The sequence below is a fragment of the Pseudomonas sp. 8O genome (assembly GCF_902506495.1).
GTDB lineage: Bacteria > Pseudomonadota > Gammaproteobacteria > Pseudomonadales > Pseudomonadaceae > Aquipseudomonas > Aquipseudomonas chaetocerotis.
In genome coordinates this window covers 978,370-1,092,706 of the sequence record NZ_LR733264.1, presented here as the reverse complement: position 1 = coordinate 1,092,706, position 114,337 = coordinate 978,370, and the positions used below count along the sequence as shown (strand labels likewise).

103 protein-coding genes, 6 tRNA genes and 3 pseudogenes (2 of these 112 running past the window's edge) are annotated in these 114,337 nt (G+C 61.8%); 50 read left to right on the top strand and 62 right to left on the bottom strand.

Going from position 1 to position 114,337, the window contains the following annotated elements; genetic code table 11:
* On the bottom strand, positions 1-1,025 hold the start of the coding sequence (locus GV002_RS07775; RefSeq protein ID WP_160017779.1) for an ATP-binding protein. Its footprint begins 1,795 nt before the window's first position; 1,025 of the gene's 2,820 nt are visible here — the first part of the coding sequence; it begins with the start codon at positions 1,023-1,025; the stop codon falls past the left edge of the window.
* Between the two features lie 96 nt (positions 1,026-1,121).
* On the opposite strand from GV002_RS07775, the pseudogene GV002_RS07770 reads away from it, so the two are divergent.
* The 6 genes and pseudogenes from GV002_RS07770 to GV002_RS07735 form a co-directional block, all read left to right on the top strand.
* A pseudogene (locus GV002_RS07770) lies at positions 1,122-1,388 on the top strand (DDE-type integrase/transposase/recombinase); the annotation flags it as partial.
* Positions 1,389-2,060: 672 nt separating this feature from the next.
* Positions 2,061-2,521 (top strand): annotated as a pseudogene (locus GV002_RS07755) (TrbI/VirB10 family protein); the annotation flags it as partial.
* Entirely contained in the window at positions 2,518-2,745 is a 228-nt protein-coding gene (locus GV002_RS07750; protein ID WP_160017778.1) for a DUF2274 domain-containing protein, read from the top strand. The pseudogene GV002_RS07755 and the gene GV002_RS07750, both read left to right, overlap by 4 nt.
* 179 nt (positions 2,746-2,924) lie before the next feature.
* The gene (locus GV002_RS07745; protein ID WP_160017777.1) at positions 2,925-4,250 is read left to right on the top strand and encodes a type II toxin-antitoxin system HipA family toxin; all 1,326 of its coding nucleotides are present in this window, start codon (positions 2,925-2,927) and stop codon (positions 4,248-4,250) included.
* Positions 4,251-4,520 (top strand): helix-turn-helix domain-containing protein, encoded by a 270-nt coding sequence (locus GV002_RS07740; protein ID WP_160017776.1) that lies wholly within the window; start codon positions 4,251-4,253, stop codon positions 4,518-4,520.
* 27 nt (positions 4,521-4,547) lie between these two features.
* Positions 4,548-4,889, top strand: a pseudogene (locus GV002_RS07735) (IS3 family transposase); the annotation flags it as partial.
* Positions 4,890-4,986: 97 nt separating this feature from the next.
* Here the strand turns inward: GV002_RS07735 and GV002_RS07730 are convergent.
* The 16 genes from GV002_RS07730 to GV002_RS07655 all read right to left on the bottom strand — a co-directional run bounded on the left by GV002_RS07730 (position 4,987) and on the right by GV002_RS07655 (position 24,190).
* A complete protein-coding gene (locus GV002_RS07730) occupies positions 4,987-5,700 on the bottom strand; it encodes a M48 family metallopeptidase (RefSeq protein WP_160017775.1) in 714 nt (237 codons plus the stop codon).
* Positions 5,700-8,852, bottom strand: a complete 3,153-nt coding sequence (locus GV002_RS07725) for a type I restriction endonuclease subunit R (protein WP_160017774.1) — start codon at positions 8,850-8,852, stop codon at positions 5,700-5,702. The genes GV002_RS07730 and GV002_RS07725 overlap by 1 nt, the downstream gene beginning before the upstream one ends.
* Before the next feature lie 19 nt (positions 8,853-8,871).
* Positions 8,872-10,845 carry a DUF262 domain-containing protein gene (locus GV002_RS07720; protein ID WP_160017773.1) on the bottom strand — a complete coding sequence of 658 codons (1,974 nt, stop codon included), beginning with the start codon at positions 10,843-10,845 and terminating at the stop codon, positions 8,872-8,874.
* Positions 10,838-12,247 carry a DUF262 domain-containing protein gene (locus tag GV002_RS07715; protein ID WP_160017772.1) on the bottom strand — a complete coding sequence of 470 codons (1,410 nt, stop codon included), beginning with the start codon at positions 12,245-12,247 and terminating at the stop codon, positions 10,838-10,840. The genes GV002_RS07720 and GV002_RS07715 overlap by 8 nt, the downstream gene beginning before the upstream one ends.
* A complete protein-coding gene (locus tag GV002_RS07710; protein ID WP_160017771.1) occupies positions 12,244-13,398 on the bottom strand; it encodes a restriction endonuclease subunit S in 1,155 nt (384 codons plus the stop codon). Before GV002_RS07710 ends, GV002_RS07715 begins: the two co-directional genes overlap by 4 nt.
* Positions 13,389-15,872: an N-6 DNA methylase gene (locus tag GV002_RS07705; RefSeq protein ID WP_160017770.1), complete on the bottom strand. Its 2,484-nt coding sequence runs from the start codon at positions 15,870-15,872 to the stop codon at positions 13,389-13,391. Before GV002_RS07705 ends, GV002_RS07710 begins: the two co-directional genes overlap by 10 nt.
* A gap of 390 nt (positions 15,873-16,262) precedes the next feature.
* Positions 16,263-16,339: transfer RNA gene (locus GV002_RS07700), tRNA-Pro, on the bottom strand.
* 75 nt (positions 16,340-16,414) lie between these two features.
* The gene (locus GV002_RS07695; protein WP_013716019.1) at positions 16,415-16,771 is read right to left on the bottom strand and encodes a MerR family transcriptional regulator; all 357 of its coding nucleotides are present in this window, start codon (positions 16,769-16,771) and stop codon (positions 16,415-16,417) included.
* Entirely contained in the window at positions 16,752-17,054 is a 303-nt protein-coding gene (gene ihfA, locus GV002_RS07690) for an integration host factor subunit alpha (protein WP_003243414.1), read from the bottom strand. The genes GV002_RS07695 and ihfA overlap by 20 nt, the downstream gene beginning before the upstream one ends.
* 3 nt (positions 17,055-17,057) lie before the next feature.
* Positions 17,058-19,436 carry a phenylalanine--tRNA ligase subunit beta gene (gene pheT / locus GV002_RS07685; RefSeq protein WP_160017769.1) on the bottom strand — a complete coding sequence of 793 codons (2,379 nt, stop codon included), beginning with the start codon at positions 19,434-19,436 and terminating at the stop codon, positions 17,058-17,060.
* A gap of 175 nt (positions 19,437-19,611) precedes the next feature.
* The gene (gene pheS / locus GV002_RS07680; RefSeq protein WP_143511364.1) at positions 19,612-20,628 is read right to left on the bottom strand and encodes a phenylalanine--tRNA ligase subunit alpha; all 1,017 of its coding nucleotides are present in this window, start codon (positions 20,626-20,628) and stop codon (positions 19,612-19,614) included.
* A gap of 96 nt (positions 20,629-20,724) precedes the next feature.
* Positions 20,725-21,081: a 50S ribosomal protein L20 gene (rplT, locus tag GV002_RS07675; protein ID WP_003461224.1), complete on the bottom strand. Its 357-nt coding sequence runs from the start codon at positions 21,079-21,081 to the stop codon at positions 20,725-20,727.
* A gap of 29 nt (positions 21,082-21,110) precedes the next feature.
* Positions 21,111-21,305 carry a 50S ribosomal protein L35 gene (rpmI, locus tag GV002_RS07670; protein ID WP_003461222.1) on the bottom strand — a complete coding sequence of 65 codons (195 nt, stop codon included), beginning with the start codon at positions 21,303-21,305 and terminating at the stop codon, positions 21,111-21,113.
* A 60-nt stretch (positions 21,306-21,365) separates the two neighbouring features.
* Positions 21,366-21,917, bottom strand: a complete 552-nt coding sequence (gene infC, locus GV002_RS07665; protein WP_169886860.1) for a translation initiation factor IF-3 — start codon at positions 21,915-21,917, stop codon at positions 21,366-21,368.
* Positions 21,917-23,839, bottom strand: coding sequence for a threonine--tRNA ligase (thrS, locus tag GV002_RS07660; RefSeq protein ID WP_074680599.1), 1,923 nt, complete (start codon positions 23,837-23,839; stop codon positions 21,917-21,919). Before thrS ends, infC begins: the two co-directional genes overlap by 1 nt.
* A 274-nt stretch (positions 23,840-24,113) precedes the next feature.
* Positions 24,114-24,190, bottom strand: a tRNA-Val gene (locus GV002_RS07655).
* A 183-nt stretch (positions 24,191-24,373) separates the two neighbouring features.
* Between GV002_RS07655 and GV002_RS07650 the strand changes: the two genes are divergently transcribed.
* Positions 24,374-25,657: an NAD(P)/FAD-dependent oxidoreductase gene (locus GV002_RS07650; protein ID WP_160017768.1), complete on the top strand. Its 1,284-nt coding sequence runs from the start codon at positions 24,374-24,376 to the stop codon at positions 25,655-25,657.
* Between the two features lie 55 nt (positions 25,658-25,712).
* Here GV002_RS07650 and GV002_RS07645 read toward each other — a convergent pair whose 3' ends face one another.
* The 12 genes from GV002_RS07645 to GV002_RS07590 all read right to left on the bottom strand — a co-directional run bounded on the left by GV002_RS07645 (position 25,713) and on the right by GV002_RS07590 (position 39,453).
* Complete coding sequence (locus GV002_RS07645; protein WP_372241819.1) at positions 25,713-26,666, bottom strand: PA2778 family cysteine peptidase; 954 nt, start codon at positions 26,664-26,666, stop codon at positions 25,713-25,715.
* Entirely contained in the window at positions 26,651-27,058 is a 408-nt protein-coding gene (locus GV002_RS07640; RefSeq protein WP_036998373.1) for a PA2779 family protein, read from the bottom strand. Before GV002_RS07640 ends, GV002_RS07645 begins: the two co-directional genes overlap by 16 nt.
* 80 nt (positions 27,059-27,138) lie before the next feature.
* Positions 27,139-28,863, bottom strand: coding sequence for a NahK/ErcS family hybrid sensor histidine kinase/response regulator (locus GV002_RS07635; RefSeq protein ID WP_160017766.1), 1,725 nt, complete (start codon positions 28,861-28,863; stop codon positions 27,139-27,141).
* The gene (gene ercA, locus GV002_RS07630; protein WP_160017765.1) at positions 28,847-30,010 is read right to left on the bottom strand and encodes an alcohol dehydrogenase-like regulatory protein ErcA; all 1,164 of its coding nucleotides are present in this window, start codon (positions 30,008-30,010) and stop codon (positions 28,847-28,849) included. Before ercA ends, GV002_RS07635 begins: the two co-directional genes overlap by 17 nt.
* A gap of 77 nt (positions 30,011-30,087) precedes the next feature.
* A complete protein-coding gene (locus GV002_RS07625; RefSeq protein ID WP_160017764.1) occupies positions 30,088-31,986 on the bottom strand; it encodes an alpha/beta hydrolase family protein in 1,899 nt (632 codons plus the stop codon).
* Complete coding sequence (pqqE, locus tag GV002_RS07620) at positions 31,974-33,128, bottom strand: pyrroloquinoline quinone biosynthesis protein PqqE (protein ID WP_160017763.1); 1,155 nt, start codon at positions 33,126-33,128, stop codon at positions 31,974-31,976. The genes GV002_RS07625 and pqqE overlap by 13 nt, the downstream gene beginning before the upstream one ends.
* Positions 33,100-33,378, bottom strand: coding sequence for a pyrroloquinoline quinone biosynthesis peptide chaperone PqqD (pqqD, locus tag GV002_RS07615; RefSeq protein WP_119695353.1), 279 nt, complete (start codon positions 33,376-33,378; stop codon positions 33,100-33,102). The genes pqqE and pqqD overlap by 29 nt, the downstream gene beginning before the upstream one ends.
* A 100-nt stretch (positions 33,379-33,478) precedes the next feature.
* Positions 33,479-34,231: a pyrroloquinoline-quinone synthase PqqC gene (gene pqqC, locus GV002_RS07610; protein WP_160017762.1), complete on the bottom strand. Its 753-nt coding sequence runs from the start codon at positions 34,229-34,231 to the stop codon at positions 33,479-33,481.
* A 99-nt stretch (positions 34,232-34,330) separates the two neighbouring features.
* Positions 34,331-35,245 (bottom strand): pyrroloquinoline quinone biosynthesis protein PqqB, encoded by a 915-nt coding sequence (gene pqqB, locus GV002_RS07605; RefSeq protein ID WP_160017761.1) that lies wholly within the window; start codon positions 35,243-35,245, stop codon positions 34,331-34,333.
* A 47-nt stretch (positions 35,246-35,292) separates the two neighbouring features.
* Positions 35,293-35,364 (bottom strand): pyrroloquinoline quinone precursor peptide PqqA, encoded by a 72-nt coding sequence (gene pqqA, locus GV002_RS07600; protein ID WP_003243383.1) that lies wholly within the window; start codon positions 35,362-35,364, stop codon positions 35,293-35,295.
* Between the two features lie 462 nt (positions 35,365-35,826).
* Positions 35,827-37,347: an aldehyde dehydrogenase family protein gene (locus tag GV002_RS07595; protein WP_160017760.1), complete on the bottom strand. Its 1,521-nt coding sequence runs from the start codon at positions 37,345-37,347 to the stop codon at positions 35,827-35,829.
* 330 nt (positions 37,348-37,677) lie between these two features.
* Positions 37,678-39,453 (bottom strand): methanol/ethanol family PQQ-dependent dehydrogenase, encoded by a 1,776-nt coding sequence (locus tag GV002_RS07590; RefSeq protein WP_160017759.1) that lies wholly within the window; start codon positions 39,451-39,453, stop codon positions 37,678-37,680.
* 217 nt (positions 39,454-39,670) lie between these two features.
* Here GV002_RS07590 and GV002_RS07585 point away from each other — a divergent pair, with 217 nt between their 5' ends.
* Complete coding sequence (locus GV002_RS07585; protein ID WP_160017758.1) at positions 39,671-40,057, top strand: hypothetical protein; 387 nt, start codon at positions 39,671-39,673, stop codon at positions 40,055-40,057.
* Positions 40,058-40,278: 221 nt separating this feature from the next.
* Here GV002_RS07585 and GV002_RS07580 read toward each other — a convergent pair whose 3' ends face one another.
* The 4 genes from GV002_RS07580 to pedF form a co-directional block, all read right to left on the bottom strand.
* Entirely contained in the window at positions 40,279-41,208 is a 930-nt protein-coding gene (locus tag GV002_RS07580; protein WP_160017757.1) for a quinoprotein relay system zinc metallohydrolase 1, read from the bottom strand.
* 54 nt (positions 41,209-41,262) lie between these two features.
* A complete protein-coding gene (locus tag GV002_RS07575; protein ID WP_160017756.1) occupies positions 41,263-42,012 on the bottom strand; it encodes a quinoprotein dehydrogenase-associated SoxYZ-like carrier in 750 nt (249 codons plus the stop codon).
* Positions 42,013-42,033: 21 nt separating this feature from the next.
* Entirely contained in the window at positions 42,034-42,906 is an 873-nt protein-coding gene (locus GV002_RS07570) for a substrate-binding periplasmic protein (protein WP_160017755.1), read from the bottom strand.
* A 148-nt stretch (positions 42,907-43,054) separates the two neighbouring features.
* Positions 43,055-43,477: a cytochrome c-550 PedF gene (gene pedF / locus GV002_RS07565; protein ID WP_160017754.1), complete on the bottom strand. Its 423-nt coding sequence runs from the start codon at positions 43,475-43,477 to the stop codon at positions 43,055-43,057.
* A 329-nt stretch (positions 43,478-43,806) separates the two neighbouring features.
* Between pedF and exaA the strand changes: the two genes are divergently transcribed.
* A complete protein-coding gene (exaA, locus tag GV002_RS07560) occupies positions 43,807-45,675 on the top strand; it encodes a quinoprotein ethanol dehydrogenase (protein ID WP_160017753.1) in 1,869 nt (622 codons plus the stop codon).
* A gap of 165 nt (positions 45,676-45,840) precedes the next feature.
* Positions 45,841-46,500 (top strand): pentapeptide repeat-containing protein, encoded by a 660-nt coding sequence (locus GV002_RS07555; RefSeq protein ID WP_160017752.1) that lies wholly within the window; start codon positions 45,841-45,843, stop codon positions 46,498-46,500.
* A gap of 801 nt (positions 46,501-47,301) precedes the next feature.
* On the opposite strand, the gene GV002_RS07550 is transcribed toward GV002_RS07555, so the two are convergent.
* From GV002_RS07550 to GV002_RS07540, 3 genes are read right to left on the bottom strand one after another with little or no spacing between them, the layout of a single operon-like run.
* Entirely contained in the window at positions 47,302-47,952 is a 651-nt protein-coding gene (locus GV002_RS07550) for a response regulator transcription factor (protein WP_160017751.1), read from the bottom strand.
* Positions 47,949-49,214 (bottom strand): histidine kinase, encoded by a 1,266-nt coding sequence (locus tag GV002_RS07545; RefSeq protein ID WP_160017750.1) that lies wholly within the window; start codon positions 49,212-49,214, stop codon positions 47,949-47,951. Before GV002_RS07545 ends, GV002_RS07550 begins: the two co-directional genes overlap by 4 nt.
* Positions 49,215-49,227: 13 nt before the next feature.
* On the bottom strand, positions 49,228-49,665 hold the full coding sequence (locus tag GV002_RS07540) for a copper-binding protein (protein ID WP_160018899.1): 438 nt from the start codon (positions 49,663-49,665) through the stop codon (positions 49,228-49,230).
* Between the two features lie 246 nt (positions 49,666-49,911).
* Between GV002_RS07540 and GV002_RS07535 the strand changes: the two genes are divergently transcribed.
* The 7 genes from GV002_RS07535 to GV002_RS07505 all read left to right on the top strand — a co-directional run bounded on the left by GV002_RS07535 (position 49,912) and on the right by GV002_RS07505 (position 55,888).
* Positions 49,912-51,093 carry an ABC transporter substrate-binding protein gene (locus GV002_RS07535; RefSeq protein ID WP_160017749.1) on the top strand — a complete coding sequence of 394 codons (1,182 nt, stop codon included), beginning with the start codon at positions 49,912-49,914 and terminating at the stop codon, positions 51,091-51,093.
* Between the two features lie 101 nt (positions 51,094-51,194).
* On the top strand, positions 51,195-52,160 hold the full coding sequence (locus tag GV002_RS07530) for a YVTN family beta-propeller repeat protein (RefSeq protein ID WP_160017748.1): 966 nt from the start codon (positions 51,195-51,197) through the stop codon (positions 52,158-52,160).
* Positions 52,157-52,978 (top strand): ABC transporter ATP-binding protein, encoded by an 822-nt coding sequence (locus GV002_RS07525; protein WP_160017747.1) that lies wholly within the window; start codon positions 52,157-52,159, stop codon positions 52,976-52,978. The genes GV002_RS07530 and GV002_RS07525 overlap by 4 nt, the downstream gene beginning before the upstream one ends.
* On the top strand, positions 52,978-53,769 hold the full coding sequence (locus GV002_RS07520; RefSeq protein WP_160017746.1) for an ABC transporter permease: 792 nt from the start codon (positions 52,978-52,980) through the stop codon (positions 53,767-53,769). Before GV002_RS07525 ends, GV002_RS07520 begins: the two co-directional genes overlap by 1 nt.
* A 240-nt stretch (positions 53,770-54,009) precedes the next feature.
* Entirely contained in the window at positions 54,010-54,585 is a 576-nt protein-coding gene (locus GV002_RS07515) for a PQQ-dependent catabolism-associated CXXCW motif protein (RefSeq protein ID WP_160017745.1), read from the top strand.
* A 23-nt stretch (positions 54,586-54,608) separates the two neighbouring features.
* The gene (locus tag GV002_RS07510; RefSeq protein ID WP_017363255.1) at positions 54,609-55,274 is read left to right on the top strand and encodes a response regulator transcription factor; all 666 of its coding nucleotides are present in this window, start codon (positions 54,609-54,611) and stop codon (positions 55,272-55,274) included.
* 194 nt (positions 55,275-55,468) lie between these two features.
* The gene (locus GV002_RS07505) at positions 55,469-55,888 is read left to right on the top strand and encodes a GNAT family acetyltransferase (protein WP_160017744.1); all 420 of its coding nucleotides are present in this window, start codon (positions 55,469-55,471) and stop codon (positions 55,886-55,888) included.
* Positions 55,889-56,076: 188 nt separating this feature from the next.
* Here GV002_RS07505 and nahK read toward each other — a convergent pair whose 3' ends face one another.
* From nahK to pqqF, 5 genes are all read right to left on the bottom strand, one after another.
* Complete coding sequence (gene nahK / locus GV002_RS07500; RefSeq protein ID WP_178094624.1) at positions 56,077-58,719, bottom strand: hybrid sensor histidine kinase/response regulator NahK/ErcS'; 2,643 nt, start codon at positions 58,717-58,719, stop codon at positions 56,077-56,079.
* The gene (gene nosP, locus GV002_RS07495; protein WP_160017742.1) at positions 58,649-59,812 is read right to left on the bottom strand and encodes a nitric oxide-sensing protein NosP; all 1,164 of its coding nucleotides are present in this window, start codon (positions 59,810-59,812) and stop codon (positions 58,649-58,651) included. The genes nahK and nosP overlap by 71 nt, the downstream gene beginning before the upstream one ends.
* A 261-nt stretch (positions 59,813-60,073) precedes the next feature.
* Positions 60,074-60,466 (bottom strand): hypothetical protein, encoded by a 393-nt coding sequence (locus tag GV002_RS07490; protein WP_160017741.1) that lies wholly within the window; start codon positions 60,464-60,466, stop codon positions 60,074-60,076.
* Between the two features lie 73 nt (positions 60,467-60,539).
* Positions 60,540-61,724, bottom strand: coding sequence for a porin (locus GV002_RS07485; RefSeq protein ID WP_160017740.1), 1,185 nt, complete (start codon positions 61,722-61,724; stop codon positions 60,540-60,542).
* A gap of 344 nt (positions 61,725-62,068) precedes the next feature.
* Complete coding sequence (gene pqqF, locus GV002_RS07480; protein ID WP_160017739.1) at positions 62,069-64,450, bottom strand: pyrroloquinoline quinone biosynthesis protein PqqF; 2,382 nt, start codon at positions 64,448-64,450, stop codon at positions 62,069-62,071.
* 184 nt (positions 64,451-64,634) lie between these two features.
* On the opposite strand from pqqF, the gene dusA reads away from it, so the two are divergent.
* The gene (gene dusA, locus GV002_RS07475) at positions 64,635-65,627 is read left to right on the top strand and encodes a tRNA dihydrouridine(20/20a) synthase DusA (protein WP_160017738.1); all 993 of its coding nucleotides are present in this window, start codon (positions 64,635-64,637) and stop codon (positions 65,625-65,627) included.
* Here the strand turns inward: dusA and GV002_RS07470 are convergent.
* Complete coding sequence (locus GV002_RS07470) at positions 65,624-65,923, bottom strand: transcriptional repressor (RefSeq protein WP_160017737.1); 300 nt, start codon at positions 65,921-65,923, stop codon at positions 65,624-65,626. The genes dusA and GV002_RS07470 overlap by 4 nt on opposite strands.
* Positions 65,924-66,118: 195 nt before the next feature.
* Here GV002_RS07470 and tal point away from each other — a divergent pair, with 195 nt between their 5' ends.
* Positions 66,119-67,045: a transaldolase gene (tal, locus tag GV002_RS07465; RefSeq protein WP_160017736.1), complete on the top strand. Its 927-nt coding sequence runs from the start codon at positions 66,119-66,121 to the stop codon at positions 67,043-67,045.
* A gap of 134 nt (positions 67,046-67,179) precedes the next feature.
* Here tal and rssC read toward each other — a convergent pair whose 3' ends face one another.
* Together rssC and rssB are read right to left on the bottom strand one after the other, a co-directional pair.
* Positions 67,180-67,662, bottom strand: coding sequence for an anti-sigma factor antagonist RssC (rssC, locus tag GV002_RS07460; protein WP_026088796.1), 483 nt, complete (start codon positions 67,660-67,662; stop codon positions 67,180-67,182).
* Between the two features lie 8 nt (positions 67,663-67,670).
* Positions 67,671-68,855, bottom strand: coding sequence for a two-component system response regulator RssB (gene rssB, locus GV002_RS07455; RefSeq protein WP_160017735.1), 1,185 nt, complete (start codon positions 68,853-68,855; stop codon positions 67,671-67,673).
* A 213-nt stretch (positions 68,856-69,068) separates the two neighbouring features.
* Between rssB and GV002_RS07450 the strand changes: the two genes are divergently transcribed.
* Positions 69,069-69,368, top strand: a complete 300-nt coding sequence (locus tag GV002_RS07450; protein WP_160017734.1) for a PilZ domain-containing protein — start codon at positions 69,069-69,071, stop codon at positions 69,366-69,368.
* A 56-nt stretch (positions 69,369-69,424) separates the two neighbouring features.
* On the opposite strand, the gene GV002_RS07445 is transcribed toward GV002_RS07450, so the two are convergent.
* Positions 69,425-70,129: a VacJ family lipoprotein gene (locus tag GV002_RS07445; RefSeq protein WP_160017733.1), complete on the bottom strand. Its 705-nt coding sequence runs from the start codon at positions 70,127-70,129 to the stop codon at positions 69,425-69,427.
* A gap of 104 nt (positions 70,130-70,233) precedes the next feature.
* On the opposite strand from GV002_RS07445, the gene GV002_RS07440 reads away from it, so the two are divergent.
* From GV002_RS07440 to GV002_RS07430, 3 genes are all read left to right on the top strand, one after another.
* The gene (locus tag GV002_RS07440) at positions 70,234-70,644 is read left to right on the top strand and encodes an acyl-CoA thioesterase (protein ID WP_160017732.1); all 411 of its coding nucleotides are present in this window, start codon (positions 70,234-70,236) and stop codon (positions 70,642-70,644) included.
* A gap of 62 nt (positions 70,645-70,706) precedes the next feature.
* Entirely contained in the window at positions 70,707-71,423 is a 717-nt protein-coding gene (locus GV002_RS07435) for an HAD family phosphatase (RefSeq protein ID WP_160017731.1), read from the top strand.
* 116 nt (positions 71,424-71,539) lie between these two features.
* Entirely contained in the window at positions 71,540-71,806 is a 267-nt protein-coding gene (locus tag GV002_RS07430) for a DUF4404 family protein (protein ID WP_021490580.1), read from the top strand.
* 67 nt (positions 71,807-71,873) lie between these two features.
* Here the strand turns inward: GV002_RS07430 and queF are convergent, their stop codons facing one another.
* From queF to GV002_RS07400, 6 genes are all read right to left on the bottom strand, one after another.
* The gene (gene queF, locus GV002_RS07425) at positions 71,874-72,704 is read right to left on the bottom strand and encodes an NADPH-dependent 7-cyano-7-deazaguanine reductase QueF (RefSeq protein ID WP_160017730.1); all 831 of its coding nucleotides are present in this window, start codon (positions 72,702-72,704) and stop codon (positions 71,874-71,876) included.
* Positions 72,705-72,929: 225 nt separating this feature from the next.
* On the bottom strand, positions 72,930-75,998 hold the full coding sequence (locus tag GV002_RS07420; protein WP_160017729.1) for an efflux RND transporter permease subunit: 3,069 nt from the start codon (positions 75,996-75,998) through the stop codon (positions 72,930-72,932).
* A complete protein-coding gene (locus GV002_RS07415) occupies positions 75,995-77,017 on the bottom strand; it encodes an efflux RND transporter periplasmic adaptor subunit (protein WP_160017728.1) in 1,023 nt (340 codons plus the stop codon). The genes GV002_RS07420 and GV002_RS07415 overlap by 4 nt, the downstream gene beginning before the upstream one ends.
* 164 nt (positions 77,018-77,181) lie before the next feature.
* The gene (locus GV002_RS07410) at positions 77,182-77,976 is read right to left on the bottom strand and encodes an ABC transporter permease (RefSeq protein ID WP_160017727.1); all 795 of its coding nucleotides are present in this window, start codon (positions 77,974-77,976) and stop codon (positions 77,182-77,184) included.
* On the bottom strand, positions 77,973-78,905 hold the full coding sequence (locus GV002_RS07405; protein WP_021490584.1) for an ABC transporter ATP-binding protein: 933 nt from the start codon (positions 78,903-78,905) through the stop codon (positions 77,973-77,975). Before GV002_RS07405 ends, GV002_RS07410 begins: the two co-directional genes overlap by 4 nt.
* Positions 78,906-79,060: 155 nt before the next feature.
* Entirely contained in the window at positions 79,061-79,723 is a 663-nt protein-coding gene (locus GV002_RS07400) for a transglutaminase-like domain-containing protein (RefSeq protein WP_160017726.1), read from the bottom strand.
* A gap of 140 nt (positions 79,724-79,863) precedes the next feature.
* Between GV002_RS07400 and GV002_RS07395 the strand changes: the two genes are divergently transcribed.
* From GV002_RS07395 to GV002_RS07340, 12 genes are all read left to right on the top strand, one after another.
* The gene (locus GV002_RS07395; RefSeq protein ID WP_160017725.1) at positions 79,864-82,311 is read left to right on the top strand and encodes an acyl-CoA dehydrogenase; all 2,448 of its coding nucleotides are present in this window, start codon (positions 79,864-79,866) and stop codon (positions 82,309-82,311) included.
* Positions 82,312-82,503: 192 nt separating this feature from the next.
* Positions 82,504-82,911, top strand: coding sequence for a PA2817 family protein (locus tag GV002_RS07390; RefSeq protein ID WP_059391521.1), 408 nt, complete (start codon positions 82,504-82,506; stop codon positions 82,909-82,911).
* Positions 82,912-83,014: 103 nt separating this feature from the next.
* Positions 83,015-83,563 (top strand): Tll0287-like domain-containing protein, encoded by a 549-nt coding sequence (locus GV002_RS07385; RefSeq protein ID WP_160017724.1) that lies wholly within the window; start codon positions 83,015-83,017, stop codon positions 83,561-83,563.
* Positions 83,560-83,844 carry a metal-sensing transcriptional repressor gene (locus tag GV002_RS07380; protein WP_160017723.1) on the top strand — a complete coding sequence of 95 codons (285 nt, stop codon included), beginning with the start codon at positions 83,560-83,562 and terminating at the stop codon, positions 83,842-83,844. Before GV002_RS07385 ends, GV002_RS07380 begins: the two co-directional genes overlap by 4 nt.
* Before the next feature lie 202 nt (positions 83,845-84,046).
* Positions 84,047-84,910: an MBL fold metallo-hydrolase gene (locus tag GV002_RS07375; RefSeq protein ID WP_160017722.1), complete on the top strand. Its 864-nt coding sequence runs from the start codon at positions 84,047-84,049 to the stop codon at positions 84,908-84,910.
* Between the two features lie 10 nt (positions 84,911-84,920).
* Positions 84,921-86,660: a bifunctional protein tyrosine phosphatase family protein/NAD(P)/FAD-dependent oxidoreductase gene (locus GV002_RS07370; protein ID WP_160017721.1), complete on the top strand. Its 1,740-nt coding sequence runs from the start codon at positions 84,921-84,923 to the stop codon at positions 86,658-86,660.
* Positions 86,657-88,789, top strand: coding sequence for a sulfate permease (gene sulP, locus GV002_RS07365; protein WP_160017720.1), 2,133 nt, complete (start codon positions 86,657-86,659; stop codon positions 88,787-88,789). Before GV002_RS07370 ends, sulP begins: the two co-directional genes overlap by 4 nt.
* A gap of 164 nt (positions 88,790-88,953) precedes the next feature.
* Positions 88,954-89,166 (top strand): cytochrome oxidase putative small subunit CydP, encoded by a 213-nt coding sequence (gene cydP, locus GV002_RS07360; protein WP_160017719.1) that lies wholly within the window; start codon positions 88,954-88,956, stop codon positions 89,164-89,166.
* Complete coding sequence (locus tag GV002_RS07355; RefSeq protein ID WP_160017718.1) at positions 89,163-90,728, top strand: cytochrome ubiquinol oxidase subunit I; 1,566 nt, start codon at positions 89,163-89,165, stop codon at positions 90,726-90,728. The genes cydP and GV002_RS07355 overlap by 4 nt, the downstream gene beginning before the upstream one ends.
* 10 nt (positions 90,729-90,738) lie before the next feature.
* Entirely contained in the window at positions 90,739-91,878 is a 1,140-nt protein-coding gene (cydB, locus tag GV002_RS07350) for a cytochrome d ubiquinol oxidase subunit II (RefSeq protein ID WP_160017717.1), read from the top strand.
* An 11-nt stretch (positions 91,879-91,889) separates the two neighbouring features.
* Positions 91,890-92,003, top strand: coding sequence for a cytochrome bd-I oxidase subunit CydX (cydX, locus tag GV002_RS07345; RefSeq protein ID WP_074680445.1), 114 nt, complete (start codon positions 91,890-91,892; stop codon positions 92,001-92,003).
* The gene (locus tag GV002_RS07340) at positions 91,996-92,286 is read left to right on the top strand and encodes a cyd operon YbgE family protein (RefSeq protein WP_160017716.1); all 291 of its coding nucleotides are present in this window, start codon (positions 91,996-91,998) and stop codon (positions 92,284-92,286) included. Before cydX ends, GV002_RS07340 begins: the two co-directional genes overlap by 8 nt.
* Before the next feature lie 54 nt (positions 92,287-92,340).
* Here the strand turns inward: GV002_RS07340 and GV002_RS07335 are convergent.
* The 4 genes from GV002_RS07335 to GV002_RS07320 form a co-directional block, all read right to left on the bottom strand.
* Positions 92,341-92,416 (bottom strand) — tRNA-Gly (locus GV002_RS07335).
* Positions 92,417-92,430: 14 nt separating this feature from the next.
* Positions 92,431-92,506, bottom strand: a tRNA-Glu gene (locus tag GV002_RS07330).
* A 45-nt stretch (positions 92,507-92,551) separates the two neighbouring features.
* A tRNA-Gly gene (locus tag GV002_RS07325) sits at positions 92,552-92,627 on the bottom strand.
* Between the two features lie 15 nt (positions 92,628-92,642).
* A tRNA-Glu gene (locus GV002_RS07320) sits at positions 92,643-92,718 on the bottom strand.
* Between the two features lie 243 nt (positions 92,719-92,961).
* Between GV002_RS07320 and GV002_RS07315 the strand changes: the two genes are divergently transcribed.
* Together GV002_RS07315 and GV002_RS07310 are read left to right on the top strand one after the other, a co-directional pair.
* Positions 92,962-93,705 (top strand): hypothetical protein, encoded by a 744-nt coding sequence (locus tag GV002_RS07315; protein WP_160018898.1) that lies wholly within the window; start codon positions 92,962-92,964, stop codon positions 93,703-93,705.
* A 53-nt stretch (positions 93,706-93,758) separates the two neighbouring features.
* Positions 93,759-94,421, top strand: a complete 663-nt coding sequence (locus GV002_RS07310; protein ID WP_160017715.1) for a glutathione S-transferase family protein — start codon at positions 93,759-93,761, stop codon at positions 94,419-94,421.
* A 126-nt stretch (positions 94,422-94,547) separates the two neighbouring features.
* Here GV002_RS07310 and GV002_RS07305 read toward each other — a convergent pair whose 3' ends face one another.
* Positions 94,548-95,030 carry a GAF domain-containing protein gene (locus GV002_RS07305; protein WP_160017714.1) on the bottom strand — a complete coding sequence of 161 codons (483 nt, stop codon included), beginning with the start codon at positions 95,028-95,030 and terminating at the stop codon, positions 94,548-94,550.
* Entirely contained in the window at positions 95,027-95,917 is an 891-nt protein-coding gene (locus tag GV002_RS07300; RefSeq protein ID WP_160017713.1) for an ATP-binding protein, read from the bottom strand. Before GV002_RS07300 ends, GV002_RS07305 begins: the two co-directional genes overlap by 4 nt.
* 110 nt (positions 95,918-96,027) lie before the next feature.
* Here GV002_RS07300 and GV002_RS07295 point away from each other — a divergent pair, with 110 nt between their 5' ends.
* Positions 96,028-98,349, top strand: coding sequence for a response regulator (locus GV002_RS07295; protein ID WP_160017712.1), 2,322 nt, complete (start codon positions 96,028-96,030; stop codon positions 98,347-98,349).
* Here the strand turns inward: GV002_RS07295 and GV002_RS07290 are convergent.
* The 3 genes from GV002_RS07290 to pdxB all read right to left on the bottom strand — a co-directional run bounded on the left by GV002_RS07290 (position 98,339) and on the right by pdxB (position 100,590).
* Positions 98,339-98,797, bottom strand: coding sequence for a MarR family winged helix-turn-helix transcriptional regulator (locus GV002_RS07290; RefSeq protein WP_160017711.1), 459 nt, complete (start codon positions 98,795-98,797; stop codon positions 98,339-98,341). The two genes, GV002_RS07295 and GV002_RS07290, sit on opposite strands and share 11 nt — an antisense overlap.
* Positions 98,794-99,279 carry a glutathione peroxidase gene (locus tag GV002_RS07285; RefSeq protein ID WP_021490593.1) on the bottom strand — a complete coding sequence of 162 codons (486 nt, stop codon included), beginning with the start codon at positions 99,277-99,279 and terminating at the stop codon, positions 98,794-98,796. The genes GV002_RS07290 and GV002_RS07285 overlap by 4 nt, the downstream gene beginning before the upstream one ends.
* A gap of 180 nt (positions 99,280-99,459) precedes the next feature.
* Entirely contained in the window at positions 99,460-100,590 is a 1,131-nt protein-coding gene (gene pdxB, locus GV002_RS07280) for a 4-phosphoerythronate dehydrogenase PdxB (protein WP_160017710.1), read from the bottom strand.
* Between the two features lie 150 nt (positions 100,591-100,740).
* Here pdxB and GV002_RS07275 point away from each other — a divergent pair, with 150 nt between their 5' ends.
* Together GV002_RS07275 and GV002_RS07270 are read left to right on the top strand one after the other, a co-directional pair.
* Positions 100,741-102,114, top strand: coding sequence for an MATE family efflux transporter (locus GV002_RS07275; RefSeq protein ID WP_160017709.1), 1,374 nt, complete (start codon positions 100,741-100,743; stop codon positions 102,112-102,114).
* Between the two features lie 39 nt (positions 102,115-102,153).
* Positions 102,154-103,227 (top strand): DUF3080 domain-containing protein, encoded by a 1,074-nt coding sequence (locus GV002_RS07270; protein ID WP_160017708.1) that lies wholly within the window; start codon positions 102,154-102,156, stop codon positions 103,225-103,227.
* 91 nt (positions 103,228-103,318) lie between these two features.
* Here GV002_RS07270 and tusA read toward each other — a convergent pair whose 3' ends face one another.
* Positions 103,319-103,570: a sulfurtransferase TusA gene (tusA, locus tag GV002_RS07265; RefSeq protein ID WP_037050659.1), complete on the bottom strand. Its 252-nt coding sequence runs from the start codon at positions 103,568-103,570 to the stop codon at positions 103,319-103,321.
* 185 nt (positions 103,571-103,755) lie between these two features.
* On the bottom strand, positions 103,756-104,811 hold the full coding sequence (gene rlmM, locus GV002_RS07260) for a 23S rRNA (cytidine(2498)-2'-O)-methyltransferase RlmM (RefSeq protein WP_160017707.1): 1,056 nt from the start codon (positions 104,809-104,811) through the stop codon (positions 103,756-103,758).
* A 256-nt stretch (positions 104,812-105,067) separates the two neighbouring features.
* On the opposite strand from rlmM, the gene acnA reads away from it, so the two are divergent.
* The 10 genes from acnA to GV002_RS07210 all read left to right on the top strand — a co-directional run.
* Entirely contained in the window at positions 105,068-107,809 is a 2,742-nt protein-coding gene (acnA, locus tag GV002_RS07255) for an aconitate hydratase AcnA (RefSeq protein WP_160017706.1), read from the top strand.
* A gap of 181 nt (positions 107,810-107,990) precedes the next feature.
* Entirely contained in the window at positions 107,991-109,556 is a 1,566-nt protein-coding gene (locus GV002_RS07250) for a methyl-accepting chemotaxis protein (RefSeq protein WP_160017705.1), read from the top strand.
* 293 nt (positions 109,557-109,849) lie between these two features.
* Complete coding sequence (locus tag GV002_RS07245; protein ID WP_160017704.1) at positions 109,850-110,560, top strand: hypothetical protein; 711 nt, start codon at positions 109,850-109,852, stop codon at positions 110,558-110,560.
* An 81-nt stretch (positions 110,561-110,641) separates the two neighbouring features.
* Positions 110,642-111,328, top strand: a complete 687-nt coding sequence (locus GV002_RS07240; RefSeq protein ID WP_160017703.1) for a hypothetical protein — start codon at positions 110,642-110,644, stop codon at positions 111,326-111,328.
* Positions 111,329-111,368: 40 nt separating this feature from the next.
* The gene (locus tag GV002_RS07235) at positions 111,369-111,791 is read left to right on the top strand and encodes a VOC family protein (RefSeq protein WP_160017702.1); all 423 of its coding nucleotides are present in this window, start codon (positions 111,369-111,371) and stop codon (positions 111,789-111,791) included.
* Between the two features lie 80 nt (positions 111,792-111,871).
* Entirely contained in the window at positions 111,872-112,108 is a 237-nt protein-coding gene (locus GV002_RS07230) for a helix-hairpin-helix domain-containing protein (RefSeq protein ID WP_079783468.1), read from the top strand.
* 32 nt (positions 112,109-112,140) lie between these two features.
* Complete coding sequence (locus tag GV002_RS07225; RefSeq protein WP_160017701.1) at positions 112,141-112,503, top strand: VOC family protein; 363 nt, start codon at positions 112,141-112,143, stop codon at positions 112,501-112,503.
* Positions 112,504-112,757: 254 nt separating this feature from the next.
* Positions 112,758-113,459, top strand: coding sequence for an SDR family NAD(P)-dependent oxidoreductase (locus GV002_RS07220; RefSeq protein ID WP_160017700.1), 702 nt, complete (start codon positions 112,758-112,760; stop codon positions 113,457-113,459).
* 23 nt (positions 113,460-113,482) lie between these two features.
* Complete coding sequence (locus GV002_RS07215; protein ID WP_160017699.1) at positions 113,483-114,019, top strand: DinB family protein; 537 nt, start codon at positions 113,483-113,485, stop codon at positions 114,017-114,019.
* 22 nt (positions 114,020-114,041) lie between these two features.
* Positions 114,042-114,337 carry the 5' portion of a hypothetical protein gene (locus GV002_RS07210; RefSeq protein ID WP_160017698.1) on the top strand. 55 nt of this gene lie beyond the right edge of the window, so 296 of the gene's 351 nt are visible here — the first part of the coding sequence; its start codon is at positions 114,042-114,044; its stop codon lies off the right edge, out of view.

Genomic DNA, 114,337 nt, shown 5'->3' with positions numbered 1-114,337 from the left:
ATCATCACGCGCAAGAAGCTTTCGTTCTCGACCAACGCCACCAGGCGCTGCTGCGCCGGCTCGATCACACGTTGATTGATACGCCAGTACAACCACCAGACAAACAAGCCACCGATGATCAGCAGCAGCGCGCAGATGAACAGTTGCGGCAGAAGCGGCAGCAGAAGCTGGGGCAAATCCACGTAATAGATCAGCGACCAGTTGGAGCTACCCAGGTGCTTGAGCAGGGCCACATGACTGGGAAACCAGCCTGCTCCGACGAAAGCGAAGTTGTCATGATCCCAGACCTGACGCAAAGCCGCGACCAGGCCGGCAGATACGGAACTCCCGAGAACGATTCGGTGTTGCTGGTCAAGCAACAGATAATGCCCCGCCGAGGTCGAGTTGAACGCAGCGCTGATGTCTGCCGCGAAGATCTCGGCGCCCAGCCAACCTTTTTTTCCTTCGAGCTCCACGCGTGAGAAAAGATACTGCCGTGACTGCAAGTCCGCCGGATCGCTCAACCATCGGACATGCAGCTCCTCCCTCTCGGTTCCGGCCTGAGCGAGAAGCGCCATGACACCCGGCGGCACGGCCGCAGCCTTGGCCGACGGGCCGACCAACCGCCAGGCTTTAAGGTGCTCACCGGCATAGGCTACGTAGATCAAGTTCATACGCCGATCCTCGAGCTCCTGCAGGTCTTCGGCAGCCAGGGTCAGACGCATGGGAGACGATGAATCACCCAGAACGAAATGCGCCTGCCTGTCGTGAAGCCCTCGCGGTATTGGATCAGCGCGCACTGTATAGGCACTGTGCGTGACGTCACGACTGATATGCTCAAGCAACAGTTCACGGGAATTGATATAGGCCTGTGCTTCATACATGGCCGCATTCATCTGCCTGCGCAGCTGCGAGATCTCATGATTAAAGACGGCCGTAAAGAACATGCCGCAAGCAAAGACAAGGCACACGATTACCGAACAGGCCAATAGACGCAGCAGCTTGCGCGCGGCGTTCGGCGTCGAGAGAGAGTCTTCATGGAGCATGGTCAATTGCCTATAGGTGATTTCAATAGGCTGAGGCAATTGTCTACATCACACTATGAGAAAACTCTGAAAAACAGTCAGCTCTGCGGTACCGCAACACACGTTTACAAGCAGGCCAAGGTTGAGCGGCCAGATATCCCTGACCGGTTGAACCGCGAGCTCAGCACCGAACGACCCAACCAGGTGTGGTGCGGCGACATCACTTAGATCCGGGCACAAGGCCGCTGACATTATTTGGCGGCGGTGCTGGAGCTGCATACAAGGTGAGCAGTCAGCTGGGTGCTTTCCGCCAAGCCGGATGCAGAGCCAGTGAGCAAGGCACTCGACATGGCGTATGAACAGCGAGGCAGGCCGCTGTCCGTATTCCCATTGCAACTGCCAGCGATTGCCCACATGCGGATTGATGACTGGAACAGACTTATGACAGCGCAATCCGCTTGGGCAGGAAGATCAGGGCAAGCGACCTCCGCCCTGGATCAATCTAGGCCAGCAAAAGACAAAGGATCATATTTGAGCCACTAAAGGATTTATCTGGTGCTCATCGCTACAGCACTTGGTGCCACACGCCAACTCGCTGAACTGTTCAAGCATGAACGACCTGTCTCGCTTGAAGAAATCAAACAAACAGGACGTACCCGGGGACGCCAATGAAATCCATCAACACCGTAGAGGTATTGCTCGCCGGCACACCGGTCGGGAGCTGGTGGCCAGTCGACAGGGTATCTACTTTGCCTATCACCCACAGTGGGTAGCGCAAGGCTTCAATCTGTCGCCCCCTGGACATGGACTTCACAACCCAACCCCAGAAAGCTGCTGATCCAGTCCTTTTCGCAGGCCTGCCAGGCGCGCTTGTCGACTCCCTCTCGGACGGATGGGGCATGCTGCTAATGGATCGTTATTTCCTCGCTCGATCGGCTGGCTTACATGGCAGACAGGGGTATGGGTGCACTGGAATATCGCCCGGTACTTGAGCACGCCACCGGTGAAGATGATATTGACCTGGCCCAGCTCTATCAGGAGTCCCGGAGGTATACGTCGGATCTACCTGGCGACGTTATCGCTACGGTAACTGAACCGGTCTACGACAGCGCCACAGGTGAACACGTGTTGATCCCCCAAGGCGCCCGCCTGCTGGGCCGCTACAACAACCAGGTGAACTACGGACAAAACCGCGTGCAGGTGGTGTGGCAGCGGGTGATCTTGCCAGATACCTCATCTTTCCAGCTCGACAACCTGGTCCGTACCGACGCTGCGGGGTACGCCGGTCTCGAGGATGGCATCGACTGGCACTGGGATCGGATCGGCGCCGGCGCCGGCGCCGGCGCGGCCATGACAAGTCTTCTGGGTATCGGTGCCGAGTTGGCGGCACCGGCCAACCGCACCGACGGCGACCGCGTCATCATCGCCCTGGCCTGCCGTTACGCGTGATCGTCAACCGCGATCTGGTGCTGCGCCCCTATCAGCCTTTCTCCATCCACCAGAGGAGCCAGCCATGAGCATGACCAAGCTACGCCTCGGCCCGTCGCCGAAAACCGAAAACCTTAAGCTGACCTTCACCTGGCCCGCCATCCTGAAGGCCGACCTCGAGCGATACGCGGCGCTGCACTCGCAAACCTATGGTGAAAAAGTCGACGCCCTGACGCTCATCCCGCACATGCTGGAGGCATTCATGGCGAGGGATCGGGTGTTCCGGAGGGCCAACACGGAATCCAGCTCTTGAGATTGGACGCCTTGTCACAAGCCAGCCATCGCGATCAAACATGAAAATCGCCATTGATCAGCCCCGCAAATCGGCACTAAAGTGCCCTTAAAATCTACGTTCGGAGTAATTTACGGCATTTTATTGCCTTTACCTGTGACAACCAGTAGCTTTAAAGGCATTAAAGTGCCGGAGCCAACATGCACTCTCTCACCCTGCAACTGTACAGCGGCCATGCCTGGCATGACGCCATGCACCTCAACTTCGAGCAGCCCGAGGCAGGCCTGACAGGGGTGTGTTCTTTTGGCTATGAACAAACATATTTGCTTGAGACGCTGGAGCACATCGGCAGCCGCCTTGAGCATGCAGTTAGCGCCACAGTGCCATTGGGTTGGGACTCCTATCGGGGTACCGCTGCTCCCGCGTTCCTGCACGACATAGTACCCGCAGGCGCCGCACGCCGTTTCCTACTCCAGCGTTTGGGCGAACAGAAACCCGAGAATCTGGAACTGGACCTATTTCTGTTGAGCCGGTGCGCTCCGGCGCCAGTGGGCAACCTGCGTATCAAGGAGGCGGCACTAGCACTTCAAGGAAGTCCGCTGCTGGGTTTCTCTCGCGAAGATGTAATCAACCGCGACTCGCGCTTCCTGGAATACGCCTACGAGCAAGGTGCGGCTATCGGCGGAGCCACTGGTGCGGGTGGCGAAGCGCCCAAACTGTTGCTGACTGAAGACCGAGAAGGTGCCTTGCACCCAGATGCGGCTCTGCCGGATGCCTATGCGACCTGCCACTGGTTTGTGAAATTTGCGCGAAATCAGGCTAGACAGACCGACCAAGACATCCTGCGTAGCGAGTTCTGCTTCTACAGAGCCATTCAGCAGCTTGGCCTGGATACTGTACCTGCCGAAGGCCTGGCTCTGGAGGAAGGCCGTAAACCTAGCCTGTGGATGCGACGTTTTGACCGCCATCTTAGTGACGCCGGTGTGGAGCGCAGCGCCATGGAGTCCCTTTACTCACTGGCAGGAGTGACAGTGCCGGGCAGTTACCTGCTGCATACCGACGCTCTGAAGCACCTGGCCAGGCTGTGGCAGCAGACGGGACAAGGCGCGCAAGTTGGCGACATGATCTATGAGTATCTACAGCGCGACTTGCTCAACCAGATCCTTGGCAATTCGGACAACCATGGCCGCAATACGTCAATTTTGCGAAACAGCACGGGCCTGAAACTTGCCCCCGTCTACGACCTTGCCCCCATGGTGATGGATGATGAGGGCATCACTCGCACCACAAAATGGCCTCAACCTATAGAGGTCGCCGGCGAGGTCAACTGGCGCCAAGCCTGCGCAGCACTAGGGCAATTGACCGACGCAGATGTTCTATATGAAAGGCTCAGAGGCGCAGCGCACAGCTTCCTCGCCCTTCCCGACCTACTGAGCGATCAGGGGCTACCAAATTCCACCATGAATCATCCGCGTATTGCGCTGCGAAACCTCCAGCAGCGACTCAGCAGATGGGGGCTTGTCTAAGTGGACATCATCGAGCGCAACCGTATTCTGAACGAAATACAGACCCAACTGGCGTCGGGCGAGTTGAGCATCGGCCAGGCTGTGCGCAAGTTGCGGAAAGAAATCACCGGGTTGCAGCAGGCCCGTTTCGCGCAGATGTGCAAACTATCCCTGCGTGCCCTTCGTCAGCTGGAGCATGACGAGTCAAATCCAACCGTGCAGACCCTGAACAGCGTGTTCAATCCATTTGGGATGCAAGTCGGAATTGTACCGAAGACACGCAATCAATAGAGGCAGCCCACACTGTCCTAAAGGGTGATCGGAGCGCCCCGGATGCACGAGGATCTGCTCGACGAGGGCGAAACCGTCAGCCTGAACCGCGTTGCTCGCCTGATGGCAACTGAGCGAATTCAAGGCTGGCCACGCCGGAAGAGGCGTGGCTTTGGAAGAGTCGCCAGCGGGCGTCCAGCAGGCGTGAAAAACCTGCTGGAGCGCGATTTCAGCGCGCAGGAACCGGAGCGCAAGTGGGGCACGGACATCACGGAAATAGCCACACTGGAAGGCAAACTCTTCCTATGCGTGGTACTCGAACTGTACAGCAAGCTGGTGGTCGGTTGGTCGATGCATCACCGTCAGGATCGGCAGATGGTGATCCGAAGCAGCGCCGCTTACTACTGACCGATACCGTCATACAACTAAAACATTTAAAGCTCTTCATCGTCTTATGCAGCAGGCTACTGGAGATATGCCAAATGGCTTATCTCCAAACCTCCGCAGCCAGTGGCAGCTCATTTAGCTCAGCACGCGCCTCGCGCCAGGTTGGGTAATGCTCGGTGAGGATGGAGATGAAACGCTCGCTATGGGTAGGCTCCAGCAGATGCACCATCTCGTGAACGATCACGTATTCAAGAAGATCTTTCGGCTTCTTGATCAGCTCAGTGTTCAAGCGAATATTGCCGGCGCGATGGTTACAGCTCCCCCACTTGGTCTTCATGCGTTGCAGGTAATACCCCGTCACCTTGACCTTCAGCTTGCGCTCCCACTTGCTGATCAGCGTAGGCACCACGGCATGCAACTGTTGCTTGTGCCATGCATGCATCACCTCTGCGCGTTTAAGCGTGTCGCTACCGGGGCGCACCGTTAAGGTGATGCGTTTGTGGTCGAGCTTCACCGCTGGCTTGGCATCTTGGTACTTCACCACCATCAGGTAGCGTCGCCCCCAGATGTAGTGGCTTTCTCTCTCCACGAACTGGCGCGGCTCCTCGCGAGCCTGTGCGTCCAATTTACTTTGCTGATCACGAATCCAGCCGAGTTTTGAAATTGCGTAAGCCCGTGCCACCTCAAGCCGCGTACTGGTTGGGGCAACTAGCGTGACCCGGCCCTGCGGCGGGTGCACCGTCAGGTGAACATTCTTGATGTCCTTGCGTGTCACCGAAATGGAAATATCGCCCAGCTCAATTATCTCGTGCATCAATAGCCCGGTTGGTTCTTGATGATTTCAAAAATGGCCAAGGTTGCCTCACGGTCGCGCCCCATCAGCGGGAACAGCGCATTCAACACCTGCGCCTCACGCGCAGGGTCTCCACGCCAGGCGGCCGGGGCTGAGCCGCGCATGGCAGTATCAATAGCCAAAGCCAACTGCACCTTTTCTGCCTCATCGTGCGGGCACTGAAAAGTCGTCGCGGCAATGCTATCGAGGTTGTTGAACAGCACAGTCGCCTCGCGACGACCGTTAAGGCCCGCAGGAGAACCACCCGAGCCCTTCTGTGCTATCTGCCGCACCAACGCTTCGGCCTTACGCAGAAACTCCTCGTAAGCAGCCGCATCATCACGGCTCTGCTTGATCAGATCCTCCAGCAAACGCGACATACCCTCGTAGAACCTTGGGTCGGTCAATTGTTCACGGATGATGGTCTTACGCACGTTATTGATGATGCCTTCGGCAATCGCATCCTTGGAGAGCTTGCCCTTGGCATTGAGCTTCCTGGCGATGGCATCGTGAACGCCCGTCTGAACGATCAACTCAACCAACGAGAAGTTATCGACGGTGCTTAAAGCATCCGCGGGGTCCGCCTGGATATAGGTGTTGAGCAGGTGCCGCATATCCGCCTCGAACGGCTTGATATCCAGCTCCTCACCCGCATGCCTTTTGATTGCCTCACGCACGTCGGCATAAAACTGCACTTCAGCCTGCAGCCTACCCGCTTCAGCCTCCGAGTACCCAGCCTCGGTCAGATGCTGCGCAACGTCGGCAAACGCCCGCACGAATGAGGCCACGGCCTTGTAGAAGGCGATCCGCAGCGGTTCGCTCTCATCAAGGCCATTGGCATCGGCAGCCATGCCGCAGAAGTAATAGATGAACTGCTCGACCTCACGCGGTGGCGCCACCGGGGCACACAGATAACTCAATGCTTCACGGGCTGCATCCAGTTGCTTCTTGCCCTCAACCAGCCAGTTCTTCAACTCGACGTTATTGCTGCCACCGTTGCCCGTATCGATATCCAGCTCGTCGGAGGTGTAGACCGAGATGGCATCCTGCACATCGCCAAACAACTCCTTGAAGTCGACGATATAGCCAAAGTCCTTGTCATCACCGTCGAGTCGATTGGTGCGGCAAATCGCCTGGAACAGGTTGTGGTCACGCAGCTCGTTATCCAGGTAGATATACGAGCAACTGGGCGCGTCGAAACCGGTTAGCAGCTTACTGACAACAATCAGCAGCTTGAGATTGGCAGGCTCTTCGATAAAGCGCCGCTTGGTCTCTTCCTCGTAAGCCGTCGTGCTCTGGCCTTGCTTGAGCACGTACTGCGTGTAGGTATCGAACTTGTAGCGCTCATCACTCTGCGCTGGTTCACGGGAGATGGCGTTATGGTTCGGCTCATACGACGTGACTATGCCGCAATAAGGGCCGAACAAGGTGGTTTGAAACAAGCGAAAGTAATGACAGGCATCGTAGATGCTCGCCGCCACCAGAATGGCCGTCCCCCGGTCATTGTTCAGCCGAGGTTTCAAACTGAAGTCTTCGATGATGCTGGCGATGATGCGCTGCTTGCGCTCACCAGCACTCATCAATGCCTCCATCGTGGCCCAACGCTTACGCAGGATCGACTTCTGGTAATTGTTCAGCCCCTTGGTTCGCTGCTCGAACCAGGCATCGATGGCCTTGCGCGAGGTCAAACGCTGCGGCACATCACGCGCCTCATACTTCAGATCCAGCACCACCTTGTCCGCGACCGCCTCGTGGAATTTATAGGTGTGGATATAGGTGCCGAACACATCGCGCGTGGTCTGTTTGTCCTTGCGCAGAAGCGGCGTGCCGGTAAAGCCAATGAACAACGCCCCAGCCAACCACTGCTTCATCTGCCTGTTCATATCGCCACCCTGAGTCCGGTGGCACTCGTCTACAAACACATAAAACCGCCCATGCATGGCAGGCGGCGGCACACTCAAATCCGGCTCGAACTTGTGCAACAACGCGCACAGCAAACGCGGCGTAGTGGCAGACAGCTTCTGCACAAAATCAGCGCGAGAGGTGATACGCGGCGAAGGTGAATCAGGGCCGATAATCCCGGCATTGCGCATCACCCCGGATATTTGCTTGTCCAGCTCATCGCGATCTGTAATCACCAGAATGCGCGCGTCCGGGTCATGCTCCAGCAGCCACTTGGCGATCAACACCATCAGGATGCTCTTGCCGCTGCCCTGGGTGTGCCAAATCACCCCACCTTCTTTACGCCTTACCCGCTCCTGCGCGGCCTTCACGGCGGCATATTGATGGGCACGCGGCACCTTTTTGATACCCGCATCGAAGATGATGAAATTGCGGATCAAATCCAGCAGGCGCGACTTCTCGCACATCTGCGCCAACGGGTTATCCAGCAAATAACCCGATTGCCCCAGTTCTGCCCCAGGCAAAAGGTGATAGCTCGCTGGGATCTCCCGCTGCTTATTCAACTCAACCGGCTCGGCTTTTACCCCGTCCGCCTTCCACTCCACAAAGAACTCGGCGCGCGTGGTGGCAGTGCCATAGCGCAAGCCCTGGGAATCGCTGCCGGCAAACACCATCTGCACCGTACTGAAGAACCCCAGGTTGAAGATTGCCTCCTGGTTGCTGATCAGTTGATGGATGCCATCGGCCACATCCACCGAACTGCGCTTCAGTTCAAGCACACCGATGGCGATGCCATTGAGGTAAATCACCAGATCCGGGCGGCGCTCATGGCCGCCGCGCAAGGTCACTTCTTCGGCGATGGCGAAGTGGTTAGCGTCAGGATTTTCCCAATCGACCAGATGCACCGTCTCGTGGGCCTGGCCAACCGCCACCTGCACCGGCACGCCGTAACGCAGCAACTGATAGGTGCGCAGGTTGGCCTGATACAGCGTGATGCCCGTGGCATCCGCCGCAGCCATCAGCTTTTGCAGCGCCGCCGATATCTGCACATCGCTGTAACCGCGCTGCTTCAGGTTGGCCTGCAACAGCTCAGCTTCAATATTGCGGTTGTGCCCGCGCTTGCTCCACTCGCCCAGGTAGTCGTAACCGAGGCAGTCAGGCCGCGCTTTGTCGGTAAACAGCGCCACCACTCGGTTCTGGGTATGGCGTTCGGAGCGAGGTTGTTGAGTCATCTGGGGCATCCTGCGGTCTTCACTCGGTCTCGTGTTGGCTGGCGAGGCTATTGAGCAATACGTCGATCATTTGCTGGTGATGCTCACGTATCGCCGGAACATCCCAAGTCTCGGGCTGCATCATCAAGTGCTGCTTCACGCTGTCGAGGGTGTTCTTCAGGTAGAACGCCTTTTTTTGCTCGGGCGTGAAATTGCTCAAGCGTGAGTTCTTCTCGTGGCTGATCAGGCAAAGATTACCGAACGAGTGAAGGTCATCCTCGGCCAGTGGATCAATACCTTGCAGCGGCTTCTGCGGATAGTAATGCTCCACCGAACTGCGGAAGGTAAATTCGTAAGACTTCACCAGCTCACTCTTGCCGTGCTCAAGCCACAGCAGGTAATCCAGGAAGTTGAACACCAGGTTGTTTTCGATACTTCCGAAGCGCAGGCGCGGCATCAGCGTCTCGGCGGTAACGTCTTCGCGGCAGGTCTGGCAGACGCCCTTGTTCCCGTAAATCATCGCAAAGTATTCCAAGCCCGCCTCGGCAGCCAGAAAGCGGTCAAACACAAAGGCCTTGGCGACTGACTCCATCTGCTGCAGATAGGCCTGAGCCTCGATCTGCTCGGCGTGAAACAGGTAATGCAGTGCGGCATTGAGCCAATGTTTGTATACCAGCGTGGGCGTGGACACATGCAACGCCGACAGCAGCATCAAGATACGCCGATTGATGCCCTCGCTGCCCTCCTCCTCGCCGAAGGTATTCACATAACTGCCACGCCCCGCGCCACCCGCTGTGCCGCCCTCGTTCCACTTGAAACGTTTAAGGCTCCAACCATCCTCGCCCTGGATGAACTCGCGCTTGATCACGTACTGGTCATACAGGTATTTGCAACGCAGCAGATTGAAGGTTAAGCGCTTAACGGCCGCAGCCGGATCTGGCTGCTTCAGAACATGGATTTCAAAGAGATCGAGCAGGCGTTTGTCATCAAGCGCAATTCTTTCCCGAGCCTCAACCTGCAATACATGCAGCAAAAAGTTGGGGAAGTTGATCACCGTATTGAAGCGCTCGGGCGCTTCTTCACCGTTACCTTCTTTTTCCGCAGTGACTGGCGACCTGCTGATGATGTCCGTGAGGGACAACTCAGCCCCCACCTTGAAGCCCACCTCGCGCGTACGCTGCAGCGCAGCGCTCAGCTCATCAAAGTTCGCGGGCACCAACTGGCCCCAATCCTTCTCAGCAAAAACGCTGCCGCGCTGGCTGGGCGTAAAGCCCATCTGCACGTAGCGCTCCATATTCGCGCAGGCTTCCCAGACCGTGTGCAGGCAGTTCTGGCTGTGCGGGCAGTCCTGCAACGTCTCCATCATCCGTGCCTTGAGCACCTCGTGCTTCTCTAGCTGCTCGCCACGGTTGTTCATGATTTCGAAGTAATGGTTCAGGTCCGTATCCGCCGGCACCTTCACGCGCATGATCTGCACGTAACGAAACAGGAAGTCCGCGAACTGCTGCGCTGAAACCCCGTTCTCTTTGAGCTTGTGCGGCAACACCTTATGGATCAGCCGATAGCCATTGAGGATGCCGGTATTGATCTGCTGTTCAGCCAGCCCCTCGGCAGGGTCATCCTTGAAACGCCCCTCGAAGATGGCCGCAAAGGTCGCCCGCGAATGCTCGCGGCTATCGAAGTGGATGCTCAGGTTTGCATACCAATCGAGGTCAACCGCCTTGCTGTTCTTCAGGTAGGAGGTCAACAGCGACAGCGTTGTCAGCCGCTGCTGACCATCGATGGTCTCGAACACGGGCGTTTTGCCGTCCGCGCGCTCATACACCACCAGGCTGCCGATGTAGTAATTGCGCGCAAGCTTATCTGGCTTAGGCAGGTAGTCGATTACGTCCTGAATCAATTGGGTGATCTCACCCTCTTCCCAGGCGTAATTGCGCTGATACATCGGGATAACGTAATCATCACAGCCGCCGAGTAGCTGCCGGATGGAAAGCTGGGTGATGGCCTCACTCACGGTATTTCATCTCCCTGAATAGCGCCTCGATTGCCTCGGTCTTGGTCGAATTGCTGCTGGTGAGTGATTTCAGCGGTTGATTGATAACGTCCGCCGGGCGAGTGGCGTCCTTGATCACCCGGAACAGATTATTCGCCAGCACGTAGTTATCCATGCTCGCGAGCTGCACCACCTGCATCTGCAAACGCAGGCTGTAGGCCCAGATAAAGATTTTCTCGATGGCCCGCGACAGCTCCGCGTGGCCGAACTTGTCGATGTAGTAGATCAACAAGCAATCGAACATCGCCCGCACGTAGCGATCACCCGTGCGGGTTTTCGCCGGGTAGTTATCGAGCACCGCCATGATCCTTGGTGCGAAACCATCGAGCGCTGCATCTCCGCCCCGCTCATGTTCATTCCAGGGCTTGGCGCTGATGCGCGCCACCTCGTTCTGGTAGTGGCTGATCAGCTCGAAGAAGCGCCGACCGTTGATGATGATTTGATCCAGATGGAAGGGAAAAGCCATCTCCCGCGTATCGATCTTGCGCTCGTACTGGCCGTTGTAGTGATCGACAAAATGGTGGGCGATGCGCAACTGCTCCACATAGGGGTAGCTGGCGACCGTATCGAGATTCACGCCCTTGAACAGGTCGCTGTCGTCCTTGCTGAAGTAACGCGCCGACGCCCCTTTCGACCAACTGCGGATGCGGTACAGGTACTGCGCAAACAGCGTGGCCAGCTCCTGGGTCTTGGTGTTTTCCCAGCGCGCCACCGTGGCGACCTTCAAATGCTCGTCACGCGGGCTGAACTCGCGCAGGTGGTAAGCCTTGAGCAGATCATGCGGCTCCAGATCGCGGCCCCGTGCGTTCTGCGAGTCGAAGAACTGGAAGGCCTCCGACACATCCGCCAGCTCCACCGCCACCACCTGGCACTTGTGCAGAAAGAAGTCGATATGCGCCTCGGTAAAGTCCGCACGACTGACGATGCGCGCCACCTCAAGGTAATTGCTGTGGATGTTCTTCTGCGAAATCTCGCTGGTAAAACGGGGGTCGACCATTAACGACTCAAGCGCGAACAAGCGCTCTTGCAGGTCGTCACTCTCCAGCGCTTGCGCCTTGCAGCGCTGAATCAGCGCACGGGCCGCCAGCAACAGGCTGATGGTGCGCTGCTGGCCGTCGACGATGTTCTTCTTCTCGCCCTCGCGGTGAAACACAATGGTGCCCAGGCGGTAAGCGGACTTGTCCTTATGGATGGCAATATCGGCGAACAGTTGGTTGATATGCTTGCCCGTCCACTTGTACGGGCGCTGGTATTGGGGGATCACCAGCGTCTGATCAGCGAGCAGCTCATATACGCTGATGATGGTGCTGGGAAGTTTGGTCGTCTGCGGTCGTTGATTGGCGTCCATGCTCAGGTCGGTCATACCAGGCGCGTCCTTCCGGTGAGCAACTCTTGCATCATGCCTTGCTTAAGGGCGCGGGTTTTGGCCAGGAGCTGTTCCAGCGCGACGAGTTCTGCGTCCATATCGGAAAGCACGGTGGCGATGGCGATTTGTTCGCAGGCAGAAGGAAGCTTCAGACGAAGCGCCTTCATATCTTTGTTAGTAATCTGGTTAATTGTTGCACCGATATTGTCGCGAATCTGCCGCTGAATGCTTTCAGATTGAAAGGCATGTGAAATGAATCGCCAGTGCGTTGTGCGATACACCGTCATGAAAGCTCCAAAGGTTGTCCCCGCAGCGCATTCGTCGATCACGGCGCTCTTACCTATGAGCGTTCGACTGCCATTTCGCACGCAAACAAGAATGTCACCTGGCCTAGTCATAAGGCGATCATTAACTTCAAGATCGACATAAACGTTGCTCTCGTATGCCAGTCGTCCTCCTTGAATATTCGATGAGCGCAGAACAAGAAGTCCATATTCGACAACATTATCTGGACGGTAAGTTAAGCCGATGACGCACTCGCCAATCGCCCCCAAAGTGGTTTCTTCCCACTCCCCGCTAAATCCAGGGAGGCGAGTCTGGCCGGTGAGGAGTTGCTGCATGGCGGCTTGTTTGAGGTCGCGCTTCTTGGCGATAAGCCGCTCCAGCGCACCCAGCACCGCATCCATATCACTCAACGCCGTTGCGATGGTGCGCTGTTCGGGGAGGGGTGGAACGCTGAATAAAAGTGCTTTGAGCTGAGAGCCCGTAATCAGTGGCTGACCAGAACCAAAAACGAGGCTGTTCAGGCGCTTTGTCTCTAAGAGTCGCCAGAAGAAAGGCAGTGAGTAACCACGGCGCAGTCGGAGAATTATCGTATTATCGGTAACTCCATATTTCCCGGACACCAAGTTCAGTTTTCCTGCGTTCGCACCGACTCGGGCAGCGAGGATCGAATCGCCTTCGTATTCAGGTTGCTCAGTGTAACCAATAACACCAGTCGATCCGTGAACGGGATACGTTCCGTGGACCGCGCCGGAACTTGACTTTCCAGAGGCAACAGTCGTCGTCAATGAACCCAACGCGACGACCTCCCACTCCTCCGGAATAACCCCAATTTCCGTCTGCTTGTAACCCGGCCTCACTTCCATACCGCCCCCATCTTTTTCAGATGTTCGTCCACACGGCTGGCCAGGGTGGCGACTTCATCGGCGAGCTGCGGCAACGGGGTGGCATAGCGCTCACTCAGCTCACGAATACGCCCGGTCAGAGTTTGCGACACACGATCCAGCTCACCCTGCACGGCGACGGTCAGGGTGGCCAGCCACTTGTCGTCCACCACCAGGGTTTTGATTTCGGCTTCGCTCAGTTGCGGGTATTTGCCGTGGATCTTGTTGTCGAGGTCTTCCTCAGCCTTTTTCAGCTTGGCCTTGAGGGCGCTTTGCTGGTCGAGCAGCTTGGCATAGTCGGCCAGTACCTTGAGTTCGTCCTCATAGTCCGGGTCGTTATCGATCTCACGCTGGCGGGCCTTGATGGCTTTGGCGGTGACCTTCTGCTTGTCGCCATCACCTTCGACCACTTCGCTGAGCGAGCCGTCTTCGCCACTGTGCTCTTCGAGCAGCTCGCTCAGGCTTTGCTCGATGCTGGCCAGTTGCGTTTGCAGCCCTGCAATGGCATCACGTTCAGCACTGAAGTAGCGGGCAACCAGCAGCTCCACCGGAATCAGGTCGGACTTGAAGCGGCGCTTGCCTTGGCTGTAGTCGTGCTTCTCGGCCCAGACCAGCTTGCCATTCTTGTCCTTCACCTTGTGTAGCTCACGCACCGCCGCGCCCGCCTTCCAGCCGTCGGCGCTGATCAGATAGCAGTCGTCCTGCATGGCCTCGGCCCAGTAGTCCATCAGGTGCTGGTAGATGTCGTAATGGTCGAGCAAGGGCGCCTTGGCAAAGGCGCTGAGCAGGTCTTCCGAGAGTTTGAAGATCAGCTCCTTGGGGTGGCTGCTGGCGGCATCGGCCGCAAAGCCTTTGAGCAACGGCGTGCTGCTGGCCAGCCATTGCTTGAACAGTGCATCCACCTCGGCCTTGAACGCCGAGAACTGCGGGTGGCCGAAGATCACCGGTTTGACGTCGCGATTGACCAGCTCGAAATAGCCAGGATGGCCGGCGGGCTTGAACAGCGCCGCACGCAGCTCAGGCATCACCTGCCAGTAGCGGTCCAGGGCATCGATATCGCGCTCGGGGATGCCGCCGCGCAGGTGGCCAAGGATGTCCTGAATATCCTCCGGCTCGGTGCTGTCGATATAGCGCGGCAGGTTGAGGTTGAAGTCGTTCTTCGGGTCGCCGATCTCGTCGAAGCCGACCATGCGTGCGTAACGCGGCACATCGACCATGCGCGTATAGGTATCGACGATCTTGTGTACGTCCTGGTCGCGCAGGCGGTTTTTCGGGCCGTCTTTGATAAAGCCTTTGGCGGCATCGATCATGAAGATGCCTTTGCGCGCGGCGGCGTTCTCTTTATCCAGCACCAGGATGCAGGCGGGAATGCCGGTGCCATAAAACAGGTTGGCCGGCAGGCCGATGATGGCCTTGAGGTAGCCGGAGCGCACCAGCTTCTCGCGGATCACCGCCTCGGCATTGCCACGGAACAGCACGCCGTGAGGCAGGATGCAGGCGGCTTTGCCGGTATTTTTCATGGAACGGATGATGTGCAGCAAGAAGGCATAGTCGCCTTGCTTGGCCGGCGGCTCACCCCAGGCAAAGCGCTGGTAGGGATCGTTGGCGGGCGTCAAGCCAACGCTCCAGGTCTTGACCGAGAACGGCGGGTTGGCCACCACGTAGTCGTAGGTGCGTAGCTGTTCGTTATCCTTGAACTTGGGCGAGGACAGCGTGTTGCCCTGCAGGATGTTGGCCGTCGGGAAGCCGTGCAGAATCATGTTCATGCGGGCGAGACCGGCGGTGGTCACGTCCATTTCCTGGCCTTCCAGGGTGATCGGCTTGCCAGCCTGATCGGCCACCTTCAACAGCAGCGAACCGGAGCCGCAGGTCGGGTCATATACCGTGGTGGCGCTGACTGAATTGGCCGGCGTGATGCCAATGATCTTGGCGATAACGCGGCTGACCTCGGACGGGGTGTAGAACTGCCCTTTGCTCTTGCCGCTTTCGCTGGCGAAGTGGCGCATCAGGTATTCGTAGGCGTCGCCGAGGATGTCGTCGTTGTCGGCGCGGTTCTTCGAGAAATCCAGTTCGGGCTTTTCGAAAATAGCGATCAGGTTACTAAGCCGCTCCACCATGTCCTTCCCTTCGCCGAGCTTGCTCGGGTCGTTGAAGTCGGGGAAGTCACTGCGGGCCAGCCGGGCGTTGGCATCGATCAGCGGCTGGATGATCTGCGTATTGATCTTGTCGCCGATATTGGGCTTGCCCTTGAGGGCGACCATGTCCTTGAAGCTGGCACCAAAGGGGATGGTCACCGGTGGCGCGAAGTCATCCGAGTTGCCGTACTTGTCGGAGATGTACTTGATGAACAGCATGAACAGGACGTAGTCCTTGTACTGGCTGGCATCCATCCCACCGCGCAACTCGTCGCACGAAGCCCAGAGGGAGGAGTAAAGGTCGGATTTCTTGATAGCCACGAACAATCCTTGCTGGTCTAGAAAACGAATGCACAGGCACACCCTTTAAAGGCCTCGGCGCTTAGCCTCTGCTTGGGGTTGTGCCGCGTAACGCATTTGAATGAATGATCTTTTTTTGCCTGCGATCAGCCTGCAAACATTATCCACTTCGGCTGAGCCGAGCCAGCTTGGCGCAACCTTCCGATACGCAGCAGTTCGACAGGACAACCCAGGAGAGGCACCTTCACTTAAGCGAGCCAACAACGGCTGCGAAAAAGTGAGCCAGTTACCGTGTTAAGCACAAACGGGCACCAAACGGGCACCAGAAATAGGTTAGTGACATTAACTCAAAAACTCGCAGGCATAAAAAAATCCAGTCACTGCTAAGTGACTGGATTTTCTAGGGTTTTTTGGTCGGGACGGAGTGATTCGAACACTCGACCCCTTGCACCCCATGCAAGTGCGCTACCGGGCTGCGCTACGCCCCGACGATGCTTCCAGATGACCGAAAGCGGGAGGAACTATACATTAAGCTTTTGAAATAAGGCAACTTTTTCTTGGCCTTACTTCTTCAGCACGTGCAAAACATCCTCGAGCTCGGCGATCATCTGCTTGATCAGTTGACGATACTGGGTGGTGTCGTCTTTGGCTTCGTCACCAGAAAGGCGCTGGCGTGCGCCACCGATGGTGAAGCCTTGATCGTATAGCAGCGCACGAATCTGCCGAATCATCAGCACATCCTGACGCTGGTAATAGCGACGGTTACCCCGCCGCTTTACCGGATTCAACTGCGGGAATTCCTGTTCCCAGTAACGTAGAACGTGGGGCTTGACCGCGCAGAGTTCACTGACCTCACCAATGGTGAAGTAGCGTTTGCCGGGAATTGCCGGTAGTTCGTCGTTATGACTTGGTTCCAGCATAGGCCTCGACCCTGGCTTTCAATTTTTGCCCTGGACGAAAAGTGACCACACGGCGAGCCGTGATTGGAATCTCTTCCCCTGTTTTCGGGTTACGGCCGGGTCGCTGGCGCTTGTCGCGCAAGTCGAAGTTGCCGAACCCGGACAGCTTGACCTGTTCGTTCAGCTCAAGAGCCTGGCGGATCTCTTCAAAAAACAGCTCCACCAGTTCCTTGGCTTCCCGTTTGTTCAGGCCGAGCTCTTCATACAGACGTTCCGCCATTTCAGCTTTCGTCAGAGCCCCCATACGCTACTTCCTTAACGTGGCGTTGAACCTTTGTTCGAGGCAGGTGAGGATATTTTGCGTAGTAGTACTCACCTCATCGTCATTAAGAGTGCGCGATGGATGTTGCCAGGTCAAGCCGACGGCAAGGCTTTTTCTAAGCGGATCAATGCCTTTACCGTGATAGACGTCAAATAGCTTGAGGTCCGTCAGCCATTCTCCCGCCGTTTCACGGATTGCGCCCAGTACAGCCTCGGCCGGCTGCTCGCGGTCAACCAGCAACGCCAGGTCACGACGCACTTCTGGGAAGCGCGACAACTCGCTGAATACAGGCATGCGGCCAGCAGCCACTTCGGCCAGCACCAGCTCGAAGAGGAACACGGGCTGATCCAGGCCCAAGGTCTTGGCAAGCTCTGGATGCAAGGCACCGATGAAACCGACCAGGCGCCCTTCCCGCTCGATGCGGGCAGTCTGGCCCGGATGCAGAGCAGGATGCTCGCCAGGCACGAAGCTGAAGGCATCGGCCGCACCGGCATAACCCAGCAGCGCCTCGACATCGGCCTTCAGATCATAGAAGTCGACGTTATCGCGACTGTTGGCCCAGCCTTCGGGCAGGCGACTGCCAGAGATCACGCCAGCGAGCATGGCTTCCTGCTGCAGACCTTCCAGCTGACCGACAAAACGCAAGCCGCTCTCGAACAGGCGCACGCGCAACTGTTGGCGATTGAGGTTGTGCTGCAGCGCCTTGACCAGCCCTGGCCATAGCGAGGAACGCATGGCGGCCATATCGGCAGAGATCGGGTTGGCCAACTGCAGCGGTTCTACGCCAGGGGCGAACAGCTCGAACAGCTTGGGATCGATGAAGCTGTAGGTGATCGCTTCCTGATAACCACGGGCGACCAGCAGACGGCGCAGCGCCGGCAGTTCGGCACGCGCCTCGCCCTTGGTCTGCGGCGCCAGGCGAGCTTGCGGGTAACGCACTGGCAGACGGTTGTAGCCATACAGGCGACCCAGCTCTTCGATCAGATCCACTTCCAGGCTGATATCGAAGCGATGACTCGGCACGCTGACCAGCCACTGGCCGGCACCCTGAGCACTGACACCGAGGCCAAGCGCAGTGAGCAGACGCTCGACCTCGGCGCCATCCATGTCCATGCCCAGCATCTGGCTGATGCGCTCGGCACGCAGAGTGATAGGTGCCACGTTCGGCAGATCGCTTTCACTGCTGACTTCGATGATCGGACCGACTTCGCCGCCGACGATTTCCAGCAGCAACGCAGTCGCGCGCTCCATCGCTTTGCGCGCCAGTTGCGAATCCACACCACGCTCGAAGCGGTGCGACGCGTCGGTGTGCAGGCCATAGGAGCGGGCCTTGCCGGCAACGGCGATGTTGTCGAAGAAGGCGCTTTCCAGGAACAGGTCGCGAGTCTTGTCGCTCACGCCGCTGTGCTCACCGCCCATCACACCGGCGATGGCCAGCGCGCGACCATGATCAGCGATGACCAGCGTGTCGGCACGCAGGCTGACTTCCTGACCGTCGAGCAGCACCAGCTTTTCGCCCTCTTCCGCCATGCGCACGCGAATGCCGCCATTGATTTCGGCGAGGTCGAAGGCGTGCATCGGCTGGCCCAGCTCAAGCATCACGTAGTTGGTGATGTCCACCGCCGCGTCGATACTGCGAATATCGGAACGACGCAGCCGCTCGACCATCCACAGCGGGGTCGGACGGGACAGATCAACGTTACGGATAACGCGACCGAGGTAACGCGGGCACGCCTTGGGTGCCAGCACCTCGACTGGGCGTACTTCGTCATGCGCAGGAGCAACGGTGTCGATAGCGACTGGCGAAACTGCAGCGCTGTACATGGCACCGACTTCGCGGGCCAGACCGGCGAGCGACAGGCAGTCACCGCGGTTGGGGGTCAGGCCGATCTCGATGCTGGCATCGTCCAATTGCAGGTAGGTGCGAATATCGCTGCCAACCGGCGCATCGGCCGCCAGCTCCATGAGGCCGCTGTTGTCTTCGCTGATCTGCAACTCGGAAGCCGAGCACAGCATGCCCTGAGATTCCACGCCGCGCAGCTTGGCCTTCTTGATCTTGAAGTCGCCCGGCAGTTCGGCGCCGATCATGGCGAACGGAATCTTGATGCCGGCACGGGCATTGGGCGCACCGCAAACGACCTGGAAGGTCTCGGCGCCATTGCTCACCTGGCATACGCGCAGCTTGTCGGCGTCCGGGTGTTGTTCGGCACTGAGGATCTCACCGACCACGATGCCACTGAAGGCGCCGGCCACCGGCTGTACCGCGTCGACTTCGAGGCCGACCATGGACAGGCGCGCGACCAGATCCTCACGGGATACATCGGGATTCACCCAACTGCGCAGCCACTGTTCACTGAATTTCATGTTGTCCGTTCTCCTTGACGGGCATGCCGCGTAGGCACCCACATCATGCAAGCCTGCGCGGCATACCCCCCCTCATCCGGCGCTTTGCGCCACCTTCTCCCGTGGGAGATGGGCTTGAGAGAAGCGTCGCTACGCGACTGTCACGCTAAATTAATTCGATCATGAGGGGCAGCTGCTAGCGAAATTGCGCCAGGAACCGCAGGTCGTTATCGAAGAACAGGCGCAAGTCGTTGACGCCATAACGCAGCATGGCCAGACGTTCGACCCCCATACCGAAGGCGAAACCGGAGTATTTTTCCGGGTCGATGCCGCTCATGCGCAACACGTTCGGGTGCACCATGCCGCAGCCCATCACTTCCAGCCAGCCGGTCTGCTTGCACACGCGGCAGCCCTTGCCGGAGCACATCACGCACTGCATGTCGACTTCGGCCGACGGCTCGGTGAAGGGGAAGAAAGACGGACGGAAACGCACGCCCAGTGGTTTTTCGAAGAACACCCGGAGGAACTCCTCGATGGTGCCCTTGAGGTCGGCGAAGCTGATGTCCTCGTCGACCAGCAGGCCTTCGACCTGATGGAACATCGGCGAGTGGGTGATATCGGAGTCGCAGCGGTAGACGCGGCCGGGGCAGACGATGCGAATCGGCGGCTGCTGCGATTCCATGGTGCGCACCTGAACCGGAGAGGTGTGAGTGCGCAGCAGCATGTTCGCATTGAAATAAAAGGTGTCATGCATCGCCCGCGCCGGGTGGTGACCGGGGATGTTGAGCGCCTCGAAGTTGTGGTAGTCGTCTTCGACTTCCGGACCCTCGGCCACGTTGTAGCCGATATGGGTGAAGAACTGCTCGACACGCTCGAGCGTGCGGGTGACAGGGTGCAGACCGCCAGAGGCCTGACCACGGCCAGGCAGGGTCACGTCGATACGCTCGGACGCCAGCTTCTCGGCGAGCATGGCCTGCTCAAGCACGGATTTGCGGGCATTCAGGGCGTCTTGCACCTGATTCTTGGCAGTGTTGATCAGGGCGCCAGCCTGCGGACGCTCTTCGGCCGACAGCTTGCCCAGAGTCTGCATCAGGGCGGTCAGTTCGCCTTTCTTGCCAAGGTACTGAACCCGGAGCTGTTCCAGGGCATTGACATCTTCACTTCGTTGCACGGCCTCGAGCGCTTGCGAGACCAATGCATCCAGATTTTCCATTTACAGACTCCAGATACGAAATAGGGGAAGAGCTGTTAAGGCTCTTCCCCTATCTTTGACGTTGCCACCGGGCGAGCCCGGTGATTGTCGGGGGACTTAAGCCAGAACGGCCTTGGCCTTCTCGACAATCGCAGCAAACGCCGCTTTTTCGTTCACTGCCAGATCAGCCAGAACCTTACGGTCGATTTCGATCGACGCTTTCTTCAGGCCAGCGATCAGACGGCTGTAGGACAGACCGTTGACGCGAGCACCAGCGTTGATACGAGCGATCCACAGTGCGCGGAACTGACGTTTCTTCTGACGACGGTCACGGTAGGCATATTGACCAGCCTTGATGACAGCCTGCTTGGCAACACGGAACACACGCGAACGAGCGCCGTAATAGCCCTTAGCCAGTTTCAGAATCTTTTTGTGACGAGCACGAGCGATAACGCCACGCTTAACACGAGCCATGAGTAATTACCTCTAAGTATCTTGACCGATTAACGAACGCGCAGCATGCGCTCGACTTTAGCTTTGTCCGACGGACCGATCAGCGAGCTGCCACGCAGCTGGCGCTTACGTTTCGTGGACATCTTGGTCAGGATGTGGCTCTTGAAAGCGTGCTTGTGCTTGAAGCCTGTAGCAGTCTTCAGGAAGCGCTTCGCAGCGCCGCTCTTGGTTTTCATTTTTGGCATGTTTTGTACTCCGCATTCATTAACAACTGATAACCATCAGGCCTGCCAGTGCCCGGTAGATTATTTACGCTTCTTGGGTGCGATGACCATCATCAGCTGGCGTCCTTCCAGCTTAGGATGCTGTTCTACGGTGCCGATTTCAGCGAGGTCGGCTTCGACCCGCTTCAACAGCTCCATACCCAGCTCCTGGTGAGCCATCTCACGACCACGGAATCTCAGAGATACCTTGGCCTTGTCCCCGTCTTCAAGGAAACGTACCAGGTTGCGTAGTTTTACCTGGTAATCCCCATCTTCCGTCCCTGGACGAAACTTGATTTCTTTAATTTGCTGCTGGTGCTGGTTCTTCTTGGCGATAGCAGCCTGCTTCTTCTTCTCGAACAGGTGCTTGCCGTAGTCCATGATGCGGCAAACTGGCGGCAGTGCGTCAGCAGAGATCTCTACCAGATCCAGCTTGGCTTCTTCAGCCACGCGCAATGCCTCATCGATCGAAACAATACCAACCTGCTCGCCGTCTGCGCCAATCAGGCGCACTTCACGAGCGGTGATGTTTTCGTTGATCGGCGCCTTGGGGGCGGCCCGCTTGTCCTGTCTCATTTCACGCTTAATAGTTATTACTCCAAATCTTGGCGACCACGCCGGGAAACCGCTTGCTGCAACTGTGCGGCGAACTGCTCGATGGGCAGAGAGCCCAGATCGACGCCTTCACGGGTACGGACAGCAACGGATCGAGTCTCGACTTCCCGATCTCCAATAACCAAGAGATAGGGAACCTTGAGCAAGGTATGCTCGCGGATTTTAAAGCCGATCTTTTCGTTTCTCAAGTCAACCTTGGCACGAAAACCGCTTTGATTGAGAGTTTTCTCGACTTCACGGGCAAAATCGGCCTGTTTGTCGGTGATATTCATGATCACCGCCTGGGTCGGAGCAAGCCAGGCAGGAAAAGATCCGGCGTAATGTTCGATCAGCATACCGATGAAACGCTCGAACGAACCAAGGATCGCGCGGTGCAGCATGACCGGGCGCTTGCGGTTGTTGTCTTCGGCGATGTAGCTGGCGTCCAGACGCTCAGGCAGGTTCGGATCGTACTGCAGCGTACCGCACTGCCAGTTACGCCCCAGGCAGTCACGCAGAGTGAATTCGATCTTCGGACCGTAGAAAGCACCCTCGCCCGGCTGGTATTCCCAGGCCAGACCGGACTCGTTAAGCGCTTCGGCTAGCGCGCCCTCAGCACGATCCCACAGCTCGTCGGAACCTACGCGCTTGGCGGGACGAGTCGAAAGCTTCATGGCGATATCGCTGAAACCGAAGTCCGCATAGACCTGCAAGGTCAGCTTGATGAAGTCGGCCGCTTCCTTCTTCACCTGATCTTCGGTGCAGAAGATGTGCGCATCGTCCTGCACGAAGCCACGCACGCGCATGATGCCGTGCAGCGCACCGGACGGCTCGTTGCGGTGACAGGCACCGAATTCAGCCAGGCGCAGCGGCAGATCGCGGTAGGACTTCAGACCCTGGTTGAAGATCTGTACGTGGCACGGGCAGTTCATCGGCTTGACCGCATAGTCGCGGTTTTCCGAAGCCGTGGTGAACATGTTCTCGGCGTAGTTGGACCAGTGCCCGGAACGCTCCCAGAGGATGCGATCGACCACCTGCGGCGTGCGCACCTCGACGTAGCCGTTCTCACGCTGCACCTGGCGCATGTATTGCTCCAGCACCTGATACACGGTCCAGCCGTTGGGGTGCCAGAACACCATGCCCGGCGCTTCTTCCTGCAGGTGGAACAGATCCAGCTGCTTGCCGATGCGACGGTGATCGCGCTTCTCTGCCTCTTCGATGCGCTGGATATAGGCAGCCAGTTGCTTCTTGTCCGCCCAGGCAGTGCCGTAAACGCGCTGCAGCTGCTCGTTCTTCGAGTCGCCGCGCCAGTAGGCACCGGAAATACGGGTCAGCTTGAACGCCTTGAGGAAGCGCGTGTTCGGCACGTGCGGGCCACGGCACATGTCGACGTACTCTTCATGGAAGTACAGACCCATGGCCGTTTCATCCGGCATGTCGTCGATCAGACGCAGCTTGTATTCCTCGCCACGCGACTTGAACAGCTCGATGACCTCGGCACGCGGCGTCATCTTCTTGATGACGTCGTAGTCCTTCTCGATCAGCTCGGCCATGCGCTTCTCGATGGCCGCCATGTCTTCCGGCGTGAAGGGACGATCGATGGCGATGTCGTAATAGAAGCCTTCGTCAATGACCGGGCCGATCACCATCTTGGCATTCGGATACAGCTGCTTGACGGCATGCCCAACCAGGTGAGCACAGGAGTGGCGGATGATTTCCAGCCCCTCTTCGTCTTTCGGCGTGATGATCTGCAAAGTGGCATCGGCATCGATCACGTCACAGGCATCGACCTGCTTGCCGTTTACCTTGCCAGCCAGAGTGGCCTTGGCCAGGCCTGCACCAATGGATTGAGCGACCTCCAGCACGGATACCGGATGATCGAACGAACGTTGACTGCCGTCGGGAAGAGTAATGATGGGCATGGCGCCTCCTCTCCTAGTGGTGACCCCTACCAAAGGTCACGTGGGTTGGGATGAGCCAGGAAGCGATTCAGCGGTATACCCACCTAACGATGGCAGGAGCCCGAAGGCCAACCCGTCCGAACCAGAGTCACTGGAAGTAAAGAGTGCGGATGCTTTCAGAAAGCCTGAGCCCTGACAAGCTGCCGCCCGAAACAAACACGCAAAAACCTGAGGCGTCACCCGAAAAATTCGAGCAACAAAAAAGGGGCCGCTTAGCGACCCCTTTTTATCGATTTGGTAGGCACAATTGGACTCGAACCAACGACCCCCACCATGTCAAGGTGGTGCTCTAACCAACTGAGCTATGTGCCTTCGATGGGTGCGCATTCTACGCAGATCTTTTTGGCCGTCAATAGATTTTTTCGCTAACTCACTGAAATAGGCCAATTTTTTATCGAAACCGGATCGTTGAATATTTTGCACGGGCACTAGCCGGCTATTTTCAACTCAGGTAGCATCGGATCATTCGTAAAAAATAAAGAACAGAGGTTCAAGATGGCGCACACGGCATATCCACAATCCTATTACGCCGCTTCAGCCAACCCCGTCCCGCAACGCCCTGCTCTGCAAGGCGAGGTGGAAACCGATGTGTGCATCATCGGCGCGGGTTACACCGGCCTGTCCACTGCACTGTTTCTGCTGGAAAACGGTTTCAAGGTGAGCATCGTCGAAGCGGCCAAGGTCGGCTTCGGCGCATCGGGTCGTAATGGCGGACAAATCGTCAACAGCTACAGCCGTGATATCGACGTTATCGAACGCACGGTCGGCCCCAAGCAGGCGCAACTGCTCGGGCAGATGGCGTTCGAAGGTGGCCGCATCATCCGTGAGCGCATCGCCAAGTACGACATCCAGTGCGACCTGAAGGACGGTGGTGTATTCGCCGCGCTGACCAGCAAGCAGATGGGCCATCTGGAATCGCAGAAGAAGCTGTGGGAGCGCTACGGCCACACCCAGCTGGAGCTGATGGACGCCAAGCGCATTCGCGAAGTCGTCGCCACCGAGAACTATATCGGCGGCATGCTGGACATGAGCGGCGGTCACATCCATCCGCTGAACCTGGCGCTGGGCGAAGCCGCTGCGGTGGAATCGCTGGGCGGCGTGATCTATGAACAGTCGCCTGCTACCCGTATCGAGCGCGGTGCCAACCCGGTGGTGCACACCCCGGAAGGCCGCATCAAGGCCAAGTTCGTGGTGGTCGCCGGTAACGCCTACCTGGGCAATCTGGTGCCGGAGCTGGCTTCCAAGTCGATGCCGTGTGGCACACAGGTGATCACCACCGAGCCATTGTCCGATGAAGTCGCTGCCAGCCTGCTGCCGCAGGACTACTGCGTGGAGGACTGCAACTACCTGCTCGACTACTACCGCCTGACCGGCGACAAGCGCCTGATCTACGGCGGTGGCGTGGTCTATGGTGCGCGCGACCCGGCCAACATCGAGGCGATCATCCGGCCGAAGATGCTCAAGACTTTCCCGCAGCTGAAGGACGTGAAGATCGACTTCGCCTGGACCGGCAACTTCCTGCTGACGTTGTCGCGACTGCCGCAAGTGGGCCGAATCGGCGACAACATCTATTACTCGCAAGGCTGCAGTGGCCATGGCGTGACCTACACGCACCTGGCGGGCAAGGTACTGGCCGAGGCGCTGCGCGGCCAGGCCGAGCGTTTCGATGCCTTCGCCGGGTTGCCGCACTACCCCTTCCCGGGTGGGCGGATGTTCCAGGTACCCTTCAGCGCCATCGGCGCCTGGTACTACACGCTGCGCGACAAGCTCGGCGTGTGATCAGCAGCCTGCACATCGATGAAAACGGCGCCCTCGGGCGCCGTTTTCATGTGCATCATGGACAGACCGACAAGGCCTGACACTGTCCACCGGAATCACTGGTCTTCGGCGGTGCAGCGAAGCGTGCATCATCCGGTGCCAGCCGCTGCGCACAGGCCTGTGCCTTCTGCGCCTCAGAGGCACAACCCTGCTCGCCCAGCACCTGCGACAGGTTGAACCAACCGGCAGCGAAATCCGGCTCGCGCTCCAGGCTCTCACGCAATGCCTGCTCCGCGCCCTTGCGATCACCCTCGGCATAGCGGCTGTTGCTCAGGGCGAACCAGGGCAGTGCCTGCTCCGGCCAGACTTCGGTGGCACGGCGATAGGCACGCCGAGCAGTCTGGGCATTGCCGGTTTGCTCGAGGTCATTGGCAGCCGTCATCCAGACCTGCATATCGGCTTGCGCCGGCAGACGCTCAGGCGGCAAGGTCACAACCGCCCAACGCCCGCCGCGCTCCCAGGTTCTGTCGAAACTGGCGAAGCTGTCTTCGAGCCGGCGCGTGGTGGCAGAACGCAGAATCAGCGTGCGCTCACGACGGTCGTAACCGACCACCACTGCGAAATGCCACTGCGGGTAGAAGTCGAACGCCAGGTTCTGCAGCACCAGCACGGGATTGCCAGCGGCCACTTCGGCCAACACGGCCTCCAGGCGCGGCTGCAGCGGATACACCAGCATTTCGTGATTGCGCGCGGCAGCGACCATCTCGACCTGCAGACTGCCTTCACGGCTGGGGATGTAGACCTTGTCCTTGAGCGCGCCGGGCGTGGTCAGCACACCACGCTGATTGAGCATGGTAGCCAAGGCAGCCGGCCCGCACTGGTAGGCGTCCTGAGGGAAGAAGGGAACGTCGGTGAGCTCCACCCGCTCAGGCAAACGCTCGCCCACCGGTGATAACACCGGGGAGCGAGCGCAGGCTGTGAGTAAAACGATCGATGCGATACAGCAGAGGCGAATCAGCGATTTATGCATTTAACGAAACTGAAGATGTTGGTGGCGCACAGCATATCAGTGATGATGAAGATCACCAGAAACAACACGATGATACCGACCACACCCGCACCGGCAGGCGCCTGATCCAGCTGCTGGTTGAACTGCGCCAGCTCGGCCGGGGTCAGGCTGGCGATACGCGACTCGACCTGATCACGGTCGACGCCCATCGACACCAGTTTCTCCTTCACCTGCTCGTCATCGAGCATGGCCATCAACTGCTCCTGATCCACCTTGTGCTGCTGCTCGGCGATCACCTCGTGGGTGCCAACCATCGCCGCATTCGCGGCAGGAATCTGTACCACCAGCAGCAGGTGAAACAGCGCGGTAATGGCTGCCAGACGGCGCATGACGGGGTTCATGGAAATTGTCATTGTGGTTATCTCCTGAAGGACGAGGTAGCCAATAGACAGCATCCAAATCGCCCAGGTTCACTCCGCCAGTCTGCGCTCGTTCACGTTTCCATCAGAAGCTGGCTGAGCACGGCACGCAGTTTGCCTGGCTTGACCGGTTTGTTCAGCAGCGGCGCGCCCAGCGCCTGCAGCTCGCGCCGGCAGTCATCGCTGCGATCGGCACTGATGATCAGCGCCGGGATCGGCCTGGAAAATTCGTCACGCAATTGCTGTATCACCTGGCAGCCGAGCACACCGTGATCGAGGTGAAAATCGGCCAGAATCACTTCCGGCGCCCTGCCCTGCAGACGCTGCAGCGCCTCGGGAAGATCAACGGCCGTCACCACCTCGCAGCCCCACTGCCGGAGCAGTGCGTCCATGCTATGAAGGATGTCCACTTCGTTGTCGATCACCAACAAGCGCCGGCCCGGCAGGGGATTGCCGAGAACCAGCTGCGCCATGGACGGCACCTGGCGCTGCGGCCTGGCCTGCGCCAGGGGCACGCGAATGCTGAACACCGAACCGCGCCCTGGCTGCGAACGCACCTGCACCGGATATCCCAGCATGCGGGCGATACGCTCGACGATGGCGAGGCCCAGGCCAACGCCCTTGCGCTCGGCGGCGCGCCCGACCTCCAGCTGATTGAACTCGAGGAAGATCTTGTCCAACTGATCGGCCGCAATACCCCGGCCGCTGTCCCACACTTGCAGCTCGACGAAATCACCACGACGCCGCGCGCCGAGCAGTACGCCGCCGCGCTCGGTGTAGCGGCAGGCATTGCTGAGGAAGTTGCGCAGGATACGCGTCATCAGCCGGAAATCGGTGCTTACCGCGTAGTCGGCGATGCTTACGCGCAGACGCAAACCATTGGCGCTGGCGACGCTGTCGAATTCCGAAGCCAACGGCGCCAACAGCTCTTCGAGGCGATAGACATCGACATCCGGCTTGATCGCTGCCTGATCCAGTTTGGAGATATCCAGCAGGTCGGCCAGCAGATCCTCAGCCCCCTCGAGCGCCAGATGGCTGCGCTCGACCAGATTACGCTCGGCAATCGGCAGCTCACGCTCACGCAGCGTGGAGATCAGCAGGCGCGCGGCATTGAGTGGCTGTAGCAGGTCATGACTGGCGGCGGCCAGGTACTTGTCCTTGCTGCGGTTGGCGGCTTCGGCGGCGTCGCGTGCCTCGCGCAGGGCCAACTCGATGCGCTCACGCTCCTCGATCTGCCGCTGCAGGTTGCGGTTGGATTCGAGCAGTTCATAGGTGCGCGCCGCAACGCGACGCTCCAGTTCGTCGTTGAGTTGTTGCAGACGCTGCTGCGCCTGCTTGCGCTCAGTGATATCGGCGACGAAACCCTCGAAGACGCCCTTGCCTTCGGGCTTGAGCAGCAGATTCATCAGCACGTCGATGGTACTGCCGTCGCGCCGACGCAGACGCGTTTCGTAGCCGAGCAGGGCCTGGCCCTGGCTCAGCCGCTGACGAATCACGTCCAGCTCGTCGAAACCGCCAACGAACAGATGCCGGGCCAGATCGCCCAACGACCACAGCACCTCCTGCGGATCGTCATACCCAAGCATGCGCGCCATTGCCGGATTCGCCGCCAGTACGCCGTCCTGCAGGCTCGCCTGGATGATGCCGTGCACGGCGTGCTCGAACAGCCACTTGTAGCGGTTGCGCTCGGTTTCCAGCTCTTCAAGGCGCGCCAGCAACTCAGGGTAGTGGCTCTTGCGCGCCGACTGGCTGCCAAGGCCCAACAACCCGGCCAGCGCATCGTCAGAGCGCCTCGCCATAGACCACCTCGACATCACGCTGGGTCGACTCGCGCGGGTTGGTGAGGATGCACGGATCGTCCATGGCATGGCTGGACAAAAACGGAATATCCGAAGTGCTGACACCGTGCAGACCGAGCGTCTCGCGGAACCCCATGGCGTGCTTGAAGGCGATCAGGTGCTCGACCAGACGCTGGCGAATCTGCGCGTGGTTCAGACCACGGCAATCGATACCGAGGGTCTCGGCAATTACCTTGAAACGCTCCGGCGCGGCGCTGTAGTTGAAGGCCACCACATGCTCGACCAGTACCGCATTGCACAGGCCGTGTGGCAGGTCGAGGAAGCCGCCCAGGCTGTGGCTCATGGCGTGCACCGCGCCAAGGATTGCGTTGGAGAAGGCCAGGCCGGCCTGCATGCTGCCGAGCATGATCTTCTCGCGCAGAGCGATATCGGCCGGGTTGGCGATCATCTGCACCAGGTTGCCGTTGATCAGGCGCATCGCTTCCAGCGCGTGCGGGTCGGTGAGCGGGCCATTACCGGTAGAGACGAATGCCTCGATGGCGTGTACCAGGGCATCGATGCCGGTACAGGCACTGAGGAACGGGTCCATGCTCAGCGTGGTTTCCGGGTCGATCAGGGACACGTCCGGCACCACCGCCTTGCTGACGATGGAGAATTTCATCCGCTCCTGCTGGTTGGAGATGATCACGAACTGGGACACGTCGGCCGAAGTGCCGGCGGTGGTCGGAATCAGGATCAGCGGCGGGCTCGGCACGCGGATGGTATCCACGCCCTCGAATTCGAGAATGCTGCGGCCATGGGCGACGACGATGCCGATGCCCTTGGCGCAGTCCATCGGGCTGCCGCCACCGACGGCGACGATGACGTTGCAGCCCTCGCTGCGATACAGCTCGGCGCCTTCCATCACCTCTTCCACGCGCGGGTTGGGCGAGACCCTGGTGTACAGGCAGTAGGCGATGCCCTGGGCCTGCAGACTGGCTTCGATATCGCCGGCCCAACCGGCCGCGACCACACCGGGATCGGAAACGACCAGTACCTTGCGCGCACCGAAGGTCTTGGCATAGTTGCCGACATTATGCCGGGAGCCGGCGCCGAAGATGATCTCGGGGGAAACGAATTTTCGTAGCTGACTCAAATCGTGGCTCATGCAACGGCCTGAAATTTCTTGTTATGGAGTGGCGATCAGCCTACTGCATTGCTCGGTTTATGCAATGCGAGCTGCGATCAGCTCAGGTGCTGATAGAAGGCATGTTCGGCGCGCAGCGCCTCGGCCAGATTGGTGGCCTGACGGAAACCATGGCGTTCTTCGGCGAACAGGTGATATTGCACCAGTAAACCGCGTTGGCGCAGCGCCTCGACCATGCTTTCGGTCTGACTCGGCACCACCACGGCATCCAGCGCGCCCTGGAAGAAAATCACCGGTGCCTTGATCCGTTCGGCCTGCAACAGGGGGGTGCGATCCCGGTAGCGCTCGGCATCCTGCTCGGGATCGCCGATCAGCCAGTCCAGATAATCCGCCTCGAACTTGTGGGTCAGCCTGCGCAGTGCCAGCGGGTCGCTGACTCCGTAGAGGCTTGCGCCGCCGCGTAGCAGCGGCAACTCGACCAGTGCACGCAGCGCACTGAAACCACCCGCACTGCCGCCACGCACGAATACGCGCTGCGGATCGATACGGCCCGCTTCGGCCAGTGCCTCGATGGCGGCGCGAATGTCCTGCACCTCCAGCTCGCCCCACTGGCCAGCCAGACGTAGGCGATAGTCACGACCGTAGCCGCTGCTGCCGCGGTAGTTGAGGTCGAGCACGGCGTAGCCGCGTAGCGTCCAGAAGGCGATGCGTGGATCGAACACCGGGTAGCAGGCCGAGGTCGGGCCACCGTGCAGGAAGATCACCAGCGGTGGGCGCTCGCAGGTTGATACGGGCGAGTAGAAAAAGCCGTGACTGCGTTCGTCCTCACCCACCGCGCAGCTGAATGGCTGAGGCCGTGATAGCTGTTCATCGGGCAAGGGCTGCTCGCCACCGGCGAGTATCCGCACGGTTCCATCGCTTCGGCGAATGGCAAGCACCGCCGGCAGACGATCCGGGGCGCCAGCGATGCAGTAGAAGTGCTCGACATCCGCGGCCAGGCTACGGAAACGGGTAAAGCCTTCAGCCAGTCGCCGCTCTGTGCTTGGCTCACCGTAGGGTGCGCCATGCGCACCAGCGGTCTCGGCGGCAAAAGAATCGGTGCGCGCAGCGCACGCTACGAGAACGCCGACGCCCTCCTCGAAACGGGTCAGCAGCAGCTCATCGTTTTCCAGCGGCAGATAGGTTCGGCCGCCCAGTTGCCAGGGCGCCGGGGCGTGATCGCAGGGCGCAGCATCCCAATTCATATCGGCATCGATACACTCGGGCTGCCACCAACCGGCACGGTCGCTCAACGCCCACAATCGGCCCTGCATATCGAAACGCGGCTGCTGCAGGGATCGATCCTCCGTCTCACCTGACAGCACCCGAATGCGCTCGCCGGACTCACGCTGGCACAGGCGCGTGACGACCCAGGGCTGATGTGGTCGATCCCACTCGATCCAGCCCAGACGCTGGCCACCAGGGTCGGCCACCGGCGCAGCGTAGAAATCGGCGCCCTCGACCAATACTTCGCGCTTGCCACCAAGGCCGATGCGTACCAGGCGATGCACCACTGCATCGCCTTCATGGTTTTCCTCTACAGCCAACAGCGCCTGCCAGGCGGGCACGAAGGACAAATCGCCATAACGGCAGTGAGGCTGATCAGTTATCAGGTAGGGTGCGCCGTGCGCACCGCCGTCCAGGCCAATATCGATGCGATAGACCTGCTGATCACGCTCGTTGACGAAGGCTACGCCCTGCTCCGTGGCACAGCAGGCGCCACCACCGTATTCGTAGACGCGGCTGCGCACGGAAAACCCTGGCGGCGTCAGTTCACACACCACGCCGTCGCAGCAAAAGAACAGCCCGCAACGCGCCAGCTGAGGATCGAACGCCACCCACAGCAAACCGCCGTGGGCAGCGTGCAGTTCGGCGAAGTCAGCACTGGCGGCTGCGGCCTGTTCGGCACTCCATATCGCGTCAGAACCGGTGCGCACGACGCACCCTACGCTTTGCATATGATTCGCGAGGCCTTGTCGTTGCGGTACTGCAGCGCTTCCAGCCCCAGCGGGGCCTCGTCGGCCTGCTGGCGTGCGGCGAGAATCACGCCATGGTGCGCCGACTTGCTGCACACCGGGTCGGCGTTGCTGGCATCGCCGGTGAGCATGAAGGCCTGGCAGCGACAGCCTCCGAAATCCTTGTGCTTCTCGTCGCACGAACGGCACGGCTCGGACATCCAGTCGTCACCACGGAAGCGGTTGAAGCCAAACGACTCGCGCCAGATGTGCGAGATGCTGTGCTCGCGCACATTGGGAAACTGCACCGGCAACTGCCGCGCGCTGTGGCAAGGCAGTGCCGTACCGTCCGGGGTGATATCGAGGAACAGGTTACCCCAGCCATTCATGCAGCCCTTGGGGCGCTCTTCGTAGTAATCCGGGGTGACGAAGATCAGCTTGCACGGATGATTCTCGGCCGCCAGCTTGTCGCGCCACTGCTGGGTGATGCGCTCGGCGCGCTCCAGCTGGGCGCGGGTCGGCAGGAGCCCTGCACGGTTGAGCTCGGCCCAGCCGTAGAACTGACAGGTGGCGAGTTCGACGAAATCCGCCTCCAGCTCCAGGCACAGCTCGATGATGCGCTCGATGTTGTCGATATTGTGCCGGTGGGTGACGAAGTTGAGCACCATCGGGTAGCCGTGAGCCTTGACCGCACGGGCCATCGCCAGTTTCTGCGCGAAGGCCTTCTTCGATCCGGCCAGCAGGTTGTTCACCTCTTCGTCGGCAGCCTGGAAGCTGATCTGGATATGATCGAGCCCGGCGTCGGCGAACTCGGCGATGCGCGCCTCGGTCAGGCCGATACCGGAGGTGATCAGGTTGGTGTAGTAGCCCAGCCCCCGCGCCGCCGCGATCAGCTCGGCCAGATCCTGGCGCACCAGCGGCTCGCCGCCGGAAAAACCCAACTGCGCTGCGCCCAGCTCACGGGCCTGGCGGAATACCTCGATCCACTCCGCGGTACTCAGCTCGGTGCCCTGCTTGGCGAAATCCAGCGGGTTGGAGCAATACGGGCACTGCAGGGGGCAGCGGTAGGTCAGCTCGGCCAGCAGCCAGAGCGGCGGGCCGACCTGCACGCCCGGCTTAGCGAAGCTCGATCCAGAACTGAGCATGGGCCACCTCCATGAAGGCAAGAATGTCTTCGTCGATGCCCGGCACATCGGGGAAGCGCTGGTGCAGGTTGCCGATGATCTCGGCCACCGAACGCTTGCCGTCGACCTGCTGGAGAATCTCGCTGGCACTGTCGTTGAGCTTGATCATGCCTTCCGGATAGAGCAGCACGTGACAACCCTGGGCCGGTTCGAACTGCAGACGGAAGCCGCGGCGAATGGCGGGGATATTGGGCAAGATGGCGGCGGTCATACTTCTGACTCCAAACTGGTGCGCGCGGCGCACCCTACAAAGGGCGCGTCGAACGGAAATGCGACCGTAGGGTGCGCCGTGCGCACCGCTTGCTCGAAACTCATAAGGCTATACCCCGATGCCAGGCGCGCGTGGCTGTCACTGTGTGATACGGCGGGCGTTGCAGCTCGTAGGCCATGCTCATCGCGTCGAGCATGCTCCACAGCACGTCCAGCTTGAACTGCAGGATCTGCAGCATGCGCTCCTGCGCTTCACGGGTGCGGTAGTGCTCGAGGGTGATGCGCAGGCCATGCTCGACATCGCGGCGCGCCTCTTTCAGGCGCTTGCGAAAGTAGTCATAGCCGGTGGCGTCGATCCACGGGTAGTGCTGCGGCCAGGCATCCAGACGCGACTGATGAATCTGCGGGGCGAACAGTTCGGTCAGCGAACTACTGGCCGCCTCCTGCCAGCTGGCGCGGCGAGCGAAGTTGACGTAAGCATCGACGGCGAAACGCACGCCGGGCAATACCAGCTCCTGCGACAGCACCTGCTCGCGGTCGAGACCGACCGACTCGGCCAGGCGCAGCCAGGCCTCGATGCCGCCCTCCTCGCCCGGCGCCCCATCGTGATCGAGGACGCGCTGAATCCACTCGCGCCGCGTCTCGCGATCCGGGCAGTTGGCGAGGATCGCCGCATCCTTCAGCGGGATGTTGACCTGGTAGTAGAAACGGTTGGCCACCCAGCCCTGGATCTGCTCGCGGGTGGCGCGTCCTTCGTACATCGCACGATGGAACGGATGATGAATGTGATACAGCGCGCCCTTGGCGCGCAGCGCCTGCTCGAATTCGGCAGGTGTCATGGCAGGTTGGCTCATCAGAACGCTCCGGTACGCATTGCCGTAGGGTGCGCCGTGCGCACCAATGCTAGCCATCTGAATTGCTGGTACGCACAGCCTGGGCGGCCCCGCAACACCCTACAAAACGATGCTCATGCCATCGAACGCGACCTCGATGCCATGCGCGTCCAGCTCAGCACGCTCGGGCGAATCCAGGTCGAGAATCGGGTTGGTGTTGTTGATATGAATGAGGATCTTGCGTGCGCTCGGCAGGCCGTCGAGCACTTCGATCATGCCGCCCGGGCCGCTCTGGCAGAGATGACCCATCTCGCTGCCGAGCTTGTCGCCGACCTCGCACACGCGCATCTCGTCGTCGCGCCACAGGGTGCCGTCTACCAGCAGGCAGTCGGCGCGGCGCATCCAGCTCAGCAAGTGCTCGTCCACCTGGCCGAGACCGGGGGCGTAGAACAGGCTGCGGCCGTTGCGCCGGTCCTCGATGAACAGGCCGATGTTGTCGCCCGGATGCGGATTGCCGCGATGCGGCGAATACGGCGGTGCGCTGCTGCGCAGGGCGATGGCAGTGATGCTCAGCGCCGGGCACGCGGGAATGCTGAAGGGCTTGGCGTCCAGCTCGATCAACTGATGCTGCAGGCCACCGTTCCAGTGGCTGAGCATGTTGAACAGCGCAAAGCCGCTGGTCAGATCCTGATGCACCATCTCGGTACACCAGACCTGATGCGGACAGCCCTCGCGCAGGGTCAGCAGGCCGGTGCAGTGGTCGATCTGGCTGTCGAGCAGGACGATACCGGCGATGGCCGTATCACGCAGCTTGCGCGCCGGTTGCAGCGCCGGAAAGGCTTCGATCTGCGCGCGGATGTCCGGCGAGGCATTGCACAGGATCCACTGCTGAGCGTCATCGGAAATGGCGATGGACGACTGCGTACGCGGTTGCGCCCGCAGCGTGCCAGCGCGCAGGCCACGGCAATTGCGGCAGTTGCAGTTCCACTGGGGGAAGCCACCGCCAGCGGCGGAACCGAGAATCTGGATATGCATGTAAGTCACCAGCGGGGATGCCCCGGACGAGCCGGGGCCAGGAGCGATCAGCGGTTGGCGAAATACATCGTCACTTCGAAGCCAATACGCAGATCGGTGTAGGCGGGTTTAGTCCACATGATGCGGTCCTCTTGTTATTGAGCCGGGGCATTCCGGCAACCCCATTAAGCCCCCGCCAGGCAAGAGGCCAAATGGTACTTTGGGAGGAGATTTGGCTGGCATTGGTAGGTAGGCGGCAGGGCTTTGCCAGACGCGCATGCAAGCTGCGGGAAGCCCGGATGAAATCCGGGAAGTATCGAGGTCATCCCCGGATTGCATCCGGGCTACGAAACGGGGTGCGAGGCCGGCCCTATCGCGGATCAATCCGCTCCTACCAGTCAGACGCGTGCTGCATCAGCGCGCTTTCTTTGCAGGCGCCAATAAAAAACGCGGCCGAAGCCGCGTCGCGATAAACATCTGCCGACCCATCCGCCAGGGTGCGCTGCGCGCAACGAGGTCGGGCACCGGCAAGCGGTGCGCACAGCGCACCCTACGCTCTCAAGAAGGCCGCACACCGGAGCGAGCATGCGGCCTGGTGGGTCTTAGAAGAAGCCCAGCGGGTTGATGTCGTAGCTCACCAGCAGGTTCTTGGTCTGCTGGTAGTGGTCGAGCATCATCTTGTGGGTTTCACGGCCGACACCGGACTTCTTGTAACCACCGAAGGCAGCATGCGCCGGGTACAGGTGGTAGCAGTTGGTCCACACGCGGCCGGCCTTGATCGCGCGCCCCATGCGGTAGGCGACGTTCATGTCGCGGCTCCACACGCCGGCGCCGAGGCCGAACTCGGTGTCGTTGGCAATCGCCAAGGCTTCGGCTTCGTCCTTGAAGGTGGTCACACCGATCACTGGCCCGAAGATCTCTTCCTGGAACACGCGCATCTGGTTGGTGCCCTTGAGCAGGGTCGGCTGGATGTAGTAACCGCTGGCCAAGTCGCCGTCCAGGCGCTCGGCCGCACCACCGGTGAGCACCTGTGCGCCTTCCTGCTGGGCGATTTCGAGGTAGCTGAGGATCTTGTCGAACTGCTGCTGCGAAGCCTGGGCGCCGACCATGGTGTCGGTGTCCAGCGGGTTGCCGCGCTTGATCTGCTTGACCTTCTTCATCACCTCGACCATGAAGGCGTCGTAGATCGACTCCTGCACCAGCGCGCGCGACGGGCAGGTGCACACCTCGCCCTGGTTGAAGAAGCCCAGCACCAGCCCCTCGGCAGCCTTCTCGATGAAGGCCGGCTCGGCGTTCATGATGTCGGCAAAGAAGATGTTCGGCGATTTGCCGCCCAGCTCGACGGTGGACGGGATGATGTTCTCGGCAGCGCACTTGAGGATGTGCGAGCCGACCGGGGTGGAGCCGGTGAAGGCGATCTTGGCGATGCGTTTGCTGGTGGCCAGCGCTTCACCGGCTTCGCGACCGAAGCCCTGGACGATGTTGAGCACGCCCGGCGGCAGCAGGTCGCCGATCAACTCGACGAACAGGGTGATCGACAGCGGCGTCTGCTCGGCCGGCTTGAGCACGATGGCGTTGCCGGCGGCCAGGGCCGGGGCCAGTTTCCAGGCCGCCATCAGCAGCGGGAAGTTCCACGGGATGATCTGCCCGACCACGCCCAGCGGCTCGTGGAAGTGATAGGCCACGGTGCCTTCGTTGATCTCGGCGGTGCTGCCTTCCTGGGCGCGGATGCAACCGGCAAAGTAGCGGAAGTGGTCGGCCGCGAGCGGTACGTCGGCATTCAGCGTCTCACGCACGGCCTTGCCGTTGTCCCAGGTTTCGGCCACGGCCAGCAGTTCGAGGTTGGCTTCGATGCGGTCGGCGATCTTCAGCAGGATGTGCGAACGCTCCTGCACCGAGGTCTTGCCCCAGGCGTCGGCGGCGGCATGAGCGGCGTCCAGCGCCTTGTCGATATCGGCAGCATTGGAACGGGGGAATTCGGCGATCACCGAGCCATCGACCGGGCTGGTGTTGCTGAAATACTGGCCACTGAGCGGGGCGACGAATTCACCGCCGATATAGTTGCCGTAGCGCGGCTTGAGGGTGACGACGGCGCCTGCGGAACCCGGTTTCGCGTAAATCATGATGATGACCTCTCTTGTTGTCGGAGCCCGCTGCCAATCGGGGAAGCGAGTCATGGTTCGATCTTAGGAAGCCCCCGGAAACCTCGGTATGCGCCCATGGCACAGATCGCCTAGTCATTTGGTAGTAGAGCGGCAAGAGCTGTCTGGCACGGGCTTTTGGCAGCGAGGCACGAGGCTGTGGAAGCTAAAGGCTAGACCCGTTCGCCTGGTCTTGCGTTCCCGAACGCGAAAATCCGCCGTGGTATTTCACAGCGACTCGGCGCGGGCAGGCAGGCGCCGGAAACGACGATGGCCGGACAGAGTCCGGCCATCGTCTGAGACCTCAAGCAATCAGCGCTTGGCCACCAGTTCCTTCGGCAGCTTGAAGGTCCACAGCATGCCGCCCTGATTCAGGTGCTTGACGCGCTTGGCCACCTCGCCGCCCCACAGCGGCACCGCACCACCCCAGCCGGATAGCACCGAGACGTACTGCTCGCCGTCCATTTCCCAGGTCACGGGCGAGCCGATCACGCCCGAGCCGGTCTGGAATTCCCAGACTTTCTCGCCGGTCTTGGCGTTGAACGCCTGCAGGTAGCCTTCCGGGTTGCCGGTGAACACCAGGTTGCCCTTGGTGGTCAGTACCCCGCCCCACAGCGGCGCATAGTTCTTGTGGCGCCAGACTTCCTTACCGGTCTTCGGATCGATGGCGCGCAGCACGCCGATGTAGTCCTCATTGAGTGGTTTGATGGTGAAGCCGGCGCCCAGGTAGGCCGCACCCTTCTTGTAGGCAATGTCTTCGTTCCAGATATCCATGCCCCACTCGTTGGACGGCACGTAGAACAGCCCTGTGTCCTGGCTGTAGGCCATGGGCATCCAGTTCTTCGCGCCGAGGAAGGCCGGTGCGGAGAACACGCTCTTGCCCTTCTCCTTCGCGCTCGGCGAGCCGGGACGGTTGCTGTCGTCGTAGATCGGCCGGCCATTCTTGTCCAGGCCCTTGGCCCAGGTGATCTTGTCGACGAAGGGGAAGCCACGGATGAACTTGCCGTTGGTGCGGTCGAGCACGTAGAAAAAGCCATTGCGGTCGGCGGTCGCTGCGGCCTTCACGGTCTTGCCGCCTTCCTGGTAATCGAAGGAGATCAACTCGTTGACCCCGTCGAAGTCCCAACCGTCGTGCGGCGTGGTCTGGAAGTGCCACTTGATGCTGCCGTCGTCCGGGTTCAGCGCCAGGCGCGAGGACGAATAGAGGTTGTCGCCGGGACGCAGGTGCGAGTTCCACGGCGCCGGGTTACCGGTACCGAAGAACAGCAGATTGGTGTCGGCATCGTAGTAGCCGCCCAGCCAGGGCGCGGCGCCGCCGGTCTTCCACAGATCGCCCGGCCAGGTCTTGCCGGACTCGCCACCGCTGATGCCGTTCTCGACCGCCTTGCCGTCCTTGTAGACGTAGCCCATGTGGCCTTCGACGGTCGGGCGGCTCCACAGCAGCTCGCCATTCTTCGGGTCGTAAGCCTCGATCTTGCCGACCACGCCGAACTCACCACCAGACACGCCGGTGATCAGCTTGCCACCCACCACCAGCGGCGCGGCGGTGATGGAATAGCCGGCCTTGTGGTCGGCGACGTTCTTGCGCCACACCACCTTGCCGGTGTCCTTGTTCAGCGCCACCAGCTTGGCGTCGAGGGTGCCGAAGATCACCAGATCGTCGTACAGGGCAACGCCACGGTTGATCACGTCGCAGCAGGGGCGGATGTCGTCCGGCAGGCGCGCCTCGTACTGCCACAGTTCCTTGCCGGTACGCGCGTCGACGGCGAACACCCGCGAGTAGGAGGCGGTGACGTACATCACGCCGTCCTTGATCAGCGGCTGGGCCTGTTGGCCGCGCTGCTTCTCGCCGCCGAAGGACATGGTCCACACCGGGCGCAGTTCCTTGACGTTCTGATCGTTGAGGATGTTCAGCGGGCTGTAACGCTGGCCCTGCAGACCGAGACCGTTGGTGACGATCTCGTCGGTGGTGGTGGCGTCCTTGAGAATCTCGGCGTCGGTGACCGCCAGTGCGGCGGCGGACGGCAACAGCATGGCGGCACAGAGTGCGGTGAGGAGGAAGGGCTGGCGAAGACCGGCGTGTTTCATTGCGGCTACCTCTGCGGGTTCATTGTTATTGCCGGGAATTTTTCCCGGTCTGCCGCAAATTCTTGGCTCGCACAGGCCACCCAACAATTGCACCCCTAGCCGATTTTCCTCGTTCCTTGGTAGCAATACCTGCTCCACAGGCTGCAATCATGGAGATTGCGGCGGCCACGGCTTTGCCTGACACTTGGCCGCCCGCACATTCTGACCGGAGACGCCCGTGCCCCACCCTCGCCAGGAAATCCTCAACCATCCCGATGCACTGGACTGCACGGTCTATCGCCCCGACGAGCAGGACCCGGATGCCGAAGAGCAGGATCTGGGCGACGCCAAAGTCCTCATCACCGGCGCCTTCGAGCCGCCGCAGGACTGGGATGCGCACCAGCGCGAGGATTACTACGGCGAAGAAGACCCCACGCACTTCGTCACGGCCCACATCGAATGCGTGGCCAAGCCCGCCACCCGGGAGTTCTTCATGCCCGACAGCGGTGACTACGTGGCCGTGCAGTCCAGCCTGGGCGACGTGGTGATGTATTACGTCTACGACCACGAAGAGACCGAGCACGGCCGTCATTACGTGCTGATTCGTGACGACGAAGAGCTTTAGCCTCAGACGTAATGTGGGAGGCGCTTTAGCGGCGACGCCCTTATACGCAAGTCGCGGCTAAAGCCCCTCCCACAAGAGCAGCCTGTAGCCCGGATGAAATCCGGGGGTAGCGAGCATATTTCTCCCGGATTTCATCCGGGCTACGAAGCTGGTGCTCCTGTAGGAGCCGGCTTGCCGGCGATAAAGCCCACCGGCCAACACCATCGCCCGCAAGCGGGCTACTACGGGTTGGTATCCACCCGCTCCATGGCGTTGCGCTCGTAGCGCGGGTAGAGATGGCTGGCGCTGCGGATCAGCTCGTAACGACTCAGGCTGACCTGGGCGAACCGCTCGGGGATGGGGGCGCGGATCAGCTCGTTCATCTCCGCGCCCTGCTCCGCACCCTCACGCAGCAAACCATCGAGCCAGTCCAGGTAATCACGCATCTGCACGAACGGCGCCGCATCCTTGGTCACTGGCCCGTGGCCGGGCACAATCTGCTTCCAGGGCAACGCTTCGAGCCGATCCAGGTCGGCCAGCCATACGTCCAGCCCCGGGCTGTTCGGCGTGGTCAGTGCGCGCTGATAGAACAGGACATCGCCGGCGAACAACACGCCCGTGCGCTCGTCGAGAATCGCCAGGTCGGCGCCGGTATGCCCGCGCAGCGCCAGCAGTTGCAGGCGCCTGTCGCCGATCGCAAGTACGCCTTCCTGTATCTCTTCGGTGGGCAGCACCACCTCGGTGCCACGCATCCAGTCGCCGACCAGGCGGTACATGTTCTCTGCCATCGCATCGCCCTGCTCGGCCAGCAACCGGCTGGTCTCGGGTAGCGCCGCGATGGGCGTGTCAGCGAAAGCCTGGTTGCCCAGTACATGATCCGGGTGGTGATGGGTCAGCAACACGCGCACCACGGGCTTGCCAGTAGTTTTCTCGATGCTCTGGCGCAACGCCTCACCGAAACGACGCGACGGGCCGGTATCGATCACCACCACCCCGTCCGCAGTTTCGATGAAGCCGATATTGACGATATTGCCGCCGTTTTCCACAGCGAAATTATCGGTACTGCCTTCCAGCAGCCAGACGCCATCAGCGATTTGTCGGGGTTGCAGGTGGTAGTCGAGTGCCTGAGCCAGGCTGGCGAACAGGCACATCATCAATAGCATCCAGCGCATGGTGGCCTCCTAGATGGGGTTGGTGCGCACGGCGCACCCTACAGGCTGCAGCGTTCAGAACGCGGCCTGAAATTCGTTGCCGTTGTTGTCACGCAGCCACAGTTCGGCGTGCCGGTCACCGCGCACATCGAAGGTCAGCGTCGGATTCTCGCTAACCGCCGGGAACAGCTCGATACGTCCCAGCACCTGGCCATCGGCATCGCGCAACTCGGCTTGTTCGATGTAGAACTCGGGGATGCCGCCAACCAGGCCGTTATCCATCGGGTGCGAGACCTGCAGGCGCAGGCGGCTGTCCTCACCGCGCACGAAGCGTTTGCCCAGTACCTGGCCCAGACGCTCCTCCCAGCCGGCCTCGGCACGAACCACGCTGGGCGCTGTGCACCCACCGCCTGCTGCTTCGACACGAGCCGAGCCGATATGCCAGACGCCATCGTCGGTGAGCACCGCCGCGCGAATCGGCGTGGCCTGCTCGACCCGAATGCGAATGGCCAGACTCGGCTCCAGGTGCTCGCCAGGGGCGAAGTCGAGAATACGCGGGATGGGATTGAGCTCGGCCCAGGCCAGAATGCGCTTGACCTTGCCGCGGTAGGCGCTGGCGTCGATCTGGATCGGCACCTGGCGCGCATCCTCGGCGAATGGCGGCACCTCGAGGCGAACCTTGTCGTCGAAGACGAAGGCTTCTCCGTTGAGCAGGCGCTGATGGTAGTAATCCCACATCACCGAGGTGACCGGATCGGGCGCGGCCGCCCGCGCTTCCCAGGCCCAGGCAAACAGGGCCAGCAACATCAGGCTACGCCAATCCATCGCCCACCTCCGGCTCGACTCTTATTGGTATTGTTCTGGCTTCTCGTAACGCAGCCCGTAGCGCGCGTACAGGCGCTCGAGCGAGCCATCGAGAATCAGGTTTTCCAGCTGTTCTTCCAGGGCATAGGCCAGTTGTCGATTGGTCTCGTGTACCGCCATGCCGATTTCCCAGATCTGCCGGCCCATGTCCGGATAGGCATTCTCGGCCAGCGCCAGCTGCGGATCGTCCGCCTCGTGTAGCAGCCAATCCACCTCGCCACGCAGGGCCATCACCGCATCCACCTCACCACCCTGCATGGCCGCAAAGGCCCGCTTCGGCGTCGGGTAATGCCGGGTTTCCTGACTGAGCATGCCGCCCTGCACCGAACTCAGGTAGAACGACGGCACGCTCTCGACCTCCACCCCGACCGGGTGCTGGCGCAAAGCAACGATGCTCGGCACTTCGGGTAGACGCCGACGATCGAAGGCCAACTGCCAGCGCTCGCGCTGGTAGGGACCGAACATCACCACGCGCTCGTTGACCAACTCACCCAGTTCATTGCGCATCTGCGCGTAGTCACGGTCGTACGGCACGCGCAGCATCAGATCGGCCAACTGACCCTGCGCAGTCACCCGGCCACGCCAGATGTAGTCACGCAGGTCGTCGTCAAGCTTTTCGCCTGGCGGCGCCCACATGAGCTCCAGCTTCAGGCCGAGCCCTTCGGCCAGTGCCTTGGCCAGCTCGTAGTCGACGCCGCGCGGCTGGCCATCCTGCTCGTAGCTGTAAGGCGGGAAGTTCTGGTACAGCGCCACACGCAGAGTGCCCGACTCGGTGATGCGGTCAAAATCGCGCACCTGTGCCTGAGCAGTGCCGAGGCACAGCAGCAGAGCCCAAAAAGCGATCAGCCGGTGCATTGTGCGAGCGCTTATGAAGAAATCGTCGCGAGCGATGGCAGGTCGCGCAGGGCCTGCGCGCAGCAAGCGGAATGTATTGAAATGCATGAGCATTGCGAGCACCGCCGATACGCGAGATGCCGAGCGCAGCAGATTTATCATCAAGCGCTTACTCCTCGACGTGCACGCTCTCCAGATAGCTGCGCACCGCCCACAGCGCTTCCTGACTGAGGAAGTCAGCCATCTTCGGCATGTACACGCGGCCATCGCGCACCGCGCCATTGATCACGCGCTCCTTGAACCATTCGTCACCGCTGGCCCCCAGCTCCAACAAGCGCAGGTCCGGAGCGATACCACCGGATTTGGCCTCCAGGCCGTGGCAGGCGGCGCAGTTCTGGTTGTACGCCGAGGAGCCGATCTCGATGGCGCGCGGGTTGTCGCGGTAGGGGTTCTCGTCCAGCCACTCTTCACCCAAGGGTTCCAGCCCATCGGTGTTCACCGCCTGCGGCACCACGTCGCCGTGTGCCCAGAGGGTGGTAGACGCAGCGAGCAGCAGCAACGCCAGGGTGGTTTTGATCTTCTTGTTGTTCATGGCCAGGACCTCATCGAATGCACGTAAGACAGCCCGTTCAGAGCTCGTGACGACCATCTTAGAAAGGCCGCGCAAAGCACCGAATGCTGCTTTGGTGGCCGGGCTCTAGTCCCTTGGTAGTAGGGCTTGGGTGGGGGTGTGCGTGATGCCTTGGCAGCAAGGCCAAGTCATGTGCCGGCCGGGAAATCCTCCCGGCAAGGGCGGGAGTTTTTCCGTAGGCGCAAAGGTGGCCGGGTACCACCATCGGCTTGCCACTGCAGAACCTCTCCTGCACCGCGTTCTCACGGTGCCACTGCAGCGACCTACCACCTCCAATGGGAAGCACAACGATGACAACAAGAAACCTACCCAGCACCCCACGCCCCCTGGCGCTTGCCCTGATGCTGGCCGGCAGCCTGGCGCTGAGCCAGGGCGCGATCGCCAAGCCGGTGACCTGGGACGACATCGCCAACGACCACACCACCACCAGCAACGTGCTGCAGTACGGCTTGGGCACCAATGCCCAGCGCTGGAGCCCACTGGCTCAGGTGAACGCCGAAAACGTGTTCAAGCTGACACCGGCCTGGAGCTACTCCTTCGGTGACGAGAAACAGCGCGGCCAGGAATCCCAGGCCATCATCCACGACGGCGTGGTCTACGTGACCGGCTCCTACTCGCGGGTATTCGCCCTGGATGCCAAGACCGGCAAGCGCCTGTGGACCTATAGCCATCGCCTGCCCGACGACATCCGCCCGTGCTGCGACGTGGTCAACCGTGGCGCCGCCATCTATGGCGACAAGATCTACTTCGGCACCCTCGACGCCCGCGTCGTGGCGCTGAACAAGGACACCGGCAAGGTGGTCTGGAACAAGAAGTTCGGTGATCACTCTGCCGGCTACACCATGACCGGCGCGCCGACCATCGTGAAGGACGGCAAGAGCGGCAAGGTGCTGCTGATCCACGGCAGCTCTGGTGACGAATTCGGCGTGGTCGGCCGCCTGTTCGCCCGCGACCCGGATACCGGCGAGGAAGTTTGGATGCGTCCGTTCGTCGAAGGCCACATGGGCCGCCTGAACGGCAAGGACAGCACCCCGACCGGCGACGTCAAGGCGCCGAGCTGGCCGGATGATCCCAACCACCCGACCGGCAAGAAGGAAGCCTGGAGCCAGGGCGGTGGTGCGCCGTGGCAGAGCGCCAGTTTCGATGCCGAAACCAACACCATCATCATCGGCGCTGGCAACCCGGCACCCTGGAACGGCTGGGCGCGCACCAGCGACGGCGGTAATCCCAAGGACTACGACAGCCTGTACACCTCCGGCCAGGTCGGCGTCGACCCCACCACCGGTGAAGTGAAGTGGTTCTACCAGCACACCCCGAACGATGCCTGGGACTTCTCCGGCAACAACGAGCTGGTGCTGTTCGACTACAAGGACAAGGACGGCAAGGTCACCAAGGCCACCGCCCACGCCGACCGCAACGGCTTCTTCTATGTGGTCGACCGCGCCAACGGCAAATTGAAGAACGCCTTCCCCTTCGTCGACAAGATCACCTGGGCCAGCCACATCGACCTGGAAACCGGTCGTCCGGTCGAGAACGAAGGCCAGCGCCCGCAGAAGCCGAAGCCGAAGCCGGGCGAAAGCAAGGGTGAAGTGGTCGAGGTCTCCCCACCCTTCCTCGGCGGCAAGAACTGGAACCCCATGGCCTACAGCCAGGACACCGGCCTGTTCTACGTACCGGCCAACCACTGGAAGGAGGACTACTGGGCCGAAGAGGCGCACTACAAGAAGGGTTCCGCCTACCTGGGCATGGGCTTTCGCATCAAGCGCCTGTTCGACGACCACGTCGGCATCCTGCGCGCGATGAACCCGACCACCGGCAAGGTCGCCTGGGAACACAAGGAGCGCCTGCCACTGTGGGCCGGCGTACTCGCCACCAAGGGCAATCTGGTGTTCACCGGCACCGGCGACGGTTACTTCAAGGCCTTCGACGCCAAGAACGGCGAGGAGCTGTGGAAGTTCCAGGTCGGCACCGGGATCATCTCCCCGCCCGTCACCTGGGAACAGGACGGTGAGCAGTACATCGGTGTGACCGCCGGTTACGGCGGCGCCGTGCCGCTGTGGGGCGGCGATATGGCCGACCTGACCAAGCCGGTCGCCCAGGGCGGTTCCTTCTGGGTGTTCAAGCTGCCGAGCTGGGACAAGGCCAGCGCCAAACGCTAACGGTTGAAAGCATGGCGCACCGTAGGGTGCGCCATGCGCACCAGCTTTTCACAGCCACCTAGTTATCGCATTCACCCGCGGTGCACACGGCGCACCCTACCCGTTCCCGTAGGAGCTCCGCTTCAGCCACGAAGCGAATCAGGCACTCACCCCCGAGGACTCGCCATGAACTACCTGCCCCTGCTTATCCCGGTCCTGCTGCTGGTAATCGGCAGCCACGCCATCGGCGCCGAAACCGAGAGCGACGGCGTCCTGCAGATCAACGGCTGCCGCATCGAACCCGACAGCAAATGCCCCAACGCCAACCTGCGCGGCGCCGACCTGCGCAACATGGACATGCGCCGCATGGATCTGTCCGGTGCGGATCTCTCCGGCGCCGACCTGCGCCACGTCAACCTCGACCTGGCCAATCTGGAAAAGGCCAAGCTGCGCGGCGCCAACCTGACCCGCGCCAGCCTGCAACAGAGCAACCTGCGCCTGGCCGACCTGTCCGGTGCCAGCCTGGTGGCCATCAGCGGCTGGGCCCTGTTCGGCCAGGCTGCGCAATTCGAAGGCGCCGACATGCGCGCCGCCAACCTGGAGTTCGCCCGCCTTTCCGGCGCCAAGCTGCACAACGTCCAACTGCAGGCCGCCAACCTGGAAATGACCTGGCTGAGCAAGGCCGACCTCAAGGGCGCGCATCTGGAAGACGCCAACCTGCAGGAAGTTAAACTCGGCGGCTCCAACCTGGAAAACGCCAATCTCACTGGCGCACGGGTACGCTTCGGCAACTTTCAGGGCGCCAACATGCCCGGCTGCGTGCAATGCCCCAAGGGCTGGGACTGATTCCCCGCAAACCACGTAGGGTGGGCCGGACGGCGATCCGCTTCAGCCCACCAATAGAGCTAGCTCTGGCGGGTTGCACCCGCCCTACGACTACCCTGACCACCGCACTGCCACACGCATCCCCAGCGAATACGGTTTGCCAGGTGGTGCGGGAAGGCAGCGAGTGAGGCCAAGGGAAGCGACATATGGCTCCCACGCTCCGCGTGGGAGCTAGCCCGCGACGCTCTGCGTCGCCAGCGAACTCAGCTGCGCTGCGGCCTACAAGCGGACGCGGAGCGTCGAGGGCTGCATTACCACGCAGAGCGTGGGAACGATCAATAGAAGCGACATATGGCTCCCATGCTCCGCGTGGGAGCTAGCCCGCGACGCTCTGCGTCGCCAGCGGACTCAGCTGCGCTGCGACCTACAAGCGGACGCGGAGCGTCGAGGGCTGCATTACCACGCAGAGCGTGGGAACGATCAATAGAGCTAGCGCGGGCGGGTTGCACCTGCCCTACAACCGCCGTGACCACCGCACTGCCACACGCATCCCCAGCGAATACGGTTTGCCAGGTGGTGCGGGAAGGCAGCGAGTGAGGCCAAGGGAAGCGACATATGGCTCCCACGCTCCGCGTGGGAGCTAGCCCGCGACGCTCTGCGTCGCCAGCGGACTCAGCTGCACTACGGCCTACAAGCGGACGCGAAGCGTCCAGGCTGCATTACCACGCAGAGCGTGGGAACGATCAAACCAAGCGATTGGTCACCCGCTTCGATCATGTTCATTGGCTCTGCGAGCAGGCCATTGCAGCCTGCCGTCACCGATCAAGCACTCTCCAACCCCACCCGCACCACCCCACTGTCGATGGCCAGGTGCACCAGCTCCACCTGCGAGGCGATCTGTAGCTTGTTCTTCACCAGAGTCTGGTAGTTAGACAGGGTCTTGGCGCTGATGCACAGCTTCTCGGCGATCTGCCTCGGTGGCAGGCCGCGGGCGAGCATGACGAAGATTTCGAATTCGCGTTGGGTCAGTTCGCGCAGCCGTGGGTCGAGGCCGTCGCTGCTGGTGGGGTTGCAGGCCAGCTGGGTGGCCAGTTGCTGTTCGATATAGGCGTGGCCGGCGGCGGTGCGTTTGACCGCTTCCACCAGCACTTCCGGTGACGAGTTCTTGGTCAGGTAGCCGATGGCGCCGACGTCCAGAGCCTGACGCACCAACGGCAGTTCGTCGTGCATGCTGAAGAACAGGATACGCAGCTGCGGCAGGCGCTGGCGCAGGCGGCGGGTGGTTTCCAGGCCGCTGATGCCGGGCAGACCTATGTCCATGACCACCAGATTGGGTATCTCTTCCTGCACTCGCTGCAGGGCCTGCTCGCCGTCGCAGGCCTCACGCAACTGCACATCCGGCAACAGCGCGCGCAGCAAGCTGGCATAGCCCTGGCGCACCACGGCGTGATCGTCCACCAACAAAACCTTCATCGCATCGCCTCCAGAGGAATGTTCAGGCACAACGCCCAACCGGCTTGCGGGCGACTGTGCAGGCGCAGCTCGCCACCGAGGCTGCGGCTGCGTTCACGCATCGAGCGCAGGCCGATGCCGGGGCGCAGCGGCAGTGCGGTACCCTGGCCGTTATCACGCACCAGCAAGCGCAGCCCATGCCCCCGGCGTTGCAGGCGAATGCGTACTTCACTGGCATCGGCATGGCGGGCGACGTTGGTCAGCGCCTCCTGCACCAGTCGATAGAGATGGGCCTTGCTCGCCAGCGGCAGACTCGGCAATCGCTCGCCCAGTTGCAGGTGGCAGCGAATGCCTTGCGCCTGCTGCCAATCGACGGCCAGTTGCTGCAGCGCCGGGCCCAATTCAAGACGTTCCAGCACCACCGGGTAGAGATCGCGAATCAGGCTGCGAAAGCCCTGCTGCAAGCGCTCGCAGTTGTCGTCCAGCAGGCGCGCGGTGTCCTGTACCTGCTGCGGCCGGTCGGCGATCACCTTGAGCAGGCAGGCCTGGGCGCGAATGCCGCTGAGGTATTGGCCCAGGTCGTCATGCAGGGTCTGGCCGAGGCGTGTGCGCTCACGCTCCTGCAGCTCCAGCAGCGCCTGAGTCAGTTCGGCGTTGTCCGCCTGTACCTGCTGCAGGGTGACGGCCATGGCGTTGAAGTGCGCCGCCAGATGCTTGGCCTCGGCCAGGCCGTGATCGCGCAGGCGGGCGTCAAAGTGGCCGGCACCGACTTCACGCAAGCCGGCGAGCAACTCGTCCAGCACACGCCGGGCACGGCATACGGCAAAGCGGATGGTCAGGAGGCTGAGGATCAGAGCGAAGGCACTGAGCAGCAGCAGTTGCAACAGCGAGTCCTGGATTTCCTCGATCTCGTCATAAGGATCGAGGGCGATGTGCAGCTCGCGGTCATCGGCCAGCGGCCAGACGTGAGTCACCAACGACGAGGAGCCCAGCAAGCGCTCGGCGATCCAGCGTTCGACGGCACTCTCACTCTGCACCTTGGGGTGATCGCCCGGGCGCAGCCAGCTCACACGAATATGCCGCAGGTTCTTGGTCAGCTCAGGGCGCAGGCTGCCGGGGTTGCTGCGCGCCACCTCACCGAGGTATTCCACCACCGCTTCGGCGGCCTGCAACTCGCGCTGCACATCATGACTGGCCTGGCGCAGCAGCAGCGCCAACCCGGCCAGGGTCACCAGCACGAACAGCAGGCTGACACCGAGGTTGATGCGGCCCAGGGCAGTCATCTACTTGCCCCCGCTACTTGACCACGAAGTGGCCGAGCATGCCCTTGCCCTCCAGACCCTTGGCGTAGAAGCGGTATTTGCCCGGCTTGACCGGCAGGAAGAAGATCTCCGCCTCGCCAGCGTCCTCGAACTCCAGTTCGGTAAGGGTGACGGCCTTCACCTCCACGCCGCCGGCCTCGACCTTGCGCAGGTAGATGGAAGTGGCGAACTCCGGCGCCTGGAAGGCGTATTCCTTTTGCCCGTTGGAGATGATCTTGAGCTGGTAGGCCTGGCCGGTTTCCAGCTGGTATTCAGTCTGCGACATGGAGTAGTCGCTGTCGTCGCTGCCCAGCACCAGATCGGGCAATGTCAGCGGGCGTCGGGTCATGTCACCGGCAGCGTGCAACTGGTCGACACCGAGCAGGCTGATGATCAACAGCAGCGGCAATAGCAGGGCCTTGAAAATACGTATGGCGTTCACCTGTTCTTGTTATTGGACATTGCCTGCCATGCTAGGAAGTAACGGCCTGCGCCGGGGTACTACCTTGGTACTGACGCACTGGTACTTTGGGCATATTTCCCGGCCCGCCGCCGCTCCACCCCAGCCCTTGCGACCGTGCGAACTACTACCTTCGTACGTGCCCGGCGCTACCTTGGGCATATTTCCCGAGCCGATTGCGCTTCCTATGCTGGCGACACCCTCTGCAGGAGTCGCCCCATGCACCGCATCAGTTGCCGCCTGTTGTTCTGCCTCGCCGCCGTATTTGGCGTGGCGGCCGGCGCCAGCGCGAACGACTTGCAGGTACGTATCGGCTACCTGGCGCATCTGCCGCCACGCGGCCCTTTGCTCTCCAACGTCATTCCTGAACCCGCCGACGCCGGCCGCCGTGGCGCCGAGCTGGCGATCATCGACAGCAACAGCACCGGGCGTTTTCTCAAGCAGCAGTTCGAGTTGCAAAGCGCCGAAAGCGCGGAGACGAGTGACGTGCTCGCCGCTGCCGAACGCCTGCACCAGGCCGGCATCCGCCTGTTCGTGGTCAATGCCCCCGCCGCCACCCTGCGCCAGCTCAGCGAGCGCCTGCCGGACAGCCTGCTGCTCAATGCCGGCAGCGCCGACGACGGCCTGCGCCGCGAGCAATGCCTGGGCAACGTGCTGCACACCCTGCCCAGCCGCGCCATGCTGGCCGATGCTCTGGCGCAGTTTCTCGCCGTGCGCAAATGGACGCGCTGGCTGCTGGTGACCGGCACCACCGCGGACGACATCGCCTATGCCGACGCGCTCAAGCACGCCGCCAAACGCTTCGGCCACAAGATCGTCGCCGAAAAGTCGTGGAGCTTCGACAACGACCAACGGCGCAGCGCCCAGGCGGAAATGCCGCTGTTTACCCAGGCCAGCGAGTACGACGTGGTGCTGGTGGCCGACGAACGTGGCGACTTCGGCGAGTACCTGCCCTACAACACCTGGTATCCGCGCCCGGTAGCAGGCACCCAGGGACTGACCCCGACCGCCTGGCACAAGACGGTGGAAACCTTCGGTGCCACGCAATTGCAGAAACGCTTCGAGGCACTGGCCGGACGCTGGATGAACGACCGCGACTTCGCCGCCTGGATGGCCGTGCGCAGCATCGCCACCGGCGTGACCAAGCTGCGCGCTGCCGAGCCGCAGGGCATTCGCCACCTGCTGCTGAACGAACAACTGCCGCTGGACGGCTTCAAGGGTCGCAAGCTGAGCTTCCGCCCGTGGAACGGTGAGCTGCGCCAGCCCATTGCGCTGGTGCATCCACGCGCCCTGGTCAGCACCTCGCCGCAGGACGGTTTTCTGCACCCGCACAACGAAATGGACAGCCTCGGCTACGACCGGCCTGAAGTGAGCTGCGATCTGGCGAGTACCACCCACTGATGGTGCGCACGGCGCACCCTACCTACACCGAACCGTAGGGTGCGCCGCGCGCACCTCCTACACAACGCGCCGCCAAAGACAACAACAAGAGGATCAACCCCATGCGTCTGACCCGTCTCGCCTGCGCCGTCGCCTTCGGCCTGGCCTGCCACTCGGCCTTCGCCGCCACCGCCTACGTGTCCAACGAAAAGGATGACAGCATCAGCGTCATCGACCTGGACAGCCTCGAAGTCACCGCCACTCTCGACGTCGGCATGCGCCCGCGCGGGCTGCTGCTGTCTTCCGACAACAGGCTTTTGTACATCTGCGCCAGCGACTCGGACCGCGTGCAGGTGATGGACCTGGCCACGCGCACCATCATCAAGGAGCTGCCCTCCGGCGCCGACCCCGAGCAGTTCGCACTGCACCCCAACGACCGCTGGCTGTACATCTCCAACGAGGACGATGCCCTTGTCACGGTGGTTGACGCGCAGAGCGACGAGGTATTGGCGCAGATCGAAGTGGGCGTGGAGCCCGAAGGCATGGCGGTAAGCCCGGACGGCAAGTGGGCGGTCAACACCAGCGAAACCACCAACATGCTGCACTGGATCGACACCCGCACCCAGCAACTGGTGGACAACACCCTGGTCGACCAGCGCCCGCGCCACGTCGAGTTCGAGAAGGACGGCAAACGCCTATGGGCCTCGGCCGAGATTGGCGGCACGGTGACGGTGCTGGATGTGGACTCGCGCCAAGTGCTCAAGGTGCTCAACTTCGCCATCAAGGGTGTGCACCCGGACAAGGTACAGCCGGTGGGAGTCAAGCTTTCGGACGATGGCAAATACGCCTTCGTCGCCCTCGGCCCGGCCAACCATGTGGCGGTGGTGGATGCCAGGACCTTCGAGATTCTCGACTACCTGCTGGTGGGCCGGCGCGTCTGGCACATGGCGTTCACCCCGGATCAGAAGCGCCTGCTGACCACCAACGGCGTCAGCGGCGATGTGTCGGTGATCGACGTCGACAGTCTCAAGGTGACCAAGTCGATCAAGGTCGGTCGCTACCCCTGGGGCGTGGTGGTAACGCCATGAACGCCCTGGAGGTGAGCGGCGTCGGTTTCGCCTATGGCGCGCGCCAGGCGCTCAGCGACCTGGCCTTCGAGCTGGCGCCGGGACGCTTCGGCGCCCTGCTTGGGCCCAACGGCGCCGGCAAGTCCACGCTGATCGCCCTGCTCACCCGCCTCTATGACCTGCAGCAGGGCGATATCCGCATCTTCGGCCACAGCCTGCGCGACGAACCGCGCCAGGCGCTGCGCCAGCTCGGTGTGGTGTTCCAGCAGAGCACGCTGGATCTCGACCTGTCGGTGCAGCAGAACCTCGCCTATCACGCCGCGCTGCACGGCATGCCGCGCCGCGAGGCGCAGGTGCGCATCGACGAGGAGCTGCTGCGCCAGGATCTCGCAGAGCGCCGTCACGACAAGGTGCGCACGCTCAATGGCGGCCACCGGCGTCGCGTGGAGATCGCCCGCGCCCTGCTCCACCAGCCGCGCCTGCTGCTGCTCGACGAGGCCAGCGCCGGGCTCGACCCGGCCAGCCGCCTGGCGCTGGGCCGGCACGTACGCAACCTGTGCCGCGAGCAGGGCCTGTGCGTGCTGTGGACGACCCATCTGCTGGACGAGATCGAGTCCAACGACGACCTGCTGATCCTGCACCGTGGCGAACGTGTGGCCTGGGGTAAGGCCAGCCAGTTCGGCGATGACCTGGGCATCAGCTTCGCCCGCCTGACCGGCGACGAGGCGCTGGGCCGTGGCCATGTGCGCGAGGCGCTGCGGCCAAAACGCGCCGAAGACGTTGGCGATAATGAAACGGCCCCGGTGCGCACGGCGCACCCTACGCGAGGTGTTCGCTGATGACCGCTTACTGGGAATGCCTGCGCGGCATCGTCTTGCGCGAATGGCTGCGCTTCGTGCTGCAACGCTCGCGCTTTCTCAGCGCCCTGGTACGCCCGCTATTGTGGCTGCTGGTGTTCGCCGCAGGCTTTCGTGCCGCGCTGGGCATCGCCATCATCGAGCCTTACGACACCTACATCACTTACGACACCTACATCGTGCCGGGCCTGGCCTGCATGATCCTGCTGTTCAACGGCATGCAGGGCTCGCTGTCGATGGTCTACGACCGCGAGATGGGCAGCATGCGCGTACTGCTCACCAGCCCGCTGCCGCGCGCATTCCTGCTGGCCGCCAAACTGCTGGCCACGGCGCTGATCTCGCTGCTACAGGTCTATGCCTTCCTCGCCATCGCCTGGGTCTATGGCGTGCAGCCACCGGCCTGGGGTCTGCTCGCCGCGCTGCCGGCGCTGCTGCTGGTGGCGCTGCTGCTCAGCGCGCTGGGGCTGCTGTTGTCCAACGGTATACGACAACTGGAGAACTTTGCCGGGGTGATGAATTTCGTTATCTTCCCGCTGTTCTTTCTGTCGTCTGCGCTGTACCCGCTGTGGAAGATGCGCGAGTCCAGCGAGTGGCTGTACTGGCTGTGTGCGGTCAACCCCTTCACCCACGCCGTGGAGCTGGTACGCAACGCGCTCTACCTGCGCCTGCACCTCGATGCACTGCTGATCTGCGCCGGCCTCAGCGCGCTGCTGACGCTGCTCGCCGTGGCCAGCTTCAACCCGCAGCATGCGGCGCTGCGCAAGGTGGGCTGATCATGATCGTTCCCACGCTCCGCGTGGGAACGCATCCCAGGACGCTCCGCGTCCGGCGTCGAACCTGCCGGTCAGTCAGAACCGGCGCAGAGCGCCATGCCATCTGCTCCCACGCAGAGCGTGGGAGCAATCACCGCTCACAACTACTACTTTGGTACTGCTTTTCCTCTCCAACGTAGAATTCCCAAGCCTGCGACCATGGCCTGTAATACCGGCACAACAATAAGTAGAGACCTTGCCATGAAGTACCGTCTGCCCGTGCAAGCGGGCCTGATGTTCGCCTCCCTGCTGCTGGTCTGCATCGTGCGTGCCGAAGAGCTGTTCGATGCCGATGGCTATCGCAGCAGCCAGTACCGCAGCCCCACGCCAGCCAGCCTGGAAGGCGTGCAGATCGTCGATACTCCCGCCCTGCAGAAGCTGCTCGCCGAGCGCCCGGATACCCGCCTGATCGATGTCTACCGTCGCCCCTGGGTGCAAGGACGCTTCATCGAGGACGCGCCCCACGCCAACCTGCCCGGCAGTCTGTGGCTGGCCAATGCCGGCGACGGCAACCTGGCTCCGCAATGGCATCGCTACTTCACCTACTACCTGCACCAGCAGAGCCGTGGCGATATGCGCCAACCCTTCGTATTCTACTGCCGCTCCGATTGCTGGTTGAGCTGGAACGCCGCGCGCCGCGCCCATGCCATGGGCTATCGCCAGATCTACTGGTACCGTGATGGCGTCGATGCCTGGGAACAGGCCGGCCTGCCTCTGGTGCCCGCCCAACCTGCCGAATTGCCTGCCGCTTTCCTCACGCCCACCGCCACCCCATAATCACAACAACGAGGTGCAAGGCCATGTACAAGATTCTGATTGCCGACGATCATCCGCTGTTTCGTGAAGCCATCCACAACGTCATCGCCGACGGTTTTCCCGGCAGCGAGATCATGGAAACCGCCGACCTGGACAGCGCCCTGGAGCTGACCCAGAGCCACGACGACCTGGACCTGATCCTGCTCGACCTGAACATGCCTGGGATGCATGGCCTGGGCGGGTTGATGAATCTGCGCAACGAGGCACCGACCATTCCGGTGGTGATCGTCTCGGCCGAGCAGGACAAGCAGATCGTGCTGCAGGCCATCACCTATGGCGCAGTGGGCTTCATCACCAAGTCCTCGCCACGCGCGCAGATGACCGACGCCATCGCGCAGATTCTCGACGGCAACGTCTACCTGCCGCCGGACATCATCCGCTCGCAGAAGAGCGGCAGCTCACGCCAGCACCACGACAACCACAGCATCGCCCCGGAACTGCTGCAGGCGCTGACGCGCAAGCAACTGCTGGTACTCGAACGCATGACCAAGGGCGAGTCGAACAAGCAGATCGCCTACAGCCTGGATATCGCCGAAACCACGGTCAAAGCCCACGTCTCGGCCATTCTGCGCAAGCTCGGCGTGCATAACCGGGTGCAGGCGATACTCTCGGCAGGCGATATCGACTTCGCCTCCTACCTGCGGCGCTAGTGCCCGATAGGTTGGCTGCCATTCCCACGCAGGCGGTAAGCCAGAAACCGAGAAGCACCTGGGCTCCCGCCTTCGCGGGAGTGACGGACGAGGTTGTCCTGACGCCCGTCATCAACCCGTGCTAAAACGGCGGCTTTGCCTGAATGCCTGCGTTCCTGGCAGCAGGCTTTGCACTGGTTCTGATGGAGTTCACCATGCACATCCGCCCCTTCCGGCTCACCGACGAAGCCGCCGTCGTCGATCTCTGGCAACGCTGCGACCTGGTCCGCCCCTGGAACGATCCGTACAAGGACATCCAGCGCAAGCTGAAGGTGCAGCCCGAGCTGTTTCTGGTAGGCGAGATCGACGGCAAGCTGGTGGCCTCGGCCATGGCCGGCTACGAGGGGCATCGCGGCTGGGTCAACTACCTGGCGATGTGCCCGCAGCAACGCCAGCAGGGCCTGGCCCGTCAGTTGATGGTGTATATCGAAGAACAGTTGCTGGCCCTGGGCTGCCCCAAGCTCAGCCTGCAGGTGCGCGACACCAACGCGTCAGCTTTGGCCTTCTACGAGCGGCTTGGCTACAAGGTCGATGCATCCGTCAGCCTGGGCAAACGCCTGATCGCAGATGATTGACGGCGCGCCCGTATCGTAGCCCGGATGCAATCCGGGGCAGAACGGCATGATCCTTCCCGGATTACATCCGGGCTACGGGCCAGCTCCGGTGCGCGCAGCGCACCCTACAGGGCCATCGCAACCGTCGATATCTTTGGCGTATCGCTGAATCGTAGGGTGCGCCGTGCGCACCGGGGCGAACGACCATTTCAAGCCCCCGCCCCGCGCTCCATCAGGTGACTCATCGCCGCCTTCAGCTTCATCGGCCGCACCGGTTTGTGCAGCAGGCTGTGGCCGAGCTCGCGCATCTGCTGCTTGAGTTCGTTGCTGTAGTTGGCGGTGATCATCAGTGCCGGTAGCGGCGCACTGCGTCGGGCGTTTATCTGCGCCACGGCATCGACGCCATTGCGCTCATCATCAAGGTGGTAGTCGGCGATCAGTAGGTCGGCCTCGGCGTGGTAGTTGTCCACCTGGCGCGCCAGGTCTTCTTCGCTCAGCGCCGTGACCACCCGGCAGCCCCAGCCCTCGAGCAGGGTGCGCATGCCCGCGCAGATCGCCGCATCGTTATCCAGCACCCAGACCCGCGCACCGCTGAGGCGTTCGAGCAACTGGTCCGGGCTGTCCTGCACGGCACGCGCGCGCGGGGCGCGACGGGTCAGCGGCACTTCCACGGCGAACATCGACCCTCTGCCCAGCTGCGACGCTACGCGGATGCGGTGGCCGAGCATGCGCGCGATTTTCTCGACGATCGCCAGACCCAGGCCCAGGCCGCGATCCTGCTTGCGCTGCACGTTGTCGCCGCGTTTGAACTCCTGAAAGATTTCCACCCGCTTGTCCTGGGCGATGCCGATGCCGGTGTCCCAGACCTCGATGGACAGGCTGTTGCCGCGCCGTCGGCAGCCCAGCAGGATGCGCCCGCTGGCGGTGTAGCGAATGGCGTTGCTGAGGAAATTACGCAGGATGCGCGCCAGCAGTTGCACATCGCTGCGCACCAGAGCCGAGCTGGGCAGGTAGTCCAGACGTAAACCCTCACTACCGGCGATCTGGTGATACTCGGCGGCCAGGTTCTCCAGCAGCTCGCTGACGGCAAACGGCGCGATATCCGGCTTGATCACCCCGGCATCGAGTTTGGAAATGTCCACCAGCGTGCCGAGCAGGCTCTCGACGTCTTCCAGTGAGTTGCTGACGTTGCGCACCAGCGGCGCGCAGCCGGACAGGTCGTTCTTCTCCAGCAAGGCACTGGTGAACAGCCGCGCCGCATTGAGCGGCTGCAGCAGGTCATGGCTGACGGCAGCGAGGAACTTGGTCTTGGACAGGTTGGCCTGCTCGGCCTCACCCTTGGCCTCACGCAGGCGCGCCTCCATCTGCGTGCGCTCATCGATCTCGCGGCGCAACTGGTCGTTGACTGTGGTCAGCTCGGCGGTACGCTCGCGCACGCGCTGCTCCAGGTGCTGGTAGGCCTGGTGCAGCGCCTCGGCGGTGCGGCGGCGCTCGGTGATGTCGCGGATCAGCACGAAGATGCCGACTACCTCGCCGCAGGCCTGGCGGTTGGGCACGTAGGAACGCAGCATGTAGCGCTCCTGACCGTTGTGGTTGGTTTCGGCGAACTCGAAGGTCACGCTCTCGCCGGACAGGGCCAGCTCGACGTAAGGCTCCAGGCGCTGGCAATGCTCCTCACTGTGCACGTCGCGCAAGCTCTGGCCGAGCATGGCGCCACGTGGCCAGCAGTACCATTCCTCGTAGACCTTGTTGGTGAACTCGTAGACCAGGTCGGCCGACAGGTAGGCGATCAGCGCCGGCACGTGGTCAGTGATCAGGCGAATCCAGCGCTCGCTATCGCTCAGCGCCTGGGCCTGGCGATGACGCTCGGTGATATCGGTGAAAGTGTTGACGAAGCCGCCGGTAGGCAGCGGATGGGTGCGCACTTCGAGCATGCGCCCATCGAACAGGCGCACCTCCACCTGGCGCAGCGGTTTGCCGACGGCATCTCGGCTGTCCGGGGTCAGTAGCTGCAGCTCGCTTTCCGCCATCACTTCAGCGAACGGCCGATGGGCGTTGATCGGCGCCAGGCCGCAGAGTTCGAGAAAACGGTGATTCCACAACTCCAGCGCGCCCTCGGCATTGACCATGGCCATGCCCTGCGACAGGTTGTCGACCGCGCGCTGCAGCAGGCGTGACTTTTGCGCCAGGGCCTGCTCGCGGCGCAGCGCCTCGCTCTGCTTCACCTCGGTGATGTCGGTATAGAGGATCACCAGCCCGCCTTCGCGGGTCGGTCGTTCGCTGACTTGCACCCAGCGCCCGTCCTGCAGGCGGAACAGGCTCGGCTCGCCCTCCTTGCCCAGTTGCGCCTCCACCACCAGGCCGGTGCTGCGGCTCAGGCGGCGAATCTCTTCCAGCCGTGTGCCGGTACCGATGCGCGCGCGGCTGCGCGCCCACAGTGCCTTGAAGCGGCTGTTGAACAGCACGATGCGCTGACGATCATCGAACAGCACGAAGGCGTCGGAGATGCTCTCGATGGCGTCGATCAGATGCTGATGCGCGGTCTCGGCACGCAGCCGCGCATCGCTGAGCAGCTGGTTGCTGGATTTCAGTTCGGCCATCGCCTGGTTCAGCGCATCGGTGCGTTCACGCACCTGCTCGGAGAGCACCACCGAGTGCTGGAAGGCCGCGTAGGCATCGTCGCCCCGCGAGTGGATCGACTCGACCCGTTCGATCAGCGCGGCATTGATGCGCTTGAGCTTGGCGTTCTCCTGCTCCAGCGCCGCACAGTGGGCCTGCAGCTCAGCGCTCGGCACGCCCAACAGGTCGGCCAATGGCGACACCGGTAAAGGTCTGGTTGATGTGCATGCCATTGAACTGCTCTCCATAGGTGTTGAAGCCGATCACCCGCTGCTGGCGCAGCAGTGTGGCGACCGACTCGACGCCGCCATCGTTCTCGATCTCCAGGCGGCGCAGGAAGCAGTCGCAGCCGATGGTCAGCAGCAGCGGACCGAGGCGCTGCTCGAGCCCGGCGAACAGCTGCTGCAGGTTGGGCAGCAGCGGCCCAGGATGCATGGCGGTGAGGACGATGCCGTTCTCCACCGCGCAGTAGAAGGTCAGGCTGAGGTCGTCATGCACCTGCTGGATCGAGCGTACGTAATAGTGATCGCTGATCCGCACCGCCAGCGGATAGGCCGCGAACGCACGCAGATCCAGCGCCTCGACCGGCACGCCGATCAGGTCGGCATATTCCTGCGCGGCCGGCGCGGCATTGAGTTCGTACACCCGGCGCGTGGCACTGTCGGCACGGGTCACCACCAGTTTTTCCGCACGGGGCTGGATGTGATGGGTGCTGAACACCTCGAACTCCAGCCAGGTGTTGAACAGCACCACCACCGCCGCGCCGCTGTGAAAGCGGCCGCCGTGGTAGACGTGAGTGTGGGTCAGGTGGTTGTCGTCGCCGGCCGACCCGCCGAAGTGCGGGATGCTGCCCAGCGCCGCACTGAGTGCGCCGAGCACCAGTTCTTCGCGGCTGGACAGGCCGTCGAGCAGGGTCAGGGCGAAACTGTGACCCTTGATCGAAGCCAGTTCGTTGCTGCGGCAGGCCTTGACCAGGCCATCGACCAGTTGCTGCGCGTCGAGCAGATTGAAGCGCTCCATCTCGTCGATCAACACGCTGGCGATGGAAAAGCAGCGCAGGTCGAAGCCCAGCGCCACCACGCAACCACGCCCGTAGCCCTGCGGGGTGATCTCGCCGGCACTGGTGCAGCCGACCAGGCTGACACCACCAAAGTGTGCCTCCAGCGCCTGGCCGAGGCCGTCGAGGTCGTACTCGGCCGAGCAGAAGAACAACACGAAACCGAGATAAGGGTGGATCAGCTGGCGTGCCAGTTCCTGAGCGGCCAATTCCACGTCCTTCGTGCTGGATAGGGCGCTGAGCACGCCTTCGGACTGTTGCAAGGCCATATCACGCCCCAATGCACCTGCTGATCATGGGGAAATTCTACGAAGCCGGCGCTGGCCGCCCCATGCTACTTGAGTACTGGGTAGTCGATCCGAAGGGCGTACTCGCGAAGCAGTACGCGACGCACGCCACCACCTTGATCATGCCGTGCCTGGCTCGAGCGCGAGCTGCAATTCAATAGGTAGGGATCGCTGGTGCGCATGGCGCACCCTACCTGGGACGTCGCCATGCTTGTGTAGGGTGCGCCGCGCGCACCGGCGTCCTCACGACGCAGGCCAGAACATCAGGGTCAGCACGAACATCCCGGCGTAGAAGGCGATCTCCAGGGTTTCCGTCCACGGCTGAATGCGCTTGATCGCGCCGTGCACATGCACCAGCACCATCAACAGGGCCACCGCTGCCAGTACCTCGAAGGTGGTGTGCAGCGCTTCGCCGGTCAGCGCGGCGCGCAACATCAGGGCCTCGACGATGAGGATGAAGGCGCCCAGGCAGCGCCCGAAATACACCGCCAGGTCGATGTCCTGCGGAATGCGCCAGCGCATCAAACGGGCCCAGGTCAGTGGCACGAGGAAGATGGGCAGCGCGAAGACCAGCGTGGTGCTGACCGCCAGCACCAGCAGGTAGGATTGAGCCGATTCGCTCCAGAGTCCGATCATCAGGTTTTTCTCTTTCGATCCCTAAAAAGAACGGGAGGCACTCGGGCCTCCCGTCATCTGCAAGCCGCGTTGCTTACCAGCTCAGTACCGCACCGACGGCGAAGGTGTCGGTGTCCTCGTTCAGACCGCTGCCGGCGGCGGCGTCGATCTGGTACTGGTTGTACTCGGCGACCAGCTTGAGGTTGTCGTTGATGGTGCGGAAGTAGGCGATGCCGCGGGTCTCGTAGTCCGCTGCCACGCCCAGGCCGTTGCCGTCGTCCTCGGTTTTGCCGTAGGACAACGCCACACGGTTCTTGCCCCAGGTGTAGGAGCCCTGCAGCAGGTAACCGTCGCTGTCGATATCACGCAGGGTCGGCTCGCCCAGGTTGTTGGTGAAGAACGGGTTGATGCCCTTGGCCTGGAAGCCCGAACCGGTCAGCGACAGGCCGCCGAACTTGGCCTGCACGCCATAACCCAGACCCTTGGAAGTTACGCTGTCGACGGTGTCATCGGTGTTCTCGGAAGTCTGGTAGGCGCCGTTGACCCAGGTGTAGATGGTCGAGTCACCCACGTCGAACTGGTAACTGACTTCCGATTCGAAGCGCGGGTTTTCCTGATAGGCCTTGCCGGTGGCGCTGTCGTCGTTGGTGTCGACCGGGTCCATGATGCCGACCGCGACGCGCAGGCCTTCGGCCAGGTTGTTGTTGCGGTAGGTGATCTGCGAAGTCGGGAACGGGTACGGGTAGCCGGTGCCGATGTTGCCGAACGACACGCCGGTGCCGTCCACCAGACCGAGGGTGTCGGAGACGTTACCGTAACCGGCCAGCAGCTCGTCGAGGAAGATGTTGGAGCGCGAGAACAGGCCGAAGTCCTTGCCCACCAGCACCTCGCCCCACTCCGGACTGGAAACGGTGCCGTAAAACTGGCGAACGTCGATGGCGGTATCGGTACCGTTGGTTTCGCTGTCGTTGATGGTGACCCAGAAGGACGAGCGGCCGGTCAGTTTCAGATCGTCGATCTGCTTGCCGAAGTTGAAGCCGATCCAGTTGGGCAGAAAGCCCATCTTCACCCGCGACTGGCGACGGTCGAACTGCTCGCCGTCACGATCCACGTCGCTGTTGACATAGAAGGCGTTGATATAGCCGTCGGTGGAAAACGTGGTGTCGTCCTTGTCGTACAGGACGATCTCGGCGGCAGCCTGCTGCGCAGTCGCCAGTGCGACGGCAGTGGCCAGGGTCAGGGGCAGAAGTCGAGTGATGGCGATCTTGTTGTTGTGCATAACGCTCTCCGCTTGAGTGGCGACCGCCAGGGCAGTCGTGTCGGAGGCGATTATCGAAAGCAGGTCCGGCGCGCCATACGCTGCCTTGGCAGTGGTTCGCTGCTGCTTTGGCCGAGCGCTACCGTCCCGCTTCCGCCGGCTCGCGACCGACCTGCTACCGGTAGTGGGAGAAAGGTCGTAGTACCGGACCAGCCCAAGGGCGTAGTAAGACCACAAGAGCGAGACCGCAGCGGCGAATCGAAAGAACGCCGCAAGGCAGAGCCTCGCCCGGGTCGGGGCTCTTGCAGAAAAAGGGCGTTGGACATTCCAGAGAGTCGCGCAAAGAGCGCTGAGGAGAACGCAGCCTAGGCTGGTGACGGCGCCCCGCTGGCCAGTACACGCCAGTCGCTGGCGCTTAGCAGCTGCTCATTTGCCTGGAGCAGACCGCTCCTGGTCAGAGCTGACAAGGCCTGCTGCACCCGTTGCAGGTGCACCTCGGGCAAGCCGGCCAGATGCAGCTGCCACAGCTGCTCGGCGCGCGGCAGGTTGGCCTTGGCCGGGCTCAGTGCGGGCTGCAGAGCATCGCGGTATCGCGACACGGCTGCGTCGTCCAGCGCTGCGAGCAGTTGACGCTGCTCGCCCAGAAAAGAGCGGATATGGTCGAAGATGTCAGCTGCCTCGCAAACCGGCGACTGCAGGGCAAACAGCAACCCCCGACAGCCTTCCACCTGGCGGAAACCGGCGAACAAGGCATAGCCCAATTGCAACTCGCCACGCAGGCGCTGGTAGAAACGCCCCTGCAGTACCTGCCCGAGCAAGCGCCAGGCGGCCTCGGTACAGGCATCGCCGGCAGGCAGCGGGCAGAACAACAGCAACGCGGCATCCGTGCCTGGCTGCGCGACCTGATGCCAGTCGATCCCGGTCTCGATGCGTGGCGTGAGCGGCAGATCCGCAAGCGCCTCGACAGCCGCGCACAGCTCGGTCAGTTGCACCTGTTCACTCGCCCCAAGCCCGATGCTCAGCCCCTCCAGCCGCGATACCGCAGGCAGCTCGCAGAGCAGCGGCAAACGCTGCAGCAGCTCTCGTAGCAGCATGCCCTGGGAAGTGGGCGCAGCCAGCTCATCGACACGCGCCAACAGCAGCGCCACCAGCCTTGCGCTGAAGGCCGGCAACAGTGGTGCGGGCCCGCGCAATGAAAGGGTCCAGCCAGTTGCTTGCACACTCAACTGGCTGCCGATGCCAAGCCGCTCACCACGCCAGCGCAGATCAGCGCTGCGCGCCAGCAAACCCGCCGCCATGACAGCCGCCTCACCGGCGCCTGAACAGGGGCCCCGCCAGTAAAGCGCAGCCGGCCCACCTTCGGCCTGCCCTGGATGATGTCGCATCGCGGCCAGCGGCAGAACGGCCGATTTCACGGCAGCACCGGCCAGCAACGGATCATTGCCAGGCAGCCGCCATTCGCGCTTCGGTACCGACGCCGCTGCCTGCATCGGCAGGGCCTGCAATGGCAACGCCAATCCGATTGCCGGCCACTGGGGCTGCGCCTGCTCACTGCACTGCAATTCGATCAGTCCGTCACCGCGAGCCAGGCAAGCCAGCAAGGCATTCAGGCCGCGCAAGGTGTGACTATCGTCCTGAGCAGGCGATTGCAGCTCCCTGGCCAGGGCCAACGGGCTGAGCCCGAGCAACCTGAGCGCGGCGGCCTGCTGGTGGTGCTGCAGCCGCAGCGGCCAGTCTGCATGGCCATGCAACTGCGCAGCCCAACTCCGTAAAACCTCGCGCAAGGTCGCGCCCTGCTCCGCTGTGGCACCCAGAAAGTCCAGACGCAGCAGGCATTGCCCCTCGTGCAGATACAGCACCCGCGCCTGCAGCTGCCGACACAACTGCAGTGCTCGCAAACCGCTCAGCAGGCCGCCAGGTCCAGGATCATGCAGGGTATCCAGCAACAGCTGCAATGACGCGTCCAGGTCGCGAGTATCGAGCTGAACGGCAACACCCAGGTACACCCCGGAACGAATGTGTTGCAGGTGCATGCACGGCGCCCGCAGCGGCAGCAGGTCGGCCGGCGGCACGGAACAGGCGGCGCCCTCGCCCGGCGGCAAGGCCCCGAGCAGCGCCTCGGCGACATCCAGCAACTGCTCTGCCGGTTGCGGCCCGACCAGGGTCAGGCACATCTGCCGAGCCTGGTAGTGACGCTGGTGATGATCACGCAGCGCCTGCTGAAACAGCGGCGACTCCACATCCAGTGTGCTGCGATCCCCGGCCAGAAAGTCGCCGCAACGATGCCCGGCGGCGAGCGCCTGGCCCAGGGCATGATCGATGCGACTGTCGGCATCCTGAGTACGCGCCTGGTATTCGGCGTGCAGCACCTCGCGCTCGCGCAGTTGCGCGTCGATCTCCAGCAGCGGCTGGCAGAGCATATCCAGCAGACGCGTCAGCGCCGACTGCAGCAACTCGCCCGGCAGCTCGCAGACGAAATCGGTATGCCGCGCCTGGGTCGAGGCATTGACCAGCCCGCCATGGTGCTGAACGAATGCCATCAAACCCTGGTCACTCGGGTAATCGCGGCTACCGAGAAACAGCAAATGTTCGAGAAAATGCGCCAGGCCAGGATAGACCGCTGGCTCGTCATGACTACCCGCGGCCACCCGCAGGCACAATCCCACCCGCTGTGCCCAGGGCTGTTGCTGCGCGCACAGCAGCGCGCCATTGGCCAGGCGCCGGGTAACGGAGGCTTGATCGGACATCGACGAATCTCGGGACAGCTTGCCGTCAAGCCTGCCCCTTGCACCACTGTCAGGCAATGCTGCTTTATGCCAAGACAGACCGACACGTTGGTCGCAATGCCCCGGTTGGTCAGCAACAAAAGCCCGTCCCGCGCGGGCTTGCTGCTAGAATACGCAGCCTTTTTTCAGCCCGTCACAGCGTCCCATGTCCCAGGATTCCAACCGCACCGCCCTATCCCGCCGCTTCTCCGTCGCCCCGATGATGGATTGGACGGACCGCCACTGCCGGTTCTTTCTCCGTCAGCTGTCGCGACACGCCCTGCTCTATACCGAGATGGTCACCACCGGCGCACTGATCCACGGCGACCGCGAGCGTTTCCTGCGTTACAGCGAATGTGAACATCCCATCGCACTGCAGCTGGGCGGCAGCAACCCGCAGGATCTGGCGACCTGCGCCAAGATGGCCGAAGAACACGGCTATGACGAGGTGAACCTGAACGTTGGCTGCCCCAGTGATCGTGTGCAGAACAACATGATCGGCGCCTGCCTGATGGGCCATCCGGCGCTGGTAGCCGACTGCGTGAAGGCCATGCAGGACGCCGTGAGCATTCCGGTGACGGTCAAGCATCGCATCGGTATCAATGGCCGTGACAGCTATGCCGAGCTGTGCGATTTCGTCGGCCAGGTGCGCGACGCCGGCTGCCGCAGCTTCACTGTGCATGCGCGTATCGCCATCCTAGAAGGCCTGTCGCCGAAGGAAAACCGCGAGATTCCGCCGCTGCGCTACGACGTGGCAGCTCAACTCAAGCAGGACTTCCCCGACCTGGAGATCATTCTCAACGGCGGTATCAAGACCCTCGAGGAATGCGAGCAGCACCTGCAGACCTTCGATGGCGTGATGCTCGGTCGCGAGGCCTATCACAACCCCTATCTGCTGGCGCAAGTGGACAGCCGTCTGTTCGGCGCCGCGGACGCGGGAATTACCCGCATGGACGCCCTGCTCGCACTCAAGCCCTACGTCGAGCAACATCTGCACGAGGGCGGCACCCTGCATCACGTCAGCCGTCACGTGCTGGGCTTGGCTCAAGGCTTCCCAGGTGCAAGACGCTTCCGCCAGCTGCTGTCAGTGGACATTCACAAGGTGCAAGACCCGCTGGCGCTGCTCGACCAGGCGGCTGAACTGCTACGCGGGCATTAATCCGGCGCGCTCAGGCGATAGCGGCTACGCCCTGTCGTCTGCACCAAGCCGTTTTCCTCCATGCGGCGCAACACCTGGCGCACGCTGACCAGCGACAGCGGTTCGCCGGCATCGCTCAGTTGCCGATGCAGCTCGCGCGCGGACACGCCCTCTTCATCATTGGCGCTGCACAGCGCCTCCACCACCTTGAGCCTGGGCATGCTGAAGCGCAGCCCGGCGGCCTGCAGCCACTCACGGCACTGGCGCGTATCCGGGCCTGCGGAAACTGAACGAGAAAGCAGGGTTTGGGTCGACATGTTCGGGCTCCTTGGCAGCTCGTCTAAAGTCGGACTCCACCGACTTCGGTGCGTTCTCACGCCCCGTCATTACTAAAGACGAACGAGCCAGCAAAAAGCGCAGCCCGAAAAGGTAAATTTTGTCAGTGATCCGACCGTTGAGCGCTTGCAGCGCCTCGGGTAAGGTCATGTCATCTGCAACGACAAGGCCTCGTCATGACCTCCAAGCTGGAACAACTCAAGCAGTTCACTACCGTAGTCGCCGACACGGGTGACCTCGACGCCATCGCCCGCCTGCAACCGGTGGATGCCACCACCAACCCCTCGCTGCTGCTCAAGGCGGCGGCCCTGCCCCGCTATGCCGATCTGTTGAATCAGGCCGTGAGTGCCGGCAAGGGAGACCTGGGATCGGCCTGCGATCACTTCGCGGTGGCCGTCGGCCAGGAGATCCTCAAGGTGATTCCAGGCCGCATTTCCACCGAAGTCGATGCGCGCCTGTCATTCGACACCGACGCGACCCTGCGCCGCGCCGAGCGCCTGGTCGGTCTTTATGAAAAAGCGGGCATTGGCCGCGAGCGCGTACTGATCAAGATCGCTTCTACCTGGGAAGGCATCCGCGCCGCGGAGCAGCTGGAAAAAGCCGGCGTGCAGACCAACCTGACCCTGCTGTTCGCCTTCGCCCAGGCGCAGGCCTGCGCCGATGCCGGCATATTCCTCATCTCGCCGTTCGTGGGGCGCATCTACGATTGGTACAAGAAGGCCGAGGGCCGTGATTTCGTGGGCAGCGAAGATCCAGGCGTGCAATCGGTCACGCGTATCTACGACTACTACAAGGCCAACGGCTACGACACCGTGGTGATGGGGGCAAGCTTCCGCAACCTCGGTCAGATCGAAGCGCTGGCCGGTTGCGACCGACTGACCATCAGCCCCGATCTGCTGCAGAAAATGGCCGAGGACGATGGCCAACTCAGTCGCCAGCTCGCGCCTGGCGCGACCGGCGAGCCTCGCCAGAGCCTCGATGAAGGTGGCTTCCGCTGGGCACTGAACGAAGATGCCATGGCCACCGAGAAACTGGCCGAGGGCATCCGCCTGTTCGCCCGCGATCAGGAAAAACTCGAAGCCCTGCTGGCCACAAGGGCCTGAATGACAAAGGGGCGTCAGCCAAGCTGACGCCCCTTTTCAATACTGCGCGATCAAACCCTAGGGTGCGCCATGCGCACCAGCGACTTTCTTTGCAGGAGTCGGTGCGCATGACGCACCCTACAGAAAGCGAGAGGTCAGTGCCGCTCGAGTGCACTGACCAGATCGTGAAAAGCCTCGCGGTTGGAGTCGTTGAGCCCCATCAGGATGCGATGCGCTTCCAGCACCTTGGCCTTCACCACCTCTTCGGATTGATCCTGCGAAGGCAGATCATCCAGGCAATCCGGGCAGGGAATCGGCCGGTCGACGATGTTGAACACCTGGTCGAACCCCATGGACTCCAGCAGACGCGTGATGTCGTCGTGAGTGGTGACAACGGTCGGCAACAGGCCCACCTTCTGCCGCGACAGAATGGACAGCTTCGCCAGCAACCCGAGAGTCGTGCTGTCGATACTGCGGGTTTCGGTCAAGTCGATGACGATGGCCGAAAAATTCAACGCAGTGAAAATCTTTTCAATCGTGGCATCCAGAGCTGAACACAGCGTCAGACGGACTTCACCGACAAACTTCAGGACGAAGGTTCCATCCTGTTCGGCGAATTGGATGCGACCGGGGCTTATCCCAGGATTCATGCAAGGTTCCTGCTCAACACCAGCAAGGCGATATCATCCGGCATCTCGCCCAGATTGGCCAGACCGAGAACTTGACGCAAACCACCCAGCGTACCGCCAGCCTGGCTAACCAGTTGTGGCAGCGCCAATTCCTTCTCTTTCAGCGTGTCGCCCGGCAACAGGTCGAGAATGCCGTCGGAGAGCAGGGTCAGGCTGAAAGACTCCGGCAGCTGCATCACCAGATCGCCGTATTCGGCTTCTTCGAACAGGCCGACCGGCAGGCCGCGACCTTCCAGGTAACGCGCCTGGCCATTCTCGAACAGCACCGGCAATGGCAGATGCCCACCGATGCTGTACGTGAGCATACCGCTCTCCTCGTCGATCACACCGCCGAGCATGGTCACGTGCTTGCCCAGCTTGCAGTTGATCAGGCCGCGGTTGATGTGGCCGAGCACATCGGAGGGCTTGAATTGCGGCAGCGTGCCGCCACGTCGCCACTCATAGAGCAGGCGCGTGGTCATGAACTTGAGCAGCACGGTGACGAATGCCGAGGACGCCCCATGGCCGGAGACATCGGCCAGATAGAACGCGATGCGCCTATCGTCGATACGGAAGTAATCGACGAAATCACCGGACAGGTACAACGACGGAATGATCTGGTGCGCGAAGTTCAGTCCATCGGCCTGCCAGGGCGTCACCGGCAGCATGTTCATCTGCACCTGACGGCCGGCGTTCTGGTCTTCCTGCAACAGATGCAGGCTGGCCTGGAGCTCACGGTTGGTCGCTTCCAGCTTCTCGCGATAGAGCTGGTTCTCGACGCGCAGACGCGCACGGTCCAGCGCGCGGCGCACCGAATGCTCCAGCACCGCCAGGTCTTCGAGAGGTTTGATCAGGTAGTCGGCAGCGCCGAGACGCAGGGCTTCAACGGCATCGTTCATCACGCCGGCGCCAGAAACGACGATCACCGGCACTTCGACACCCAGCGCGTTGATACGTCGGATCAGTTCAAGACCGTCGACCTGCGGCATGCGCAGGTCGCAGATCATCAGGTCGGGGCCTTCCTGCTGGAACACTTCCAGCCCCTGCAAACCGTTGTTGGCCTGCAACACCTTGAAGCCGCTGTCCTCGAGGTAGGCCGCGAGGCTTGCACGTACGACATCGTCGTCGTCGATGATCAGCAGAGTGGCACTGGTTTTGTGCATGGGGTATCCAGGCAAACTGCGCCAGGGCAATTTTGGTCACTGCCCATGGCGCGGCGCCGCATCTATGGCGCCAGGGCGATTTCAAGGGGCAGACGGTACTCCCATCTGCCGGCCGATTCAAGCCGGGACCGGTCGTCGTTCGGCGGCTTTACAGGTCAAATCGACGAGGGTTATAAGAGCCGCGGGAGAGCTCATAAGAAGAGGACAGGGTCCATGAGTCAGAATGATCGAGCGTACAGCGAGAAACGCGACTACATCCGCATGCGACTGGAAGCTGCAGTCGTCCTCCATCATGCAGGCCAGGAAATTCCTGCAGTGTGCCTGGATCTTTCCAGTACCGGCATGCAAATCGAGGCTGAAGCTGCCCTGAGCATGGGCGACAAGGTCAAGGTCCACATCCCTTCAGAGCACAGCGAACTCGCCGGCCTCGACGCCCAGGCCGAGGTGGTGCGAGTAGGCGATCTGGGCGACGGTCGTCAATCGCTGGGCCTGGCAATCATCTCCATGAGCTGAAATCTGCATTTACGAAAAAGGCGGCCTTCAGGCCGCCTTTTTCGTATCGACAGGGCTTAGAAATCGTCTTCGACCTGCCCATCCTTGACCTTGAACTCACGGCTCTGCAGGTAGGCGTTGCGGATGAAGATGTACTTGTCGCCGCTGACCAGTCGCTCGGCCTGCAGCAGGTTGGCGCGGGTGTCGACCACCTGCACGCCACGGGTGACATTACGGGTCGGCACATGGCCCATGTACGGATACGGCGTCAGGAAGCTGTCCGGTACTCGACCAGTGGCATCACGCACGGTGCTTGGGCCGAGAAGCGGGATGACCAGGTAAGGGCCGCTGTTCAGGCCCCAGAAGCCAAGAGTCTGACCGAAGTCTTCGTCGTTCTTGCGCAGGCCCATGTGCTTGGCCACGTCGAAGAAGCCCAGTACGCCAAAGGTGGTGTTGAAGATCAGGCGACCGGTATCGACGCCAGCGTTGTGCAGCTTGCCCTGCAGCAGGTTGTTGGCCAGGTTGCCAACGTCGCCGATGTTACCGAACACGTTATGCACGCCATCTTCGAGAAACTGCGGCGTGACAGCCCGGTAACCCTGGGCGATCGGCTTCAGTGCATAGGTGTCGACGGTATCGTTGAAGCGGAAGATCGGACGATTGAAACTTTCCCAAGGATCTTCTTCCGAAGCCGCCTGACTCATCGCAGGCAGCAGGCTCAGGCCGACGAGGGCCATCAGGCCACCCAGGCGCGAGATCCAGCGAGCACCGATCACATGCATTTAAATCTCTCCTTGAGGAAAATAATGTGGCCACCGCCAGCGGGCCGAATGCCGCGTAGTATAAAGCCTGGAGCCCTGATTGGGCAGCATAGCGAAGAAAAGCGATGACCAACGAGACCTTGCTGCACACTGCACACATCCCCGTGCGCTGGGGCGACATGGACAGCTACGGGCATGTCAACAACATCATCTACATGCAGTATCTGGAAGAGGCCCGCGTCGCCTGGTTCGAGCTGGCCGGCGTGCCGATGAGCAACGTGCCGTTCGGCCCGGTGGTACTGCAGACCCAACATACTTACCTGAAACCGGTAATACACCCCGCCACCGTGGTGGTGGAACTGCGGGCCGGCGCGGCGGGGCGCAGCAGCCTGGTTATCGAACACCGACTAACCACCGTCGAAGACCCGCTCACGGTCTACGGTGAGGGTTACTGCAAACTGGTGTGGATCGACCATGTAAGCGGCAGATCAGTGGCCCTGCCGGAGCATGTACGCGCCCTGTTCAACGTCACCTAGCGGTCATATTACGGTCATCCTTCGGCGTTAGATTGGCCTAGGCCAATGCCACGGATGATCCCATGCCCTCCCCCTGCACCGCCCTGATCCTTCAACTGTCCGGTTGCCTGGTCGACTTCGGCGCCCGCACGCTACCCGTCGCGCTGCAACGACTACATCCCGAGCACACGCCCCCGAACCTCGCGGCTACGCCGCAAAAGACACTGGACGCCTGGTTAGGCAAGCCGCCAACCGCAGCACAACGGCAAGCACTGCAACAGACCCTGAGCGAGGTGGCTGGCGACCATGCCGAGCTAACCCCAGGTGCAGCACAATTGCTGCAAAACCTGCATGCCACCGACACGCCCTGCGCCTGGCTGGACGACTTGCCAGCCGATGCCAGCCTGCGCCTGGCCGAAGCGCTACCAACGCCCATCGAAGCGGTACTGGCGCATCAGGGCAGGCCGTGGCCGGCACCAGACAGCTGCTGGCAAGCCTTGAGCCAGCTGGACGTCGAGCGCCTGGATGGTTGCATCGTCGTCAGCGGTAATCCGCTGCTGCTGCAAGCCGGGCTCAATGCCGGCTGCTGGACCATCGGCCTGGCTGCCTGCGGGCCACTGTGCGGCTACGCCCTGGCCGACTGGCAGGCACTTGACGCGAGCGATCAGGAACACCTGCGCGCCCAGGCCACGCTGCAACTCTATCGTCTGGGTGTGCATTCGGTGGTCGATCACCTGGGGGAAATCGAGGCCAGCCTGGACGATATCGGCGTGCGCCGGAGCAAGGGCGAAAAGCCCTGAGCCTTTGACTCGGATCAGGCAAAGCCGGCCCGCTTGGATTAACCTTCAGGTACGGGTTGAAAACTTCCAGCGCAGCTGGGGGTCAATGCCTAAGCTGATTCGATAAGGAGAACTCTATGCCAGCAAGCGACCTGCAGCAGCAACTGGAAGCCCTCCAGCAACACCTGGCCCAGGACACACCGCTCAGCGAGGAAGAACGCGCATCGCTTTACCTGCTGACCCAGGAAATCGAAGTGCAATTGGCTCGTGAAGCAGCCTCAGCGCCTGACGCTACGCTGGTCGATGGCGTCAATCTGGCGGTGGAACGTTTCGAGGCCAGCCACCCTACCCTCGCAGGCACCCTGCGCAACATCATGCAGAGCCTGGCCAATATGGGCATCTGAATGCCCTGCCCCGCCTAACATCGAGCAACTCAAGAAAATGCCGCCATTTGGCGGCATTTTTCATGGGCTACTGGCGCGCCAGGCGGCCATTTTCCGGCGTGATCGCCTCGGTACTGCGATACGGATTGATATCCAGCCCACCACGGCGCACGTAGCGCGCATAGACAGTCAGCGACTGCGGCTGCAGCAGGCGCTGCAGATCGAGAAAGATGCGCTCCACGCACTGTTCGTGGAAATCGGCATGCTGGCGGAAGCTCACCAGATAGGCCAGCAGGCTGGCGTGATCCAGCGCCGCGCCGCGGTACTGCACGACAAGACTGCCCCAGTCCGGCTGGCCGGTGACCGGGCAGTTGGACTTGAGCAGGTGGCTGTGCAGGCTCTCTTCCACCACACGACCAGCATCGCAGCGCAGCAGCTCGGGCTGCGGGTGATCGTACTGGCTGACGCGGATGTCCAACTCATCGATGCACTGACCCGGCGGCGTCGCCACGCCTTCTTCAGAAACCTCGGCCAGCGAGCGCAGGCGCACCGCCACCGGCTTGCCGGCCACTGCCGACAGATCACGCACCAGCGTCGCTTGCAGCTCACCCCAAGTGGCGAAAGCCGATTGGTTCAGGGAGTTGAGGTACAGCTTGAAAGACTTCGACTCGATGATGTTCGGCGAGTCTGCAGGAATGGCGAACTCACCGATGGCCACTACCGGCTTGCCGGACGGCAGCAGCCAGGAAAGTTCGTAGCAGTTCCAGTAGTCCACGCCCTGATACGGCAGGCTGGCGCCATCAAGGCCCAGCTCCGCCCACTTGGTGGTACGCGAGATGGGAAACAGCAGTTCGGGGCTGTACTCGGCGATGTACTGGCTGGACTTACCCAGCGGGGAATGTTCGGCGGGGTGCTGCATGGCGGGTAATCCAGGGTGGCGAAAAACCGCGCGAGTTTAACGGGTTGAGCGCCGCGTCGCACCCGCGAAGCACCACGCCAAACACGTGTAGGAGCGAGCTCTGCTCGCGAATCGCCTGACAGCCAGCAGCTTCGCGAGCGGAGCTCGCTCCTACAACAAAAATCAGTAGCCCAGTGAACTGTGAGAGGCCGCAAAAGCTCGCCGCTAAAGCGCCTCCTACAGGATTCAGACCGCCACCGGCTCGTCCTCGATCTTGCGCAGCGGCGCCCAGCGGCGCAGCAGCAGGTACAGCGTCGGAATAACGTAGAGGGTGAAGAAGGTGCCGACCAGCAGCCCGCCGACGATCACCAGGCCGATCTGCTGACGGCTTTCCGCGCCGGCTCCGCTGGCGATGGCCAGCGGCAGCGAGCCGAGTACCATGGCGCCGGTGGTCATCAGGATCGGCCGCAGGCGCTGCACCGAGGCCTCGATCACCGCTTCACGTAGCGCCTTGCCCTCGCGCAGCAAGTGGTTGGCAAACTCGACGATGAGGATGCCGTGCTTGGTGATCAGGCCAATCAGGGTCACCAAACCAATCTGCGAGTAGATGTTCCAGGTACCGCCGAACAGCTTCAGCGCCAGCAAGGCGCCGGCCATCGACAGGGGCACGCTGAACAGGATGATCAACGGATCGCTGAAGCTCTCGAACTGCGCAGCCAGCACCAGGAAGATGAACGCCAGGGCCAGGGCGAAGATCAGCAGAATGCCCGAGCTGGACTCCTTGAAGTCGCGCGAAGTGCCGGTGTAGTCGTATTGCGTCTCCGGTGGGAATACCTCACGGGCGGCGACTTCCAGATAATTGAGCGCCTCACCCAGGGTATATCCGGTGCCGACGTTGGCACTGATGGTCACCGCACGCAGCTGGTTGAAGTGATTGAGCTCGCGCGGCGCCACGGTCTCGCGCACCTCGATCAGGTTGGACAGTTGCACCATGCCGCCGTCGCGATCACGCACGTAGACCCGATCCAGGTCCTGCGGGTTGCTGCGGTCGATGTCCTGCAGTTGCACCATGACGTCGTACTGCTCGCCGTTCTGCTTGAAGCGGGTCACCTGGCGACTGCCGAACAGGCTTTCCAGGCTGCGCCCGATCACCGATACATCGGTGCCAACCGCCGTTGCCTGCTCACGGTTGACCGTGATCTTGAGCTGCGGCGAATTGAGTTTGAGATCGCTATCAAGCCCTTCCAGCCCCGGATAATCACGCATGCGCTCCATCAGCTGGTCGACATAGCCCTGCAGCTCGGCATATTCCATGGACGAGCGCACGACGAAGTTGATCGGCTGGTTACGCGCGCTCTGCCCCAGCGGCGGGCGGTTGACCGGCGTCACGCGCATGCCGGCGATATCCTGCAACTGCGGCAACAACTCGTTGCGAATCTCGAACTGGGTACGCGAGCGGTCGCTCCAGTCCTCCAGCTTCATGAAGGAGATGCCCTGGGCCACGGTGGGGAAACCGGCGATCATCAGATAGCGATTGGTTTCCGGGATGCTCGCGTAAGCCGCCTCGACCTCGCGACCGTAGCGCTCCGTGTAGTCGATGGTGGCGCCGTCCGGGCCATTGAACACGCCGACGATGGTGCCGGTGTCCTCGGTTGGCGCCAGCTCCGAGCGCAACCCGCCGAACAGCCAGGCACACAGAACGAAGGCACCGAACAGCACACCCAGCACCAGCGGCCAGGCGCGCAGCGCACGATCCAGGCTGTGCTTGTAGTTGTAGGTAAGGCCGTTGAGGAAGCCTTCGATGAGGTTGTACACGCGTCCATGGCGCTGCTCGTGCTGATGCGCTCTGAGCATCACCGCGCACATCATCGGCGTCAGCGTCAACGCGACAAAACCCGAGACCAGCACCGCGCCGGCCAGGGTCCAGGCGAACTCGGTGAACAGCTTCCCGGTGGTGCCCTGCATGAAGCCGATGGGCGCGAATACCGCAGCCAGGGTCAGGGTCATGGCGATCACCGCGAAGGCGATCTCGCGACTGCCCTTGAAGGCAGCCTGCACTGGCTTCATCCCCGCCTCGATATGGCGATGGATGTTCTCCAGCATGACGATGGCGTCGTCCACCACCAGGCCGATGGCCAGAACCATGGCCAGCAGGGTCAGGGTGTTGATGGTGAAGCCCATCAGCGACATCAGGGCGAAGGCGCCGATCAACGAGACAGGGATGGTCACCAGTGGAATCAGGGTGGCACGCAGCGAACGCAGGAAGATGAAGATGATCAGGATGACCAGCGCCACCGCCTCCCAGATCGTTGTGAAAACATTGTCGATGGATGCACGGATGAATTGCGAGTTGTCATTGGCCACGGTCATGTTCATACCGTCGGGCAGCAGCGCCTGGACGTCGTCCCAGGCAGCCTCGAGGCCGTCGGAGATATCCAGCGGGTTGGCCGTGGCCTGCTTGACCAGGCCCAGGGTCACGGCAGGCAAACCGTTGAAGCGCACCACGGTGCGCTCGTCGCGCGGCCCCACTTCGGCACGGCCAACATCGGACAGGCGCAGCAGGTAACCTTGCGAGTCGTCGAGGATCAGTTCGTTGAACTGCTCGGGAGTGCGCAGATCGGTTTCCGACAACACGCTGAACTCGCGCTCGCGTGACTCGATGCGCCCAGCCGGAATTTCCACATTCTGCCGGCGCAACGCGGCCTCCACATCCTGCACGGTGAGGTTGTGTGCGGCGAGCTTTTCCGGGTCGAGCCAGATGCGCATGGAGAAGGTACGTGCGCCGCGCACCTGTACTTCCGATACGCCAGGAATGGTCTGCAGGCGGTCCTTGATCACCCGCTCGAGCAGGTCGGTGATCTCCATGGCGCTGTGCTGCTGACTGTGGAAAGCGATCCAGATCACCGGCTGAGCGTCGGCCTCGACCTTCTGCACGATGGGCTCGTCGACCTCGTCCGGCAGCAGGCTGCGTACCCGACCCAGGCGATCACGTACGTCGTTGGCGGCCTCATCAGCGCTGCGGCCGAGGCGGAACTGCGCAGTGATCTGGGTGTTTTCCGCGCGGCTGATGGAGGTGACGAAATCCAGTCCCTCGATGCCCGAGAGCACGTCTTCCACCGGCTGCGCCACCTGCGATTCCATGATTTCCGGACTCGCGCCAGGATAGGTGACCTGCACGGTGACGATGGGCACGTCGATATTGGGGTATTCGCGTACGTTGAGGCGGTCGTAGGCCATCAGCCCCAGCAGCACCACGATCAGCGACAGAACGGTGGCGAATACCGGCCGGCGAATGCAGACGTCGGAGAGTGTCACGGCTGGCGCTCCCCGCTCTTGGTACGCACGGCCAGCCCCTCGCGCACACGCTGCCAACCGGCGCTGATGATGGTTTCGTCGCCCTGCAGGCCTTCACGCACTTCGACCAGCCCGTCGAAACGCTTACCCAGCGTCACCTCACGACGCTCGACCTTGCCATCGACCACCAGGTTGACCAGCAACTTGTCACCCTGCGGCATCACCGCTTCCTCGGGAATCACCCGCGCATTGGGCCGCTCTTCGAGAATCACCGAAACGCGAACGAACTGGCCCGGACGCAGGCGGCGGTCATCGTTGCCAATATGCGCGCGGATCGCCTGGCTGCGCCCGGCTTCGTCCAGACGTGGGTTGATGGCGAAGATTTCGCCGCGAAAGCGCTCGCCCGGATAGGTGTCGAGGGTGATTTCCACGGTCTGACCGAGGCGCACTTGGGCCACGGCCTTCTGCGGAATACGAAAGTCGACCTTGAGCGGGTCGAGCACTTCCAGATTGACGATGTTCTGCCCGGCACTGAGGTAATCACCAACACTGGCCTGGCGCAGGCCAAGCGTACCGTCATGCGGCGCCTTGATCTGGGTCTTGTCGAGCCGCGCCTGGGCCAGGGCCTGGCTGGCACGCGCGGCCTGCAGTTGGCTCTGTGCTTCGTCCAGCGCCTGGGCATTACTGGCACCGCGCTGGAACAGCATCTGCGCACGCTGGTGGTTTTTCTCGGCGAGGTCGAGATTGGCACGCGCCTGGGCGAATTCGGCGCGGGCAATCGCATCATCGAGGCTGATCAGCAGGTCGCCAGCGGTCACCGCCTGGCCCTCGCGGAAATGCAGGGTGGCGAGGCGGCCTTCGACTTCCGGCCGAATCATCACCGACTCGTCGGAGCGCAGCGAACCGAAGGTGATCAGCTCGTCACGTACCTCCACCTGCCGCACCGACACGACCTCGACCATTGGGCCGTCGGCTGCACTCACAGGCGCAACCAAGGTACCCAGCAACAACCATGGTAGAGCACGCAACAGCATGGTCATGATCAGCCCCTTTTTTTCGGTAGAGGCGGAGTCTAACCGGCTGCTGCGTCACTGACAGATGCGCAAGTTATTTCGCTATGTTTTTTCGGTCGCCGCCACATTCTGTAGGAGCGGCTTTAGCCGCGAGAATCGCGAATAAATCCGCTCCTGCACAGCGGTAAACGTCACTGACGCATGCCTCGCCCGCTGACCAGCAAGCGGATGCACAGCGTGTACAGCGCGGCCGTGGCCAGCAGCATGAAGCCGATGGCCACGCCGATACGGATATCGGACACCCCGAGAATGCCGTAGCGGAAGGCATTGACCATATGCAGGATAGGGTTGCCCAGCGACACCGTTTGCCAGAATGGCGGCAACAGAGTGATGGAGTAGAACACCCCGCCCAGGTAGGTCAGCGGCGTCAGCACGAAGGTCGGAATGATCGAAATGTCGTCGAAGTTGCGCGCATACACCGCGTTGACGAAGCCACCGAGGGAGAAGATGGTAGCCGTCAGCAGCACCACCAGCACGGTCACGCCCAGGTGATGCACCTGCAGGTGGGTGAAGAACAACGACAGCAACGTGACGATGAAGCCCACCGCTAGCCCGCGCAGCACGCCCCCGACGACGAAACCGATGAGGATGGTGTGCGGTGATACCGGCGACACCAGCAACTCCTCGACGTTGCGCTGGAACTTGCTGCCGAAGAAGCTCGACACCACGTTGCCATAGCTGTTGGTGATCACCGACATCATGATCAGCCCTGGCACGATGTACTCCATGTAGCTGAAGCCACCCATGTCGCCGATCTGCCGGCCGATCAGGTTACCGAAGATCACGAAGTACAGGACCATGGTGATCGCTGGCGGTAGCAGGGTCTGCGGCCAGATACGCACGAACCGGCGGATTTCACGGTGAACGATGGTACGCAGGGCCACCAGGTTGGCGGCGAATTCGCTGTTGAGGTACTGAGAAGTCATTGCGCCACCTTGGCCAGGTTCTTTTCCACCAGGGAGACGAACAGCTCCTCCAGGCGATTGCTCTTGTTACGCAGGCTGAGCACCTCGACCTGCTGCTGCGCCAGTTGCTGGAACAGCGCGTTGAGGCCCTGGCTCTTCTCCACCTGCACTTCCAGGGTGTGGTGATCGACCAGGCGTGCCGGATAGCCCTGCAGCGTCGGCACTGAGCTGTAGGAATCCTTGAGGTCGAAGAGAAAGGTCTCCACGTGCAGCTTTTTCAGCAGATCCTTCATGCTGCTCAGCTCGACAATGCGGCCGTGGTCGATGATGCCGATGTTGCGGCACAACTGCTCGGCCTCTTCCAGGTAGTGGGTGGTCAGGATGATGGTGGTGCCCTGCTTGTTCAGCTCGGTGAGGAAACTCCACATCGAACGACGCAGCTCGATATCCACCCCGGCAGTCGGCTCGTCGAGGATCAGCAGGCGTGGTTGGTGCACCAGTGCACGGGCGATCATCAGGCGGCGCTTCATGCCGCCGGACAGTTCGCGTGAGGCGACGTCGCGCTTGTCCCACAGGCCGAGCTGAGTCAGGTACTGCTCGGCGCGTTCCTTGGCGATCGATCGCGGAATGCCGTAGTAGCCGGCCTGGGTGACGACGATGTCGAACACCTTCTCGAACTGGTTGAAGTTGAACTCCTGCGGCACCACGCCCAGGCAGCGCTTGAGCGCGTAGGGTTCGCGGTCGAGGTCATGGCCGAACACGCTGACCGTGCCGCTACTCTTGTTCACCAGCGTGGAGAGCACGCCGATGGTGGTGGATTTGCCGGCGCCGTTGGGGCCGAGCAAGGCGAAGAAGTCACCTTCGGCAACGTCCAGATCGATGCCGTGCAGGGCCTGGAAGCCGTTTCCGTAGGTCTTGGTCAACTGGCGAATGGTCAGGGCGGAGCTCATGAAGATGGGGTTTCCCGCGCGAGAGGTGAGGTCGTTATAGATGAGGGCGAAGGCGCTCGATTGCAACTGCGTGTTTCGTCCGCTCATTGCTGGCATGCACCCTACCTACCCTGACGCGCGGAGAAAAGGCCGTCCTGCCGATCTTGATTATCGACTCAGTCGATAACACTGACCTCACGCTGCATGTCACCACTGAGTTGCAGCGCACCGGTCTCGAACAGGTGCGGATAACAGACACGCAGATGCTCGAAGAACAGTTGCTCGGGCAGATCCTCGAACTGGCCGTGGTCATGCAGGTACTCCATGTAACGCTCGCCCTTGTCGTTGTACGGGTGGAAGACGCTGTCATGCACGCCATCGAATTCCAGCGGCGCTACCTTGAATACCCGGCACAGCGCCTCGTTGAACGCCGGCGTGGCCTTGACCCAGCGCCCGTTCAGATGGAGTTCGGTATAGCCGTGCATGGCGAACACCTCGCTGCGCAGCAGCTCCAGCAGACGCGGCGTGGACAGGTGATTGCGCACATCGGCCAGGCCGATACGCGCGGGAATGCCGCAATGCCGGGCGCAAGCAGCGAGCAGATTGGCCTTGGGTACGCAGTAGGACTCACCGCTCGCCAGCGCATGGCTGGCCTTCAATGTCTGCGCATCGAGACTGAAGGCATAGGGGTTGTAACGAATCTCGTCACGTACCGCGAGATATAGCGCCACAGCCTGACTGATCGGTTCTCGTGAGGCGCCACGCCAACGCTCGGCGAACTCGACTACCGCTGGGTGGTCACTGTCAATGAAGCGGCCGGGACGTAGACAGGTCTGCATAACGGGTACTCCTGAAGTTCGCTTCAGTCTAATCCTGTCGATTGCGCCACGCTGACGACGATCCGGCCAAGCTCACCGCCCCTGCCGCCAATTAGCGCTATGCTCGGGGCGTCGCCCGCTCGAATCATGGAGGAATGCACATGCTCGTCATCTGGTTGCTGGTTCTGCTGCTCGGGGTCGCCTACCTGGCCCATAGCCGTACCGCCGCCCTACCTGCCCTCGGCATCACCGCAGCCTACCTGGTGGCCATGGCATTGTTCAGCCCGGTACCGGGTTGGTTGCAATTGCTGCTGTGGATCGTCACCGGTGCCGTCGCCGCGTTCATCCTGCTCGGCGATCTACGCCGGCAACTGTTCACCAGCCCGCTGTTCGCCTGGTTCCAGCGCGTGCTGCCGCCAATGTCGGAAACCGAACGCGACGCCATCGAAGCCGGCACCGTCTGGTGGGATGGCGAACTGTTCAGCGGCAAGCCGGACTGGGACAAGCTGCTGGCCTATCCCAAGGCCACGCTGAGCGAAGAAGAACAGGCATTCATCGACGGCCCCACCGAAGAGCTCTGCGCGATGATCAGCGACTGGCAGGTTGGCCAGCAGATGGATCTGCCGGAGAAAGCCTGGGAGCATATCAAGCAGCACGGCTTCTTCGCCCTGATCATTCCCAAGGAATACGGCGGCAAGGGCTTTTCCGCCTATGCCCACTCGCAGGTGGCGATGAAACTGGCCACCCGCAGCGGCGACCTGGCCTCCACCGTGATGGTGCCCAACTCCCTCGGCCCGGCCGAACTGCTGCTGCATTACGGCACAGATGCCCAGCGCCAGCACTACCTGCCGCGCCTGGCGCGTGGCGAGGACATCCCCTGCTTCGCCCTCACCGGCCCGCTGGCCGGCTCCGACGCCGGCGCCATGCCGGACACCGGGATCATCTGCAAGGGCCAGTACAACGGCGAGGAAGTGATCGGCCTGCGCCTGAACTGGGAGAAGCGCTACATCACCCTCGGCCCGGTGGCCACCCTGCTCGGCCTGGCCTTCAAGGCCTACGACCCGGATCACCTGCTGGGTGACAAGGAAGACCTGGGCATCAGCCTGGCACTGATTCCCACCGATACTCCCGGGGTGGAAATCGGCCGTCGCCATCTGCCACTGGGCGCCGCCTTCATGAACGGGCCGAATTCGGGCAGGGACGTGTTCATTCCGCTGGAGTACCTGATCGGTGGCCAGGAGTATCTCGGCAAGGGCTGGATGATGCTGATGAACTGCCTGTCGGTCGGTCGCTCCATCTCGCTGCCGGCGGTCGGCACCGGCGCGGCCAAGTTCACCAGCCTCGCCACCGGCCAGTACGCGCAACTGCGTGAGCAGTTCAACGTGCCGCTGGCTGCCTTCGAAGGCATCCAGGAAGCCCTGGCGCGCATCGGCGGTAACGCCTGGCTGATGGACAGCGCGCGCATCCTCACCGCCAACGCCGTCGACCTGGGCGAGAAACCCTCGGTGCTGTCGGCGATTCTCAAGTACCACCTCACCGAACGCGGCCGCGAGTGCATCGGCCACGCCATGGACGTGCACGGCGGCAAGGGCATCATCATGGGCCCGAACAACTACCTGGCCCGCTCCTGGCAGGGTGCGCCGATCTTCATCACCGTCGAGGGCGCCAACATCCTCTCGCGCAACCTGATGATCTTCGGTCAGGGCGCCATTCGCTGCCATCCCTACGTGCTCAAGGAAATGGCCCTGGCCGACCGCGAGGACAAGGACCAGGCGCTGGCCGAGTTCGACTCGCTGCTGATGAGCCATATCGGCTTCGCCGTCGGCAACGCCGCCAGCAGTTTCCTCCTCGGCCTGACTCTAAACCGCTTGGGCCAGGTGCCCGGCGACGACCTCAGCCAACCCTACTACCGCGCCCTCAACCGCCTGGCGGCGGCCTTCGCCCTGTGCGCCGACAGCAGCATGATGCTGCTCGGCGGCGACCTGAAGCGTCGCGAGCGCCTGTCCGCACGCCTGGGTGACGTGCTCAGCCACCTCTACCTGGGTTCGGCCGCACTCAAGCGCTACCACGATCTGGACTACCCGCAAGCGATTCGTCCGCTGCTGCGCTGGGCCATGGAGGAAAACCTCCATCATGCCGAGCAAGCGCTGGATGACCTGCTGAGCAACTTCCCCAACCGCCTGTTCGGTTGCCTGCTGAAAGTGCTGGTGTTCCCGCTGGGCCGCCGCCACCAGGGCCCCAGCGACGAACTGGACGCCGAAGTGGCCGCGATCATCGGTCGCCAGGCCGGCGACCCGGCCCTGGAGTCTGTACTGGAAGGCTGCTATCGCCCGCAGGCCGATCAGGATTCGGTTGGCGCCCTGCAGCATGCGCTGAATCTGGTTCACGCCAGCCAGGATGCGCGCAAGCTTCTGCACCAGGCCCTCAAGGATGGCAGCCTGCAACCGGCACCGGGCCAGGACGCCATCGAAGCGGCGATCACTGCCGGCATCCTCGACGGCGAACAGGGCCAACGCCTGCAAGCGGCCGAAGCGGCGCGCCGTCGGGTGATCGACGTCGACGACTTCGCCAAGGAAGAACTCAAACTCAGCCGCGGCAAGGTGCGCTGAGTCGAACCGCCTGTGGGAGGGGCTTTAGCCGCGAGTTTCTTGCATCGCGGCTACGACTGCAGGGATGCAGGAGGTAGAGCGAAGCAGGATGCCCGAGCCGAAAGCCCCTCCCACGAAAGCCAGCTATGCAGGACAGCGGGCGCCAGGAACTCTATACTCCTGCGCCCGTTTTACCCTTCAGGAACCTGCACCATGGCCAGCCATCTCGAACACCACCTCGCCCTGCTCAACCACCTGCGCGGCATTCTCGTCGCCCTGGGCGAAGCCGAGCAGGTGCTCGACGACAGCCATGCCCTGTTCCTCGAGCGCTACGACGAACTGCTCGCCGAACTGCCGAGCGACCCGGTATCCAGCCAGTACCTCGGCCAGGACCTGATCAGCCAGGTCTTCCACCGCTACCCGCAAATCGCCCACCTGGTGCCGCGCGACCTGCTGTGGTTCTTCGGCGGCGACTGCCTGCACTTCATGCCCGACGAGGAAATCGCCCTGTACCAAGCCCTCGACGAGCGTCGCTTCGAAGCCGAAGAGAACGACGAACCCTTCGACTGGAACCAGGAAAAGCAACTGCTGGCCCTGCCCACCGACGGCTCCAAGCACTGACCCACTGCCAACACCTCATTGGTCAGAATGTCGCAGGTGACGGCGGTGACAGCCTTCATGTTTCATGCATAAATACCCCCACCAGTATTTATGAGAATCGATCATGCGCCCACTTCTACTCGCCACCCTGCTCGCCTGCACCGCCGCACAAGCTGCTACCCCCTGGCAAAACGAGGCGGCGGCGCAGATCCCACCATTCGCCGAGCACTTGCTGGGTACGGTCCGTCAGGCCATCGCCGAGGGCGGACCGACCGCAGCGGTGCGGGCCTGCCAGGCATTGGCGCCACAGATCGCCAGCGAGCACAGCCAGCAAGCCTGGCAACTAGGCCGCACCTCGCTCAAGGTACGCAATCCGGACAACGCTCCCGATGCCCGGGAGCGAGCCGTGCTCGAACGCTTCGCCAGCGCGGCCGAGGCCGGTACTCCGGTGAAAGAGCTACGCCATGGCGAAGAGGTCGACGGCCAGTACCGCTATATGCAGGCCATCGCCGTGGGCGAACCCTGCCTGGCCTGCCACGGCACGGCGATCAAAACAGAGGTACAAGAGGCCATTGACCAGTACTATCCGCATGATCAGGCCCGCGGTTATCAGGTCGGCGAACTGCGCGGCGCCTTTACCCTCAGCCGCCCCATTGCCCAGGAAGCTCCATGACCGAGACTACCGACCTGCAAGTACGCATGCTTGAGCAGCAGCAAGCGATGCTCAAGCGCCTGGCCCGGGTCGAGGGGCAGATCCGCGGCATCCAGGCAATGATCAAGCGCGGTGAAGACTGCGCCGCAATCGCCCAGCAGTTCTCGGCGGCGCGCAGCGCACTGGACAAGTCCTACCGGCTGATGCTGACCTGCCTGATAGAAGAGGCCATGCTCGACCCCGAGCAAGACATTGACGCCTCACTGCAACGCGTGCGCGAGATATTCACGAAGTACACCTGATGCGCTCCCGGCGCGCCGCTCGTGCGCGCCGACACCTGGCGATCCCGCGCAGGCCAGGCACTGAAAAGGCTTGCGAAAGGATTATAGCTGAGCCGAACAAGGTCTTTTTTATTATTCGATTTTAATCTAAGCATAGAACCAAAAAACAGTTACGCTCAATCTTAATTAAATACCCCCACGGGTATATTAGAGGAGCCTGACCATGCACCCCGATGTCGTCGAATTCTTCGACCCTGCCACCTACACCTACAGCTACGTCGTCATCGATCCGGCCACTCGGCATTGCGCGATCATCGACTCGGTACTGGACTACGACCCTGCCGCCGGACGCACCTCGCATACCAGCGCAGACCGCATCCTGGCCTTCGTCCGGGAGCGCAGCCTGCACGTCGAGTGGCTGCTGGAGACGCACGTGCACGCCGACCATCTGTCCGCTGCGCCGTATCTCAAGCGTGAGCTGGGTGGCAAGTTGGCCATCGGCGAGCACATTACCGTGGTACAGAATACCTTCGGCAAGCTGTTCAACGCCGGCACCGAGTTCGCCACAGATGGCAGCCAGTTCGACCGCCTGTTCCACGACGGCGACTCCTTCCGCATCGGCGAACTGCAGGCACGAGCCATTCATACGCCCGGCCATACCCCGGCCTGTATGACCTACCTGATCGGCGATGCCGGTTTCGTTGGTGACACTCTGTTCATGCCTGACTACGGCACCGCGCGCTGCGATTTTCCCGGCGGTGACGCACACATCCTTTACCAGTCGATCCAGAAACTGTTCGCCCTGCCGGACGAAACCCGCCTTTACATGTGCCACGACTACAAGGCGCCGGGCCGCGACGACTACCGCAACCAGACCACGGTGGCCGAGGAACGCGCGCACAACATCCACGTTCACCAGGGCATCGCCGAAGCTGATTTCGTCACCATGCGGCGCAAGCGTGACGCCACCCTGGGCATGCCCAACCTGATCCTGCCTTCGGTGCAGATCAACATGCGCGCCGGGAAGCTGCCGCCGGCCGAAGACAACGGCACCCGCTACCTGAAGATCCCCCTCGACGTACTCTGAGGTCGTCATCATGGAATCGCTCAAGCATCTGACTCCCTTCATCGCCGTAGCGCCCCAGTTGCAACCTGGTGATATGGGCATGCTCGCCGCTGCCGGTTTTCGCAGCGTGATCAACAACCGCCCCGACGGTGAAGGCGAAGGCCAACCCAGCTCCGCCGAAATGGCTGCCGCGGCCAAGGCCAGCGGCCTGGACTACCACTACCTGCCGGTAACGTCCGGGCAGATCAACGATGGGGACGTCAATGCCTTCAGCGCCCTGCTCGGACAGATACGCGGCCCATTGTTGGCGTTCTGCCGTACCGGCACCCGCTCCACCAGCCTATGGGCGCTGAGCGAAGCCCATCATCTCGATCCTCAGGTACTGTTGAGCACTGCCAGCGCACAGGGTTATGACCTCAGCGGCCTCGCTGCGCGCCTGCAGCAACGTTGGCAGCAGGCGCCGCTTACCCAGGCGCAACCGAGCAATACGCCGACGCAACGCTATGACGTGGTGGTGGTGGGTGGCGGCGCCGCTGGTTGCGCAGTGACCGCCAGCCTGCTGAAGCGCAATGCCGACCTCCGCATCGCCCTACTCGAGCCACGTGAGCAGCACTACTACCAACCGGGCTGGACGCTGGTTGGCGCAGGCATCTTCGACCGTGCCCGCACCGAGCGTCCAATGGCGCGCTGCATTCCTCACGGCGCCCACTGGATCCGCGCCGCCGTGGCCGGTTTCGAGCCGGACCAGCAGCGCGTAGTGCTCGAGGATGGCAATCGGGTGAACTACCGCGTGCTGATCGTCTGCCCCGGCCTGAGCCTGAATTGGGACGGCGTCGAAGGATTGAAGGAAACCCTGGGCAAGAATGGCGTGACCTCCAATTACCAGTTCGAACTGGCGCCCTATACCTGGCAACTGGTGCAGAACCTGCGCAAGGGCCGCGCACTGTTCAGCCAGCCACCGATGCCGATCAAATGCGCCGGCGCACCACAGAAGGCTATGTACCTGTCGTGCGACTGGTGGCTGAAACAGGGCGTGTTGCCGCAGATAGACGTCGAGTTCTGCTCGGCCGGCGCCGTGCTCTTCGGTGTACCTGCCTTCGTGCCACCATTGATGAAATACGTCGAGCGCTACAACGCGCAACTCAGCTTCGGTACGACTCTGACCGCCGTAGACGGCCCTGCCCGCAAAGCCTGGTTCACTCAGGTCGATGCCAATGGCGAGAAACGGGTGATCGAGAAAACCTTCGACATGCTTCACGCCGTACCGCCGCAACAGGCACCGGAGTTCGTTCGTCAAAGCCCGCTGGCAGGTGCGGACGGCTGGGTCGAGGCCGATCACGAGACCCTGCGCCACCCGCGCTTCGGCAACATCTTCAGCCTGGGCGACGTTTGCGCCGCGCCCAACGCGAAGACTGCCGCTGCGGTGCGCAAACAGGCACCCGTGGTTGCCGAGAACGTATTGGCCGTGCTGGCCGGCAGAGGCCCGCAAGCGATCTACGATGGTTATGGCTCCTGCCCGCTGACGGTGGAACGCGGCAAGGTGGTATTGGCCGAGTTCGGTTACGGCGGCAAGCTGTTGCCCACCTTCCCACTGGATCCTGCAGTGCCAAGGCGCCTGGCCTGGGATCTCAAGGTGCGGATGATGCCAAGCATCTACTTCGACCTGATGCTGCGTGGTCGCGAGTGGCTGGCCGAGCCCAAGCATCTGCCGCACCAACCGCTGGCAGTCGAGGCACCGGCAGCCTGTGATTTCGGCAAGGAGCAGAAATGAAACTGAACCACTGGCTGCCCTGCCTGGAATGGGGTCGACGCTACGACCGGGGCAGCGCGGCACAGGACGGACTCGCCGCGCTGATCGTCACCCTGATGCTGATTCCACAAAGTCTGGCCTACGCCATGCTCGCGGGATTGCCTCCGGTGACCGGTCTATATGCCAGCATCCTGCCGCTGCTGGCTTACGCCCTGTTTGGCTCCAGTCGCACCCTGGCGGTCGGTCCGGTAGCAGTGGTTTCGTTGATGACCGCTGCCACCCTGACACCACTGTTTCCCCTCGGCAGCGAGGCCTACATCGGCGCGGCGATGCTCCTGGCGCTGCTTTGCGGGCTGCTGCTGGCAGCCATGGCCATGCTGCGCATGGGGTTCATCGCCAACTTTCTCAGCCATCCGGTGGTGTCAGGCTTCATCAGCGCTTCCGGCATTCTGATCGCCGTCGGCCAGTTCAAGCACCTGCTCGGGGTTTCGGCCTCCGGTGAGAACCTGCCACACCTGTTGCCACAACTGTTGGTTGCGCTGCCTGATACGAACTGGCCGACGCTGGTTATCGGCGCACTCACCCTGGTGTGGCTGTGGTGGGCCAGAACCCATCTGAAACGGGTATTGCAACGCCTTGGCCTGTCGCCGCAAGTGGCCAGTAACCTGGCCAAGGCCGGGCCGGTGCTGGCGATCATCGTGGCCATTGCCGCTGTCGGCCTGCTGCAACTGGAGCCAGCCGGAGTCAAGGTCGTCGGTCTGGTGCCACAGGGGTTGCCAGGCTTGACGCTGCCGACACTGGATCTCGATCTGGCCATGCAGTTGCTGCCCGCGGCGCTGTTGATCAGCCTGGTGGGCTTCGTCGAATCGGTCTCCGTCGGCCAGACCCTCGCGGCCAAACGGCGCCAGCGCATACAGCCGGACAACGAGCTGCTCGGCCTCGGTGCCGCCAACATCAGCGCGGCATTGAGCGGTGGTTTCCCGGTCACCGGCGGTTTCGCTCGCTCGGTAGTCAATCACGATGCCGGCGCCCAGACGCCCATGGCCGGTGTGTTCACCGCCATCGGCATCGGCCTCAGCGTGATGCTACTGACGCCGCAGCTGCACGATCTGCCACAGGCCGTGCTGGCAGCGACCGTCATCGTTGCCGTACTCAGCCTGGTCGACTTCAAATCACTGCAACACACTTGGCGTTACTCACGCCAGGATGGCGCTGCTCAAATCGCCACCCTGCTCGGCGTGCTGCTGATCGGCGTCGAGGCCGGCATTCTGATCGGCGTCGGTCTATCGCTGCTGCTGTTTCTCTGGCGCACCAGCCAGCCACATATCGCCGTGGTCGGTCAGGTGCCGGGCAGCGAACACTTTCGCAACGTCGAGCGCTTCGACGTGATCGAGTCACCCAGCGTCCTGTCGCTGCGCGTCGATGAAAGCCTGTATTTCCCCAATGCCCGCTTCCTGGAAGACCGTATCGGCGAACTGATCGCCAGCCGGTCGCAGGTACGCCATCTGGTACTGATGTGTTCGGGGGTCAACCTGATCGACGCCAGCGCCCTGGACTCGCTACACGCCATCGTCGAGCGCCTGCACACCGCCGGCGTGCAGCTGCATCTGTCCGAGGTCAAGGGGCCGGTGATGGATCAGCTACGTCGCTCCGACTTTTTGGAAACCTTCGGCGGCCAGGTGTTCATTAGCCAGTTTGAGGCACTCAAGCAGCTCGCCCCGGTGCCAACATCGCAATCCCCCAGACACTGTCCAAGCAAGGTAATCCTCATGAAAAGTGCTCATGATCTGGTGCTCGCCGCCAAGACCCGCATCAAGGAAGTCGATCTACAGAAAGCCGAGGCTGCTATCCGCGATGCCGACCTGCTGATCGACGTGCGCGAGGCGGATGAATACAACGCTGCGCACATTCCTAGCGCCATCAACATTCCCCGAGGACTGCTGGAATTCAAGCTGGGCAACGATCCGCAACTGGCCGATCGCACGCTCAAGCTGGTCCTCTATTGCAAGAACAGCGGTCGCTCGGCTCTGGCTGCCGACGCTCTACGAGAAATGGGGTATCGCAACGTGCTGTCGTTGAGTGGCGGCATCGAGGCCTGGCAAGCCGCTGGACACGAGCTGCTGTCCCCAGAGCTACCGGCGTTCGACTAAGCCACCGAGGGAGTTTGATCCAGAAATCCTTCACGAATCATCATTCCCCTGACCTGCATCAACTCCAGCCACTACATACCCCCATGAGTATCCTGTAACATCAGGAAATACTCATCCTACCGGCGCAGCCTCAGGGTCTGCGCCGGTAAACCCGGAGCATCGAGATGCCCGAACGTAATCCCCCCTCCCCCTGGCGCATTCCGCTGGTACGCGAAATCACTGTGATCCTGCTGATCAAGCTGACTCTGCTGCTGGGCATCAAGGCCATCTGGTTCAACGAACCAACAGTACCCAAGGACGGCCAACAGCGCGTCGAGCGGCACCTGTTCGGTCAACCCACCCCGTCTTCAATACCCACCGAGGAGCAACCGAGATGATCTCGGAATCAGTCGTCGATCTGTCACGTCTGCAGTTCGCCATGACAGCGATGTATCACTTCATCTTCGTCCCCCTGACCCTGGGCCTGGCTTTCCTCCTGGCGATCATGGAGTCGGTCTACGTGATGACCGGCAAACAGGTCTACAAGGACATGGTCAAGTTCTGGGGGAAGCTGTTCGGCATCAACTTCGCACTGGGCGTCACCACCGGCCTTACCATGGAGTTCCAGTTCGGTACCAACTGGGCCTACTACAGCCACTATGTTGGCGACATCTTCGGCGCACCTCTGGCTATCGAGGGACTGATGGCCTTCTTCCTCGAGTCCACCTTCATCGGCCTGTTCTTCTTCGGTTGGGATCGCCTGAGCAAGCTGCAGCACCTGACCGTCACCTGGCTGGTAGCGATTGGCTCGAACCTCTCGGCGCTGTGGATACTGATCGCCAATGGCTGGATGCAAAACCCGGTGGGCGCCGAGTTCAACTTCGAGACCATGCGCATGGAGCTGACCGACTTCGGCGCACTGCTGTTCAACCCGGTGGCGCAGGTCAAGTTCGTGCATACCGTGGCTGCTGGCTACGTTACCGGCTCGATCTTCGTCTTGGCCATCTCAAGCTACTACCTGTTGAAGAAACGCGACCTGGGTTTCGCCCGCCGCTCGTTTGCCATCGCCTCGGCCTTCGGCCTTGCGTCCATTCTCTCGGTGATCGTCCTCGGTGACGAATCCGGCTACGAGATCGGCGACGTACAGAAGACCAAGCTGGCCGCCATCGAGGCCGAATGGGATACCCACCCGGCACCGGCCGGCTTTACCCTGTTCGGTCTACCCAATCAGGATGAGCAGCGTACCGACTACGCCGTGAAAATCCCTTACGCCCTGGGCCTGATCGCCACCCGCTCGCTGGACAAGGAAGTCAAGGGCATCAAGGACCTGCTCATCGAGCACGAGGCGCGCATTCGCACCGGCATGACCGCCTATGAACTGCTGGAACGGCTGCGTGGTGGCGACAAGTCGGCCACGACCCTCGCTGCCTTCAACGAAGTGAAGAACGACCTGGGCTACGGCCTGCTGCTGAAGAAGTACACGCCGAACGTGGTCGATGCCAGCGAAGCGCAGATCAAACAGGCGGCGCTGGACACCATTCCCAACGTGTTCAGCCTGTTCTGGACGTTCCGCATCATGGTCGCCTGCGGCTTTCTCATGCTGGCGCTGTTCGCCTGCGCTTTCTGGGCCTCGGCAAAGAAGAACGAGGAAAGCAAACCCTGGTTGCTCAAGTGGGCGCTGTGGAGTCTGCCACTGCCCTGGATCGCCGCGCAAACCGGCTGGTACGTGGCCGAGCATGGCCGCCAGCCCTGGTCGATCGGTGAAGTGTTGCCCACCCATCTGTCCACCTCCAGCCTGTCGGCCGGTGACGTCTGGGGCTCGCTGATCGCATTGATCGCCTTCTACAGCCTGCTGCTGGTGGTGGAGATGTACCTGATGATCAAGTTCGCCCGCCTCGGCCCGTCGAGCCTGCACAGCGGACGCTACCACTTCGAGCAACAGCAACCGGCCCAAGCCTGAGGACTTCGTCATGTTCGATTACGAAACCCTGAAACTCGTCTGGTGGGTGCTGATCGGCGTACTGCTGATCGGCTTCGCCCTGACCGACGGCTTCGACATGGGCGCCATGGCGCTGATGCCCTTCGTCGGCAAGACCGACAACGAGCGCCGCGTCGCCATCAACACCATCGCCCCGCACTGGGACGGCAACCAGGTGTGGTTCATCACCGCTGGTGGCGCACTGTTCGCGGCCTGGCCGCTGGTCTACGCGGTGGCCTTCTCCGGGCTGTACTGGGCGATGCTGCTGGTGCTGTTCGCCCTGTTCTGCCGCCCGGTGGGCTTCGACTACCGCAGCAAGCTGGAAAACACCCGCTGGCGCAGCGCCTGGGACTGGGCCCTGTTCGTAGGCGGCGCGGTACCGGCGCTGGTGTTCGGCGTGGCCTTCGGCAACCTGTTCCTCGGCCTGCCGTTTCAGCTCGACGGCATGATGCGCTCGAGTTACCACGGCTCCTTCTTCGCCCTGCTCAACCCCTTCGCCCTGCTCTGTGGCGTGGTCAGCCTGAGCATGCTCTGCACCCATGGCGGCGCCTGGCTGATGCTGCGCACCGAAGGTGACCTGGCAGCACGCTCGCGCCGTGCCACCTACCTCAGCGCCTTGGTATTCCTGGTTGGTTTCCTGCTGGCCGGTAGCTGGCTGGCGCTCGGCATCAAGGGCATGAGCCTGGCCAGCGTCGTCGATACCGGCGCCGCACTGAACCCTCTGAACAAGCAGGTGCTGGCCGACAACGCCGGCTGGCTCGGCAACTACAGTCGCTACCCACTGACCCTGGGCGCTCCCGTGCTCGGCGTAATCGGCGCACTGCTGGCGATTCTCGCCAGCACCTGGCGCCGCGCTGGCCTGGCCTTCGCAGGCAGCAGCCTGATGATCGTTGGCGCCATCTGCACCGCCGGCTTCGCCCTGTTCCCCTTCGTTTTCCCGTCGAGCCTCGATACGGCCTCCAGCCTCACCGTGTGGGACGCGGTGTCGAGCCACAAGACCCTGGGCATCATGTTCGTCGTTGCCTGCATCTTCGTGCCGATCATCCTGCTCTACACCCTGTGGAGCTACATCCGCATGTGGGGCACGTTGAACGACAGCAGCATCGAAGCCAACCCCCACGGCCTGTATTGAGGAGAAACGCGATGTGGTACTTCACCTGGATTCTTGGCGTGTTGCTGGCCAGCAGCTTCGGCATCATCAATGCCCTTTGGCTGGAAACCACGCAAGATCTCGACACCGAGAGAGAGCATGAGTGACATCACCCTGAGCGAGCGCGCGCCACTGCGCGTGCTCTCCTGGCTGCTGGCAACGCCCATGGCGCTGCTGCTGTTGATCCATCCCGGCGCCATGCTCGACAGCCAGGGGCGCTATAGCCATTCGCTGCTGATGCTGGTGATGTGGGGCGTGTCCAACGCGTTCATCCACGGCGTGGGCTTCGCCCCGCGCCACTGGCTGTGGCGCGCCCTGTTCTCGCCCTGGCTGGGCTGGGGCCTGTGTGGGCTGGGCTATGCGCTGCTGTATCTGGCGCAGTCAGCCTGAACACTAACGACAGAAACGAAAACGCCGCTCGATTGAGCGGCGTTTTCGTTTATTTGGAGCGGGAAACGAGACTCGAACTCGCGACCCCGACCTTGGCAAGGTCGTGCTCTACCAACTGAGCTATTCCCGCGGTACAACTTGAAGTGGCGTCCCCTAGGGGACTCGAACCCCTGTTACCGCCGTGAAAGGGCGGTGTCCTAGGCCACTAGACGAAGGGGACCTGGAACTTCGTTTGAAATCCTGCCGAAGCAGCATTTCCAAATTTTGGAGCGGGAAACGAGACTCGAACTCGCGACCCCGACCTTGGCAAGGTCGTGCTCTACCAACTGAGCTATTCCCGCATTACAGCTTGAAAGTGGCGTCCCCTAGGGGACTCGAACCCCTGTTACCGCCGTGAAAGGGCGGTGTCCTAGGCCACTAGACGAAGGGGACACACCCCGGAACATCAAGCAACTTTCCGGCTTCCTTCGCTCTGTTTCTAGCATTGCGCTGGAAGTGGCGCGCATTCTATGGAGCCTTTCGAGGGTCGTCAACCTCTCTCTAAAAAATTTTTAAAATCAAAGACTTCAGCCCATAAATCGATATGCCACTAGGAGCCATGCAGCCAAGCCACTACACTCGGTCGAAAAGTCGATTCTCGAGAGGTCCCAAGCAGTGTCCGCACTCGTGATAACCATGCTGATCGTCGGCGGCATCGCCCTGCTGATGGTGATTGCCTACATCAACCACGCCGTCGAGAACAGCAAGCTGGAGAAAGCGCGCCAGCGCGCTGATCTGCTCGACCGCATTCGTCGCTGCCAGGATATCTCCGAACGCATGCCTGGACAGCTGATGACACCGCAGCTGAAGCTGCTGCTGAGCCAGTTGCAGCTGCAAGTCAGCGAACGCCTGCTACCGCTGGACAAGCACAACACCAAACTGCAGAACGATATCGACACCCTCAAGGCCCAGATCGCTCAGGGCGAATCCATCCCGGTGAAGAACCCACCACAACCCATCGCCAACGAAGCCAAGGCCAAGGATGTACGTTTCCTGCTGGAAAACCTGCACGCCCTGATCACCAGCTCGGCACAGGGTGGCCTGTTGCCCGCCAACGATGGCAAGCATTGGCTCAAGCAGATTCGTCAGATGCTGGTGCTTGTGCACATCGAGTTCTTCAGCACCCTGGGCCAGACGGCCATGCAGCAGAACCAACCTGGCCAGGCCCGCCTGGCCTTCGAACGCGGCGTGCAGTACCTGCGCAAGCAACCTGACCCGGCCCCTTATCAGACGCAGCTCAAGCGTTTCGAAGAGCAATTGGCGCGCGCTAATGCCATGGTGCTCAACAACAGCGCCCCCACAGCGGATGAACCCAGCCAGTTGACCGAAGGTCTGAAGGACCTGGAAGACGACTGGAAGAAGAAGAACATCTACGACTGAGCAAACGACCGCCTTCGCTCAGTCAACCACGTTGACCGCCGATAGGAGCTGCAATGAGCCTGACCGTTTATGGGGCACCCCTGTCCCCCTTCGTCCGCAAACTCTGCCTGTGCCTGATCGAAAAGGGCCTGGATTACGAGCTCGAAGTGGTCATGCCCTTCGGCCAGCCGGACTGGTTTCGCGAGCTCAATCCGCTAGGCCGGATTCCCGCCTTTCGCGATGGCGACCTCAAGCTGGCGGACTCCAGCGTCATCTGCCAGTACCTGGAGGAGCGCTATCCAGAGCACAAGCCGCTGTATGGCGACGGTGCGGAGCAACGTGCCAAGGTACGCTGGCTGGAAAAATACGCGGACTACGAGTTGGCGCCGCTGTGCACCTTCACCGTGTTTCGCAACCGCGTGCTGAAAGCCACCATGGGCCAGCCATGCGATGAGGAAAAGGTGCAGCAGACGCTCAAGGACAAGCTGCCCAATCACTTCGACTATTTCGAGGCCACGCTGGGTGACGCGCCCTACTTCCTTGGCGAACGACTGTCCATGGCCGACCTGGCGCTGGCCAGCCAACTGATCAACATGGAGCACGGCGGGGAAACCCTGGATGCCGGCCGCTGGCCGAACCTGCTGGCGCACTACGAGCGCATCAAGGCCCGCACATCCACACAGCAACTGCTGCCGCGTGAACTGCGCACACTGGAGAAGATCGGCGCCAAGCGCTGAACACGCCTGCTTCGCAGGGTGCGCCGTGCGCACCTATTGCGAAATCAGCTTCGGCGACGTCTCAAGCCAGCGGTGCGCGCGGCGCACCCTACCGGATCGAGGCTCCGCGCATCGCCAAAGGCGTATTCAGCAGTCGCTGGCGGCCAGGAATATCGCTGCCAGCGCTTCGATACCGGCCTGATCCACCTCGGTGAACCGCCCCACCGACGGGCTGTCCAGATCCAGCACGCCGATCAGGCGCCCTTCCTTGACCAGAGGCACCACCAGCTCACTGTTCGATGCACTGTCGCAGGCAATGTGTCCCGGGAAGGCATGCACATCCTCGACTCGCTGCGTTTGCAGGCTGGCCGCTGCGGCGCCGCAGACACCACGACCGAAGGCGATGCGCACGCAGGCCACCTTGCCCTGGAACGGGCCGAGCACCAGTTCGCCATCCTTCACCAGATAAAGGCCGGCCCAGTTCAGGTCGGCCAACTCGTGAAACAGGAAGGCGGAAAACTGCGCAGCATTGGCGATGAAGTCGCGCTCGCCGCTAAGCAATGCCTGCAATTGTGCACTCAGCAGCGGGTAACCGTTGAGATCACCACCCGTCTGAGAAAGATCGATCATGCCTGTTGCTCCAGCAGTTGCAGCCCGACCCAGTGGCGGGCGAATTGATAGGCGCAGCGGCCATTGCGGTTACCGCGGCCCAGCGCCCAACGAATGGCGGCTTTCTCCAGCGCCTCGTCCCAGCTCCAGTCGAGCCCGACCTGACGCGCCTGCACGTCAACCCAGTGACGCACGACGAGCAGAAAGTGATCCTGGCTGAAGGGATAGAACGACAGCCACAGGCCAAAACGGTCGGACAGCGCGATCTTGTCCTCCACCGCCTCGTTGGGGTGCAGCTCGCCGTCGACCCGCTTCCAGTTCTCGTTATCGCTCTGATGCTCGGGCACCAGATGCCGACGGTTGGAGGTTGCGTAAAGCAGCACGTTATCCGGCGCCTGCTCCATCGAGCCGTCGAGCACGCTCTTGAGCACCCGGTAGTCGCCCTCGCCCGCTTCGAACGACAGATCGTCGCAGAACAGCACGAAACGCTGCGGCAACCCGGCCAGCAACTCCACCACACGCGGCAGGTCGGCCAGGTGATCGCGTTCGATTTCGATCAGACGCAGGCCGGCCTTGGCGTGTTCGGCGAGCAAGGCGCGCACCAGCGACGACTTTCCGGTGCCGCGCGCCCCCCAAAGCAAGGCGTGGTTGGCCGGCATGCCGCTGACGAACTGACGGGTGTTACGCGCCAGTTGCTCGCGCTGGGCGTCCACACCCAGCAGGTCGCTCAGCGACAGGTCGAGGCTGACATCCAGCGGCATCAGGTAGCCACTGCGACCATCACGCACCCAGCGCGCCGCCACACACTTGCTCCAGTCCACGTGCGGACGCAGTGCGGGCAACAAGGGCTCGATGCGCTCCAGCACCTGCTCGGCGCGGGCAAGAAAATCCAGTAACCGGGAATCCACGATCTACTACTCCTTTTGCGCAGAACCGCACGTTGCAGGCTCTGCCAGTACAGGGTCGCTATCAGCTATGCTTTGCAGGCGCCCAGGGATCAGAGACCACGCACGCATTTATGGACATTTCGCTCACCAATCGCCTGTCGTTCAAACAGGCCGGCCTGACCGTCCTGGTGGCGTTTATCCTTGGTACGCTGCTGAGCGTCACCCAGGTGGCGGTCGATTATGCCAGCGAAGAGGCGTCCATCAACCGCGAGATTCGCGCGCTGCTGGAAATCAGCCACAACCCCGCCGCCCGCATCGCCTACAACATCGACGCAGAACTGGCCCAGGAGCTGGTCCTCGGCCTGTTGCGCTCACCCGCGGTGACCCGCGCCGAACTGATCGACAACAGCGGCCTGGCCCTGGCCAGCGTCAGCCGCCCACGTAGCGAAAGCCGTTATCGGGTATTCAGCGACAGCCTGTTCGGCGCTCAGCGGCAGTTCCAGGACCCGCTCCACGTCAGCCATGCGCCCAACGAAGCCCTGGGTTTTCTGCGCCTGGAAGTCGACACCTACGCCTTCGGCAGTCACTTTCTCAGACGTTCACTGCTGACTCTGCTCACCGGTTTCGCGCGCAGCCTGCTGCTGTCGCTGATTCTGCTGGTGCTGTTCTATTTCATGCTGACCAAGCCCCTGACCGGGGTGATTCGTGCACTCAGCGAACGTAACCCGCAGGACCCACAGCACCGCCCCGTGCCCTGCCCCAAGGGCCACGAGCGCGACGAGATCGGCACCCTGGTGGAGGTCACCAACCGCCAGCTGTCGAGCATCGCCCTGGAGATCGAGCAAAGGCGCAACGCCGAAGACCGCCTGACCCAGTACCTGAACGAACTGGAAAACATCGTCTCGGCGCGCACTGCCGAGCTCAAGGCCACCAACGCCCGCCTCAGCCAGTCCAACCGCGAACTGGAGGTGGCGCGCACCACCGCCCTGAACATGGCGCAGGCCCGCTCGGCCTTTCTGGCCAACATGAGCCATGAGATCCGCACGCCGCTCAACGGCCTGCTGGGCATGCTCGCATTGGCCCTGGACGGCCCGCTCAGCGCCGAACAGCGCCAGCAACTGGGCATCGCCCATGACTCTGGAAAGGTGCTGGTGGAACTGCTCAACGACATTCTCGACCTGTCCAAATTCGAAGCAGGCCAGCTCGAACTGGAGGAAATTCCCTTCGACCTCGGCGCCTTGGCCGAGGAAACCGCCAGCCTGCTGTCACAGAATGCCGCTAGCGCGGTAGAGCTGACCTGCCTGATCGATCCGGCACTGCCGACCCAGGTGCTGGGCGACCCGACACGGGTGCGCCAGATCGTCAGCAACCTGCTGTCCAATGCGCTCAAATTCACCCGTTTCGGCCGCGTCGACCTGATCGTCGCCTGCAGTCAGGAAGGCATCAGCATTCGCGTTCGCGACACCGGCATCGGCATCGCAGAAGATGCTCAAGCACGCATTTTCCAGCCCTTCGCCCAGGCCGAAGTGGGCATCACCCGTGAATACGGCGGCACCGGACTCGGCCTGGCGCTGACGCGACGCCTGTGCGAAGCGATGCAAGGCCAGCTTACGCTGCAGTCGAAAGAGGGCTTCGGCAGCGAGTTCTGCGCCCAACTGCCGCTGCCCGCCCATGCTCAAGCCAGCTCACAACCGTCACTACAAGGCCGCATCGTGGCCATGACACCGGCCAGTAGCGGCCTGCAGCAGATGCTCAGCCAGTGGCTGCCAACCTGGGGCCTGAGTTATCAGCGCCTGGATACCGATGCCAGCCTGCACGGTGTGGATGCCGACCTGTTGATCAGCGATTGCCCGGAATGCCTGCTGGGTATGCGCCCGGCGATCAGCACGCCGGTTCTGCTGGTCACCGCCTATGGCAACTTCTTGCCACACGAGCAGGCGCAGCGCCTCATGCCGCTACTGCAGATCGCCCGCCCGCTGGCGCGCAACGGCCTGCTGCAGGTGCTGCGGCATATCCTGCACAGCGAAGACGGCGACCTGCACAGCAGCGCCCAGGCGCAACCCGCGCGGGAAAGTACGGCGCGCGTGCTGCTGGTCGAAGACAACCCGGTCAACCAGATGGTCGCCAAAGGCATGCTGGCCAAGCTCGGCTATCAGGTGCTGATCGCCGCACACGGCGCGGAAGCATTGGAGGTGCTGGAGCAGGAGCCAATCGACCTGATCCTGATGGACTGCAACATGCCGGTGATGGATGGCTACGAAGCCAGCCGACGCATCCGCAGCAATGGCCGCTGGCCGGAGTTGCCCATCGTCGCCCTGACCGCCAATGCGCTGTCCGACGAGCGCGAGCGCTGCCGCGCTGCCGGCATGAACGATTACCTGGCCAAACCCTTCCGCCGTGAAGAGCTGGCAGTCATGCTCGACACCTGGCTGCCCGATGAGGTCAGTCGCTGAGCCGAGCCAGCAGTCGATCCAGGCTGCGCCGCAGCCCTTCCATTTCCAGCAGATCCTGATCGCCGAACTGGCAGAGCAACTGCGCCTTCAGTGGCAGGACCTGAGCCTGCACCGCCCTGCCAGCGTCGCTCAGGGCCAGATGCACCTCGCGTTCATCCGTCTGCGCGCGACGACGCTGCACCAGGCCCATCTGCTCCAGGCGCTTGAGCAGCGGCGTCAGGGTGCCGGAGTCGAGCTGCAAACGCTGCCCAAGCGCCTTGAGCGTCGGTTGCTCGGGCGCCCGCTCCTGCCACTCCCACAGCACCAGCATCGCCAGGTATTGCGGGTAGGTCAGCCCGAGTGCGTCGAGCATCGGCTTGTAGGCACGGATCACCGCACGCGAGGCGGCGTAGAGCTTGAAGCACAGCTGATTGTCCAGCTGCAGCCCGGCGGTATCGAAAGCGCTCATTTCAGCAGGGCTTCGATCTCACTGCTCAATTCTTCAGGCTTGGTGGTCGGGGCGAAGCGCTTGACCACCTTGCCGTCCTCGCCAATCAGAAACTTGGTGAAGTTCCACTTGATACCCTGACTGCCCAGCAGACCCGGTGCGCGCTTCTTCAATTGCACGAACAGCGGATGAGCATCGCTGCCATTGACGTCGACCTTCTTGAACAGCGGGAAGCTGACGCCGAAGTTCAGCTCGCAGAACTCGGAGATCGCACCCTCGTCACCCGGCTCCTGCTTGCCAAACTGGTTGCAGGGGAAACCGAGCACCACCAGGCCCTTGTCCTTGTATTGCTGCCAGACGTTCTCCAGGCCCTTGTACTGCGGGGTGAAGCCACATTTGCTGGCGGTATTGACCACCAGCACAGCCTTGCCGCCGAAGTCGGCCAGAGTCTTCTGCTCGCCCTTGATGGTGGTGACCGGAATATCGAAAAGTGCGTTGCTCATGGGAAGTCGTCCTGAATGGGCCTGAAGTGACGAACAAAGTAGCGAGCAATTAAATTGCATGCAATTTAATAAATGCAAAATAAGGCGCATCGATAGCGCACTATCGTAGGGTGTCGCGGGGCCGCCTAGGCTGTGCGCACCGCGGGGCATTACGATATCGGTCGGTGCGCACGGCGCACCCTACATGGTGGTCGCGCCCAACGCTCGCACCAGAGCCACCAACTGCGGTGCATCGCCCTGAATACGCACCCGCAGGCCATCGATTTCGCGGCGCATCGGGTAGTGCTTGCGCAGGCGGTCGAAGGCGGCGCGACGGGCATCGGCATCGCCGGCCAGGCTGCGGCGAAAATCCGCATCGTCGCGGCGTGGGTCGTACACCGCGCGGCACAGGCTGGCCAAGGCCCAGGCCGGGTCCGCGCTGCCGTCGATGCTCAGCTCGCTCAGCCACGGCGAAGGCAACAGATCGGCCAGACTCACCTGCTCGGCAACGCCCAGTGCCCGGCAGCAGGCCTGGTAGATCTGCGCCGTACCACGCAGCTTGCCGTCCAGGCTATAGCCGGCAATATGTGGCGTAGCGAGCTGGCACATGGCAGCCAACTCGACATCGACCTGCGGCTCGCCTTCCCAGACATCCAGCACCACCTTCAGATCAGGCCGCTGCGGCAACAGGCTGCGCAGCGCGGTGTTGTCCACCACAGCACCACGGCTGGCGTTGATCAACCAGGTTCCTGGCTTCAATGCCGCCAGGCGAGTCGCACCGAACAGATGCCGCGTCGAAGCGTCCAGCGGCGTGTGCAGGCTGATCACATCGCACTCGTCGATGATCTGCTCCAGGCTGACGAAGTCGCCGCCCTCGGCAGCCTGACGCGGCGGATCGCACACGCGCACCTGCCAGCCCAGCCCCTCTAACAGAGTGACCAGACGCCCGCCGACCTGCCCCGCACCAACCACACCGTAAACGCGCGCCGCCGGGTTTACGCCCTCGCGCTCGGCCAGGGTCAGCACGCTGCCCAGCACGTAATCCACCACGCCACGAGCATTGCAACCGGGGGCACTGCTCCAGGCGATGCCGGCTTCGGCGAAGTAATCGAGATCCAGGTGGTCGGTGCCGATGGTACAGGTGCCGACGAAACGCACCCGGCTGCCTTCGAGCAAGGCGCGGTTCACTTGCGTCACCGAGCGCACCAGCAGCAGGTCGGCATCACGCACATCGGCCGCTGTGATGCCGCGCCCGGGCAAGCGGCGAATGCTGCCGAACGCAGCGAAGAACTCATCGAGCAGGGGAATGTTCTCGTCGGCGACTATGTGCATGGCAGGCTCCATCGGGCAGGCTTCCATTCTAAGTCAGCCGACACCTCAGCGTCGCCTCGAGAGCCGCCAGACAGAGGCACAGATCGCGCTTTCCTGACCGACACGTCAAGGCGTAGACTACGCGGTTTCCTGCCATCCCGAAGAGTCGAAATGTCTACCGACACCCGCCTTGGCCGCGTGCGCACGGAACTGCGCAGCCTGCTCATCCTGGCCACGCCCATCATCATCGCCCAACTGGCGCATACCGCCATGGGCTTCGTCGATACGCTGATGGCCGGGCGCGTGAGCCCGCAGGATCTGGCCGCCGTGGCATTGGGCAATTCGATCTGGGTGCCGGTCTTCCTGCTGATGACCGGCATCCTGCTGGCCACCACACCCAAGGTCGCGCAGCGCTTCGGCGCTGGCGCAGAGGCCGAAATCGGCCCGCTGGTGCGCCAGGCACTCTGGCTGGCGCTGGCCGTCGGCGGCAGCGCCGCGACCCTGCTGTGGAACGCCGAATTCATCCTGCGCGCCATGAACATCGACCCGGAGCTGATCACCCCCGCCATGGGTTACCTGCGCGCGGTCGCCTGCGGCTTCCCGGCAGTGGCGCTGTATCACGTACTGCGCTGTTTCAGTGATGGTCTCGGCCACACCAGCCCGGCCATGGTGCTGGGCATTCTCGGCCTGCTGCTGAACATTCCCGCCAACTACATCTTCATCTACGGCAAGTTCGGCCTGCCGGCCATGGGCGGTGTCGGCTGCGGCTGGGCAACCGCGCTGGTGATGGGCTTCATGCTGATCGGCATGCTGGTCTGGGTGAAATGGGCGCCCTACTACCGCGCCAGCTCGCTGTTCACCCGCTTCGAATGGCCGCAGTGGACGGTGATCAAACGCCTACTGAGCATTGGCGTGCCAATCGGTATCGCGGTATTTGCCGAATCGAGCATCTTCGCGGTGATCGCCCTGCTGATCGGCGGCCTCGGCGCCACCGTGGTCGCCGGGCACCAGATCGCCCTGAACTTCAGCTCCATGGTGTTCATGATTCCCTACTCGCTGGCCATGGCCGCCACCGTGCGCGTCGGCCAGGCGCTGGGCCGTGGTCAGCCGCGCGAGGCGCGCTTCGCTGCCGGGGTAAGCATGGCGGCGGCGCTGGGCTACGCCTGCGTATCGGCCAGCCTGATGTTCCTGCTGCGCGAACAGATCGCGCAGATCTACACCCCGGACAAGACGGTGATCTCCGTGGCGGCAACGCTGATCGTCTATTCGGCGCTGTTCCAGTTCTCCGATGCCATCCAGGTGACCGCCGCAGGCGCGCTGCGTGGCTACCAGGACACGCGCATCACCATGCTGCTGACGCTATTCGCCTACTGGGGCATCGGTCTGCCGGTGGGTTATGCGCTGGGGCTGTCCGACCTGTTCGGCGAACCCAGTGGCCCCAGCGGCCTTTGGCAGGGCCTGGTGGTCGGCTTGACCTGCGCCGCCGCGATGCTCACCGTTCGCCTGGCGCGCAGCGCGCGCAAGCGCATTCGCCGGGCTGCCTGAGTGATTGGATAGGCAGGAAATCAGCTCTAGACTGAGCGCATGATTCGACCTGCCCTGCTCCTCTGCTTCCTTCTGCTCGCTGGCTGTGGCCCAGCTAACGATGGCCTGGCCCTGCAGAGCGATTACCTCGAACGCCTGCAGCGCTCGCTCGATGCGCCGGACGTCAGCTCGCTGAACAGTCGCAGTATCAGTCAGTACCGCCTGCCCGCCAGGCGCGAGCGAACCTCGGACATCCCCGAACTGCGTATCGGCCTGCTCGATCTGGTCATCGACGCGCGGCGCTGTCCGCACCTGCAGCAGTTGATCAGCCAGCGCAATAGCAGCCTGGGCAAGCAGCTGATGCCCAGCCAACGGCTGGGCTATGAAGGCGATCTGCTGCGCGCCATCGAAGACTGCCTGCCCCATCTGCAGGACGACTCCAGCCTGAAGGCCACGCTGCAGCGTCTGGCCAGCGACAAGCGTCAGCAACTGCCTGCAGTGTTCTGGAATGCGCTCAACGGCAGCCCTGAGTTCGAAGACTACCTGCGCTTCGCCGACCAGGCCTTGCCGGTGGACACGCAGGAAGACAGCGCCGCACTGGACGCACTGCAGCGGCTGGCCAGCATCGGCGCCGCCCTACCCGCGCAGCTACCGCCGAGCGCCGATCAGCTGGAGCCGCTGTTCTTCGCCCTCTACGCCAGCGAGCAAGGCGGCCAGTTGATCACCAGCCTGGCCAGCCTGCGCCACAACCTCGACGCCGGCAGCGAACTGCTGGAGCAACGCCAGCAGAACCGCCCACTTTGCCCGCTGGGCCAGGCGACGCCGCGCGGGCGCATCCTGCAGAACATCTTCATCAAGTTCTACGCTGGCGGCCTGCAGCCTTATCTGGCTCAGGTCGATCAGCGTGGCCAGCAGTGGCAGGCGGCGCTGCTGCAATTGCAGCGCATCGACGGTATTCCCACCGCCACCCGCGAGCACCTGCAGAGACTGGCCGGCGAGCAGGATTCGTTATGGCAGGATTTCCGCATAGCCACGGCGCGTCACGTCAAGGCCTGGCAGGCGCTACTGAACAGCTGCGGCCTGGCGCCGGGACAGGCGGGATGGAACGACGCGGAAGACGCTGGAACCCCGTAGGGTGCGCCACGCGCACCTATCACCACGGGCAAAAACAGATCAAGGCACAGCACTGGTGCGCACGGCGCACCCTACATGCAGCATGCGCTGCCTAATCGGTCTTCTTGCGAATCCAGTACAGGTAGGTGCCGTCCTCCTCGGCCTGACCGAGCAGTTCGTGGCCGAGAAACACGCAGAACTTGGGAATGTCACGGCGGGTCGACGGATCGGTAGCGATCACCTTGAGCAGGCCGCCCGGCGACAGGTCGCGCACCTTGTTGTGCAACATCATCACCGGTTCCGGGCAATTCAGGCCGCTGGCATCGAGCAGGTCATCGTGATTGAGGGTCAGGGCTTCGGACATAAGGGGCTCCACATACAGGCGCGCATTGTCGCGCAAAGCTGACCTTCAGGTCACCTGCGCGCACAGTCCGGAGACCTAACAGGCTGTTGAAAAACCACCTCGGCTTTGGCCTCCTGCTTCGCTCTACCCCCTGCATCCATGCAGTCGTCGCCTACGTTTTTCAACGGCCTGCTACGCGCAGATCATCATTTGCCATGCCGACGCAGGTGGCAGGTCACTTCCTCACGGTCGTGATACAGCTGCTTGCAGCCGATGCTGACCTTCAGACCCCGCTCGACCAGCCCCGACTCGATGCGATCGAGCAGGCGCCGCACTTCGGCGTAACGCTGCTTCATCGGCAACTTGAGGTTGACCACCGCCTCGCGGCACAGCCCCTCGCCCAGCCAGGTTTCGATCATCGCCGCCGTACGCGCCGGCTTCTCGACGATGTCGCAGACCATCCAGTGCACCGGATGACGCGGTCGGAAGGTGAAACCATCGGCGCGCTGGTGCACGACGAAACCCGAGTACATCAGGCTTTCGGCCATCGGCCCGTTGTCCACGGCGGTAACGCGGATCTCCCGATTGACCAGCTGCCACGTCCAGCCGCCCGGTGCAGCGCCCAGGTCCACGGCGGTCATGCCCGGCGCCAGGCGCTGATCCCACTGCTCGCGCGGAATGAAATGGTGCCAGGCCTCCTCCAGCTTGAGCGTGGAGCGGCTCGGCGCCTCGCGCGGAAACTTCAGACGTGGAATGCCCATCGGCCACATTGCCTGGTTGTCCGCCTCGGCGATGCCGGCGAACACCTCGCGACCGCTCTTGAAGGTCAGCAGCAGGCGCGGCTTCTTGGCATCGTCCACCAGCTTGCCGGCCTTGAGCAGCGCCTTGCGCAGCGGCGCCTCGAACTTCTTGCAGAAGGTCGAGAGCTCCTTGCCGTCGTTGGTATCCACCACTTCCAGCCACAGGCTGCCGCACACCGGATAATCAGCAAGCGCCTCCAGCAACACGCTGATACGGTCACTCTCCGGCAGGCTGACGTAGGCCCCGCGCGCCCATTGCCGCGGGAAGATCATCTGATTGAAACGCACGCTGCGCATCAGCCGCTCGCAATCGGCCGCCTCGCTGCAGACGAACTCGGCGCACGCGCTGCCGGGCTTGGTCTTGGAGTAGCCTGGTACGTCCAGGCGTGCGGCGAGGTCGGTGATCTCGGCGCAAACCTCCCCTTCGAAACCGGGGCGGCAATGCAGAAACAGGGTATTCATCAAAGGGTCTCCTTGGGGTGCACATGATACCCGAGAGCGGAACCCCGAGCCGCTAAACCTGTCCAGCTACATATGCGCTGCCTACAGATACGGAGCCACCAGCCATCGCGTTTCGATCAGGCCCGGCCACCCAGAACAGGCAGCGTATAGCGACCGATAAAGGAAATGCGCTAGCCAGACTGCCCAAGCCGAACTAGCTTGAAAGTCTGCCGCCATCAGACACAGCCCGAACCGTGCGGGCCCAAGGAGATGTGCAATGCCCTCCCTCGATAGCCTGAACTGCCGCCGCGAACTGAAAGTCGGCGACGCCACCTACCACTACTTCAGCCTGCCCGAGGCCGCCCAGCGCCTCGGCAACATCGACCGCCTGCCCAAGTCGCTCAAGGTCCTGCTGGAAAACCTGCTGCGCAACGAAGACGGCCAGACTGTGCAGCCGCAGGATCTGCAAGCCATGGTCGACTGGCTCGACCAGCGCGCCTCCGACCGCGAGATCCAGTACCGCCCGGCGCGCGTATTGATGCAGGACTTCACCGGCGTACCGGCGGTGGTCGACCTGGCCGCCATGCGCGACGCCATGGCCAAGGCCGGCGGCGACCCACAGCGGATCAACCCGCTGTCGCCGGTGGATCTGGTCATCGACCATTCGGTAATGGTCGACCGCTACGCCTCCTCCAGCGCCTTCCATGACAACGTCGAACTGGAAATGCAGCGCAACGGCGAGCGCTACGCCTTTCTGCGCTGGGGCCAGCACGCTTTCGACAACTTCAGCGTGGTGCCGCCGGGCACCGGCATCTGCCACCAGGTCAACCTGGAGTACCTGGCGCGCACCGTGTGGACCAAGGAGGAAGACGGCGTCACCCTCGCCTACCCCGACACCCTGGTCGGCACCGACTCGCACACCACCATGATCAACGGCCTCGGCGTGCTCGGCTGGGGCGTCGGCGGCATCGAGGCGGAAGCGGCCATGCTCGGCCAGCCGGTGTCGATGCTGATTCCCGAAGTGATCGGCTTCAAGCTCAGCGGCAGGCTCAAGGAAGGCATCACCGCCACCGACCTGGTGCTGACCGTCACTCAGATGCTGCGCAAGAAGGGCGTGGTGGGCAAATTCGTCGAGTTCTACGGCGACGGCCTGGCCGACCTGCCGCTGGCCGACCGCGCCACCATCGCCAACATGGCCCCGGAATACGGCGCCACCTGCGGCTTCTTCCCGGTGGACGACATCACCCTCGGTTACCTGCGCCTGTCTGGACGCCCGGACGCCACCGTGCAACTGGTCGAGGCCTACAGCAAGGCCCAGGGCCTGTGGCGCGAGCCAGGCGAAGAGCCACTGTTCACCGACAGCCTGAGCCTGGACATGGGCAGCGTCGAAGCCAGCCTGGCCGGGCCCAAGCGCCCGCAGGATCGTGTCTCACTGGGCCAGGTCAGCCAGGCCTTCGACGACTTCGTCGGCCTGCAGCTCAAGCCCACCGCAAAGGAAGAGGGTCGCTTGCTCAGCGAAGGCGGCGGCGGTACCGCCGTCGGCGGCGACAAGCAGAGCGGTGAAGTCGACTATGAGGACGACGGCCATACCCATCGCCTGAAAGACGGCGCCGTGGTGATCGCCGCCATCACCTCCTGCACCAACACCTCCAACCCCAGCGTGATGATGGCCGCCGGCCTGCTGGCCAAGAAGGCGGTGGAGAAAGGCCTGCAGCGCCAGCCCTGGGTGAAGAGCTCGCTGGCCCCCGGCTCCAAGGTGGTCACCGAATACTTCAATGCCGCTGGCCTGACGCCCTATCTGGAGGAGCTCGGCTTCGACCTGGTGGGCTACGGCTGCACCACCTGCATCGGCAACTCCGGCCCGCTGCGCGAGCCCATCGAGAAAGCCATCACCCAGGCCGACCTGACCGTCGCCTCGGTGCTCTCCGGTAACCGCAACTTCGAGGGCCGCGTGCATCCACTGGTGAAAACCAACTGGCTGGCCTCACCCCCTCTGGTCGTAGCCTACGCCCTGGCCGGCAGCGTGCGCCTCGACCTGACGAGCGACGCCCTCGGCACCGGCAAGGACGGTCAACCGGTCTATCTGAAGGACATCTGGCCGACTCAGGCCGAGATCACCCAGGCCATCGCCCAGGTGAACACCGCCATGTTCCGCAAGGAATACGCCGAAGTCTTCGCCGGCGATGAAAAATGGCAGGCCATCGACGTGCCCAAGGCCGACACCTACGCCTGGCAGGGCGACTCCACCTATATCCAGCACCCGCCGTTCTTCGAGGACATCGCCGGCGATCCGCCACGTATCACCGATATCCGCCAGGCGCGCATCCTCGCCCTGCTCGGCGACTCGGTGACCACCGACCACATCTCCCCGGCCGGCAACATCAAGGCCGACAGCCCGGCCGGGCGCTATCTGCGCGATAACGGCGTGGCCCAGGCCGACTTCAACTCCTACGGCTCACGCCGGGGCAACCACGAAGTGATGATGCGCGGCACCTTCGCCAACATCCGCATCCGCAATGAAATGCTCGGCGGCGAAGAAGGCGGCAACACCCTGCACGTGCCCAGCGGCGAGAAGCTGGCGATCTATGACGCGGCCATGCGTTACCAGGCCGAAGGCACGCCGCTGCTGATCATCGCCGGCAAGGAATACGGCACCGGCTCCAGCCGCGACTGGGCGGCCAAGGGCACCAACCTGCTGGGGGTCAAGGCGGTGATCGCCGAAAGCTTCGAGCGCATCCACCGCTCCAACCTGGTGGGCATGGGCGTGCTGCCGCTGCAGTTCAAACCCGGTATCGACCGCACCAGCCTGAAACTGACCGGCAAGGAAGTGCTGGCCATCGAAGGGCTGGAAAGCGTCGAGCTGCGCCCGCAGATGCCACTGACGCTGATCATCACCCGTGAAGACGGCACGCATGAGGAAGTCGAAGTGCTGTGCCGCATCGACACCCTCAACGAGGTCGAGTACTTCAAGGTCGGCGGCATCCTGCACTACGTGCTGCGCCAGATGATCGCCAACTGATGCACCTGCCCTGCCGCCACTGGCGGCAGGGCCTCCTTATCCGTCGAGCCAGAGATGGCCAACGCCGCGACAGAAACGTGACGCCGTTCAAAAAGCGTTTACACTCGCCGAAAACGGATTCAGCCCTCAACTTCGCCGCTCGCCGGCCGATGACAGGGCATTACAACGACGGATACCTGCCATGCGTAACAACCAGCCGGTCACTCAGCGTGAGCGCACCTTTCCTGCACAACAACGCCTGATATCCACCACCGATCTCAAGGGGCAAATCAGCTACTGCAACGATGCCTTCGTCGAAGTCAGCGGCTTCACGCGCGAAGAACTGCTGCGCGCGCCACATAACATCGTGCGTCACCCTGACGTGCCGTCCGCCGTGTTCGAGCACATGTGGACGACCCTGAAGAAGGGCCGCCCGTGGATGGGCATCGTCAAGAACCGCAGCAAGAACGGCGACCATTACTGGGTCAACGCCTACGTCACGCCCGTGACCGAAAACAACCAGGTTGTCGGCTACGAATCCGTCCGTATCAAACCGACAGCCGAGCAAGTCCGCCGCGCCGAAACGCTGTACGCCCGCCTCAACGCCGGCAAATCGGCCGTACCGGCCAGCAATCACTGGCTGCCCATCGTCCAGGCGTGGATGCCCTTCATCCTGGTCAGCCAGATCGGCTTCATGATCGGCCACTGGATGGGCAGCAACTGGGGCTTCATCCTCGCTGCCGTGCTCTCCGTGCCGCTGGGTCTGGCTGGCATCGCCTGGCAGACGCGCGGCGTCAAACGCCTGCTGCGCCTCGCCGAGCAAACCACCTCCGACCCGCTGATCGCGCAGATGTACACCGACAGCCGTGGCGCCGAAGCGCGCCTGGAAATGGCCATGCTCAGCCAGGAAGCGCGCCTGAAAACCTGCCTCACCCGCCTGCAGGACACCGCCGAGCAACTGACCCTGCAAGCGCGTGAAGCCGACAAGCTCGCGCACAACAGCTCGGCCGGCCTCGAGCGCCAGCGCAGCGAGACCGAGCAGGTTGCCACCGCCGTCAACGAAATGGCCGCCACCACTCTGGAAGTGGCCAGCAACGTCGCCCGCACCGCCATCGCCACCCAGGAAGCCAACCGCCTGACCAGCGAAGGCCGCACCATCGCCGCAGAAACCCGCGAAGCCATCCAGCGCCTGTCGCAATCGGTGGGCGACACCGGCGAGACGGTTACCCGCCTGGCCCAGGACAGCAGCGAGATCGGCGGCGTGGTCGACGTGATCAAGGGCATCGCCGACCAGACCAACCTGCTCGCCCTCAACGCCGCCATCGAAGCCGCCCGCGCCGGCGAAATGGGCCGTGGCTTCGCCGTGGTGGCCGACGAGGTGCGCTCGCTGGCCCAGCGCACCGCTGAGTCCACCGAACAGATCCACGCACTGATCGCCAAACTGCAGCGCACTGCCGAAGAAGCCGTACTGACCATGGAAATCGGCCGCAAGCAGGCCGATGAAGGCGTCGAACGAGTGCTGCAGGCCGATCAGGCGCTGTCCGGCATCAGCGACTCGGTGGCCAATATCGCCGACATGGCCAACCAGATCGCCGCAGCGGCGGAAGAGCAAAGCGCCGTCGCCGACGAGATCAACCAGAACATCACCACCATCGCCCAACTGGCCGATCAGACCGCCGGCGAAGCCAACGATACCGCCAAACTCAGCGAAGCCCTGACCAACACCGCACAAGGCCAATACGCCCTGGTCGAACGCTTCAACCGCTGAAACGAAAGGCGCAGCGGCTCACCGCTGCGCCTCTCTCCTCCCCGCCCCGCTTTTTGTAGGAGCGAGCTTGCTCGCGATCTCCCTACGCCCTTCCCAACCATCCCAGCTTTCGCGTAACTGCCACTTGCCAGCAGTTATCCGACATGGTGTATAACCTCCCAAACACCCCATCGCCTCGCTACCTCCCGCGAGCTAGAGAAGGATCTTGAAAATGGCCAGGAAGGTTATCCACCAAAATCGCCCGCAGGTTATGCACCATTTGGTGTCTATTTATAGTTAGGCAAAGGCTGAATATGAACCAACATAAAGAGTATCTAATAAAAATATTTGAAGTTGGCGCGGCGAAATTTGGCATATGCTGCTTCATAATTGCGCTCATAACGCCATCACTTGGAAAGCTTGGCATATACGCAGCCTATGCAACATATCTCGCAGCATTAGCCTGCTTCTATTTTGCTACGTTTAAAATATGGTCGTCAGAGCAAGTTAAGAAATCTGAGACGCTCACAGTGCAGATACTGGAGGCAAGCGGGCGATTTTCAAGTGGTAATGGGCACTCCTTCAACAAGGCAAGCTTAAAAGCAGAGCTCTGCATAATAAATAATCAATCCACGCCGGCCAGTTTAAGCGACCTTATCTTCATCATAGAAGAAGATAAAAAATACAAGATCAAACTTCTAACTCCAGTGAAAGCCTTTAATAAAGTAGACTCCAGCACAATACAGAACTCCGCTGTTCTCGCACCTAATTCATCTCTACTGGTCACTCTGCAAGGAGAACTCGAAGGTAATTTCAGCAGCGCAGAAGAGCAGGCAATGTTTTTAAGAGACCACAGGCACCTGAGCGGAACGCTTAAATACAAAACAACTACAACCACAGCAACAAATGTGCTTACTCAACCAGCTGACTTCGACTTAACATATGTCAGAGAGCGCTTTGAGGGAGAGTGGCAAAAGCACAACCTTAAAGAGGCTCTAGCCATACTTTGTGCCTCAAATGCCTAACAAATGGTTCAAGTCGTTCGCTTCGCTCACTGCGGGACCGGCTAAAGCCGGCCCCTTAACCAAACGTTAGAGGAAATACGCGTGGCCATGGAACAAGGCACCGATGATCTTGCTGCACTTGAGGAGGCTTTCGGCCTACCTGAAAAATTCATCGACAACCTTATCAATGAAGATGACTGGTCTCTCATTATCAAATCGCACGCATTATTGGAGTCAGCGTGTGCAGATATGCTTTGCCATTACTTTGGGAAATACGAAATTGGCGACATATTTGCACACCTTGATATGAGCAATAAAAAGTATGGAAAAATTGCCTTTATTTCAGCCCTCAAGTTGCTAAGCAAGGCAGAGAGGCGATTTATATCCGAGCTTTCCGAGCTTAGAAACATGCTTGTACACAACGTATCCAATGCGACATTTTCTCTGGAAAATTACGTCTCAAGCCTAACCACAGACAAACAAAAAAATCTTCATTCCGCCTTAAATCTACGCCTAAAAATTGTTTCATACAAAAATGAAGTTATCGAAGGCGTTGATCTTCTAATAAAGAGACCTAAATTTTTAATCTGGAGCTCATTAACTCAGTGCCTAAGCAGCATTTATATTCAAGATGTTTTTGCAATAAAAAGAAATGAGTTACTGAGTAATGCTCTTGAGAAGATCAAAAGCGCAGGGCCAATTCATATTAAGCAAGAAGATATTCCTCTAACAATTGGTTCAGAGTCGTTCGCTTCGCTCACTCGGGACGGGCTAAAGCCCGCCCCTTAACCAAACGTTAGACGCTGCACAGCCACCGAAGGGAGCCCTCATGTATTCGCATGTATTTTTTGGTGTCACTGACTTTGAGCGTGCTTTAGTTTTCTATAACCCTTTAATGTCTTGCTTGGGCCTAGAAACTCGTTTCTGTGATCGAAGCAGGCCTTGGGCCGGCTGGCATAGCGCTGGCGGCACTCAGCCCCTCTTCCTCATAGGGAAACCATACAACGAACAACCGCATAATTGTGGCAACGGCAGCATGGTGGCTTTTCAAGCCAATAACCGTGCAATAGTTGATGCCGCCCATAAAACAGCACTAATCAACGGTGGTATTTGCGAGGGTAAACCAGGCTTGCGCCCTGAGTATCATGAAAATTATTACGGCGCATACTTCAGAGATCCTGATGGCAACAAAATTTGCATAGCTTGTCACGCACCTGAAGGCGCAGCTAATGTCCCCGTAAGCAGCGTCTAACAAGTGGTTCAAATCGTTCGCTTCGCTCACTGGGACGGACCAAAATCCGTTCTGTCGCTTAACCGCTGGTAACAATCCCAATGCCCTTCCCAACCGATGAACACCAAGCCCTTCTAAACGTTAAAGGCGTAGGCCCGACCGTCGTGCAGCGACTCGAACAGATCGGAATAAACTCCTTGCAGGAATTGGCCGAAGCCAGCGTCAGCGATATCGTCACGGCGGTAGCCGGTCAGCTGGGCTCGACCTGCTGGAAAAACAGCCCGCAAGCACGCGCGGCTATTCAGGCGGCCATCGATCTGGCCAAATCACGTCAGTAACCTCCCTCTCTTTCACTGCCAAGGAAAGCGGCATGCCTGCTCACGAGAAGATCAATTACGTCGAATACCCCAGCCGCGAGCTGCCGGCCACCAAGGCCTTCTTCCAGGCCGCTTTCGGCTGGCGATTCACGGACTACGGCCCCAATTACGCGGCTTTCGCTGATGAAGGCCTGGATGGCGGTTTCTTCAGCGCCGAGATGTCTGCACGCAGCGACAACGGCAGCGCGCTGATCGTGTTCTACAGCGCACAGCTGGAAGACACTCTGGCCAAGGTCGAGGCCGCCGGTGGGGAAATCGTCAAACCGATATTCTCCTTCCCCGGCGGTAGACGCTTTCACTTCGTCGAGCCGGGCGGCAACGAGTTTGCCGTATGGTCGGAGCCGAGCGGTCAGTAGTCATCCCTCGGAACCCGCAGCCCCTGTTGCAACCGTCGTTCCCGCACAAGCGGGAACCCAGAACGGCTCTACGGGCTCACGCCTGTACGGGAGTGACGGTGAGGGTAACCCCTCACTCAATGAGTGCTGGCGCGGCATATCCCGTTTGACCCACCGCCGACTCCGCCATTAACGTCCCAGTCTTTCCTCTCTCGGGCGAGCATCACTCTCGCCTGAGTCATGGAAGATCCCTGCAAGAGCCAAGGAGGTACAGGATGCGCATCATGGTGATCGGAGCCAGCCGAGGTCTCGGCCGAGCGCTGGTAGAGGGTTTGGCGCAAGGCCACGAGTTGATCGGGATTTCACGCAGCCGCCCTGCCGATCTCGCTACGGACATCCAGTGGATCGAGGCGGATATGAGTGATCCGCTGCGGGCCGTGGACGCCATCGAAGCACAGTCGCCTCAGCGTCTGGACGCGATCATCTACAACCTGGGGATCTGGGAAACTCGCGCGTTCGAGGATGACTACAGCTTTCTGCAGGACGACGACGCGCAGATTCTCGAGATGGTCAGCGTCAATATCGGCGCGGCCTTGCTGCTGCTCAAACGCCTGCTACCGCGCCTGCTCGGCGGCGCCAAGCCGCAATTGATCCTCACTGGTTCCACCTCGGCCCTGCCACAGAGTGGCCGCCCGGAAGTCACCTTCGGCGCCAGCAAGTTCGCCCTCAAAGGCATAGCCGAGACCCTGCGCGAAGGTTTTCGCGATCAGCGTCTGGCCGTCACCTGCCTGCAACTGGGCTACCTCAATACGCAGGATGGCCTGCAAACTCCGATTGAACAGGCGGCGCAAAATGGCGAAGGTCAGCTGATTCCACTGCACGATGTCGTCGCTCTGGTGCGAACGCTACTGAGCCTGTCCGATGCCAGTTACGTGCGTGAGCTGGTGCTACCGGCCATTGCCGATGAGCGTTTCTGAAAGAACAAGAACAGGTAATGGCCATGCAGAGAGTCGACCATATCCGCCTGATGGCGCGCTACAACAGCTGGATGAACGAACGGCTCTACGCGGCAGCTTCCACCCTGCCTGACGAAGCGCTGAGTGCCGGGCGTGGTGCGTTCTTCGGCTCGATCCTCGGCACACTCAACCATCTGCTGGTGGCCGACCGTATCTGGCTGGGGCGCTACACCGCGCACCCGGCCAACTTCCGGGCATTGCAGACGCTTGCAGGGCTGGAAAAGCCGACGCGCCTGGATCAACCGATGGGTGCAGATATCCGCGAGCTGGCTGCGCTACGCAAGCAGCTGGACAGTTGCATCGAAGCCCTGGCCGCCGAGATGGGCGAAGAGCAGCTGGATCAGCCGCTGAGCTACCGCAACATGAAGGGTGTGGCCGCGCAAAAGCACTTCTTCGCCCTGCTGATGCACCTGTTCAACCACCAGACGCATCACCGCGGCCAGGCTACGACGCTACTAACCCAGGCGGGTGCGGATGTCGGGGTGACCGATCTGCTGATGCTGATCCCTGACGAGCCATGAAATTGAACAAGTACCCCAGCAAATGATGCGAGCACTCAAGTATTTGCTGATCACCCTCGGCGCAGTTCTATGCTCCGCTCTTGTGATTGCAGTGGCGTTTTTGCTGGTGAGCATTGCCTCCACGGATACGGATGCCACTTATGAACTCAGAGGCCGCTACAAACCATCCACGGACGGCAAAACCTACCTGGTGATTGAACACGATAACGGTGGTGGCTGTGGAGCGCTCTCGGTAGACGATGAACGCTGGCCTCACCAGCTTCACGAGGCCGGGGAGATAATGCCCGGGACGCGCACGATCAAGTGCGGTGGGGAAAT

What these genes read in the sequence shown, in the direction of transcription:
- GV002_RS07750 (WP_160017778.1), top strand. Translation starts at nt 2,518, where the DNA reads ATGAGCATGACCAAGCTACGCCTCGGCCCGTCGCCGAAAACCGAAAAC.
- GV002_RS07745 (WP_160017777.1), top strand. Translation starts at nt 2,925, where the DNA reads ATGCACTCTCTCACCCTGCAACTGTACAGCGGCCATGCCTGGCATGAC.
- GV002_RS07730 (WP_160017775.1), bottom strand. Translation starts at nt 5,700, where the DNA reads ATGCACGAGATAATTGAGCTGGGCGATATTTCCATTTCGGTGACACGC.
- GV002_RS07725 (WP_160017774.1), bottom strand. Translation starts at nt 8,852, where the DNA reads ATGACTCAACAACCTCGCTCCGAACGCCATACCCAGAACCGAGTGGTG.
- GV002_RS07715 (WP_160017772.1), bottom strand. Translation starts at nt 12,247, where the DNA reads ATGACCGACCTGAGCATGGACGCCAATCAACGACCGCAGACGACCAAA.
- GV002_RS07710 (WP_160017771.1), bottom strand. Translation starts at nt 13,398, where the DNA reads ATGGAAGTGAGGCCGGGTTACAAGCAGACGGAAATTGGGGTTATTCCG.
- GV002_RS07695 (WP_013716019.1), bottom strand. Translation starts at nt 16,771, where the DNA reads ATGCTGGAACCAAGTCATAACGACGAACTACCGGCAATTCCCGGCAAA.
- ihfA (WP_003243414.1), bottom strand. Translation starts at nt 17,054, where the DNA reads ATGGGGGCTCTGACGAAAGCTGAAATGGCGGAACGTCTGTATGAAGAG.
- pheT (WP_160017769.1), bottom strand. Translation starts at nt 19,436, where the DNA reads ATGAAATTCAGTGAACAGTGGCTGCGCAGTTGGGTGAATCCCGATGTA.
- pheS (WP_143511364.1), bottom strand. Translation starts at nt 20,628, where the DNA reads ATGGAAAATCTGGATGCATTGGTCTCGCAAGCGCTCGAGGCCGTGCAA.
- rplT (WP_003461224.1), bottom strand. Translation starts at nt 21,081, where the DNA reads ATGGCTCGTGTTAAGCGTGGCGTTATCGCTCGTGCTCGTCACAAAAAG.
- rpmI (WP_003461222.1), bottom strand. Translation starts at nt 21,305, where the DNA reads ATGCCAAAAATGAAAACCAAGAGCGGCGCTGCGAAGCGCTTCCTGAAG.
- thrS (WP_074680599.1), bottom strand. Translation starts at nt 23,839, where the DNA reads ATGCCCATCATTACTCTTCCCGACGGCAGTCAACGTTCGTTCGATCAT.
- GV002_RS07650 (WP_160017768.1), top strand. Translation starts at nt 24,374, where the DNA reads ATGGCGCACACGGCATATCCACAATCCTATTACGCCGCTTCAGCCAAC.
- GV002_RS07645 (WP_372241819.1), bottom strand. Translation starts at nt 26,666, where the DNA reads ATGCATAAATCGCTGATTCGCCTCTGCTGTATCGCATCGATCGTTTTA.
- GV002_RS07640 (WP_036998373.1), bottom strand. Translation starts at nt 27,058, where the DNA reads ATGACAATTTCCATGAACCCCGTCATGCGCCGTCTGGCAGCCATTACC.
- GV002_RS07635 (WP_160017766.1), bottom strand. Translation starts at nt 28,863, where the DNA reads ATGGCGAGGCGCTCTGACGATGCGCTGGCCGGGTTGTTGGGCCTTGGC.
- ercA (WP_160017765.1), bottom strand. Translation starts at nt 30,010, where the DNA reads ATGAGCCACGATTTGAGTCAGCTACGAAAATTCGTTTCCCCCGAGATC.
- GV002_RS07625 (WP_160017764.1), bottom strand. Translation starts at nt 31,986, where the DNA reads ATGCAAAGCGTAGGGTGCGTCGTGCGCACCGGTTCTGACGCGATATGG.
- pqqE (WP_160017763.1), bottom strand. Translation starts at nt 33,128, where the DNA reads ATGCTCAGTTCTGGATCGAGCTTCGCTAAGCCGGGCGTGCAGGTCGGC.
- pqqD (WP_119695353.1), bottom strand. Translation starts at nt 33,378, where the DNA reads ATGACCGCCGCCATCTTGCCCAATATCCCCGCCATTCGCCGCGGCTTC.
- pqqC (WP_160017762.1), bottom strand. Translation starts at nt 34,231, where the DNA reads ATGAGCCAACCTGCCATGACACCTGCCGAATTCGAGCAGGCGCTGCGC.
- pqqB (WP_160017761.1), bottom strand. Translation starts at nt 35,245, where the DNA reads ATGCATATCCAGATTCTCGGTTCCGCCGCTGGCGGTGGCTTCCCCCAG.
- GV002_RS07595 (WP_160017760.1), bottom strand. Translation starts at nt 37,347, where the DNA reads ATGATTTACGCGAAACCGGGTTCCGCAGGCGCCGTCGTCACCCTCAAG.
- GV002_RS07590 (WP_160017759.1), bottom strand. Translation starts at nt 39,453, where the DNA reads ATGAAACACGCCGGTCTTCGCCAGCCCTTCCTCCTCACCGCACTCTGT.
- GV002_RS07580 (WP_160017757.1), bottom strand. Translation starts at nt 41,208, where the DNA reads ATGCGCTGGATGCTATTGATGATGTGCCTGTTCGCCAGCCTGGCTCAG.
- GV002_RS07575 (WP_160017756.1), bottom strand. Translation starts at nt 42,012, where the DNA reads ATGGATTGGCGTAGCCTGATGTTGCTGGCCCTGTTTGCCTGGGCCTGG.
- GV002_RS07570 (WP_160017755.1), bottom strand. Translation starts at nt 42,906, where the DNA reads ATGCACCGGCTGATCGCTTTTTGGGCTCTGCTGCTGTGCCTCGGCACT.
- pedF (WP_160017754.1), bottom strand. Translation starts at nt 43,477, where the DNA reads ATGAACAACAAGAAGATCAAAACCACCCTGGCGTTGCTGCTGCTCGCT.
- exaA (WP_160017753.1), top strand. Translation starts at nt 43,807, where the DNA reads ATGACAACAAGAAACCTACCCAGCACCCCACGCCCCCTGGCGCTTGCC.
- GV002_RS07555 (WP_160017752.1), top strand. Translation starts at nt 45,841, where the DNA reads ATGAACTACCTGCCCCTGCTTATCCCGGTCCTGCTGCTGGTAATCGGC.
- GV002_RS07550 (WP_160017751.1), bottom strand. Translation starts at nt 47,952, where the DNA reads ATGAAGGTTTTGTTGGTGGACGATCACGCCGTGGTGCGCCAGGGCTAT.
- GV002_RS07545 (WP_160017750.1), bottom strand. Translation starts at nt 49,214, where the DNA reads ATGACTGCCCTGGGCCGCATCAACCTCGGTGTCAGCCTGCTGTTCGTG.
- GV002_RS07535 (WP_160017749.1), top strand. Translation starts at nt 49,912, where the DNA reads ATGCACCGCATCAGTTGCCGCCTGTTGTTCTGCCTCGCCGCCGTATTT.
- GV002_RS07530 (WP_160017748.1), top strand. Translation starts at nt 51,195, where the DNA reads ATGCGTCTGACCCGTCTCGCCTGCGCCGTCGCCTTCGGCCTGGCCTGC.
- GV002_RS07525 (WP_160017747.1), top strand. Translation starts at nt 52,157, where the DNA reads ATGAACGCCCTGGAGGTGAGCGGCGTCGGTTTCGCCTATGGCGCGCGC.
- GV002_RS07520 (WP_160017746.1), top strand. Translation starts at nt 52,978, where the DNA reads ATGACCGCTTACTGGGAATGCCTGCGCGGCATCGTCTTGCGCGAATGG.
- GV002_RS07515 (WP_160017745.1), top strand. Translation starts at nt 54,010, where the DNA reads ATGAAGTACCGTCTGCCCGTGCAAGCGGGCCTGATGTTCGCCTCCCTG.
- GV002_RS07510 (WP_017363255.1), top strand. Translation starts at nt 54,609, where the DNA reads ATGTACAAGATTCTGATTGCCGACGATCATCCGCTGTTTCGTGAAGCC.
- GV002_RS07505 (WP_160017744.1), top strand. Translation starts at nt 55,469, where the DNA reads ATGCACATCCGCCCCTTCCGGCTCACCGACGAAGCCGCCGTCGTCGAT.
- nahK (WP_178094624.1), bottom strand. Translation starts at nt 58,719, where the DNA reads ATGGCATGCACATCAACCAGACCTTTACCGGTGTCGCCATTGGCCGAC.
- nosP (WP_160017742.1), bottom strand. Translation starts at nt 59,812, where the DNA reads ATGGCCTTGCAACAGTCCGAAGGCGTGCTCAGCGCCCTATCCAGCACG.
- GV002_RS07490 (WP_160017741.1), bottom strand. Translation starts at nt 60,466, where the DNA reads ATGATCGGACTCTGGAGCGAATCGGCTCAATCCTACCTGCTGGTGCTG.
- GV002_RS07485 (WP_160017740.1), bottom strand. Translation starts at nt 61,724, where the DNA reads ATGCACAACAACAAGATCGCCATCACTCGACTTCTGCCCCTGACCCTG.
- pqqF (WP_160017739.1), bottom strand. Translation starts at nt 64,450, where the DNA reads ATGTCCGATCAAGCCTCCGTTACCCGGCGCCTGGCCAATGGCGCGCTG.
- dusA (WP_160017738.1), top strand. Translation starts at nt 64,635, where the DNA reads ATGTCCCAGGATTCCAACCGCACCGCCCTATCCCGCCGCTTCTCCGTC.
- GV002_RS07470 (WP_160017737.1), bottom strand. Translation starts at nt 65,923, where the DNA reads ATGTCGACCCAAACCCTGCTTTCTCGTTCAGTTTCCGCAGGCCCGGAT.
- tal (WP_160017736.1), top strand. Translation starts at nt 66,119, where the DNA reads ATGACCTCCAAGCTGGAACAACTCAAGCAGTTCACTACCGTAGTCGCC.
- rssB (WP_160017735.1), bottom strand. Translation starts at nt 68,855, where the DNA reads ATGCACAAAACCAGTGCCACTCTGCTGATCATCGACGACGACGATGTC.
- GV002_RS07450 (WP_160017734.1), top strand. Translation starts at nt 69,069, where the DNA reads ATGAGTCAGAATGATCGAGCGTACAGCGAGAAACGCGACTACATCCGC.
- GV002_RS07445 (WP_160017733.1), bottom strand. Translation starts at nt 70,129, where the DNA reads ATGCATGTGATCGGTGCTCGCTGGATCTCGCGCCTGGGTGGCCTGATG.
- GV002_RS07440 (WP_160017732.1), top strand. Translation starts at nt 70,234, where the DNA reads ATGACCAACGAGACCTTGCTGCACACTGCACACATCCCCGTGCGCTGG.
- GV002_RS07435 (WP_160017731.1), top strand. Translation starts at nt 70,707, where the DNA reads ATGCCCTCCCCCTGCACCGCCCTGATCCTTCAACTGTCCGGTTGCCTG.
- GV002_RS07430 (WP_021490580.1), top strand. Translation starts at nt 71,540, where the DNA reads ATGCCAGCAAGCGACCTGCAGCAGCAACTGGAAGCCCTCCAGCAACAC.
- queF (WP_160017730.1), bottom strand. Translation starts at nt 72,704, where the DNA reads ATGCAGCACCCCGCCGAACATTCCCCGCTGGGTAAGTCCAGCCAGTAC.
- GV002_RS07415 (WP_160017728.1), bottom strand. Translation starts at nt 77,017, where the DNA reads ATGACCATGCTGTTGCGTGCTCTACCATGGTTGTTGCTGGGTACCTTG.
- GV002_RS07410 (WP_160017727.1), bottom strand. Translation starts at nt 77,976, where the DNA reads ATGACTTCTCAGTACCTCAACAGCGAATTCGCCGCCAACCTGGTGGCC.
- GV002_RS07405 (WP_021490584.1), bottom strand. Translation starts at nt 78,905, where the DNA reads ATGAGCTCCGCCCTGACCATTCGCCAGTTGACCAAGACCTACGGAAAC.
- GV002_RS07400 (WP_160017726.1), bottom strand. Translation starts at nt 79,723, where the DNA reads ATGCAGACCTGTCTACGTCCCGGCCGCTTCATTGACAGTGACCACCCA.
- GV002_RS07395 (WP_160017725.1), top strand. Translation starts at nt 79,864, where the DNA reads ATGCTCGTCATCTGGTTGCTGGTTCTGCTGCTCGGGGTCGCCTACCTG.
- GV002_RS07390 (WP_059391521.1), top strand. Translation starts at nt 82,504, where the DNA reads ATGGCCAGCCATCTCGAACACCACCTCGCCCTGCTCAACCACCTGCGC.
- GV002_RS07385 (WP_160017724.1), top strand. Translation starts at nt 83,015, where the DNA reads ATGCGCCCACTTCTACTCGCCACCCTGCTCGCCTGCACCGCCGCACAA.
- GV002_RS07380 (WP_160017723.1), top strand. Translation starts at nt 83,560, where the DNA reads ATGACCGAGACTACCGACCTGCAAGTACGCATGCTTGAGCAGCAGCAA.
- GV002_RS07375 (WP_160017722.1), top strand. Translation starts at nt 84,047, where the DNA reads ATGCACCCCGATGTCGTCGAATTCTTCGACCCTGCCACCTACACCTAC.
- GV002_RS07370 (WP_160017721.1), top strand. Translation starts at nt 84,921, where the DNA reads ATGGAATCGCTCAAGCATCTGACTCCCTTCATCGCCGTAGCGCCCCAG.
- sulP (WP_160017720.1), top strand. Translation starts at nt 86,657, where the DNA reads ATGAAACTGAACCACTGGCTGCCCTGCCTGGAATGGGGTCGACGCTAC.
- cydP (WP_160017719.1), top strand. Translation starts at nt 88,954, where the DNA reads ATGCCCGAACGTAATCCCCCCTCCCCCTGGCGCATTCCGCTGGTACGC.
- GV002_RS07355 (WP_160017718.1), top strand. Translation starts at nt 89,163, where the DNA reads ATGATCTCGGAATCAGTCGTCGATCTGTCACGTCTGCAGTTCGCCATG.
- cydB (WP_160017717.1), top strand. Translation starts at nt 90,739, where the DNA reads ATGTTCGATTACGAAACCCTGAAACTCGTCTGGTGGGTGCTGATCGGC.
- cydX (WP_074680445.1), top strand. Translation starts at nt 91,890, where the DNA reads ATGTGGTACTTCACCTGGATTCTTGGCGTGTTGCTGGCCAGCAGCTTC.
- GV002_RS07340 (WP_160017716.1), top strand. Translation starts at nt 91,996, where the DNA reads ATGAGTGACATCACCCTGAGCGAGCGCGCGCCACTGCGCGTGCTCTCC.
- GV002_RS07315 (WP_160018898.1), top strand. Translation starts at nt 92,962, where the DNA reads ATGCTGATCGTCGGCGGCATCGCCCTGCTGATGGTGATTGCCTACATC.
- GV002_RS07310 (WP_160017715.1), top strand. Translation starts at nt 93,759, where the DNA reads ATGAGCCTGACCGTTTATGGGGCACCCCTGTCCCCCTTCGTCCGCAAA.
- GV002_RS07305 (WP_160017714.1), bottom strand. Translation starts at nt 95,030, where the DNA reads ATGATCGATCTTTCTCAGACGGGTGGTGATCTCAACGGTTACCCGCTG.
- GV002_RS07295 (WP_160017712.1), top strand. Translation starts at nt 96,028, where the DNA reads ATGGACATTTCGCTCACCAATCGCCTGTCGTTCAAACAGGCCGGCCTG.
- GV002_RS07290 (WP_160017711.1), bottom strand. Translation starts at nt 98,797, where the DNA reads ATGAGCGCTTTCGATACCGCCGGGCTGCAGCTGGACAATCAGCTGTGC.
- GV002_RS07285 (WP_021490593.1), bottom strand. Translation starts at nt 99,279, where the DNA reads ATGAGCAACGCACTTTTCGATATTCCGGTCACCACCATCAAGGGCGAG.
- pdxB (WP_160017710.1), bottom strand. Translation starts at nt 100,590, where the DNA reads ATGCACATAGTCGCCGACGAGAACATTCCCCTGCTCGATGAGTTCTTC.
- GV002_RS07275 (WP_160017709.1), top strand. Translation starts at nt 100,741, where the DNA reads ATGTCTACCGACACCCGCCTTGGCCGCGTGCGCACGGAACTGCGCAGC.
- GV002_RS07270 (WP_160017708.1), top strand. Translation starts at nt 102,154, where the DNA reads ATGATTCGACCTGCCCTGCTCCTCTGCTTCCTTCTGCTCGCTGGCTGT.
- tusA (WP_037050659.1), bottom strand. Translation starts at nt 103,570, where the DNA reads ATGTCCGAAGCCCTGACCCTCAATCACGATGACCTGCTCGATGCCAGC.
- rlmM (WP_160017707.1), bottom strand. Translation starts at nt 104,811, where the DNA reads ATGAATACCCTGTTTCTGCATTGCCGCCCCGGTTTCGAAGGGGAGGTT.
- acnA (WP_160017706.1), top strand. Translation starts at nt 105,068, where the DNA reads ATGCCCTCCCTCGATAGCCTGAACTGCCGCCGCGAACTGAAAGTCGGC.
- GV002_RS07250 (WP_160017705.1), top strand. Translation starts at nt 107,991, where the DNA reads ATGCGTAACAACCAGCCGGTCACTCAGCGTGAGCGCACCTTTCCTGCA.
- GV002_RS07245 (WP_160017704.1), top strand. Translation starts at nt 109,850, where the DNA reads ATGAACCAACATAAAGAGTATCTAATAAAAATATTTGAAGTTGGCGCG.
- GV002_RS07235 (WP_160017702.1), top strand. Translation starts at nt 111,369, where the DNA reads ATGTATTCGCATGTATTTTTTGGTGTCACTGACTTTGAGCGTGCTTTA.
- GV002_RS07230 (WP_079783468.1), top strand. Translation starts at nt 111,872, where the DNA reads ATGCCCTTCCCAACCGATGAACACCAAGCCCTTCTAAACGTTAAAGGC.
- GV002_RS07225 (WP_160017701.1), top strand. Translation starts at nt 112,141, where the DNA reads ATGCCTGCTCACGAGAAGATCAATTACGTCGAATACCCCAGCCGCGAG.
- GV002_RS07220 (WP_160017700.1), top strand. Translation starts at nt 112,758, where the DNA reads ATGCGCATCATGGTGATCGGAGCCAGCCGAGGTCTCGGCCGAGCGCTG.
- GV002_RS07215 (WP_160017699.1), top strand. Translation starts at nt 113,483, where the DNA reads ATGCAGAGAGTCGACCATATCCGCCTGATGGCGCGCTACAACAGCTGG.